Raw genomic sequence first — 115,343 nt, forward strand, 5'->3', positions numbered from 1 at the left:
CGACGGTCCAGCCTACAACCGTAGACCAGAAGGTAGCTTGGTCAGGCGGTAACGACAAGGCAAGCGTAAGCGCAACAGGACTTATTACCGGCTTGAAGCCGGGAGCTGCAAAAGCAACGGTAACGAGTGTGACGTACTCAACCTATAGTACGGATGTGAACGTGACGGTAGTGGATACGAAAGCGCCGGTGTGGAACGGCGGTACATTGAGTGCAGGCAGCGTAACAAATACGACAGTCGTATTGAACTGGCCTGCAGCCAAGGATAGTGTTGGAGTAGCTCAATACAAGCTGCTATGGAATAACAGCAAGGAAGCGATTGTGGAGGGCAATGTCCAATCTTATACCGTAACCGGGCTGCTGCCTGGTACAGCCTACTCGTTCCAACTAACGGCGATTGATGCAGCAGGCAACATCAGTCAGGCTTTGCCTGCAACCGTAAGAACCTACAGCAGCAGCGGTCGTGGTCCTTCATCCGGTGGAGGAAGTGGTACTAGTGGAGGCAGTGGAAGCACTACGACAGGCGGAGATAATGGAACTTCAGGCACGCCAACGACTGGAAGTCAAATTAAATTGCCTGCGGATGCAATGCAGGTGAAAACTGAAACTCGCCCAGACGGTACAGTATCCTCCAAGGTAACGGTTGACGGAGCTAAACTGGCTGAAGCTCTTAAAGAATCGGCCAAACAAAAGTCGCCTATTGTTGTACTGGATCTGAATTCCTCGTCCGCATCAGTGAATGTTGTGCTGCCTGCCCAAATTTTGTTTAGCGCAGCAGCAGCATCTCCAAATGCAGTGATTTTGGTAAATACGAGTTCAGCTTCTTACGAGCTGCCGCTTCAGGCCATTTCCAAGCTGGCCTCAGCCAACTCGAAGGACGCCACTTTGCAAGTAAGCATAAGCCAAGCAAATCAACAATTAGAGCAGCTTGCAGCCAATCAGGCTAAACAAGCAGGAGCTACATTGCTGCAGCAGCCGATTGAATATCATCTGGCGATTGCTGTAAATGGCAAAATAGAAGAGGTAGCCAATAATGCTACATACATTACAAAAACAATGGTTCTTTCTAAGGCTGTCGATCCGAACAAAGCAACGGGTGTAATCGTAAATCCAATCACTGGCCAAATGAGGTTTGTCCCTACCTTGTTTGTAACGGAAAACGGTGTAACAAAAGCTAAGTGGATGCACCCAGGCAACGACGTGTATGCAATTATTGAATCTTCCAAATCGTTCAATGACATGAAAGAACATTGGGCGCAAAAAGAGGTGGAGCTGCTAGCTTCTAAATGGTTGATACAAGGAAGCTCCTTAACCACTTTTGAACCTAATCGTTCGATTACCCGTGCCGAATTCGCCTCAATTCTGGTTCGTGCGTTAGGTCTTGATGAGCAGTTGTCTGGCGCAGCATTCTCCGATGTGAAAGCAGATGCTTGGTATGCAGGCTCCGTAGGTGCGGCAGTATCGGCGGGGTTGGTGCAAGGTTATGAAACCGGACAATTCCAGCCTGAGGCAACCATTACTAGAGAGCAAATGGCCGTTATGATTGAACGAGCTGCGAAGTTTGCAGGCATGAGCACAACGGATTCAACGAATTTATCCCAAGCTTATTCCGATGCCGCTTCAATTAGCGGTTGGGCGGAAAAATCGGTAAGCTGGGCTGTGAAAGCGGGTATTATGCAGGGGACAGGTGAGCGTTCATTCGCTCCAGGCGAGCTTGCCACTCGAGCGCAAGCAGCTGTTATGCTGAAGAGAATGCTTCAGCAGCTGAAATTTATTAACTAATAACAAACCGCACGGTCGCAAGCTTTAGCGATCGTGCGGTTTTCTCATGTTACTGAATCGGTCAGGGAACAATTATATATAAATAATCGTGTTTTTAGAGCAAGAAATAGTGAAGTTTTATTGTCCAGCTTCAGGTATAATCAATGCAGCTTAGGATCATAACCAGAAAGGGAAGAGGCTTAGATGAATTCGAGCATTTGGTTCAGGCGTCCTGCGGAGGATTGGAATGAAGCACTTCCTGTGGGCAATGGCCGGTTGGGTGCGATGGTGTTCGGCCACGTGGAAAAAGAGAGAATTCAGCTTAATGAGGATAGCATTTGGTATGGGGGCCCTAATGATCGTAACAACCAAGATGCACTCGAACATCTACCGATTATAAGGCAGCTTCTTTTCGAGGGAAAGCTCCATGAAGCGCATCGATTGGCGGAAATGGCCTTCTCCGGTACGCCCTGCAGCCAACGGCATTATATGACGGCAGGTGATTTGCTGATTCATTTTGACAATCAACAGAAGGAACCTCTTCACTATCGAAGAGAGCTTGATCTAAATACGGCCATAGTCTCCAGCAGTTTTACAATGGACGGCTATCGATATAAACGCGAGACATTTGCGAGTTATCCGGACGGAGTTATTGTCATTCGTCTCGAAACGGACAAGCCGCAGGGTATTTCATTCTACTCCCGATTCGAAAGAAAAAAAGGCAAGTATATGGATGGTGCCAGCAAATCTGGAGAAGACAGTATTGTCATGCGGAACTGCTGCTACGGTACGGATGGTACAGACTATGTACTAAAAGTTAAAGCTGTATCCGAAGGTGGTTCGATCCGTACGATTGGGGAGCATCTCGTTGTAGAGGGCGCCAATGCAGTCACCCTTCTGCTTTCCGGAGCCACGACATTCCGCTATGCCGATCCTGAGCAGTCGTGTGACGAGCTGCTGGACCGTGCGGCAGCTCAACCATACGCGTTGCTTCGAGATAATCATATTGCGGATTACAAGGTTTTGTACGATAGAGTTCATCTTCAGTTATCCGTATCGGTGCCGAAAGTTAGCGAGAGGCAGCCTCTCTCTGAGTTATCCACTCCTGAAAGGCTGGAGCGGTTGAAGCAAGGGGAGAAAGACCCTGGACTGATCACCCTTTACTTTCAATTCGGACGTTATCTGCTTATTGCCAGCAGCCGTCCCGGTTCGCTTCCTGCTAACTTGCAGGGGATATGGAACGATCAGATGCTGCCGCCTTGGGACAGCAAATACACCATTAACATTAATGCGCAAATGAACTACTGGCATGCGGAAACATGTAACTTGTCAGAGTGTCATTTACCTTTATTTGACCTTGTCGAAAGAATGAAGGAACCCGGTCGTCGAACGGCATCAGTTATGTACGGGTGTCGTGGCTTTGTTGCCCATCATAATACGGATATATGGGCTGACACAGCACCACAAGATATTTACCTTCCCGCAACCTATTGGACCATGGGCGCTGCCTGGTTGTGCTTGCATTTATGGGAGCACTATCAATTTACACAAGATCGTCAATTCCTCGAACGGGCCTATGAGACAATGAAAGAATCCGCTCTCTTCTTCCTTGATTTCCTGATCCCGGACGGCAACGGGCAGCTGGTCACATCTCCATCCGTATCACCTGAAAACAGGTATTTGCTTCCGAATGGACAATCCGGAACACTATGCTATGGTCCGTCGATGGACAACCAAATATTAACGGAACTGTTCAAAAGCTGCATCGAGGCTGGTCGCCTGCTACGGAAGGACAACGAATTTCTAGGAGAACTGGAAGAGACTCTGAGCAAGCTTCCGCCAATCAAGATTGGCAAGCATGGACAGCTGCAAGAGTGGCTCGAAGATTATGAGGAAAAGGATCCCGGCCATAGACACATTTCCCATTTGTTCGCCCTGCACCCTGGAACGTCCATCAGTCCAAATGAGACGCCGGAACTCGCTAAAGCAGCCAGGACTACACTGGATCGACGGCTGGCAAATGGGGGAGGTCATACCGGTTGGAGCCGCGCATGGATTATTAATTTTTGGGCGCGGCTTGGGGATGGAGAGCAAGCATACTTGAATACAAACGAGCTGCTGCGCAAGTCGACCTTGAACAATTTATTTGATAACCATCCCCCTTTCCAAATTGATGGTAATTTTGGAGGCACGGCTGGAATTGCAGAAATGCTGCTGCAAAGTCATGCTGGGGCGGTACACCTGCTTCCTGCACTTCCTTCCGAATGGGAGAATGGCCGCGTAAGCGGACTTAAGGCTCGAGGCGGATACGAAATCGGCATCGAGTGGGAGGAAGGTAAACTTCGGCAAGCAACAGTCCGGTCGACAAACGGGGGAGTTTGCCAAGTTCGGCTTAACCAACCCGTACGTATCTTGGATGAGAATGGTGAGCCTGTTTATGCTGGAACCACAGGCACAGATATCCTTTTTACCGCCAACCCGAATCATATCTATACACTGGCTGCAATATAGAAGATAGAGAAAACGTCAAGCATAGTCTTGGCGTTTTCTTTTTACTATCTCCAATCATTCCCTTATGTTAAAGTTTAGGGATCAATAGGCATATTGAAATGAGAACACCCACCTGTAATTCAGCTTCGTTTCCTGTTCTTAATAAAACAACGGGACCGTCCTTTTGAACGATCCCGTTACACTACCAGCCTAGCAGCGACATCCCTTATACCCCTTGCAGCTTACGCTTCTCTGCCTTGCGCCGGGTTTCTGAACGCGTTAACCCTAACGAAACGGCGGCTGTTGCAGCAGCGACGGTTACTCCAGCAGCCCCAATCCAACTAATGGACGTGAGGGACGCTTGCTCTACGACAAGCCCGCCGATGCCAGCGCCTGCTGCCATAGCTAACTGAAGCACAGAGCTGTTCAAGCTGAGCATAATACCCGAAGCTTCCGGTGCCTGTTGAATCAAATTATACTGCTGGGTCGGTCCTGAAGACCAAGCGGAGAAGGACCACAGTACAAGAAGTGGGAGCATGAAAGCAGGAGATTGACCAGCAATGGAGATGAGAATCAGAGCAACTGCGTGAACCAGCATACCACCGATCAGCGTACGTGAAACGCCCCATTTGTCCGTGCTGTAGCCCCCGAATTTGGAGCCGAGCAAGCTGGCGATTCCAAAAGCGAACAGTCCTGCACTTACCCCTTGCTCGCTCATGCCAGTAATCGTGAGAAGGAACGGTGAGATGTACGTATAAGCAATCGCATAACCGGCAATCCAGAAAAACGTGATAAGCAGTGCTACAGCAATCCTCGGCTCCTTCAGCAGCGCAAGCTGTTTGCTGATCGGCACCGGCTCCTCTCCTTCGGACTTCGGAATGGTGAGGGACACAGCAAGCATCGCAAACAGTCCGAGTACACCAATGCCTCCAAATACCATCTTCCAGTCATAGAAGGAAGCGATGACCCTACCTATGGGAACACCGACGATCAGCGCGGTTGAAAAACCCATCACAAGCGTGGCGATAGCACTTCCCTGTTTATCTGAAGGAGCAAGCTTGGATGCCACCGTCAACGCGGTAACGACGAATACGCCCGTGCTAAGTGCCAAGATGATGCGTGAGGCGACTAGGAAGGTGAAGCCCGGCATTAAAACGGCGACTGCGTTGCCCAACACGAATACGCTGAGGGAATAGAGCAGCAGCTTTCTCCGCTCCATCCGGGATGTAACAGCCATTAGGATCGGGGTCCCGAAGGCGTAAGCAAGGGAAAATACGGTGATAAGCTGGCCCGCAGCGGACACGGGAACCCCGATATCTGCCGCAACCTTATCCAAAATCCCTGCAATAATAAATTCCGACGTGCCGACCAGGAAACTGACAGCTGCAAGCATATAGATTTTCAATGCATAGGACGTCATTGTGTGTTGCTCCTCTCTCACTCCACTATTTTTATATTTCTATAAATATAGAAACAAAGATCAAAAAAATTACTCCAGCAAAAAAGGAGCATATTTTTGTGCGATTTCACGGTTCACACTATAAAAAATGTAGGTACCATCCTTGCGAAGATCCAATAGTCCGCAGTCTGTTAGCTGCTTCAGGTGATGAGACAGCGTCGAGCCGGCGACGGATTCCAGCTTTCCCATAATATCGGAGCAGCACAGATTCCTTTCCTCGGTTAGAAGTAAGGCGATTTTAAGCCGGGTCGGTTCCCCAAGTGCTTTGTATACTTTGACGGCTTGCCGAACATCAGCGTTATCCTCAACCATAATAACCTCACCTTTGTCTTTGTTGTTTATTTCTACATCTATCGAAATTTAAAATACCACAGTTTCTTGTGGATGTAAATAGCATTTTCAGAATGCTTGGGTCGGAAGGCATCAGTTTATTAAAAGAGGAATTATATGTTTATATGTGGAAAATAGATGAAAACTATTGAGCGTTAGAAAGAGTGGAGATTTTAGTGGAGCTTATTTATGTAACTTCAAATGCGGCGAAATTTGAAATTGCAACGAAGGTTCTTAGAGGAACAAATATTACCTTGAAACAAAGTAATATCGATGTCCCTGAAATACAGAGCATGAAAGTCGAAGATATAGCACAATTTTCGTGTAAGTGGGCAAGAGATAAGCTTGGCAGTTCAGTAGTTGTTACTGATGTTGGATTATACATAAATGCTTTAAACGGTTTTCCTGATCCATTTGTAAAGTATATCAATAACTGTCTAACAGCAGAAGATGTGATCAAGTTATTAGAGGATAAAGAAGACCGGACTGTGTACACAAAAGAATGTTTGGCTTTTTGCGAAATGGATTCCGAGCCTGTAATCTTTCAAAGACATATTAAAGGTACCACCACTACAAATATCACTTCAAAGAACGGATCCGTAATGGATCAATTGGTCATACCTGAAAATGATATTTTGTTAGCACATATACCGAACAATGAAGTTATTGACTTTTGGGTGAAGCATAGTGCGTTTAATCATTTTAAAGAATGGATTCCATCTTTATGACTCTGCTTGGTTTGCATTTACGTTTTTCTGTCATTTACTGGCGTATGGAATACCGAACGGAACAATATACTATTATTTCTGTTAAGAAATCAGCAAAAAACGTAAGGCTTCTTGTCCGTAGATATGCTAATGTAATATCGAAGAAACTACGCAGAAGCCTGTTGAGCAAGGCATCCAGGGAACAGATGTATGGGCTCTGCTGGCTATGGGAAGAAGAAATAAGTATAAAATGACCCAACTTTTAATTAAATAAGAGGAGGAACAAAATAATGAGTACGATTTGGTCTGCAGCAATGGCGGATTCGTTTATGACAAAATACCCTATCGTGTCCGATATGCCGTTTCAAAAAAGAAGAAGCTGGAATTATGAAAACGGATGCGCGCTGACGGCGATGGAGCGTTTGTGGCTGAAAACAGGTGACGACAAATATTATCGTTACATTAAAGAAAACATGGATCTGTTCATCCGTGAGGACGGAACGATTGATACCTACGAATTGAATGAATACAACGTGGATCAAATCAATCAGGGCAAATCGTTATTTTTGCTATATGAAAAAACCGGCGAGGAAAAATACAAAAAAGCTATCGAGCTGCTTGTTACTCAACTAAAAGGTCATCCTCGCACTAGTGAAGGCGGACTGTGGCATAAGAAAATTTATCCGTTCCAAATGTGGCTGGATGGTGTATATATGACGTCTCCGCTGCTCGCGGCTTACGCTAAGCTATCCGGTGAGCACGAGTGGTATGACGATGTAGCTAACGAGATTTTATTGATGGAAAAGGTATCCCGCGATCCGGCAACCGGACTTTTGTACCATGGCTGGGATGAAACAAAAGAGGAGCGTTGGGCCAACAAAGAAAACGGCTGCTCCCCTCATTTCTGGGGCCGTGCTATCGGTTGGTACGTAATGGCAATTGTAGACGTACTCGATTTCTTGCCTTTAGATCATCCAAAACGCGGACAAATCGTTGGGATTTTCCACCGTTTGGCTGGAGCTATTATGCGTTATCAGGATCAAGAATCGGGCCTTTGGTATCAAGTACTGGATCATGGGGATCGCAAGGGTAACTATTTGGAGGCTTCCGGTTCCTCAATGTTCGTCTGTGCATTAGCGAAGGGCGCACGCAAAGGTTACTTGGGTAAGGATGCTTTGAATGCGGCACGCCGCGGACATGCAGGACTCGTAGAGCACTGCGTAGGCAAGGACGAGAACGGCAGCTGGTATCTTGATCACATTTGCAGTGTGGCAGGTCTTGGCAACAAGCCTTATCGCGACGGCTCTTACGCTTATTACATCAGCGAGCCAACACGCAGAGACGATCCGAAAGGCTCCGCTCCGTTCATTATGGCGTGTCTTGAAATTGAAGCTGCGGACGAAGCTCAGAAATAACAATTGTCACAGCATAAATAGGGTACGGAGTTGTCTTTCGACAAAGCGTCGGGAGGCGGCTCTTTTTTCATTCTATACGCTAGAAATGTAGTGCAACTGAAAGCTTCCTAACCCTAGTTAGAACAATTGTCGTTTTCATGGTACATTAGAAACCGAGAGTAACAAATAGTATGACAAAAGGGAGGTGAATACCGCTGCATTTCAACATGTAACGGTATTTGAATGAGTATCCATATTAACGCCAAGGAAGGCGAAATTGCAGAAGCTTTATTACTTCCGGGAGATCCGCTCCGGGCCAAGCATATTGCGGAAACGTACTTGGAAGATGTCGTTTGCTACAATCAGGTTCGAGGTATGCTTGGATTTACTGGAACCTACAAGGGAAAGCGGATTTCCGTACAAGGAACGGGCATGGGGATGCCGTCCATATCGATCTATGCGAATGAACTGATTCGGGATTACGGAGCCAAGAAGCTGATTCGAGTAGGGACTTGCGGTGGAATTCAGCAGGATGTGAAAATTCGTGATGTTATCATTGCCATGACGGCAAGTACGGATTCTAGCATGAACAAGCATATTTTTCCGGGATGCGATTATGCTCCCCATGCGGATTTTGAGTTGCTGAGACAAGCGTATCTTGCAGGGCTGGAGAAAGGTCTCTCCATTAAAGTAGGAAGCGTTCTGACAGCAGACGCTTTTTATCGGGATAGCATGGATCTGGTGAAAAAGATGGCCGAATACGGCGTACTGGCAGTGGAAATGGAAACTACTGCATTATATACGATTGCGGCTAAATACGGTGTGCAGGCATTATCGATTCTTACTGTCAGCGATCACTTGTTCAGCGGCGAAGCTGATACGACGGCGGAGGAGCGCCAGACGACGTTTAATGATATGATTGTTGTTGCTCTTGAAGCTGCTATTAGCGAAGATTAATAATGAGACTTGATGGGGGATTCCTTCCTGTCAGACATACTAAGAAGGCTTTGCGAAGCAAAGCCTTCAGCTGTTATTATCGGGAAATCATTTGCTTTACAGCAATGGTTTCCCGATTTTCCTTTTAGCTATTGCTGCTGACTTGACGGAATTTGATAAAGCTGCCCACTCGCCAGACACAGATGTACAGGTAAGCCATCACCATAGTCAAAACAGTGAATTCCGTATAATCGAGACCTTTGAAATACTGGGACAATGCCACCCGAATAATAATGACAGCGATGATCACGTATTTAAAGTTTTTATTACGTTTGGCGTAGATCTGCCCGTCTTCACGCCTCTCGTACCCTGTATGATAGAGCATAACACTGCCGAGAGCGATTCCGAGAACACCTGCAATCAGCATCTCCCAAATCGCCGGGAGATGGAACGGATGATCGGGTATATGTGTTAGTGAATTAATAGAATAGCCGAATACAATAAGCAGCAAGACTAAGGGGGTTAGCATACGATATCCCTTATTCCGTATGGGCTTATCTTTGCGGCGAGATCTAAGCCAAATAACGAGTACGATGACAACAGCGATGATGATGAATTGAATAAACGTTTGAGTAGTCATAATCTACCCCCAATTGTGTTATTATGCTAATTTTGCATTAGAATTATTAGAATACCCTGAAATAGGGCCAATTATGGTCAGACCGTCGCCCTGCGCAGTAGAGCATAGGATACGAATGCATACAGGAAAATCACCAGAGCCATGCAGCACACGAATAGAGCAAAGTGCCCGACAAACCAAAGAGCGATTCCGACCCATAGCTGATAGTGGGTAAATACGAGCGCGAGACTGCTGAAAAGGACTAACACCGCGGCTAAGAAAATAAATAATCCGCTTGGACCAAACCGTCGATGTATGCTGGATATAGCAAACCCCAGAAAGTGCAAATGCAGGAGTAGGACTAGATAAATCACGAGATGCCCTGCCACGTTAAAGGTATCGACTAAAGGGTTATTGAAAAAATACATCTTGACCCTCCAACCATCTGTACTATGTTCGACAAGCGAGAAAATACTTAACAAGAGGGCTGACACCACATTGATAATCAAGGCAGCAAGAGTAGTGCCAAGAAAGTAATCTTTTCTCCGCACACTCAAGCCGAGTGCAAATGGAAACGTTTGAGCCATAGTTACGGCGCCAATGATCGTCATGGAGATGAAAATGGACGCAAGACCTCCGGTATAAAATGGCTCTTGGTTATCGATTAAATAGCTGACGAACAGGTTAACGATAAAACTAGAAAGTAGAATGGCCCAAGGGAGTAAGAAAGCTGTCCACTTGTCTCTAAAATGCATTTTTATAATAGCTGGAATCCGGTTCATCGGGTATCCACCGCCTTATTATCGAATTTCCCCTTCGTGAGATGAACGATCAACTGCTGCAAAGAGACCGGTGCAAGCTCCAATCCTTGAGCCTCCGCACGTTTACGCTCCTTGTCGTCCAGGTTCCCCATTATGGTAGCTGTCACTAATGCGCCGAATGGTTCACGTGAGATCGTACGTTTATCCGCAATGAAGGAATCGACTGTGGACGCCAGACCGGCCACGGAAACTGCCTGCCCGCGTAATGTCTCTGCTTCCTCGTCAATAAGCAGCTTCCCGCCATCGATCACAATAACATGCTCTAAAATCCGGCTTACCTCATCGATCAAATGAGTAGACAAGATAATGGTCCGTGGATAAGCCGCATAATCCTCAATCAACCGGTCATAGAATAAGCCCCTAGCTACAGCATCGAGTCCTAAATAGGGCTCATCGAAAATCGTCAGCGGAGCCCGGCTGGCTAAGCCGATGACAATACCTACAGAAGAGAGCATCCCTCTCGACAGCTTCTTGATCTTACGTTTAAGAGGAAGCTGGAATTCCTCGATTAACGAATAGGCAAACTCCTCATCCCAATCCGGGAAGATGGAAGGGGCCAACTGAAGTACGTCCATAACGCGGAAATGATCAGGGTACTTCTGGCTTTCCTTAATGAAGCAAATTTGACTTAAAACGCGATTGTTCTCATACGGAGCTTCCCCGAATACCTTGACTTCGCCGTTTGTAGGGAATAATTGCGCCGTTATCATATGCATGATCGTCGTCTTTCCTGCGCCGTTCCTTCCGAGTAGTCCATATATTTTGCCGGATTCTATGACAAAACTGATATCATCGACCGCTTTGATAGTTCCATAAGATTTGCTCAGTCCGTGAACCTCTATAACATGACTCATGAATTAGCATCTCCTTTCCGAATCATCTCCGTCAATTGCTCCTTTGTAATTCCAAGCTTTTCGGCTTCTCGGATCATCGTTACGACAAACTGCTCGTAAAACTGATGTTTTCTTTTTTCCAGCAATTCTACACGGGCTCCTGTCGCTACAAACATGCCGATCCCTCGCTTTTTATACAAAATTCCTTGATCCACCAGCAGATTGACACCTTTCGCAGCCGTTGCCGGATTGATCTGGTAAAAGGCGGCGAATTGATTCGTCGAAGGAACCTGCGATTCTTCAGGCAGTCGTCCTTCGACGATGTCGTCCTCGATCCGTTCGGCAATTTGCACGAATATCGGACGGCTGTCATCTATTATCAATCCCATAATCTAATCACCAACTCTCTACTACTTAACTGGTTAGTTACTCATGTAACTAACTATATAAGCGGAGGGTGCATTTGTCAATGGACCTTTATACTGAAAAAAAGCATGGATGGGGACAGATTCAATAACAAGTGCCGATCTTATTTTATAAAGTATAGAAAAAATCTATGTTATCTAATAAAAATCATAGATAAAATTAACATAACCTTTAGATTCAGATAACATATCTCTTAATAATAGCTAGTAAACTAAAGCTAGTTTTGAAAGAAGTGGATATATAACTAGAGAGCATAGAGGGGATTGTTTGGATGCTTAATCGTTTGGGGCGACTATTGAACTTGAAGGCTGTGAGAGGCGCTGCACAACTGACCGTTCGGAAAAAATTAATTAGCTCTTTCCTGGTCATTATCGTAATGCTATTGATTGTAGGAGCAACCGCTATGAGCAGGATGTCCCTGATGCAGCAGGAAATGAAGGAAATTACAGGCTCCTGGATGGCAGGAATTAAAACAATCAACCAGATTAACCTGTTGGGGAAACATATGCTGGCTCTTCAAGCCACTATGATTATGGAACCTAATGATGACAAAAAGAAGACGTTTATGCCGGAATCAGGTGCCATCTTCAAGCGAATTGACGATCTTCTAGCGCTATATGGACAGCGAGCCGGGATTCAGGAAGACCAGGAACATTTGGATAAGCTGCGGCAGCGCTGGTCTGAGTATAAAAATGTGTACTCAGACTCGTTCGTTATGGCTAACAGAGTTAACTTCGTTGAGGGATCGGGAGCCTACGCCAGTCAAATTACGGCTATGCTGTCCAAATCCGAGCAAGCCTATGAAGCCATGCAGCAGGAGATTGATACGCTGGTCAAGCTGAATGAGAGCGGGGCGCAGGCGTCGACACAGAAGAGCCAGCAGCTGTATAACAGTGCATTAAGAGGGATCGGGATCACGCTGCTGTTAACGATTATCGTATCTATCATAACGGCAGTTGTTATGGCGGGTAACGTGGCAAATCCGGTTAGGCAAGTATCGGAAGCCCTTCAGCGGATTGCACAGGGAAACCTATCCCTTGCCTCGCTCCAAGTCAATAATAGGGATGAGATCGGACAGCTGGTGGTTTCGCTGAACCAAATGAGGGTGCAGCTAAGGACGACTATTATACATATTCACGATGCTTCGAATGCTGTGGCAGCTTCTTCGGAGCAATTGCTCGCTTACAGCGAGCAAAATACTCAAGCCGCGGAAGAGGTGAGTGAATCGATTCGAGTCGTTGCCGTAGGCTCGGAGCATCAAATGACCTGCGCAGGTGAGACCGGACAATCGATTGAAGCCATAACCGAAGGCGTCAGACTCATAGCCGAGTCCACTATTGAAGTATCCGATGTCGCCGCAGATGCTTCCATGCAAGCAAGGCAGGGCCATGCATCGATGCAGTCAGCTATGGATGCCATGCGCAATATTACCTCGGTTGTGATGCGAGCGGAGCAAGGGATGAAGCAGCTCGGAGAGCACTCGCAGCAAATTGGCGGTATTGTTCACCTGATTGGCGAGCTGGCCAATCAGACAAGTCTGCTAGCATTGAATGCGGCTATTGAATCGGCGAGAGCGGGAGAGCATGGCCGCGGGTTTGCTGTAGTTGCTAGCGAGGTGAGGAAGCTGGCAGAGCAATCGGCCCAAGCCGGACAGCACATCGCCGGTATTATAAAAGAGGTGCAAGCCGATACGATCAAGGTGGCAGAGACGATGAAACTTGGAATGAACGAGGCGGAGACCGGATTGGCCTCTATGACCCATGCGGAGTCATCCTTCACAGGCATCGTGCAAAGCGCTGAAGAGGTAAGCATGAATATTCAGCAGATCTCCTATGCCGCACAGAGTTTGGCGAACAGCGCACAGCTGGCATATGCTTCCGTAAAGGAGATGAATCAATCGGCACGGCACTCCGCTGAGGCGGCACAATCCGTTGTGGCGGTTACGGGTAAGCAGCTTGACTCCGTGAACGATATGGCTCGATCAGCGAACTCTTTGAGCGCAATTTCTTGCGATTTGCGTCAGCAGGTCAAGATGTTTACCGTGTAATAATAATCAAAAATAAAGCCTCTGATGAGGATTGACAGTAATGGAAAATAAGCCTATATTGATTTGAGTGTTCTTTTCGTGTGCGCACACGAAAAGTGAGATTGGAAATCATGCGCATTGTTCTAGGAGGAGCTATGGGAGTTACGATTAAAGAAATTGCAGTCCTCTGTGGAGTATCTCCCGGTACGGTTGATCGCGCTTTGAACCATCGGCCAGGAATTAGTGAGAAGACCAAGGCTCGAATATTGAAGGTTGCCGAGCAAATGAATTACCAGCCTGACTATATGGCGAGAAGCTTAGCCAAGGGAAGAACGATGACGATCGGCGTTGTGCTGTTCGATCTGTACAATCGCTCGTTTTCGCAGCTGATGAATTCGATAGAGGCGGCTTCAAGACAGCATGGCTATTTTGTTGATCTGGTTTTGACGAACAAAGACCCAGAGAATGAAAAGAAGTGTATTGAACACTTGATCCACCGAAAGGTTGATGGCATTATCATTTTTGCCATTAATCAAGGAGAAGAATTCAACCGCTACTTAAAAAGCCTGCAAATTCCAGTCGTGACGATATGCAATTATGTTTCCGACGATTGGAGCTATATCGGTATTGACGACCGGCGGGCGATGAAAGAGGCTGTCCACTATATATGTGAGAAGCGATACGAGCGCTTCATCTATGTATGCCCACCGCTGTCTTATCGCGGAAGGACGAACATATTCACGCAGGAGGAACGGCTTGCCGGCTGCCTGGAAGGGCTTAAGGAAAGCGGAATTGAGCAGCAGCCGATCATCATCATGGATAAAGATTACATCGGAGCTATAAGCCAGCTTGATTTTGTCGGCGAATCGAAAACGACGGCGATTATATGCTCTTGCGATATTTACGCTTTGGAAGTGATGAATCATTTGAAAAGCAGGGGTCTCCATATCCCTGAAGATGTAGGAATTATGGGCTTCGATAATATTGACGTCCTGAAGTACATTTCGCCTGCATTGACTACGGTGGAATACGCTGTAGAGGAATTCGGCTCCAGAGCCGTTCAATGCATGATCGAGCAGATCGAGCAAGGTACTTGTACACCTGTGCCGCTGCTGCCTTATCAAATCATTACCGGTGAGTCCATATGATCCCGGTAAATTTTTCAGCTTTTATCGTGTGCGCACACGAAAATGGGTGAAGGAGCTTAATCAACCCTCTGGGGCACTCTTTTGCCATAATGCGTGTGCGCACACGGTTCAAATACAATGACATTTCTAAGGAGGATGTACACTTATGAGCAACAGCAAAGCAACGATGATTCTAGACAAGGACTTTATTATTTCATCTATCGACAAACGGATTTACGGATCGTTCATTGAGCATTTGGGTCGAGCGGTCTACGAAGGTATTTACGAGCCAGGTCATCCGCTTGCTGATGAACAGGGCTTCCGCAAGGATGTCATCGAGTTGGTACAGGAGCTGAATGTCCCGATTGTACGTTACCCGGGCGGTAACTTCGTGTCCGGCTACAATTGGGAGGATGGAGTAGGTCCGCTGGAGAATAGACCCCGCCGCTTAGAGCTTGCATGGAGAACGATTGAAACGAATGAGGTAGGAACGAACGAGTTTGCCGATTGGGCGAAAAAAGCCAATACGGAAGTAAACATGGCAGTAAATCTCGGAACGCGCGGTATCGATGCTGCGAGAAATCTAGTAGAATATTGCAATCATCCTGCGGGTTCTTACTGGAGTGATCTGCGAATTTCTCACGGCTACAAGGAGCCGCATAAATTCAAGACTTGGTGCTTAGGCAATGAGATGGATGGTCCATGGCAGATTGGGCATAAAACGGCGGAGGAGTACGGACGTATAGCCTGCGAAGCAGCGAAGGTCATGAAATGGGTCGACCCAACCATTGAGCTTGTTGCATGCGGGAGCTCGAGCAGAGGGATGAAGACTTTTGCAGATTGGGAAGCAACGGTTTTGGATCATACCTATGATCATGTTGAATATATCTCCCTGCATACATACTATGCCAACAAGGATAACGACACGGCTAACTTCGTTGCCCGTTCCCTCGATATGGATGCGTTCATCCGCTCTGTAACCGCCATTTGTGACTATGTAAAGGCTAAAAAACGGAGCAAGAAAACAATTAACTTGTCCTTCGATGAGTGGAATGTATGGTATCACTCCCATGATGCCGACCGCAAGCTCGACCCATGGCAAATTGCCCCGCCACAGCTGGAGGATGTGTACACATTCGAGGATGCAATTCTTGTCGGCTGCATGCTGATCACATTGCTCAAACATGCAGACCGCGTCAAAATCGCTTGCATGGCACAGCTGGTGAACGTTATTGCACCGATCATGACCGAAAAAGGTGGCGAGGCGTGGAAGCAAACGATCTTCTACCCGTACATGCATACATCTGTTTATGGCAGAGGGGTTGCGCTCAATCCTATCATTTCCTCTCCAAAGTATGACAGTAAAGATTTCACTGATGTTCCGTATCTGGAATCCACTGCTGTATACAATGAAGAGAAGGATGAGCTGGTCATCTTCGCCGTTAACCGTCACTTGAGCGAATCGTTATTGTTGGAAAGTGATATCCGCAACTTCAAGGATTATAAAGTGGTCGAGCATATCGTGCTCGAAGACGATGATGTTAAGGCAAGGAATACGGTGAGTCACTCCAACCGTGTGGCACCGCATAACCGCGGGAACGCTCAGGTTAAAGACGGTATTATCGAATCCCTGTTGCCTAGGTTTTCTTGGAACGTGATCCGATTGGCTAAACAACAGCACTAATCTATCAATCATACAACAAAGGACAAGTCGCTTCTGCGAGCTTGTCCTTTTCATCTCTTACCCCTGCGCCACCATAGAAGTTCTGCGGTACTCACTCGGAGTCATCCCGGTCCACTTCTTGAACATCCGGTTAAAAGAAGTAATGTTGCGGTAGCCGATCTGCTGACCTACGTCGTTAATGCTTGTATCGGTGCTGGACAGCAGCTCCTGGGCTTTGCGAATGCGAATATCATTCAGATGATCGCTGAAATTCGTTCCGGTTTTCTCCTTAATGTACACGGATAAATAGGCGCTCGACATATTGAGCTTATCCGCCAGATAGTCAAGGGACAGCTCTTCTCCATACTTGGTATGAAGGAGATCCATGACGAAGGTGATGATCGGATCGCTTTCCCCTTTTTTCTCCGTAATCAGGGAGACGGCCAGATGGAACATATCGCGGAACACCTGCTTGTATTCCTCCAAAGTACAGCACTCCTTCAATTGCTGCATCAGCGGCTTGAGCGGCCATGAATCCCCCTGCTCAATTTTATAAATATCCATGAACTTCCACACTTTAGCTTCAAGCGATTCCGCAAATAACGTAAACTGCGTTACACTTGCTTCCTTATCCGCCATATCGTCGAGAAAGCGTTCGACGAGAGTTATAGATCCAGTATCGTCTCCGGCTTGGAGGCGGGCGTTCAATTCCTGGTCCTGTGCCGGGCTTAAGGTGAAGGTAGCAGGCAGAGGGCGGCTTCCGAACATAATCTGAGTCTCTTCCACCAGCTTGGCCTGCCGGACGATTTCCAGCACCTGACGGTATGCGTGATTGAATTGGGAAGAATGCTCGAACCAAGAGCTAACGGCTACGGTAAACAGGCTGTAGTTGCTGTCCCTATCGAATACGACTTTAAGTTCCTGCAGCACCTCTTCAATAATTTCCCGTTCGTAACGGCCGTTAATGACCGTCAATATTTGATTCTTTTCCATTTGGAACGTGTGACAACCGGGAATCTTCTCCGAAAAGATAAGGGAGATGTGCTCGCGGAAATAGTAGGCGGCACGATCCTTTTTCAATATTGTGTCATCGAAGGAGCCGCTGCGGAATCGGAGCATGAAGAGTACGATCGTAAAGCTTTCCTCGGCAGCGATAAAGCCTTTCCATTCGTTAATGTCTGTATTGATGCTTTTCAGCTTATTAATGTAGTTATAGCTTTTCAGTATCGACTGCTTGCTGGACAGCTCAGTCTGAATCGTATCTTTCTCGGATGCGAGATCGAGAATTTTTTGATGAATAAAGGCAAATTCGCTGATGGAGCTGCTCATGCCGGCAGTTTGCCCGTTCAAGATGGACGAGATTAACTGTTTGACCGGTTGATTGATTCGTTTGCTGTAAAAAAAAGATACGGCCAGGGCGATAGCAATCGACATGATGAAAATGACCAACAATGTGATCATCAGCCGATTCAGCTGTGCGGCCATTGCAGCATTAGGCACGGCGGTAATATAGGTCATTCCTTCACTGTCGGTTTCCTTGAAATAATAGATGCCGTCCTTCAGCTTGTAATCGATCCCGGAAGAGAAGGTAGGAAGCTGAGCCGTCGCTTTGTCTTCAGACGATTGATATATGACGGTCTGGTCTTTATCCAGAATCATGAATTGGCGAGCATGGTCGTTATCATCAAAGAAAGCTTGTTGAGATTTGGTAATGTCTAAAAATGCCGTAACCATATAGCTGCTGTCCGGAAGCTTGAAGCTGATGGGCAGCAGTTCTTTTTTGTCCGGGACATTCCATGTGGTCTGAAACCCGGAGGTAGGCAGCAGGTTGAAATTAGACCTCTGACTCAGCTGAGAGCTCCAGAACGACAACGGATAGATTCCGCTTGTATACAGAAGATTGAACTGATCCTCCGCGTCGCTGCTGCCTTCTTTGTCCAATGTAAAGGAATTGGAGCCGTAATACACGATGATATTATCGAGAAACAGCTGCGGGTTATACACTTCGGCACGCAAGGTTTCAATGATTTTTTTTCCTTGAAGATAGTTGACGTCCTTATCCTGTTTGGATAATAGCTGGCGATTAAAGCCGGTGACGTCCGTGTCATTGTACACTTTGTATAAGACAGACTTGATCCGAGCAAAGTGAGTGTTGTAACGTTCCGCTGTATTTTGCAGGCTCAACCGGTTGAAGCGAATGAGCTCGTCCTGATATTTGCTTTTGAAAAATGCAAACGCAACCATGTTGAACGTGAAGAACAACAGAATGATGACCAAAAAGCTAATGAGAATAGTTAAAAACAAAGAAGTTTTTTTGGTTTGAATTCGTTTCATTCGAGCGACTCCTTTAACAACTTTGGCTGTTCTTACTATCTTACAGGATGCGCTTTGAACAGGGAAGGAACAAAATTTTAGATTCTTATCACTTTTTTAGAAACCAAGGTAAAGCCCGAAAACAAAAGAAAAGAGAATAGCCAGACTGAGGGTGAGCATCGTATGATCCGAAACAGGAACAGACCACCACGAGCGATAACGCAGAAAGGAAGGTGACTATGAATACAGCGATGAAACGCATACGAAGAAACGCAGATCTGTATTTGCTGTTCCTGCCGGTCTTGGTTTTCTTCATAGTATTCGAGTACGTGCCTATGTATGGGGTTCAAATTGCATTCAAGGATTTTATTGCAACCAAAGGAATTTGGGGGAGTCCATGGGTCGGGTTCAAACATTTCGAACGGTTTTTTTCCAGCTTTTATTTTTGGAGAATAATGAAGAATACATTGGGCATCGGCTTATACCAGCTGCTTGTCGGGTTTCCCGTACCGATCCTGCTGGCACTCATGATTAATGAGGTGCGTTCGAGCCTTTATCGCCGGTTTATTCAAACGGTGACTTATGCCCCGCACTTTTTATCGACGGTCGTAGCGGTCGGAATGATCATGATGTTTCTTGCACCGGAAAGCGGGATGATCAATCTGCTCATCCAATGGTTCGGAGGTGAACCGATCTCCTTCCTGACGGAGCCGGCTTGGTTTAAGACGGTATATGTATTATCAGGTGTGTGGCAGCAAATGGGGTGGAGCTCGATTATTTATTTGGCTGCATTGTCAGGCATCGACCCGCAGCTTCATGAAGCTGCAAGAATGGACGGAGCAAGCAGACTGCAGCGCATTTGGCACATCAATTTGCCCGGCATCATGCCGACCGTCGTTATTCTGCTGATTCTGAATGTAGGATCCATTCTTGGAGTAGGCTTCGAGAAAGTATTCCTGATGCAAAATTCGCTGAACATGTCCGCGTCAGATGTCATTTCCACCAATGTATACAGAAGCGGTATTCTTGGGGCGGAATTTAGCTATTCCGCGGCGGTAGGGCTATTCAATTCCGTCGTCAACTTTGTGCTGCTGCTGTCGGTAAATCGGATTGCGCGCAAAGTCAGTGAAACGAGTCTATGGTAGAGAGGGGGAGACTGCAATGCTGGAAAGCCGGACGGACAAAGGGATAGAAATCAGCATTAACTTGATTCTGGCTTTAGTCACCGCAGCCGTTCTGTACCCCCTGATCTTTGTATTAATTGCATCGGTCAGCAGTCCCGAGATGGTTATTCGGGGAGAAGTATGGCTGTGGCCCAAGGGGCTAACGGTCGTAGGGTACGAGCGAATTTTTCAGAATAAAGAAATATTATCAGGCTATATGAACACGATTGCCTATACATTGGTTGGAACGGCTATCAATCTTGTGATGACGGTAGCTGCGGCGTACCCATTGTCCCGCAAGGACTTCTTTGGGCGAAATGTGTTTACGGCACTTATCTTGTTTACGATGTTTTTCAGCGGAGGGATGATTCCTTCGTATTTGCTGGTCAAAAAACTGGGGATGCTGAACACCTTCTGGGCGCTGGTCATTCCGTCAGCCGTATCTGTATGGAACATTGTCATTATGCGTACGTTTTTTCAAAACAGCATTCCTAATGAAATTCAGGAATCCGCCTCCATCGACGGATGCTCTAATATGCAGACGCTGCTGCGCATCGTACTGCCTTTGTCTGCTCCGATTCTTGCCGTGATGGTGCTGTTTTACAGCGTCGGGCACTGGAATGCGTATTTTAACGCACTTATCTATTTGACAGACCGGGCCAAATACCCGCTGCAGCTTATATTGCGGGAGATTCTCGTACAAGGGCAGATGCAGGAAATGGTCGACGTCAGCGACTCCACGCTTGCAAAGAGTGTAATGGATGCGGAAGCGATCAAATATGCGGCGGTTATAGTTGCTAACTTGCCGGTGCTGCTGCTCTATCCTTTTTTACAAAAATATTTTGTCAAAGGCATTATGGTTGGAGCGATTAAGGGATAACACGGGTCACGTTTCACGATATAATTAAAAATGGGAATGACCGAGGAGGAAATGGAAATGAACAAACGCAATAAATGGATCGCTTCTATGCTGACGATGACGATGGCCGGGGGGATGCTGGCCGCCTGCTCCTCGAATACCGATAATGCTGGAGCATCGAAGCCTGGTGCAGCTAATGCGGACAAAAATGTCAACCCGAGCGGGATGCCCATAGTAAATGCTCCGCTATCTTTGAAGTTTTTTACAGGTAAATCTGCAACGAATGGCAATAAGTTCGAGGATACGCTGGTGTGGAAGGAATATGCCAAAATGTCCAACATGAACGTGACCTTCGAGCTCGTGCCCTTCGAAAATTTAACGGAAAAGAAAAATCTCGTTCTGGCCGGCGGCGACTATCCGGATGCTTTCTACTCCGCGAGACTATCGGCAGCCGAGCTTTCCAAATATGGAAGCCAAGGTGTATTCATTAAGCTGAACGATATGATCGATAAGTATGCGCCGAATTTCAAAAAGCTGATGGACAAATACCCGGATATTAAAAAAGGGCTGACGATGCCGGACGGCAATATTTATTCGCTGCCTTCCTTCTACGACCCGTCCTTCTTACCTATGCTGATCGGTACACCGCTGTGGGTTAACAAAGAATGGCTGGATAAACTCGGCATGGAAGAACCTAAAACGACAGAGGAATTTTACCAGTATTTGAAGAAAGTAAAAGATACGGATCTTAACGGAAACGGGCAAAAGGACGAAATCCCTTATAGCAGCGCTGGCATCGGCAACCTGATCAATCAGGTGAAGGGGGCTTGGGGGCTTGGAAACCGGGGTCTCGGACATGCCTATGTCGATGTTGATCCAGCAACGAACAAGCTAAGATTCACTAAGACAGATCCGAAGTATAAGGAAATGCTGCAGTATGTGAACAAGCTGTATGCCGAAGGTCTGTTGGATAAGGAAATCTTCACGATTAAGGACAGCGCGCTTTACGCTAAAGGTCAGAAAGGAGTGCTCGGTTCCACCGTTATTCCGAATCCGGCTACATTAATGAATCAGAAAAATTATATCGGTTTGGGTGCTCTTAAGGGGCCTCAAGGGGATCAGTTGTACTCTCATGTCAAAGTGCCTATGGTCCATGTAGGTGCGTTTGCTATTACGAATAAGAATAAAAATCCGGAAGCTTCCTTGCGCTGGATGGATTATTTCTACAGTGAGGAAGGCGCGAAGTTTTACTTCATGGGTCAGAAGGATGTGACTTATAAAGAAAGCGCTGATGGCAAGATGGAGTACGTCGAGGACATTACCAAGAACTCGCAGGGCTTAACTCAGGACCAAGCTTTGGCCAAATACTTTACATGGCTTGGCGGCAGCTACCCAGGCTATGTTCAGGAAAAGTATTTCAAAGGCTCCGAGACGCTTCCTGAAGCAGTCGCAACAGGGAAAAAGGCTCAGCCTAATGCAGTGAAAGAAATTTGGAACAACTTTAACTTCACGGACGCGGAGACGGAGTTGATGTCTTCCGTAGGTAAAGACATTCAATCTTATGTAAGCGAAATGGAAGCGAAGTTTGTTAATGGCTCTGCATCATTCGACGAGTGGGACAAATATGTTGCAACCGTACAAAAAATGGGATTGGATCAATATATGAAAACTTATCAAGCCGCTTATGAAAGGTACAGTAAAAAATAATGACGGACCGGGAGCCTGGAATGAATCATAGAGGCACTTTCGGCGGTAAGAGCCGTTTACGCAAACGGCTCGAGCTGGCCGGGGCGGTGTTGGTGCTGCTGGCATTGGTAGGCATCGGTTGGTATCAATGGAAGCCGATTAAGCAGGCGGAGCCTGCTGCGGTCTCCAGCGCAGCTCCAAGCACGGCGCCTGCGGAGAAGCTGCGAACCGATGAGGTGTTCGATGCTTCCCGTTATAAAGGGATGCTGACCGTCCGGTATTTGTATTTGGACGGAGATGTGCTAATGGGTGACAGTATCGTCATTCAATCTCCTGACGGGAAGACGATGCTAGTCGATGCAGGAGTCAAAGATGCTGGCCAGCAGGTAGTAAAATATTTGAATAAGCTGGGAATTAACAGCATCGATATTGCTCTCAACACCCATCCGCACTCGGATCACATCGGCGGATTCGCTTCTGTCGTTAACGGCAAAGAGGTTAAGGAATTCTATATGGAAAACTTCCCTTATACCAATTCAAGCTACTATCGTAGAACGATGGAAGCCGTCAATGCGAAGAAAATTCCGGTTACTTTTCTCGAGGAAGGGTCTAATTTTCAGCTGGGTAATGATGTAACTATCGAGGTATTGAGTCCTCCTAAGGGAGTGCTTCCGGATGCCATTAAATCGTATTCAGCGGCGGAAATTAATGATTTTGCTCTTGTGTTCAAGCTGACCTATAAGGACACTTCGTTCCTGTTTACGGCGGATATTTACAAGCATCGGGAGATCGAGCTGATAGGTTCCTCTGTGGAACCGAAGCTTAAGAGCGATATGATGCACGCGCCGCATCACGGTAACGAATCGACGTCTTCATCGGACATTTTCCTTAAAACGGTCAGTCCGAAAATTTCCGTCTTAAGTCAGAATCTGTTCGTCAGTCCCAATCTGATGGAGCGTTATAAGAAGAAGGGAATTACGCCTTATTCTACTGGAATGCACGGAAATGTATTGATCACGTCCGATGGGAAGTCGATGAATGTCATAACGGAGCGTGAAGGGAAGCGCCCTATCAAGTCCGGTAAGGCGGGCACTCAAATGGATGAGAAGTGAAAGGAGCAAAAGATATGAAGGCCGTAGTATTAGGATGCGGGATAATGGGAAGAACGCATGCGCGCAATTGGAGCTCCGTTCCCGGAGTTCAATTAGCCGCGGTATGCGATATAGATAAGGAATTGGCGGATAAGGTAGCGGGTTCGAACGGCACCAAGTCCTATACTAGCTTCGAAGATATGCTGGCGGCGGAGCATCCAGATATTGTAAGTATCTGCGTACCGACTTACCTACATAAGCATTTCGTGCTGCAGGCAGCACAGGCAGGTGTTCACATCGTATGCGAGAAGCCGATCGCTCCTTCTCTCGAGGATGCTGAGGAGATGATCGCTGCGTGCCGTTTAAGCGGTGTAAGATTGTTTATCGCCCATGTAGTACGGTTTTTTCCAAGCTATAAGGATTTGGCTGCCAAAGTGCGTGCCGGTGTGATCGGAGAGCCGGGGGTTATGCATACGAAGCGGATCGGTGGGCACCCTGGCCGTTCCAAAGCATGGTACTACGATGAGGAGAAAAGCGGAGGCGTCATCCTCGATCTCCTGATTCACGATATCGATTATATGCGCAGCGTATTTGGAGAGATAGATTCGGTGTTCGCGATGAAACGGACGTCTGAAGCTTTAGACTATGCGCTTGTAACATTGCGCTTCAAGAATGGAGCTATTGCGAATTTGGAAGGCCACTGGGGATATCCCGGACCGTTCACGACCGCAGTGGAATTTGCCGGTACGAAAGGCGTACTCCGCTTTCATTCGGATGATGCCGTTTCTTTAAAGATACAAACTTCACGTCAACCCAGCGAAGAACGCCCTCGCGTTGCCGTGCCTAAAAGCCCTGCCTATCACGACCCTTATTACTATGAATTGGAGCATTTTGCTGAGTGTATCCTAAAGGGAACAGAGCCGATCGTCAGTACGGAGGATGCTTACAAAGCGATGGAGATCGCTTTTGCCGCAATAGCTTCAGCTCAATCGGGCCAGCCTATCCGAATGGATGGCTTGAAAGGAGGAATGACGCATGTCTGAATCAGTAAAAGTGAGGATCGGCATGATCAGCTTTGCCCACTCCCACGGTCGCAGCTACTTCCGTGAGCTGGTATCCATGCCTGACGTTGAAATCGTGGGTATTTCGGATGAAAATAAGGAGAGAATTCAGCCACTGCTGGATTCTCATGGAATCGCTTATTTTGAAGATTATCATGATCTGCTCCGTTTAGAAGAAATGGATGCAGTTGTTATCTGCTCCGAGAACGTCCATCACGCAAGGCTGACCATAGACGCCGCCCAAGCGGGCAAGCATGTCATTTGTGAGAAGCCGCTCGGCACCACAGTACAGGATATGAAGGCGATGATCCTGGCTTGCGAAGAGAATGGGGTTCGGCTAATGACAGCATTCCCGTGCCGATACTTGCCTGCAGTAGTAGAGGCGAAGGAAGCAGTGGACCGCGGGGATATCGGCGAGATTATCGCCATTAAAGGGACGAATCGCGGTTCTATGCCCGGCAGCTGGTTCGTGGACCCTGCCTTGTCCGGCGGTGGAGCCGTACTCGACCATACAGTCCATGTCATGGACCTGATGCGTTGGTTTCTCGGTAGCGAGCCTGCACAGGTTTATGCAGAGATGGGAACGCTGTTTCACGATCTGCCTGTGGAGGATTCGGGGATGGTGCATGTAACGTTTGCTAGCGGTGTCATAGCCGTGCTCGACACAAGCTGGTCGCGTAGCAAGTCGTTCCCATTCTGGGGCGACGTTACGATGGAGATCATAGGAACGAACGGGGTTATCAGTGTTGATGCGTTCGGACAGAAGAACGAAGTTTACAGCAACGACGCTGGGAAAGCGCAGTGGAGCCACTGGGGCGACCGGATGGATGCCTATATGCTGAAGGACTTTGTGCGAACGATGAAAGAAAACGGGAAAGTACCGATCAGTGGTGAAGACGGCATGCATTCCGCTGCGGTCGCATTGGCTGCCTACGAGTCTTTCAAAAGAAAAGCTTCTGTCGATATGAGCGAGGTATTAGGGTAGTACGCGGACGGCGTTTATCCATGGCTTGGTAAGCATGGATGTAGCGCCGTTTGCTGTTTGCAAATAACTTTACGCTATCGTTGGTTAAGAAAGGTTGGTAGTCAGGTGAGCCGTTGCTTCATCTTAGGTTTCATTGGATGTGTACTGTTGGCCTTTTTGTCCTATTCACCAGTTCAGGCGCACAACTATAATAACGGCTACTCGTATCTCACCATGAAAGACAATACGGTGGAATATGAGCTGCTCCTGCCGTTTCCGATCATGCTGAAGTATGACGTGAATGGGGATGAGTTGCTGGATGACGGAGAGCTCGCAGCGCATAAAAACGATATTACTGAATATGTAAAGACACATCTTGAGCTGTTCAACAATGAGCAGCGAATGGATGCCGATGTGTTAAGCCTTCAGACGGCGGTTCAGAAACAGACGGAGGATACCGTTGTCCGTATGATTCTTGTGTTCGTTTCCCCGATGCCGATGGGCAATTTGTCGATACTATATGATTTGTTTATCCATGATATAGATGACGGTCATCAGAATTACATTCAGTTATATAAGGATGGGCACGAGCTTGTCGGACACTGGATTGTGGAAAAGGATTCTGGAGCTATCCGATACTTGCCGGACGGTAACTTTCAATTTCATTCAGCGCTACTAGGATCCTACGTAGCGTTCGGGGCGCAGCATACGATTCGCAGTATGTTCGCATGGCTTATTTTGTTATGCGTCGTGTTCCCTATAAGATCGATGAAAGAATCGTTTATTTCACTATCCATCGCTTCCCTGTACAGCTTGATCGGACTTACTGCTGCGGATAAGCTGTCCTCGAGGCTTCCTGTCGAATGGCTTCATTACGGTGTACTGATTGCACTTGGTGGGGTGATTATGTACCGGCTTATGAAGGATTTAGCGGGGAAAGTAAGGCTAACTTCTGCACTGTTCGGATTGGCTTGGGGCACCGGTTCCCTTTCGTTGCTCGGGCAGCTTCAGCTGAATCATCAGTTCAAAATGGTTTCTCTGCTTCTATACGCATCCGGTGGCTGGCTCGCATGGCTTGGGATCCTGTATGTTTTGCATATCGGTGTCATGCAGCTCCCTACATGGATAGGAACCCGCTGGAGCAGCGAAATGGGAATGAGAATGCTGTACAAGCCGATGCTTATTCTGGTGTTCGTAACAGCTTGGCTGGTCCAATAATTTTGGAAAGAGAGGGCAAGGCATATGGATATCATGACTGTCGTTTTCATGTACATTAATCTGGGGCTGGAGCACATTTTGACCGGGTATGATCATTTGCTCTTTTTATTAGCTTTAATTATTGCTGCGGAACGCTTTACCGTCATTCTGAAAATTATTACCGCATTCACCATCGCCCACAGCATCACCCTTTGCTTGGCTGCATTAGGTCTTGTGCCGGTGTATCCCAAATGGATCGAAGCGGGCATCGCCCTCACGATATGCTATGTCGCCATTGAAAATTTTTTCGTCAAATCGTTTCGTTGGCGCTGGGTGCTTACCTTCCTGTTCGGACTGATTCACGGTCTCGGATTTGCCAGTGCGATAAGTGAAATTGGATTTCACCAAAGCTATTTGGTCACATCGCTTATTTCATTTAACGTAGGAATAGAGCTTGGACAGCTGGGAATTGTCGCTATCCTGCTGCCACTGTTTGCGCAGCTGAGGCGGCAAGGCTCCGTTTATTCGTGGTTTTTCCGAGGTGCGTCGGCTTGTATTTTTGCTATTGGACTGTTTTGGCTCGCTCAGCGTTTGGGATGGATAGTGTAAATGTTTCACATTTATCGAGCAGATGAGTGCCGTATCGGGTAACCCGATAACGGCTTTTTTATCGTTGTGCAGCCACTTGGCAAAAAACGAATCATTCATGTTTGAAAAAAAAAGTTGAAATGTACTATCATTTGTTATAACATTAGTACAAATGATAGTACAATATAATGAATGTTATAACAATTGATGATGAACTTCTGGAAAGGTGCAAAAAAACGATGAGTGAAAAAACGACTCAACCGCAGCGCTCCGTTAACTTTGATAACGGTATCCCGCTGAACATGCAAATTCGGGAAATCCTGCGCCAAGAGGTTTTAAAGCAGGAGATTGTGGATGAGAACGGTAAAATGCCGACAGAGCTGGAGCTGGTAAAGCGTTTCGGAGTCAGCCGGATTACCGTTCGCAACGCGCTGCAAACGCTGGTGGATGAAGGCCTGCTAGTTAGAGAAAGGGGCCGCGGCACTTTCTTGAAAACCAATCAGCCCGAGAATTGGGTCGGTCAGCTGATGGGCTTCACAGAGACCATCAAGGAAGCCGGCTTTACACCGGGAGCGCAAATTTTAGCCAAAGGAGTGACTAACAAGTTTCCAAGTAAGGTAAAAAGCGCATTGAATGTTCAAGTCGTATGGGAGCTGAAGCGTATCCGTTATGCAGATGATAAACCGATAGCGATTGAATGGGCTTTCTTCCCCCCCGAGATCGGCCTTGAGCTGGAAAAACAAGATTTAACGACGATTGCCATGTATAAATGCTTGGAGGAAGAGCTGTCAATTCCGCTTAAGGAAGCTAAACAAATGATTAGTGCGGTTAATGCAAGTGAGGAAGAGGCTCTGCAGCTTGGAATCGAAGATAATGAGGCGTTGCTCTATATGGAGCGTGTTACTTACTCCGATGATCAGAAGCCGATCGAGTTTCTAAAAGCAGTCTACTGCCCGGAATACTTCAGCTATATGATCCAGCTAACACGTAAGCATCCGCATATTGGCTTTCAATGAGTTTTGTCAGTGAGTTTTTGAGCAGGCATACTAATTCCGTGAGGGGAGAGGCTACTTATGAACCTGAAACCGAATGTAATTTTAATTTTGAACGACGACATGGGGTACTCGGATATCGGCTGCTATGGAGGCGAAGTGGAAACTCCGAATTTAAACAGGCTTGCGAACAACGGAATTCGACTCACTCAATTTTACAATACGGCGAGATGCAGTCCCTCACGCGCCTCACTTCTTACCGGCTTGCATCCTCATCAGACAGGTATTGGCATCCTGACCTACGACAACGGACCGGAAGGCTATCCGGGGGATCTGAATCATGATTGCGTAACGATCCCTGAGGTATTAAAAGAAAACGATTACAAAACCTACATGAGTGGAAAATGGCATATTGCCAAAAGCTTGCGGGAGCCATCAGACAATTGGCCAATGCAGCGGGGCTTCGATCAATTTTTTGGAACGATTATTGGGGCGGGAAGCTTTTATGACCCGAATACGCTGACGCGGGGGAACGAGAACATTGAGCACGAAGCAGCTCAGGACGACGAATTTTTCTATACGGATGCCATTAGTGATCAAGCGGCAGCCTATATACGAGAACATACGGAGAACTATCCCGAGCAGCCGTTTTTCCAATATGTTGCCTATACTGCGCCACATTGGCCGCTCCATGCTCATGACGAAGATATTGCGAAATACAAAGGTCGTTTCGACATGGGCTGGGATCAGTTGCGGGAAGAGCGTCTTCAGCGTTTGATTGATATGAAGATTCTCGATGCCTGTTGGAAGCTCACGGAGCGGGATTCCGGGGAGCCGGAGTGGGACAATGCGGAACATAAGGAATGGCTGCTACGTTGTATGGAGGTGTATGCGGCACAGATTGATCGAATGGATCAAGGCATCGGACGGATCGTTCAAGCCTTGGAAGAAACCGGCCAGATGGACAATACGGTCATTATTTTTTTATCGGATAATGGAGCCTGCGCAGAGGACATTCCGCCTAACGTAAGGGGAGAGGATTTGGCTAATGAATTGCTTATTGCCAAGCTGAAAACCCGAAAAGGCGAAGATGTCGTATTCGGGAATCATCCGCATATTATGCCCGGTCCTGAGAATACATACCAAAGCTATGGTAAAGCATGGGCGAATCTGTCCAATGCCCCGTTCCGTCTGTATAAGCACTGGGTGCATGAAGGAGGAATCGCAACTCCGTTTATTATTCACTGGCCAAAGGGTATTCAAGAGAAAGGGGCGATCCGGCACACCCCCGCTCAGCTGCCTGACGTGATGGCAACGATACTCGATATTACAGGAGCGCATTACCCGAATAGCTATAAAGGAAACGATATTTTGCCTTTGGAAGGACAAAGCATGGTGCCCATTTTCACCGAGGATAAGTGGGACCGGAAGCCTTTATTCTTCGAGCACGAGGGGAACGCCTGCATTAGAGAAGGGAAATGGAAGCTGGTCTGTAACTACCCTGAGCCATGGGAACTGTTCGACATGGAGGAAGATCGTACGGAAATGCATAATTTGGCAGCCCGGCACCCGGAGCTTGTAAAGGAAATGAGCAGGAAATACGAGGAGTGGGCGGAGCGGAGCAGAGTCGTGCCGCGGGATAAAATATTGGAGCTTATGAAGCAAAATAGATCAGTTGCATTCTGGGAAGAGGATATGTAAAAAGCAAGTATGGAGATGTAACAACTGTTGCGATAGGAGGAGCGATAAAAAGGACAAGAAAAACCTCTTTTATGCTCCTCTCTCTTGAAATGAATAAAAAAAGGACGAAATGAAAGCGATTGCATATAAGCGGTTTGTGCAATAAAACTAATCCGTTATGGAGGTTGCGACATGAGTCAAGTATCTATGAAAAGGGTTGCCGGTGCCAGCTTTATCGGTGCGCTGGTGGAATGGTATGACTTTTTCCTTTACGGAACTGCCTCTGCTTTAATTTTCAATAAGCTGTTTTTTCCGAACTTCGATCCTTTAATCGGAACCTTAGTGGCCTTTGCTACCTTCGGAGCAGGCTTTATAGCCCGACCTGTCGGAGGACTGATCTTCGGACATTACGGGGACAAAATCGGCCGCAAAGCGATTCTGATACTAACCCTGATTATGATGGGGGGATCGACCTTTTTGATCGGCCTTTTGCCGACGTATGATACCATTGGGATTTGGGCGCCCATTCTGTTGGTAGCACTGAGGATTTTTCAAGGAATAGGAATTGGCGGGGAATACGGGGGCGCATCCCTGATGACGATTGAGCATGCACCGAGAAATAAGAGAGGATTTTGGGGCGGCGTGGTTCAGGCGGCAACCTCGGGAGGGCTGCTGCTGGCCTCAGGGGTGTTCAGCTTAACGTCCTTGCTGCCGAATGAGCAATTTGTTTCGTGGGGCTGGAGGATACCGTTTCTCGTGAGCATCATCCTGCTTGGAGTCGGTACCTTCATACGGGTTAAAATAACAGAAACCCCCGCGTTTCAAGAAGTGAAGGAGCAGAATCATGTCGCGAAGTTCCCGATTGTGGAATTGTTCCGCTGCTATCCCAAAAATGTATTGCTGACGCTCGGTGCCCGTGTCGCTGAATCGATATCCGCCAACGTGACTAACGCCTTTGCCATCACTTATGTTACGACCAAGCTCGGTTTGCCGAGACAGGAAGCTTTGAACGGAATCCTCCTTGCCGCATGTGTAGCCATCATTATCAGTCCTTTATTCGGGGGCTTGTCTGATCGAATCGGCAGGCGTCCGGTTTACTTAGGCGGCGCTATATTCCTCGCTTTGTTTTCCTTTCCTTATTTCTTTATGCTGAATACGAAGACAACTTCCATTGTTTGGCTGGCATTGATTATGGGCTACGCCTTTGGCTCCACTCTGATGTTAAGTGTGCAGTCGGCTTATTTTACAGAAATGTTCGGTGTTCGGGTGAGGTACAGCGCCCTCTCCATTGTGTACCAGGTATCGTCTATTCTGGGCGGCTTTACTCCGTTGATCGCAACCTATCTGCTCAACCTGAACGGCGGTAATCCATGGTACGTAGCGATCTTCATGCTTATTTCCGCTATCATTACCATCCTATCCATTCTGTTATCCAAAGAAACGTTCCAAAAAGATATAGCGGAGCGTGAGCTTGAAGATGTAAGGAACGACCGTTCTGCGAGCAAGCCGGGGAGGACGATCCATACGGGCTAACCACCGAGCTCATCCCGTACACCCTTCGGAAGCAGTTTAGGCAGAAGGTGCATATAGTAAAGATATCCATAGGCAAAGGTGGAATCGGGTACGATGGCATTGAATAAACCTTACGCTGCTTCATTCGATAAGCTGTACGGACAGTTGCTTCAATTGAGCGAGAGCAGCCAGCGCATTCAGGACACCATGTTTCAGATGACGAAAAAAGGGGAGCGGCTGCTTCCTCAAGCGTGGAACGGGTTCCATCATTTCTTCATTAAGGGGCTGTACTTTCATTATCGCTGCCAAGGCTTTGTAGAATGCTTCTTGGCGACGGATAACTACTCTTTGAAAGCAATCAGGATCTGGGCGCATCAGCTGGTGTACCCGGCCAACGACAGTTTCAAGCAAGCGATGCTGTATTTGGATAAAGCCAGATATGTACCTAGTTTTGCAGCCCTTCCGGAATTCGCCGAACTGGAGCGGCAGCTGAAGACATTCTGGGTAATAGAGGGCCAGATCATGATGCAAACCAATGAGTTACTTGGAGGAGGACAGATGTCGGCCTCTGCACCTGCATCAGAGCCAGTGGAGTCCTCAGAAGAAGCTGTTTCGCAGACAGCTCTGTGAATGCTTGCGCCCGTAATAGGAAAGGATAAACCGACCTCCGTCCAGGGAGTGTCGGTTTATTTGTCTATTCATTCAATATGCATCCCAAACGATGGTGCAAGATGTTGAATCTTTGCAAAGATGCAGTGTTAAGTTATTGTTAAAATGCAGATTCATCTTACTGCTATATTGTAAGCTATCATATACCAATAAGATTCTATTATCGGAGGAAAGATAATGCAGAAGGAATTTACAATTGCGAATCCGTTAGGAATCCATTCACGACCTGCTGGGGATGTTATGAAAAAAGCGAAATCATTTCCTTGTGATGTATTCATCACTAAAGTGGGGAAGCGAGTTAACGCTAAAAGTATTGTCGGAGTATTAGCATTGGAAATGCGCTGTGGAGATAAAGTTATTGTGGAAACAAACGGAGAGAGAGAGCAGGAGGCTCTGGATGAAGTCGGGGCTATGCTCGAATCGGTCTTGGAATAGATAAGATGGAGCTAATATTGAAATAGGGATGAGGAGGTGGTGAGACCGTGCTGATGCAAGGGATTGCCGCTGCACCGGGGGTTGCCATGGGCCCGGCGTTTGTTCTGCAAGAGGGGCCTCAGGCAGTAAAAAGATACGAGATCGCGGAAGAGAAAGTGCAAGCTGAAGCAGAGCGATTGGAGTCCCATATCCAGCTTGCTATACTTCAATTGGAAGCGCTTATCGCGCAAACGCGAGCTACGGTTGGCCCCGAACAGGCTAAAATATTCGAATCACAAATATGGCTGCTTGAGGATGAAGAATTCACAGGCGCTGCGAAGGAAGCCATTCTCTCGAATCACATGAATGCGGAGGCGGCGATGGATGATGCGTCGAAGACGATCATTGGGATATTTGAAAGCATGGAGGATGAGCATCTAAAGGAACGCGCAGCAGACATTCGCGATATAACGAATCGGGTCATGCGTCTTCTTGAAGGGAAGAATGGAGAGATTCAAGCGAGTTTGGATGCGCCGGTTATTTTATTCGCTCATGATTTGACGCCTTCTGACACGGCTCAGTTGGACCGAAATCGAACCGCAGGTTTCGTTACGAATATCGGAGGAAGAACTTCGCACTCAGCTATAATGGCTCGCTCGATGGAAATACCCGCCGTAGTTGGACTCCGGGAAGGAACAAAGCAGGTTAAGACCGGAGATTTCGTCATTGTTGACGGAAGTCTGGGTAAGGTGTATGTCCATCCTGAGAAAACCATGATTGAGGAGTATAAGGAAAAGCAGGTCAGATTCGAAGCCCGACGGGCCGAATTGAAAAAATACGATGGACAGCCAAGCGTAACCGCTGATGGACAGCGGGTTGAGTTAGTAGCTAACATCGGCAATACACAGGATGCACTGGCAGCCAAGAATAGCGGCGCTGAAGGCATTGGCCTATATCGGACCGAATTTTTGTACATGGGAAGAAATCAGTTCCCGACGGAACAGGAGCAGTTCCAAGCTTACAAAGTCGTAGCCGAGATATTCGGAAAAGACCAGCCTGTTATTATCCGTACACTGGATATCGGCGGGGATAAAGAGCTTCCCTATCTGGATTTACCGAAGGAAGCCAATCCATTCCTCGGCTATCGCGCCATCCGCATGTGTCTTGAAGAAACGGAGCTGTTCAAAACTCAACTGCGAGCTATAGTAAAAGCCAGCGCTTATGGAAATGTTAAACTTATGTTTCCTATGATTGCTACCTTGCAGGAGCTGAGGCAGGCCAAGCAGCTGCTTGCCGAGGTGCAGAACGAGCTGGATCTGGAGAATATTGCGTTTAATCGGGATATGGAAGTCGGATTAATGATTGAAGTTCCGGGAGCGGCGCTTATTGCTGATCAATTAGCCAAGGAAGCGGATTTCTTCAGCATTGGTACCAATGACCTCGTCCAGTACGTGATGGCGGCAGATCGTATGAATGAACGTCTCGCTTATTTAACGGAACCGTTCCAGCCTGCGGTGCTGCGTATTATCAATCACGTCATTAAGGCTGCTCACCACGAAGGCAAGTGGGTCGGCATGTGCGGAGAAATGGCCGGCAATTTAACGGCAGTGCCGATTTTGCTCGGTATGGGACTAGATGAATTTAGCATGAGCGGAGGATCTGTTCTGGCGGCACGCGCTCTGCTCCATAAGCTGGATCGTACAGAGATGAAACAGCTAGCGGAAGATGTGCTTCAAATGACGTCGGCAGAACAAATTAAAAGCTATGTGGAGAGCAAAGTACCGGCTATAGCCGATTGGAGAGCATAAGGAACCGGCGGACTTGTTGAACATGTATTTTAGCAAACAGAGGTGAGTCCGATAGCACTTTCTACTCGTTCACGCATACTTCTCAAAAAAATGCTGCTTGACACAACGCCTTTGCGGGTCAAGGAGTTGGCTGACCAATTTAACGTAAGCGATAGAACGATCAAATATGATTTGGAAACGATCCGTGTGTGGCTGCAGGAACAAGACGTATTCATGCGCTCGAATCCGAGTAAAGGCATCTGGATCGAATGTGACGAATCGGAGCGAACCGAGCTCCTTGGCAAGCTGGAAACCTCCGGCAGCCATGTTTTTGTTAATCAGCATGAGCGAGCTCGAGGCATCATCCTCGATCTGCTGCTTAACGATAAGCATATGACCATAGGGGAAATGGTGAAGAAGAACGATGTGAGCCGCAATACCATTTTATCCGATTTGGCCATTGCTGAAGCTTTTTTCAAAGAAGGGCAGCTTCTGCTTGAACGCAGCCGATTCGGTATTCGATTGATCGGCACGGAAAAGCAGAGGCGTACTGTATTGGAGAATGTCATTCATGATTTGCTGGATGGGAACGACATGCTGCAAATCGTTCAAGGCGTGGCCCAGCAGCAAAAGCCGACACTTCATTTCAACAAGGTTTTGGAAAGGTTCCTGGAACCGGTTAAAGACCTGGATGCTTTGTTCGAAGCCTTATCCCGTATCGTGAGGGAGACGGAATCAGAGATAGGCTTGCTGCTGTCGGATAGAGTCATCATCGGTGTGTTCATCCGATTATGCATTGCTATTCAACGACATCGGCATCAAGGCGAATATGCGGAGGATGAAACCAGAATCCAAGAGAGTGCGTCCGAGCATAGCCTGAGCATTTTTTACGTATTCCGTAGAGTGCTTGAGATGCTAGCCAAGCGGGAGTCGATCTCGCTCACGGATGATGACGTATGGTTTATCAGCTTGCAGGCTATTGGCATGGCCGCCCCCTTTCCCTATGAGTTAAGCAAAGGGGAGAGCTTGCCGGATGTGTACACGATAACCCATGAAATGATTCGGCATGTTACAGATCAGATGCGGTTTCCTTTCCTGGAGGACCAGGAGCTGTTCAATAACCTGCTTGCCCACATGTCGGATAAATTGACGAAGCACAGCTATGGTGTAGTGGAGCCGAACCCGCTGCTGAAGGAAATCATGCATTCCTATCGAACGATGTTCGATTATGTGAAGAAGGCTTGCTCGGATGTATTAGGCCCGCTAGGAATCCAATTGACTGATCCGGATATCGCTTTTGTCGTTCTGCATTTCCAGACGGCTTATGAGCGCAAAGCTGAACAGCAGAAATGGAAGGCGCTTATAGTCTGCGGTACAGGCAGAGGCACCTCGAAATGGCTGATGACGATCATTGAAAATGAAATAAAGCACATTCAGTTTGTAGCCGCCTGCTCCGTCATGGATGTAGAGAAGGTATTGGAGCAAGTACAGGTGGACTTGGTCATTTCTATCTTACCGATCAAAGCGAATGTACCTGTCGTTGTCGTTCACTCTATCCCTGGCAAACGCGATTTTCAGGCGATACAAGCGCAGCTGAACCAGCTTGGCACTAGCAGGGTGCGTTCCGCTTCGAAGAGCGGAGGAGGGCTTCGCCGACCGGAAATGCTTGCTCATGATGTCGGACAGCTTGAGAATATGGTGCAGGACATTATATATACGGGCTACGATCTCAGCAGGGAAATCATAGCGCATTTCAAAGAATACTTGAGCGATGAACGAGCGGAAGGCTTGACGCTGCACCTCTTGTTCATGGTAAATAGGATTCATTTTGGCACTGCCTATATGCAATACGGGGAAACCCCGTTGCTCGGAAGTACCGCTTTGGCCTTGAAGAAGGAGCTGGAGCACCTATTACAAAGGAAAAATGTAAGCGCTACAGAAGGTGAGCTTCAGGCTATTCTTAGATATTTCGAACCTGTGGACAAAGGAGAATAGACATGCAAATCGACGTCCTAATTGAGAATGGAACTGTTGTCGACCCTGCTACCGGACATTCCGGCAGATACGATGTTGCCGTTACCGGAGATCGTATTGTCGGTGTTTGGAAGCCGGGGAGCGCAGGAGGCGATATTTGTCGACGGGTGAATGCGGAAGGCTGCCTTGTCACTCCAGGCTTGATCGATATTCACGCTCATATTTTCGAGGCTGTACCCCAAATGGGGGTAAGGCCGGATAACGTTGGGATAGATCAGGGAGTAACTACGGTTGCCGATGCAGGCAGCTCGGGAGAACAGAACTTTCATGAATTCGTGGAACGAAGCGTGATCAGCAACACTACGCAGGTTCTAGCGTGGTTGAACATCTCTAGCCCCGGATTGGTTGAGGGAAGAAGTGAATTGGCCGATTTGAACAGGCTGGTGGCTGAGTCCACATTAGCCCGCATTGCGGAATATTCGGACATCATTATTGGCATCAAGGCGCGAATGAGCGGCTCGGTTGTAAAAGAAAGCGGCATTTATCCGCTAGCCGTTGCCAAATCGGTAGCTCGCAGAGCGGAGCTTCCAGTCATGGTTCACATAGGGAATGCTCCTCCGAAGCTTCAGGAAGTGCTCGATCTGCTGGATGAAGGAGATGTCGTCACCCATGCGTTTCACGGGAAGCGGGGAGGCATTCTCGATGAGAATGGCCAGCTGATTCCGCAAGCTAGACGGGCGCTAGATCGCGGCGTTCGGTTCGACGTAGGACACGGCAGTTCAAGCTTCAGCTTCGCGACGATGAATCAAGCCCGTGAACTAGGCATTATGCCGTACTCGATCAGCACGGATTTGTATTTGGAAAATTGGCTTCGGGGTCCTGTTTACAGCTTGACTATGACGATGACCAAATTTTTGGCGTTAGGGTACTCCATTGAACAAATAATTGAATGGACTACAGCAGCCCCAGCGAGAATATTACGAAGATCGAATGAAATTGGGACGTTAAAGGAAGGAACCATCGCGGATATTTCGATCCTCAAGGTCGTAGATCAGCCGGTGGAGCTAGTTGATTCGGAGAACGAGAAACTGTCGTTCGACAAGCTGATTCAAGCACAATACACCATGAAATCTGGAGAATTATACCCATGCAAATGATGGAGACCATACTAAAAGAAATACCTGAGAAGACAACCGTAACGGAGGCCGAGCTGGACGAACTTCGTCCTTTACTGGCCTACATGGCAGCAAGCGCCCAGGAAGCGGGACTGAAACTGTCGCATGATAAAACGCTAGTTATCGGCATTCATCTACTGGCTTTTATGCGCAGAGTGAATAATAACGAATATTTGCCCGAGCTTGATGAGGGTATGTTTGAAGAAGTAAGTCCCGAGCTCGTGGAGTTGAGTCAGCGTGTGCTTCAAAGCCATGTAGAATCATCTGATCGCACACTTGACGCAGCGGAAATCTTTTATTTAACCGTACATTTTGAAGCGGCCAAATTTAATGAAGAGGGGTAAATGAAATGGAAAATAAAGTAAAAGTGGTTATCGGTGATCGTTTGGGTAAAGGACAAAATGTTGCAAAAGGTGTAGAGGCAGCCGGTGGTATCGCGATTGTCATTCCAGGTGTTGGTGCAGATATGAAGCTCGGAGATGTGATGCATAAAGAAAATGCGGATTTCGGTATCTCCTTCTGCGGCAGTGGTGGAGCCGGCGCAGTTACGGCGAACACGAAATACAAGTATCCAATGGAGTTTGGGCTTCGTTCCGTCGACGCGGGAGTAACGGCCATCAATGCTGGGAAAAAGGTTATCGGCTTTGGTTTTATGGATATCGAGGAGCTGGGAAGAAGGCTGACCGAAGCCTACATCAAAAAGAATAAGGGGTGAGGCTCATGTTCCAAGTAAAGGAGCAATCGATTATCGTTAGCGGAACGGCGGAAACGAAAACAGGCGCTTTTCAAAACGCACTATCCCAAATGAAAAAGAATATCGCCAAGGATATTCCCGATATTTTACTCCAGATCGAGCCTCAGGATGTAGAAGTTTTGTCCGCGACGGAGTCGACGTACAAAGAGAGGTTTCTGGGCTTGCTGTTTCCAAGAACGAGAACCCGTTACGACATTACGATCCGGGTGGATGTGAAAATACGGGCAGTGAAGCTATCCGAAGTCCATTTTGAGCAAAAAACGGAATCATTACCTCCTTTACAGCGCATTCTTCGCATGAGATGAATGTGATGAAATAATGCAAATTGTGTTGGAAACCAAGTTGGGAGGAACCAGATGAATACACTTACGATTGTATTCGAATCCATTATTATCGGTATATTGGTTGGATTCGGTGTGGGCGCCGGTGCGGCTCGGATGTTTCATGCACCAAATGTTCAAGGAATGGGGGCGTTCCGGACATTCGGAGAGCTCAATGCCTGTGAAGGCGATCCTGTTGCGCACTTTTCATTCGGTCTAGGCTTTTTGTTCAATGCATGGGCCTCCGTCGTAGGCGCAGGGGGATTGACGCAGGATGTCGATCACCGGATTATTCCCAACTGGGCTGCGGCGGTCCTGCTGGCGAAGAACAAGAATGTGGAAGAAACACTTCACGATCCTAAGAAAATGGCTATCGTCGGAGCGATTATCGGTGCCATTGTCGTAGCTGTACTGAATTCGACGGCGGCAGCGATTCCTGCCTCTTTGCAAGCTATCGCAACCAAGGTGCTCGTACCAGCGGCTAACTGGCTGATTAATCCGATCATGCCTATCGTGTTTTGGACGGCAGCGATGGATGCTGGTAAAAGAACAGGCGTATGGGCCACAGCTTTAGGTGGTTTGGCGCATTTGGTTATGGGCAATGCCGTTCCAGGACTTGTGCTTGGCATTCTAATCGGCAAAGGCGTCGATGATAGCGGATGGAACCGCATTACCAAAACGCTCGTTGTTGCTGTTGTGCTCTTATATATTTTTAGCGGTTTTTTCCGCGCCTTTGACGTTGCGCTATTGCACAGCTTGAATGTTCAAGTCATTCCACAATGGCTGATTGATCTTCACGCATTTTTTGGATCGGTGGTGAAGTAAGATGGAAAATGTAGAACAAGTTAAAAAAGGTTTTTGGTATTCGGAATGGGCATTTACGCTATTTGTAGCTTGCTTGTCCGCGGGAATTTTCTCCGGTACGCATTTGTATTACGTGTATCATGTCGGGGCTTTCAACGATATTGCAATTATCGCGCTGCTAGAAGCGGGGATTAAAGGCGGAAGCTTCGGGGCTGCCGCTGCATTCGGAGCGAGCTTCTTGTTCGCCCGTATCCTAGAAGGGCCGTTGGTTGGTATATTGGACATCGGCGGTTCACTGCAAACGGGTCTTGGTGTTGGTGTACCGGCTTTAATGCTTGGAGCGGGAATTACGGCTCCGCTAACCTCGTTCCCGCTTTCGCTGCTGACAGGCGCGGTGCTAGGGTTTCTAGTCGGTTTCGTCATCATTATGATCCGCAAATTTACGATCAATGCTTCGAATTCAACCTTCGGCGCTGATGTCATGATGGGAGCCGGTAATGCAGCTGGACGGTATTTGGGACCGCTCATCGTCATTTCTGCGGTTATGGCTTCGATCCCTGTAGGAATTGGAGCTACGGTCGGCGCTGCGATCTTCTACTATTTCAAAAAGCCGATTGCGGGCGGAGCCATTATTGGAGCCATGATTCTAGGAGCCTTCTTCCCGATTATTACAAAATAAACAGTTCAGCTAAGGAGTAAACCATGAGTATATTCGAACAATACGGCTGCAGAAAAGTCATCAATGCAAGCGGCAAAATGACCGCTCTCGGGGCAAGCGCTGTCGCACCGGTTGTTGGTGACGCACTAAGCGCTGCCGCTAAAGACTATGTGGATGTTTCTGAGTTGTTGGTTGCTGCTGGTAAAGTTATTGCATCGGTAACCGGTGCTGAAGACGGCTGCCCGACGACGGGAGCTGCCGCTGGAACGGCCATTGCCGTCGCTTCGGTAATCGCCGGAACGAAGCTGTCTTTGATTGAGAGCATTCCGCATACGACTGGAGTGCCTAATGAAATTATTATCCAGAAGGGCCATGCGGTTCACTTTGGAGCTTCCATAACACAAATGATTTCTATCGGCGGTGGAAAAGTCGTTGAAGTCGGGCAAGCGAACCATGTGGAGAAGGCGCATATTGCCGAAGCCGTGAACGAGAAAACGGCTGCCTTATTTTACGTCAAGTCCCATCATGCGGTACAAAAAGGGATGCAGTCCATCGAGACGATGATATCGATTGCCAAGGAAAAAGGGATTCCGCTTATTATCGACGCAGCGGCTGAAGAGGATTTGCGTAAGTATATTGCGATGGGCGCAGATCTGGTCGTCTACAGCGGAGGTAAAGCAATTGAAGGGCCTACATCCGGCATGATTTGCGGTCGCGCATCGTTAATTGAGGCTTGCCGGGCCCAGTATCACGGAGTCGGAAGACCGATGAAAATCGGTAAGGAAGGCATCATTGGCTTCTTGACAGCTTTACAGCGGTACGATGACAAGCCAGATGAGTCCCAGCAGCAGCTCGAACGAATGAAATGGCTGATCGAGCAGCTCAAGGATACGCCTGGAGTTAACGGTACCATACTTCAGGATGAAGCCGGCCGTGCTATCTATCGCGCTCAGCTAGCCATTGATTCCAAGATTACAGGGAAAACCGCTTACGATGTCATTAAAGAGCTGGAAGCAGGCAACCCTGCGGTATACACGCGCAATCATTATGCTAATCTCGGCTTGATCAATATCGATCCGCGGCCACTATTGGAGGGTCAGGAAGAAATCATTGTCGCAAGAATTAAAGAAGTTTTGGCGAAATAAGGTAACCAAGAGATAACAGGATATATGAAGGAGAGGACTTGCTGTGAGTAATCCAAGAATTCAATTAAACGTGCTGGCAAAAAATGCAGACAATGCCAAGCAAATCGTAGAAGCGGCACAAGGCAATGTGTATGTAGGTTTGATGGTTAAAAACTACACTTCCGTAGATGCGGCGGTTGCAACCGTTCATGAATTTCAACAAGCGGGCGTTCCGGTTTCCGTAGGCTTAGGGGCAGGGGATCCTGCCATGTGGAAAAAGGTTGCAGATGTAGCGGTCCAAACGAAGCCGGCCCATGTTAACCAAGTGTTCCCGGCTGCGGGTTACACCTTGGGAGCCCTGCAAAGCGTAGGCAGCTCGCATTCCATTGTTAATGCACTGATCACGCCAAGCGGCACACCGGGTCAAGTCATCATTACGACCGGACCGCAAAGCGAAGCGTTGAAAGAGACGGTGTCCTGCGACGCCGCGGCGGCTATGCTCGCTGAGATTGGCATCCACTCCGTTAAGTTTTATCCCATCGGAGGTACGGATCATTTGGATGAGGTGGGAGCAATGGTCAAGGCTGCGGTTAAGCATCAGATCAAAATTTTCGAGCCGACTGGCGGTATTGACATCCATACGATCGGTAAAATTATCGAAGTATGCGCCGAAAATGGAGCGGAGCAAATTATCCCTCATGTGTACACCTCGATTATCGATAAAGCTACTGGATTGACACGTATTGAAGATGTTAAGGAATTGGCTCGTTTTTGTAAGTAAGACAACAGCATTATTGGGAAAAAGGAATTAGCGGTGGTTAACCGTTAGTTCCTTTTTTATTTTGTTATGACAAAAAAACTAAATTTTATCTCGTATTGTATCGATTTTTATGAAGAAAATATATTTCTTATGACCTATAATACAAAAATAACCATTTTATCAAAAGACAGGGGGAATATTTGTGAAACGCAATATTTATGTAACAGCGCTTACAGTCTCTTTATTGACCGGAATAACGGCAGGTTGCAGCGGTGGATCAGCCCCGAGCTCGGAAGGCAAGGCAGCGGAAAAGGTAGATTTCAATGTACCTCTCGAATTTACCCTAACCTCCAGCGGAGCGACCTCACCTGAAAATTTTGACTTGGCCGTTACGCAGTTTCTGCAAAAGAAGTTTCCGAACTGGAAGTTCCACTATATTCAGCGTACTCAAGGAACGACAGCTCAGGAGCTGGTTACAGCTGGGACGGCTATCGACATTGTGCTAGAAGCACATACAGGAATTATTGACGGTGTTATTAACCCGGGAATTCAATATGACATCAGTGACCTGATTAAGAAAAACAACATCGATTTGAATAGGTTTGAGCCGGTTACTATTGATGCGATGAAAACGATGGCGAACGGACAGATATGGGGTCTTCCAGTCAGCATGATGTCGGTCGTCACCTTTTACAACAAAGATATATTTGATAAATTCGGAGTACCCTATCCGAAGGATGGCATGACTTGGGATGAGTTAACTGAGCTGTCCAAAAAACTGAACAAAGCGGAGGACGGTACGCAATATTTGGGACTGGTCGGGAACACAGGGCATATGCTCCTGATGAACAATTTCTCACTTCCTTATGTGGATGCTCAAACATCTAAGTCTACCTTTAACAATGATAAGTGGAGAACGATTATGGAGACGGTATTTAAAGGAGAATCGCAGGATTCCGGGTTCAAGAAATACCTGGTCGACAACAAAAACAAGATGCCGGGTAAAGACGAGTTTATTAAAAAGAAAAATCTTGCTATGTACGTGTACTTTTCGGAGCTTGCGACTGATTCTAATATGCAGGGTATGAACTTCGACATGGTTTCTGCGGACGTATAAGGAGCTGCCAAATGTAGGCTTCCAGCCGATTCCTACGTATGCCATACTAGCCTCAACAAGCAAGCATAAGGAAGAAGCGATGGAAGTCATCAACTACTTGGCATCCGACGAATACCAGCTTGCGAGAGCCAAGCTTGGGTTTATTACGCCGCTGAAGAGCGAAGAGGTTCGTAAGGCTATGGGATCGGATTATAGTAAGAAGCTGAATTGGAATGCTGTATTCTATAAGCCTTTTGCAGCCATTCCGGTTAAAGGCGCTTTTGAAAATATCGGTGAGAAGCCGCTTGTTAGTCTTGTGCCGGATTATGTGCTGGGAAATAAAGATGTGAATACGGTGATGCGCGAAGCGGAAGAGGCAGCTAATAAAGCCATTGATAGCGCGCGTAAATAAGGTAATCAGAAGGCTAGAGGTGAGGGATACCTACCGGAGTACCACCACACTTCTGAAGTTTTTAAGAGTCTATCATTAACCTAATTCTGATTTCGATCAGAATTTTTTTGTTTTTATATACTAAATATGGAAGGCGTCTGCTATAATACATTATCCGCTTTACAAGCTTCAGGGGGAGATGATAGAGATGTCATTAATTGAAGTGAAACATGTGCGAAAAGTGTTTGAAACGAACGTTAGACGAGAAGGCAGATTTGGGGCGCTGCGCAGCTTAATAAGCCCGGAAAAGCGCGAGGTCGTGGGTGTAGACGACATTAGCTTCACAATTGATAAGGGAGAGAGTGTCGCCTATCTAGGTCCGAACGGGGCAGGGAAATCAACCACTATTAAAATGCTCACTGGGGTTTTGGAGCCGAGTGGGGGAGAAATTCTAGTATCGGGCTTGGTGCCAACCCGGAATCGAAAGCTAAGTAGCTATCAAATCGGCGTAGTATTCGGGCAGCGGAGCCAGCTGATCTTCGATCTTCCGGTAAAGGATTCCTTTGATCTACTGCGTTATATGTACAGCATTTCATGGGAACGCTATCATAAAAATTTAAAGGACTATTCGGATTTACTAGAAGTTGGACATCTTCTGGAACGACCGGTTAGGACGTTATCTCTGGGTCAAAGAATGCGTTGTGAAATTTTGGCGGCACTCCTCCATGACCCGGAAATTTTGTTCCTGGACGAGCCTACGATTGGATTGGACGTAGTAGCCAAGGAACGCATCCGGGCATTTATTGAAAGCATTAACCGGGAGAAGGATGTAACCCTGCTACTGACCACGCATGACATGCATGATATTGAGCGGCTTTGCCAGCGGACGATGATCATTGATAAAGGAAGCTTGATCTATGATGGCAGCCTTCAATACATTAAGGATCATTATGCTACGGAGCGACAAATTCGGGCAGTATTCTCCGACTCACACGCGGCTCTATCGGCAGCGAGAGTATTTATAGGAATGCCAGACATTGCCGTACATACCGAGGAACAGATTGTTAAGGTAACCTACGATCAGCACCTAACCGATACGTCGGAGCTGCTGAGGCTGCTGCTGCAAAAGGCGGACCCTAGGGATCTGACTATGCAGGATGAAAGCATTGATGCACTGATCAGTCGTATCTACCGGGAAGGAATTAATGCCAACCCTAGACCGGTATATGCGACTGTAGGAGGATCAAGGAGATGATACAAGCTGTGGAGCGTATGGTAGGCATGTCGCGGATTGCCGTCCGCCAAAGGATGCAGTTTCGCTTCGATTTTATAATGACACTGCTGTCCACTCTCATGTTCAGCGTGATGTATTACATGCTGTGGAAAGCGATCTATTTGTACTCAACGGATACGGCACTGCCGTGGGAGCAGCTGATTACCTACGTGATGGTGGGACAAGCGATCAATTTTGCCCGCTGGTCGCCTGCGGAGAGAGCTCCGACGTATGCTATGGCACAAAGAGTCAGGAATGGCGATATTGCGCTCGACTTAATCCGGCCTGTCGATTTTCAAACACAGCGGTTTCTGGAGGCTGCCGGATTTTTCGTTGTGGAGATGCTGTGGGTTAATATCCCGGCCATGCTGCTGTTGATCTTTATATTAGGCATAGCCCCTCCGGCTGACGGGACTGCAGCTATAGGCTTCGCGGTAAGCCTCTGCATAGGCTTTCTGGTTGCGTTCAGCATTAATTCCATTATTATGATGATTTCCTTTATGACGACAAATACGTTTGGAGTTCAGCTAGCCAAGAGAGCGGTTGTGGACATCTTCGCGGGTACGCTTATTCCATTTGAGTTTTTTCCGGATGCTTTGCGTAAGGTGCTGGAATATTTGCCTTTCCAGTCGATGGCTTACATTCCGCTTTCGATTTATACGGGGCGTTTAGCGGGCTGGGATATGGTTCAGTCGCTTGCAGAACAGCTCTGCTGGGCTGTTGTGATGATTTTGATCAGCCGTTTGCTTTGGATGAAGGCAGCCAAGCGCTTAACGATCAACGGGGGGTGAGTATACATGATAGCACCGCAACGTAATGGGCTTCAGCAGTCCGCTTATTTAATAGGGCTGTATGTACAATATTTGAAAATATATCTCAAAACGCTGGTGGAGTACCGAGCGGATACGTTGATTGCTCTCATAGCGGGGATCATTGCTCAAGGAAGCACGCTGGTCTTTTTGTCGGTCATCTTTCAGCGCATTCCTAAGCTGGCGGATTGGAGCTTTTATGAGCTGGTATTTATTTTTGGCTTGGCAGCAACGGGAAAGGCATTGAATCAAGCGTTATTTAATGCTCCGTTCGCATTAACTGGTTTTATTCGCCGCGGACAGCTGGATATCATGATGATTCGTCCTGTCGGTGTATTGTTCCAGGCGATAGGAAATACGCAGGAATTGAACGGCGTCGGGCAGTTGGTTACAGGAATTATCATTATGGGCTATGCAGCTGCTCATCTGGACATGCATTGGTCTATCGGAATGGTACTGTACGTGATTATCGCTTTAATCAGCAGCGCGGTGATCCAGTTTGCCGTTCTTTTGACGATAAGTGTGCTGACCTTCTGGGTTCAGGAGGTACGATCCGTCATCTATCCGGTGAATTGGCTTTATGATTTCACACGGTATCCGCTGGAAATTTTCCATCCGCTGCTTCGCGGGCTTTTGACTTATCTGATTCCTTATGCCGTCGGCAGCTTTTTCCCGGCAGCCTTCCTACTCCGTCCTGAACAGTATCATTGGGCTCTGTGGGTAGTACCGGTCACAGCCATTGTGGTGATGTCGATAACGTATTGTATTTGGAGCTTTGGGATTAAACGTTATTCGAGCGTAGCGGGATAGTATTTTCGACCACATAAAAAAGAGTGCTGCTAAGCACTCTTTTTTAGCGTATCAAAATTAACGTGGAGTTGGCGCGAACGGATAAGTATATGCCAGCTCCTCATCGAAGGTAACGTAGTCGAGGTTGACCATCAGCAGCAGGTACCGCATCCCTGTCTTCGGATCGCTGATAATAATGTGATCGCGACCGGCGGCTTCAATGCGTCCTTTGAAGATTTTGGCGTTCCACTCGCTGTTGTTCTCATAAGTCATGTAAAAGGTACCCATCTTGCCGAGATTCAAACGTAAAATATTCTCGATATAGGATTGCTCAATCGGAAGTATACCAGGCGGGGAGATAGGGGGAGTCGAGCCTCCGCCAGGTGTTTGGGCTATGTACGCTCCGCTAGGGCCGGGAGGGGGCATCGTCTGTGCTCCTTGCTGACCCTGGCCATACCCCTGAAAGCCTTGTGGATACCCTTGGTATCCGCCATAGCTGCGGAATTGTTGAGGTCCCACATTGTTATAAGGGTTGTTTATCATCTTCACAAATTCCTCCTTAGACAAGAATGATTGCTCCTACATTAATTACTATTATGATGGCTTGGACAATTAGACTTGTTTTGTTGAAAAAACAAAGCAGCTGCCGGTGAAGTAACGGCAGCTGCGAGGGTTGACATCAGGGTATTAAAAGTTGATATGATCCGGATGCGGGCCGAACCGGTGATCTTTGTTTAGTGCATCGAGCCGTGCCATCTCGTCTTGAGTCAGCTGGAAATCGAACACATTCCCGTTTTCCTGAATACGATGCGCAGTAATGGACTTTGGAATGGTCACGATGCCGTGCTGTAAATCCCAGCGGAGCACGATTTGCGCAGGCGACTTGCCGTACTTGGCTCCGAGCTCGGTCAGTAAAGGAAGATCCAGGTTTCCTTGCATCAGCGGGCTCCATGCTTCAAGCTGAATCTGATGCTGCGGGCAGAAGCTGCGCAGCTCAGGCTGATTCAGAAGCGGATGGAACTCCACTTGATCAACCATGGGCTTAACTGCGGATTGTCCTATCAAATCTTCCAGATGGTGAACCAAGAAGTTGCTGACGCCTATCGCTCGTACGGAGCCGTCTTTATACAGCTTCTCCAATGCGCGCCAAGTGTCTTTATATTTGCCTTTTACCGGCCAATGGATAAGGTAGAGGTCGATGACGTCCAAGCCCAGCTTGCGGCGGCTTTCATCGAAGGCTTTCAAAGTAGAGTCGTAGCCTTGATCGGAATTCCATACTTTGGTTGTAATGAACAGTTCATCGCGGGAGATGCCGCTTTGTTTGATCGCGGTGCCAACACCTTCTTCGTTACCATAAGCGGCAGCCGTATCAATACTCCGGTAACCTGCTTGAATGGCAGCTTTAACGGCTTGAATCACTTCTTCTCCATTTTGGGTTTTCCAAACGCCAAGTCCAAGCCAAGGCATTTTGACACCATTGCTAAGAACGGTGCTGTCAGAAATATGCTGAGTCATTATGCTCCTCCTCCATAAGTTTAGTTTTCCTCATTTATCTTACCATATATCTTTTTCAGGAAAAAACGCAGCCAGCTGATCCGGTCTGCAAGCTCGCCTCGAGCGAGAATCACTTCATCATGCATTAAAATTAAAATGACGGCCCTTATTGCCCCCATTGAGGGGAAGGAGCCGCCAGATGATTTGCCGAGGCAAACATAAGTAAGACGCAAATAAAACATACAGCAGGGCTGAAGCGTTGAGCGAAGTCTTTAACCATGACCGGTCTGCCCGAATTACACGGCAAGATGTTTCTTGACTTGTTCTTCGCTTAAATCTGTCGAGCTGCCCTCAGCTACGATAGTGCCTTTATCGAGTACGTAGTAGTAGTCTGCAATGCTGGTGGCAAAAGTCAGGCTTTGCTCAACAAGCAAAATAGACATCTCCCTGCGGGCTTTGATAGATTCAATAACATTCTCAATCTCCATAACCATAGAGGGCTGGATGCCTTCCATCGGCTCATCGAGCAGCAGGAGCTCCGGTTCTCCGACCAGTGCGCGGGCAATAGAAAGCTGCTGCTGCTGCCCACCGCTCAGGTCTCCGCCTTTACGGCGCCGCATCTCCCACAGCACAGGAAACATCTCATAGATAGATTCCGGTATTTTATGCTTGCGATTAACGGAAGCTTCCAAGCCCAATAGCAAATTTTCTTCTACGGTAAGCTGTGGAAATATATCCCGTCCCTGCGGCACATAGCCGATACCGACCTTGGCACGCCGATCAGGTGTATAGTCTGTGATGGGCTTTCCTGCATAGGAAATGCTGCCACCCTTAGCTTTGATTAAGCCCATAACCGTCTTCATCAGCGTTGTTTTGCCTACGCCGTTACGTCCCATTAGGCACACGACTTGACCTGGCTTAACCGTCATGTTGACGCCTCTTAAGATCATGCTCTCGCCGTAAGCGGCCTCCAGTGCGTTAAGAATCAGCATCGCGTTCACCTCGTCTTCCCAAATAGACCTCTGCGACTTTATCGTCGTTTTGAATGTCCTCCATCGTTCCTTCCCGTAGTACCGTGCCTTCATGCATAACAGTAACGGTCTTTGCGTAATTACGAACAAACTCCATATCGTGCTCGACGACGATAACCGTTTGCTGATTGCTGATTTTATGCAGCAGCTCTCCCGTTTTTTCTGTTTCGCTGTCCGTCATTCCGGCAGCAGGCTCATCAAGCAGCAGCAGCTCTGGTTCTTGAATAAGGAGCATGCCGATTTCAAGCCACTGCTTTTCACCATGGGAGAGGGAGCCTGCGACTTGCTTGGCTTTCTCCGCAAGTCCGATCATGTGTAAATAATACTTGATGCGGTCGCGCTGCTCAGGCGTTGTTTTCGCAATAAGGGAGCTGAGCAAGCCACGTTTTTGGCGCATCGAAAGCAGCAAATTTTCTAAAACGGTCAGCGTGACGAAAATAGAGGGAGCTTGAAACTTTCTGCCTATACCCAGCTGCGCAATTTGATGCTCCTGAAACTTGGTTAAATCCATATGCTTGAAGCCTACTTTTCCTTTTGACGGCTTTACTTTTCCGCATAGGACATCCAGCAGTGTGGTTTTACCGGCACCATTAGGTCCGATTAAAAAACGTAATTCTCCGGGTTGGATAGAGAAATTAAGTCCCCGGATTGCCTTAAAGCCATCGAAATCTACCTCTAGCTGCTCGATACGGACCAATTCGGCTGCCGTTTCTTTTCTTGCTGACGATTCTATCATGGGTTATGACCTCCTTAGAATTTTCCGAAGTCGTAAGCTTTTGATTAAGATTCCTGCAAAAGGGAATTCTGGTTTCTTAACATAACAAGTGCATAGTATGCGGTGCAAACCCTTATGCAAACGGCAAAAGTCCCGGCCAATAAGTTCGTTTTTATGACTACTTGGTTTGAAGCGTATTGGCTTCAGGTTCCAAGCCTTGATAAACCATAGGGGCTGAAGCAGAAGGAGTGGCACTGGCTTTTGGCTGAAACCATCCTTTCTTGGCAGCGAACTGCTTGCAGGTGCCGACGATCCCTTTGGGCAGGAAAAGCACGACGATGATAAACATAGCGCCCATAATAATAGGCCACCATTCGGGATAGGCTTCACTAAAGGTTGTTTTGGCTGAGTTGGTGATGATCGCACCAAGGATGGCTCCGAATATGGAAGCTCGCCCGCCGATAGCAACCCACAGCACCATTTCTATTGAAGGTACAATGCCCATCTGTGCCGGGGAGATGATGCCTTCCTGAAGAACGAACAGCACGCCCGCCAAGCCTGCTAGCCCGGCAGAGAAGCAGTAAATAAACACTTTGTATGTTACGGGGTTGTAGCCGATGAAGCGTACACGGTTTTCTGCATCCCTGATGGCAACGAGAATTTTGCCGAGCCGGGTTCCAGCAAGCCAGAGACACAGCAGTAAGGTGCCTATGACAACAAAAACGGTAATGTAGTAGAACGCTAGCTTCGTGGAATGCTCCGCAACGGATAAGCCCAGAAACGTATTAAAGTTAGTAAGTCCGTTAGTCCCTCCGGTATAGCCTTGCTGGCCAACGAATAAGGTAACGGTTATGATAACGAGTGCTTGAGACAAGATAGAGAAAAAAGTACCTTTAATCCGATTGCGAAAGGTCAAATATCCTAGGATGAAGGCCACAGCCATTGGTATAAGCAGCGCGAGTATGAAAGCTCCGGCCGCAGAATGGAATGGTACCCAGAACCAAGGAAGCTTGTCGATGCCGCTCCAGGACATGAAGTCGGGAAGTCCACCGTCTGAAGCGACCAGCTTCAGATGCATGGCCATGCAGTAGGCGCCGAGTCCGAAATATACGCCGTGACCCAGGCTTAATATTCCCGTGTAGCCCCAGATAAGGTCTAGCCCCATAGCTAATATGGCGTAGGACAAAAATTTGCTGAGCAGCGAGAGACGGAATTCGGACAAAAACATGGGTGCAGCCAGCATGATGATGAGTAAAATCACGGTGAAGATGATTTTCATTTTTGTATTTGTTATGGTCATGGTATCAACTCCTAAGAGTTTTGCGTAAGCAAAACTGACTACGAAAGCATAGGCTTGAGTTTTGCGTAAGCAAAACTGACTACGAAAGCATAAGCTGAGAGTTTCCGTATGGAAACTTACTTCGAATTTCGCGCCGATTAATCCAGCGCTCGCGACTTGATCGTGACAAGTCCTGAAGGCTTCCACTGCAGGAAGGCAATAATCAGAGTGAACACGATAACCTTCCCGATCGTTGCGCTGGTTGTGTACTCGAATGCAGTGTTCAGTACCCCGATGCCAAGCGCTCCAGCTACGGTTCCGATAATCTTGCCAATGCCACCGAGTACGACGACCATGAAGGCATCGACGATGTAATACGTGCCGATCGTAGGTCCGATCGGACCGAGCAGCGTTAACGCGCAGCCCGCGATTCCCGCCATTCCGGAGCCGAAGGCAAAGGCTTGCGCATCGACTCGACGAGTTGAGATGCCGAGGCACGAGGCCATGCTGCGGTTTTGCATTACGGCCTGCATGTTGCGACCGCCCCGAGTGTGATATTGGTACACATAAATAACGATGATGCACACGATGACGAGCCCGATAATAAAAAGCCTTTTATAGGGCAGCATGAGATCTGCGGTGATCGCCAAGCCTCCATCGAGCCATTCCGGTGCTTTAACGGCAACATTGGGTGCGCCGAAGATTTGCCGCGCCAGCTGCTGCAGCACCAGACTTACGCCCCATGTTGCCAGCAAGCTGTCGAGTGGTCTGCCATAAAGGAAGCGAATTAAGGTGGCTTCTAGCAGCCAGCCGATTCCGAATGCAACCGCGAACGCCACTCCCAGCGATAAGACGAAGTACCAGCCGAATGCCGAGGCGGGCATAAACTTTTGAAAAAGCTGCTGGATCGTATAAGCCATATAGGCGCCGATCATAATGAACTCTCCATGCGCCATGTTAATCACATTCATCAATCCGAACGTAATAGCCAGACCGAGAGCAATTAACAATAGGATGGAGCTTAGCGAGATGCCGTTAAACAGTTGTAGAAGCAGTAAGCTCATTGGCCTCATCCTCCGTGATAAAACGGGGGACCGCCCGCTGAAGGGGCAGCCCCGTTTTCAAGTTTCATTGTTGGTGTGGTGCTCTAACTGGACTGTGACTATTTCTTGGTTACTTCTGCGCCCCAAGGGTAGGTTTTTAGGAATGGATCCGGTTTAACCGGCTGACCTGAATTCCATACTTCTTTGATCATTCCATCCGCTTGAATTTGACCAATACGAACGGTTTTGAACACGTGCTGGTTATCTCCATCGATTTTGACTTTGCCGCCCGGTGCACTGAATTCGATACCTTTGGCCGCTTCCTTCACTTTGTCTACGTCCACGCTGCCGGCCTTTTTCACCGCTTCAGCCCACAGATAGACACCGAAATAGCCAGCTTCGATCGGATCGTCCGTTACACGCTCTTTGCCGTATTTTGCTTTATAGGCTTCAACGAACTTCTTGTTCTCCGGTGTGTCCGTCGTTTGATAGTAGTTCCATGCCGTATAATGACCTTCCAGTACGGACGCGCCGATACCGCGAATTTCTTCTTCGGCGATACTAACCGACAAGGTAGTCAAGTCCTTGGCTGTAATGCCTGCATCCTTCAACTGTTTGAAGAAGGCTACGTTGCTGTCCCCATTCAGAGTGTTGAATACGACATCTGGCTTCTCTTTCTTGATCTTACTAATAATTGTGTTGTAGTCCGTATGTCCGAGCGGTGTGTACTCTTCGGCAATCAGTGTGCCGCCTTCGGCCTTCAGCTGTTCTTTAATAATTTTATTGGCTGTTCTTGGGAAGACATAGTCAGAACCGAGGAGGAAGAACTTCTTGCCTTTATTTTGTAAAAGCCATGTAACTGCAGGAACAATTTGTTGGTTCGTTGTAGCCCCGGTGTAGAAAATGTTAGGGGATGCTTCAAGACCTTCATATTGTACGGGATAGAAGAAGAGGCCTTTGTTTTGCTCCACGACAGGAAGTACCGCTTTGCGACTAGCGGATGTCCAACCGCCGAAGATGACTGCTGTTTTGTCTTTTTGCAGCAATTTCTTTGTTTTCTCTGCAAACGTAGGCCAATCCGACGCGCCGTCTTCAATAATGGGTTTCAGCTGCTTTCCAAGTACACCGCCTGCTTTGTTGATTTCTTCGATGGCCATCATTTCTGCGTCTTTAACGGAAACCTCACTGATAGACATGGTGCCGGTAAGTGAATGTAAAATACCGACCGGAATGGTTTCGTCTTTTCCTGCGTCCGAATTGGCGGTTGTTGCAGATGTGGTTGAGGAAGCCGCTGGCTTCGTTTCGGTTGCACATCCTGCCAACAATGCTGAAATCGACATGCAGACTGCCATTAATACAGGAATTCCTTTTCTCTTTAACTTCATGACCATCCACTCCTCATCATATTTCATTCACAATCGAAAGCTTGCCGCCATGGACAGTATGGTTTTTGTAGAGGGGCTGCTAGCCGTTTCGAGCGATACTATTATTCCAATGGGTTAGTATCCAAACACCATGGAAATAATTCTCACATGAAATATCATAGTCGGCGCGTTATATAAATGTCAATATAGTTTACACAAATTTTTAAAAGCAATAATTTTCGTGTTTTCTATGTCTTCATATTAGGAAAAAGGCCCTTTCAGGCCTGGAATATGCATATAAACGGAAAATATAACCAAGTTATTGTGAAAAAATATAACATTATCGGTTTACAGGAGTTGGAATTGCGAATATAATAAACCTAATGGCCGTTGAATATTCGTGTTTTATATGTTATATAAAGTGACATATCAGGTTTCGTAAGGAGGACGCGTCGATATGCATTTAACGGAAAGGGAAAAAGAGAAGCTGCTCATTACTGTAGCTGCGGATTTGGCAAGACGGAGGCTGCAGCGGGGTGTAAAGTTAAATTATCCGGAAAGTATTGCGTTGATCACTTCTGAAATTATGGAAGGGGCTCGTGATGGGATGACGGTCGCCCAACTGATGCAGTATGGAACAAACGTACTTTCCGCCGATCAGGTGATGGAAGGTGTGCCGGAAATGATTCACGAGGTCCAGGTAGAAGCAACTTTCCCGGACGGCACGAAGCTGGTTACAGTGCATCACCCCATCAGCTATAAGGAAAAGGGGGAATGACAATGATTCCTGGCGAGTATCGTGTCCGTAAAGGTGACATCGAATTGAATCAAGGTAAAAAGACCGTTCGGCTCATTGTAACCAATATTGGCGATAGACCTATTCAGGTAGGATCTCACTACCATTTCTTTGAAGTAAATCGCGGGCTTTCCTTTGAAAGGGAAACGGCATTCGGTATGAGGCTTGATATTCCTGCGGGTACGGCTGTAAGGTTCGAGCCGGGAGAAGAAAAGCCGGTACAGCTCGTTGAATTGGGAGGAGAGAAGCTCTCATACGGCTTAAACGGGTTGTCCAAGGGCAAAGCGGAGAATGGCTTGATGTCCGAAGAAGTCAAGCAGAGACTGGATGCTTGGAAGAAGGGAGTACAGAAGTATGGTTCAAATGAATCGTAGAGCTTATGCCCAGATGTTCGGTCCGACGGTTGGGGATTCCATAAGATTGGCGGACACTGAGCTGTGGGCACAAATAGAGAAGGATTATACGGTATACGGCGAAGAATGCAAGTTTGGAGGCGGGAAAGTCATCCGGGACGGTATGGGACAGTCAAGCCGGCATACCAGGGACGATGGGGTTCTAGACACGCTGATCACCAATGCTGCCATCATTGACCATTGGGGTATCGTGAAAGCGGATATCGGTATTAAGGATGGCATTATCGTAGGTATCGGCAAAGCGGGAAATCCGGATCTGATGGACGGGGTTCAAGCGAACATGATTGTCGGAGCCGGTACAGAAGTGATAGCGGGTGAGGGCAAGATCATCACTGCAGGAGGCATTGATACCCATATTCATTATATTTGTCCGCAGCAAATCGAAACAGCACTTGCTTCGGGAGTAACCACTATGATAGGGGGCGGCACAGGACCAGCTGCGGGGACTAGCGCTACAACATGCACTCCAGGTTCATGGCATATGTATCGCATGTTGGAGGCGGCTGAGGCGTTCCCAATGAATCTCGGATTCACAGGTAAGGGGAATGCTTCCTTTATAGAGCCGCTGATTGAGCAGGTCGAAGCGGGAGCGATAGGATTAAAGCTGCATGAAGATTGGGGGACCACCCCAGCTGCTATTGATGCTTGTCTTAAAGTAGCTGACCGTTTTGACGTTCAAGTTGCTATTCATACCGATACATTGAATGAATCCGGGTTTGTGGAGGATACGCTGGCGGCCATAGGAGGCCGGACTATCCATACGTATCATACGGAAGGCGCTGGAGGAGGTCATGCTCCGGATATCATAAAAGCAGCTGCTGAATCCAATGTACTCCCTTCCTCTACAAATCCGACAAGGCCTTACACGATTAACACGGTAGAAGAGCATCTGGATATGCTGATGGTGTGTCATCATCTGGACAGCCGTATTCCAGAAGACGTTGCCTTTGCCGATTCGAGAATACGCCCTGAAACGATAGCTGCGGAAGATATTCTCCATGATATGGGCGTGTTCAGCATGCTAAGCTCTGATTCGCAGGCAATGGGCAGAGTCGGAGAAGTGATTCTCCGTACATGGCAGACAGCGGATAAGATGAAGAAACAACGCGGTTACCTGCCTGCGCCTGATGAAGAGAAGACAGCAGAAGTTGATCCGAATGTACTTGGGGAACTGGATGAGCAAGAGATCTTGGAGCAGGATAATTTCCGAATCAAACGCTATGTAGCCAAATATACGATCAATCCAGCGATCACTCACGGCGTGGCCCACTTGGTTGGTTCCGTCGAAGTAGGCAAGCTGGCCGATCTGGTCGTATGGAGCCCGATGTTCTTCGGAGTCAAGCCGGAGCTTGTGCTCAAGAGCGGTTTGATCGCTTATGCGCAAATGGGCGATCCGAACGCTTCAATACCTACTCCGCAGCCTGTATTCGGGCGGCCGATGTTCGGTTCATTCGGCAAAGCGCTGCATCATTGTATCACCTTTGTTTCACAAGCTGCATTCGACAAAGGCGTACATACCGAGCTGGGTCTGCAGAAGCGGATTGAGCCGGTTAAAAACTGCCGCAGTGTCACGAAAAAAGACATGATTCATAATGGGGAGACGCCACAGATTGAAGTGAATCCGGAAACCTATGAAGTTAAGGTAGACGGGGACGTAATCACATGCGAGCCTGCCGTCGAGCTGCCGATGGCGTCGCGGTATTTCTTATTCTAAATAGGGTGGAGCCCATAACGATGCGGGAGGAGGAATCGCTTATGCAGACTGACAAGTCCACACCTTCATGGCTCTCCTACGTGCAGCTTCTAGATTCCGCACTGCCCATCGGCGGCTTCTCCCATTCCTTTGGATTGGAGACATTCGTGCAGTTAGGAGTAATACAGAAGCCGGAGCAGCTTCAAGAATATATTGATACCATGCTGAAGCAAAGCTGGGCCCCCGTCGATGCTCTTGCGGTCAAGGCGGTGTATCAATACGTTCCGCCTCAGGACTGGTTGTCACTATGGAAGGTTGATCAAATGCAGCATGTACAGCGCTCGGCGATAGAGACGAGGGAAGGCGTGCTCAAAATGGGACGACGCCTGAATCAATTAGCCCAAGCCATTCATCCTGAGCTTCCCTGGGAACCTCTACAGGAAGCTATCCGTACGAAGCGATGCTTCGGAACTCATCCGTTAATCCACGGTTGGATCAGCTATCATCTGCAGGTGCCTCTGGATATGGCGGCCGAGGGTTATTTGTACACCTGCACGATGACTTCCATCAATAGCGGATTGAGACTCATGTCCATAGGTCAAACCGAAGGACAACGATTGCTTGCTCAGCTGCTGCCTGTCATCGCACGCTCTTGGCAGGAGGTGCGCCATCTCGACCCGTTGGAGGATGGATACGCTAATATTCCTTCGGCTGAGATTGCCATGATGAGGCACGAATCGCTCTACTCACGATTATTTATGTCATAGTAGATTCGCAATTTGTTCATTATATAAAAGGAGGCAACGCCCATGTGTCAAGGAGGAACGCATCACCATCATCATCAATGGGAAACACCCAAACATACTCATCACGAACGTCCGATGAGAATTGGAATCGGAGGGCCGGTAGGCTCCGGCAAAACCGCTTTGGTAGAGCGATTGGCTCGCAAACTGAATGATAAATATAGTATTGCTGTTATTACGAATGATATTTATACAAAAGAAGATGCTAACATTCTCATCCGCTCGGAGGCTTTGCCTGCGGAACGGATTATCGGTGTGGAGACCGGCGGATGCCCACACACGGCAATTCGCGAAGACGCTTCTATGAACTTTGAGGCTATTGAAGAGCTTGAAGCGCGTTTCTCCCACCTGGATATCATTTTTATTGAAAGCGGAGGTGATAATTTGGCGGCTGCTTTCAGCCCGGAGCTGGTAGATCGCTTCATCTATATTATTGACGTGGCGCAAGGAGAGAAAATCCCTCGCAAGGGAGGCCCGGGTATCATTCGTTCCGACATGCTGGTCATAAATAAAATTGACTTGGCACCTTATGTCGGCGCCAGTCTGGCCGTTATGGAGGAAGACACGCTCAAAATGCGTGGGGATCGGCCTTTCGTTTTCTCCAATTTGTTCGGCGGTCAAGGTCTTGACGATATCGTCGCATGGATTGAGAAGGAATATCGCCATGCCTAGTGTGACGGGCCGCATATCGGCCTCGTTCACGGATGTGGATGGGACAACGCGGCTCGGAGACAGATTTCATTCTTATCCGCTCAAAATCGCCAAAGCATTCCCTTTTGACGAGGGTCAGCAGGGCGTCTATGTTATGGATGCATCTCCCGGCATTATGTCCGGGGACGCTTATGAGCTGGCATGGCGTTTTGGAGAGAACACCAAAGTATTTATAACGAATCAGTCCTATACGAAGGTACATCCTATGCTTCGTGATGCGTATGGACACTATTCGGATGTGCCGAGTCAACAGACGCAAAAGCTCCAGCTTTTGCGAGGCAGCTATGTAGAGTACTTGCCGGAACCATTAATGCTGTATAAAGACGCGAGCTTTAGCAGTCATACAGAGGTTCGGATGGAAAAGGATTCGACACTACTCATGTCGGAGATCATATGTCCCGGACGGACGCACCGTGGAGAGCTTTTTCAATATCAGCAATTCAAGAATGAGATTAGTGTTGTTTATGAGGATGAATGGATCTATTGCGCAAAGCAAAGAATAGAACCGAGCTCGCAGCGGCTGCAAAGCATCGGGGGATGGGGAGATTTCACGCACTATGGCACATTATACGTGTTCAGTGAGCGTACGGACGCCGCATTTGCCGATTCATTAAGAGATTATTTGGATGAAATCAACGGTGCGGAATCCTTATCTGTCGGCGGTTCAACGCTATTTTATGGCGTAAGCCGGACTTACAAGTATGGCGTGATCGTTTCAGTTATGGGCTCTAAGGTGTATGAGCTACAGGATTTTCTGGAGAAGGCCTGGAAATTTGCACGCGGGCGCTTATTCTCCAGGAATCCCTTTATATTACGTAAATAGTGCAGGAGTCACGAAAGTGGCTCTTTTTTTATTTCCTACAATGGGTTTTATAAGGAGCTTCGGTATATATATATCGACAATATTTTGAACTCGGGGTCCGCTTTGTTGTCAAATGGGTTCCGTGTTGATATTATTAAGAAGACAAATCGGAGGACATTATGTTCCTCCTTCATCTTTGTTTGAACATATAAGTTTTCTTACGGGGAAACTTTAAGGGGGCTATAATGTGGAAGAACGAATGAGGCTTGACCTTCCATCGGATGGGATAGCAGCGGCGTCGGAAACACAACTGGAGACCACTCAACATGAACCCGTTACTTGGAGAGATTTTGTTCAACTAGCCAAACCGGGTATTATTTTTTCAAATTCCATTACAGCATTCGGCGGGTTCTGGGTCGCTTCTGGATGGAATGTCAACTGGCTTCAACTTCTGTATACAATGATCGGAACGGCCTTGGTTATGGCTTCCGGTTGTGTGCTCAATAACTACTTGGACCGGGACATGGATATTAAGATGGCTCGTACACAGAAGCGTGCACTGGCAACGGGTAAAATTTCCCCACAAGTGGTGCTGACATACGGCATCATTTTGGGAGTCATTGGTTTGTCGGGACTATGGCTTCTCGTCAATCCGATGTCTGCGCTTCTCGGTATGATCGGGTTATTCGTTTATGTATGGATCTATACGGCATGGTTTAAACGCACTTCCGTATGGAGCACCTTTGTGGGCAGCTTCTCAGGAGCTGTGCCTCCGGTAATCGGCTACTGTGCTGTCCATCCGACTATCGATGCGGGAGCTTTGATTTTGTTCGGTATTTTGTTCTTGTGGCAGCCGCCGCACTTCTGGGCACTGGGTATCCGTCGTATGGAAGAGTACCGTGCTGCAGGATTTCCGCTGCTACCTGTTGTAAGAGGGACCTATGTTACTAAGATCAGTATGATGCGCTATATCGTATTGCTGGTACCTGTATCATTGCTGCTTTATGTTTACGGCTATGTGAATGTTTTCTTTTTCATTGCCGCTGTGATTATGGGCTTGTACTGGGCATTCCTTTCCATGAAGGGCTTTAAAGCAGAAGATGAAGTATTATGGGCGAAAAAAACATTTATCTACTCCATCAACTATTTGACGCTAATGTTCATTATCATGGTCATTACTACTGTGAAGCAAGGATAATTAAGCGGGAGTTTAGGTGAAATAAAATGACTAATCCCATGGCAGCATGGGATATTTTTTTTGAAGAAAGTGGGAGATCTGACGGTGAACGCCAAAGCTCAAAGTAATGTGTTTAAAATTGTGACCGTGGTTATTTTGCTGGCCATGATCGGAACGTTCGGTTACATGCTGTTAAAAGGCAAGGAAGAAAAGATGGGCGTCATAAAAAAAGCACCTGATTTCAAGCTTGAAAATATAGACGGCAAGCAGGTGGGATTGACGGATCTGGAAGGAAAGTCGAAGCTGATTTATTTCTTCTTCTCAACTTGCCCTGATGTTTGTCCTCCTACGACCTATTCGCTTTCCAAGGTGCAAGATGAGCTTGTGAAGAAAGGCGTCTTCGGGGATAAGACAGCGATTGTATCGATTTCCTTCGATCCGACCAAAGACACGGTTGCGCAGCTGAAGGAGTTCTCAGGACGCTATCATGCAGACCCGAAGGGCTGGTATTTCCTGCGAGGGGATGAAGCCGCAACGATGGATCTGGCAAACAAATTTGGCGTTATGGTCGTCAAAGACCAACAGGGTAATTTTACTCATAACAACGTCATCCTTCTTGTTGATAAAAAAGGCGATTTGCGGACGTATTACAATGGTAACGACGCCGATCTTAACATCGATAAAATTGCCCAGGATATGATTACCCTGAGCAAAGAATAGCGCGGAATTAAGGAGCTAAGGCATGACGTATTTTACTCACATCCTAATGAATAATGTGATTCCGCTATCGGTCATGATCGCTCTGGGAGCTATTCTATACAGAGCATTTAAGCTGGATATTAAGACCTTGTCAAAGCTTAATTTTTATTTATTTTCTCCAGCACTCGTATTTAAAATGTTATATGAATCCACGCTGACGTTTGGGCTTCTGATCCAAACGCTTGCTTTTTTCGCTCTATTTTTCGTGGCGATGTTTATTTTGGTTGAAGTCGTTATCCGATGGAGAAGGTATAAGGGCGGAATGGTGCCAGCCATGCGCAACAGCGTTATTTTTTATAATAGCGCCAATTATGCAATTCCGCTGAACCAGCTAGTCTTTGTTGGGGATGCGTTCACGCTCTCTATCCAAATTATTATTATGATGATGCAGAACCTACTGCCTAATACATACGGTATTTACAGTGTCAATGCGCATAAGAAGGACACGAAACAGACACTGAAAACGATCCTATCTCTGCCGGTTATCTATATGATCCCGCTGGCCTTTGTGATGCGTTGGCTTCATATACAGGTGCCGGAACCAATTTATGCTCCGATCAATTATGTATCTAATGCATTTATAGCTACTGCGCTCGTGACTCTTGGCGTTCAGCTGGGCAGTATGAAATGGAAGCTTAAGCTCTCTGACGTGATGCTGTCGAACGTACTTCGTTTATTGATAGGTCCTGCCGTAGGTTTTGCCATCGTAAGTTTGATGGGGATTCATGGAGTGATGGCCCAGGCACTAGTGTTGTCCTGTTCGGTACCTACTTCTTTAAGTAGTGTATTGATAGCCGTTGAATACGATAATGAACCTGAATTTTCCTCACAAGTCGTGTTTTCTTCAACGATATTTAGTATTTTTACGGTAACGCTGGTTATCTATCTGATGAAATTCATCGCTTAATATCACAAAAGATTATATAGAAGTTGGATAGTTCAAGGCCGGGTCCTGCGGAGGGTATATAATATACTCTTCCAGACCGGCTTTTTCTAATTGCTGGATTAAGTATTCGTCCGGAGTTCCTTCCACTCCTGCATATCCTCGTCGTGTATAGATTTGTTCCGCATCGGGAAATGTATCTCTCAGAATCGCTCGTATTTTTTTGCCGGACGAATCGTTATCGGTGAACAGATATACGTCGCTAGTACCGACTTTTTTCTTTAATCCCTCAAGTCTCTCTGTATTTAACGATCCGAACGTGCATAAGATGGTTACTTCCTCTATTAATAACCGACGCAGCCGGCTCTTATCGTTTTTACCTTCTACAATGATGGCTAAAGTCATCGAGTATACCTCCTGATCCACATATATTTGGCTTTATCAGTAGTATATCCAGTTTTATGGCTGGTTCCAAGTGCAACTAATGGCAGTAATTTCCCAGGAAATGTCGAAAGAGCGAATGTCGTGAGTAAGGTTGATTGATATTTCCAGGGTATCTTTTTGTATAAGGGTTGACGAAGGAAGTTTTATCTTTTATACTATTATTAGTAACTATAAAATAGTAAGTTGTTTACAACGCGTGTTGCTGCAATGACATTTTATTTTATATACAAGTGAGAAGGAGGTCATACAAATGAAACTGACCATTTATCCGCCGGTTAAGCAAGCCAAAGGTGCATTTGACGGAGGCAAAATTACCGAACTAAAGCCAATTGGATTTCCAGGAGAAGGATCGGTTGTGAAGAGGATTGGGCCTTTATTTTACTGGGCATGGGCGCTGACACCTGAGGAAGGATATATACCGATGCACCCTCACCAAGCCTTTGAAATTATAACGTATATGGTTCATGGTCATGCCGATCATTCAGACTCTTTGGGAACCCAAAGCCGTGTTGCAGCTGGAGGCGCTCAAGTGATGCAGACCGGTTCAGGAGTTTCACATAGCGAGCGTTTCATTGGTCCCAACTCGGAAGGGTTTCAGATATGGTTCGAGCCTCATATACGTGAAGCTTTAACGCGTACTCCAACATACAATCAATATGACCACGAGCATTTTCCCATAGCGGTCTCAGAAGGAGTAACCGTTAAGACGGTAATAGGAGAGGCTTCTCCTGTTCAATTGGTTGCGGACGTGCGGATGTGGGATATAGAGCTTGCAGCAGGTGCGGAGTACTCGCGTTCTCTATCTGCCGGTCGTACATTAGCAGCGCTGGCAATTCGCGGCGAAGGGAATTGGGCGGAGACGTTGGGAGAGGAAGCTACAGCACCTACGAATTTCAACCACCGGGATTTCTCCGTTCTGGAAGCTGATTCAGAGCAAGAAGTTAAGCTGAACTCGGCTCAGGGATTGCGAATGCTATTGATAGAGGTGCCCACCACAGTAGATTACCCTTTATATCAAAAACGATAAGGTTAATGATTATTATCGATATAAGTCTATAACATAAAAGGACGGCCCGACATTAATGTCAGGCCGTCTTATTTAATAGAGAAGAAATGGAGAGTAGAGAATAACCTAGCAAGTCTTAGTTAATGAAATTGGATTTTGTCAACAAACGTTTAAGCATTGCAGCAGATTGAGCGCGAGTAGCTTGTTTCGTAGGAGCAATTGTAGTGTCGGTCATGCCGTCTACAATGCCTGCTTCGATAGCTTCAGCCAATTCTTGCTTAGCCCAAACGATTTGGTTGGCGTCATTGAATTTAGCCAACAGCTCTGCTTGACGATCGGAAGATACATCTGGTTTTGCACCTGCATAAGACAGAGCGCGTACTACCATAGCAGCTAGCTCTTCGCGGTTGATAGGCTGGTTCGGTCTGAAAGTGTTGTCTTCATAGCCGTCAATGATCTTAGCATTCACTGCTGTTGCAACTACACTAGAGAACCAATCTGTCGAAGATACGTCTTTGAAGGAGCTTGCTCCTGTATTTTGGTCAAGACCCAATGCGCGAACGACCAATGCTGCGAATTCTGCGCGGGTGATGTTGCGTTCAGGCTCGAATGTAGTGTCAGTAACACCGTCAATGACGAGCTTGTTAGACAGTAAATCGATGTAGGATTGTGCCCAATGTCCTTTGCTGTCAGCAAAGCTTTTGTTCAATTCGATTACTGCATAAATGCTGTTGCTGTTACGCTTAATTACAGCTTCGCTGCTGCTGTCCGAAGAAGAGAACAATGCTGGCACAAAGCTAAGTTTTTTGCTGGATGGATCAAATACTACAGCAGTTGCTTTGGAAGAATCAACTGCTTTTGCAAATGGAATCGTACGGCTGATGTAGTTATTACCCAGGTCGATAGCTTGCGTTTTGTCGGCATCACTGCCCAATGCAACCAGTGTGAAGTCAACAGAATCGCTAGCTACTGTAGCGCCTAACGCTTCAGCTGCTGCTTTAATGTCGCTTACGTTGGTGTCGCTTGCTGCGCTAATTCCAACTTTGATGAACATGTCGTCCGTGTTGATGGAAAGCTTAGTTGCAAGATCGCTAAGATTCAGTACATACAGAGGAAGAGTATAAGTTCCTTTGCTGTTGGTGATTTTCAGCGCTTTGTTTTTGTCGCCTACAAAGTCAACCAATGCTTTAGCAGGAATCAGTGCGATATCGCCGCTTAATGCCAATTCAACAACGTCGTTGTTCGTCAATGCTGTTTTAAGCGTGTTAGCATCGATAGAACCATCGGAAGGAACCGTAATGCTCGGTCCGGATGGAATGTATCCGCCGCCACCGCCGCCACCGTGGCTACCACCGCTACCGCCACTGCCACCGCTGTTACTGTTGTACACCGTGGCGTAAACGGAATCCGTTACTTTTTCCAATAGGTTCAAATAAGAATGATTGCTTGGAACGTTGGATGCAGAAAAATTGTAAGTGTACAAGCCGTCCGCATAAGTACTATATGTAGCGGAGGTTGCTGTACCTAAATAATTTCCGTTCGGGTCATACAAATACACTTGCGCGTTTACGGTGTAAACATCGGAATAAACCGAACCGGAAACGGTGCCATTGCGGTAAGTAAGGTCTTTAAAACCGGTTGCCGCAAAAGCTAGTACGGGAAGCAAGGCCGAGATGAGCATCATCAGTACGGTAACTTGCGCCGTCTTTTTAAAGACAGCTGGCTTCATGAATCGTTCACTCCTATCTTTACCTGAAAAATGTTTTGAATCGCTAGTAGGCCCCTTCATCAAATACTTGTCACCTCCTCCTCGCGAATTCTCAATTACAATTATTCGAATACATTTCAACTTTTGGGGGCGTATGCCTGTGGAAAATTTAGGGACTTGTTTTTGGGCACCTAAAAGCGAAATGCGATTTCGACATAACAATGCTTTACCCGTTACAAATTGTATTGAAACATAAAACAAAAAACCGTCCGAAATGGACGGTTTGCTTGCCAGGGTATTTACTTAGATAAAGCAGCCTCTCAGTACGATAACTAACAGAATGAACAACACCAAGATTACGCCTGTCGAAGTCCAGATGCCTCCAACTTCACCGATACCTCCCATGGATTCCACCTCCCCGCTTGCTCCAAAGTAGTCTGCTGACATGATTTATAGTATGTAGGAGCTATGGAACGGTCTGTGCGTTGACCTATACGCTTCAAATTATGTAGGTAAGTATTCTGGGATATCCGTTCTGATGGTGAGTTTATCAGGCTTGGACGGTTTTGAATGTTTTGAGCGGAAGCAGGCTAAGGGCCAGCATGAGACAGAAAAAGGCCATAAAAAAAGGAGAAGTATGACTTCTTAAATGTCCGGCAACAATGGGTCCTATAAAAGCTCCGATAGAGTAAGAGATCGATAAAAATGAAAAAATGCGACCATACCGCTTAGCGCTGGATATACTGGCCAACAATGAAGCGATTGAAGGGTAAATGACCCCTTTGGCCATCCCGATCAGGAACAAGGACACGTGAAGGGGAATAGGCCAGTTCACCGACATTCCGAAAAAAATTAGCGCCAACGCAAGGCTGCCCATGCTTGTTCGTAAAAAGGCGGAGATGCGGTTGATAAACAGCATGCTCAAGGTTACCAAGGCCCCGAGACTGACAAGAGAGAACAAAATGCCTGACGTAAGAATCGATCCGCTGGCTTCCTTCATTAAAGGGAGTTCGAAAAAGAGAATGCCTTGTGAACAGGAGAGAGCGAGTGGAATGCCGAAAAATAGCCAAGGGATTCCCCGATTAACTTCGTCTTGTTCAGACATGTTATTATCTTCAGGGGCTGACGGAGCACCGTGCGCGTGCGGGAACAATGCTGCCGCAGATTCGGTGTACTGCTTTTCCTTTACTCCAAATATTGCAAGAACACCCGTTACAATAAGAATCCAGCCAAGAAGGGTAAACGATTGAGCAAAACCGAGCTTGGCTACCAAATAAGCACCGGCCGCCGGACTTAGAACAGATGCCATGGTATGGACAAAACCGTTTCCCGCCATCAGCTTGCTCTGCTGTACTTTATCCTTGGCGATTTTAGCCAGCATGGATAAACAGGCGGGGGATAAGAACGCCAACACAAATCCACTGATGGAACGAATGTAGAGCAGCTGCCAAGGATCAGTAACACGGGATTGAACTAATAGTACGATACCTGCTACAATCAGGCTAAACACAATAAACCGTTTGCTTCCGTACTTATCGACGCCGTATCCGGCTATCAGATTCCCAGGAAGATGAGTGATGGAGTACACACCTAATATAAGCCCTATAAAAGATGGGGCGGCACCAAGAGAAATGGCAAACGGCGATAAAATAGGGTACTGTGCGTGGAGATCGAAAAAGGCTACAAACATAAATAAATATAGCCATATTGCGGTTTTCAACATCTTCACCTCGTATCTCATGTTTGTGTATCGGTTCATTGGATTGCCTTATCATTACTTTTACGTGACAAGCAGTAGGGTTAGTACCATTATTTTGCAACTCTTTATGACCCAATGCGTACAAATCAATGATAGGCACGCTGATGAGCAAGAAAGGCGGCTTATAGTGGATCCGTTTATACTCATGATGGTAGTCATTATCGTTCTTTTTGCCTTGTTACGGTTAAGATCTACGTTTCGCAAAGCAAGACGGGAAGACAAGTCGGAGCAAATTCAAAGAAAGCTTGAGGAGCTCAGGCGCCGTAGAGAAGAAGATAATCAGTAAGAGTACGGCTACAGGAAATCAGGTTAAGATTAGGGGAGAGATGGAAGTTGGATTTTTTGGTATCGTTTTTACAAGAGCGTTGGTTTATTATTGTTGCGGCGATTGTCGTCTTGTTTCTGGTTATTAAAATTGTAAAGACCGTTGTGAAATGGATTATCGTGTTGGCTGTTATTGCGGGGCTCTTCTACTATGGTGCCAACTATAAGGACCAATTGCTGGATGTCGGCACTGCCGTGACGACGGAGGCCAAGAATCAAGCCATCAAAGCGATTTCCGGGGAAATGAAGGATGCCGAGTATAAGCAAAATCCGGACGGTACGTTTACTGTAACGACGAAAAGCTTGAAGCTGGAAGGAAACCCCGGGTCCAATGAGGTCAAGGTTACCTTTATGAATCAAACCTTTACGATGAAAATGGACGAAGTAGTTAACGCGCTCATAGAACAAGCGAAAAAAAATACTAAGATATAAGCTGGACACTAATACGTTCAATGATGAGTTAAATGGGGTGAGAAGGTGACGGATTGGATCGGCGTTATCGGAACGACAAACTGGATTACTTTACTTTTGGCGGTAACGCTGGGGGCATCCGTCATTCAAGGAATGCTTCGCGGAGCCTCTTCCTCTGCACGTCATTTGATGCTTATGCTAGCGGAAGCCGTAGCCATTGTGGTTAGTGTGCTGATTGCCTGGCGGCTGGCATCTTGGTTGTCCCCGCAGGTTCAGACTTGGCTGACCTCGCTTCAACTAGCTGTTCCTGCAAAGGAGATCGGATTTTTCGAGCAGCTGTATTATACGTTTATGACGAGTATGAGAGATTTTACACTGCTTCGTTATGGTGTGTTATTCGTCCTCGGCTATGTATTGATGAAGCAGGTGCTGTACCGAATCATCGATCCCGTAATGGATGGCTGGGTTGCGGAAACATTGAGGCATGAGGCAAAACGGCGCGGAGGCGCCCCAACGATAATCAGTAGTATTCTGGGCGGAATCATCGGCTGTGTAATGGGAGCCGGACGCTCTTTACTTATCATTGCCGTCTTGTTTATCGCCGCCTCCTTATTCCCGCAAACACCGGCCGCCAATTACATTCAGGCTTCGAATTTGTACCAAAAAGGTGCTAATGAGATCATCCGGCCGGTAACCGGAGATTTTCTCACTAACAGGCTTCCGGTATTCACCAGAGCGGTTGAGCAAGAGTTCGATAACATACTGCAGCGCAAGTATGAAGTGCTGGATGCCAAGATTCCGAACGACATTGCGGAGGCCGCCAAAGAAGTAACGGCCAAGGGCAGCAGTGACGAGGAGAAAGCTCAGCTGCTGTACAAATGGGTGGGTACGCGGATACAGTACGATTGGGATAAAGTTAACTTGTATGAGCAGAGACGGATTTGGAAGGAGCAAACTCCGGAAGAGACGTTCGCTACCAAGCAGGGCGTCTGTATCGATTTCTCACGCTTGTATGCCGTTATGGCTCGATCCGCAGGGCTTGATGTGAAGGTAGTAACGGGACTTGGTTACGACGGACGTGGTGGTTACGGTCCTCATGCTTGGAATGAGGTGTACTTGTCGGAGAGTAAGAAATGGGTTCCATTGGACTCGACCTGGGTTGCCAGCGGAGGGAACTGGTTTAACCCACCTAATTTTAATGAAACGCATATTCGCGAAGCTTAAATATGGGAAGGCCGGTCATCCTCGTTTATGTTCAGAGGATGCCGGCTTTTTCTCTTTCGGGTAAATTGTGATAAACTACTGTATAGCCGCGATTTAAGCGGGATGATGTCGAATGTTGGATGTTTTATGGCTATTTTTAGGCGAAATACGGCAAAAGGAGTATTGATTGATGTTACCAAAACCTATAGAAGCGTATAAAGCGGTCTTTTTTGACGTGGGAGATACGCTGATGACTATACCAGCTTCAAGAATTATTATGCAGCAATATTTGGCAAGCCACTCCCTTCACCGAGGCGAAGAGCAGGTGGGGGATTTGTTCACTGAAGCGTTCCGATTGTTTTATTACGGAAAGCAGTTAGACCCTTTTGAAGTGTGTACGCCTGAATCGGATCGCGCTTTTTGGATGAAGCTGTACAACTACATATTGGAGAAGCTGGGGGTTCACGAGGAAGAGTGGACAGAGGATCAAATTCATGAGTGCAGTCACGGACTGTATGATTTGTTCACGGGCCCTGAGCCATACCAATTGTTTGATGACGTCCAAGAGAGCATTATTGCGCTTAAGGAGCGTGGCTTTCAGCTCGGGATTATTTCCAATTTTGCCGCTACATTGCCGACTATTCTGGAGAATAAAGGCATTCTGCATCACTTTGAGCCTGTTATTGTATCTACGCTGGTCGGTTTGGAGAAGCCGGACCCGGCCATTTTTCATTTGGCATTGGAACGTTCCGGATTGGCGGCAGCCGATGTACTGTACGTCGGGGACCATGATAGAAACGACATATGGGCTCCGAATCAAGCGGGCATCGATGCTGTCAAAATCAAACGTTACGATTACCACTCGGGCACTGGCATTCATTCTTTACGTGAGCTGCTCGCGTAATTTTAAAGGAGCTGTCACATCATGAGAAAGTCCATGTCGACGGATGATCCGCAAAAGCACGAATCGAACAAGCGGCGTCATTTTACCGTTCGGATTAATTTATTGTTCTTTTGTACGTTCTTTTTATTTTCAGTTCTCATCGTTCGGCTGGCTATTCTGCAATTTGTGGAAGGCAAGCAGCTGAAGGCGGAGGAAGCCCAGACGACTAAACGGGATACGCCAATCGCTCCGATACGCGGCAATATTTTCGATAGCAACGGTTACCCTCTCGCTTATACGAACTCAACTCAATCACTGTATTTCCGTATGGAGTCCGACCAGAAGAAGGATGAAGTTATCGTTTTAGCGCAAAAGCTGGAGAGCTTGTTCAAGCAGTTTGGCGACCCTGCCAAAACTCCGCTGACAGCTGCGGACATTATTAAGTCGATGGACGTTGGTTACGATCTGGACAAAAAGTCCACCACATCTCCGAGCTATTCCTTCGTACCGCGGCGGATTAAATCCGGTTTGACGGATAAAGAGATTGCGTATTTGCTCGAGCATCGTGATGAGCTGAAATGGCTGGAGGTTATGGAGGAAAGCATCCGGAATTATGATCCGGGGCAAATCGCCGTTCAACTGGTAGGTTATATGCGGCCGTTTTCTCAAGCGAGGGAGCCTAAGAACGGGCTTGATTTTTATAAAAATAAAAACAATACCGACGGCTATCTGGATACCGAGGATGTCGGGTACGACGGTATTGAGCTGATGTATCAGGAAGATTTGCGCGGGAAAAACGGGATGAAGACCTACCCTGTCAACGCTTCTCAGAAAATCATCGGTAAGGTTTCCATTGAAGCTCCTAAGAAGGGGAATAACCTTACTTTAACCATCAATAAAGACATTCAGCAGGTTGCCGAACAAGCGATTATGGATCAACTGGCTTATGCCAAGACTTCAACTGCCCGCGCCTCGCATTATGGTTATGCGCCAAACGCCAAAGCCGGCTATGCCGTCGCCATGGAGGTCGATACAGGACGCGTTGTGACTATGGCCAGTATGCCGGATTATTACCCGGGCGTATGGAGCGGGGGATTGACCGGAGATGAATACCGCCGTATCCAGCCATTTATTAACAACGGTACGATAACGACAGCTTACCCTGACTACTCGGAAAGTGAGCTGAAGAATCATCCGACGTCCATCGTGTATGTCGGGTCGATCATCAAGCCACTGTCCGTACTCATAGGGCTTAACGAAGGATTGTTCGGGGTCGGCACGACTTACAACGATACGGGGGAGTTCAGCTATGGTAAAGACAATAACGCCAAGCTGACGAACTCGGACCGGGCAGCTTATGGCCCGATTAATGCTGCAGATGCAATCTGGCATTCCTCGAATACGTTCATGTCAGCAATGATTGGTAACCCGCTCTATATGCGCAGCGGACAAAAGGCTGTTGATATATGGGAGTCCTACTTAAACAAGTTCGGACTTGGCGTATTGACGGGCAGCGGATTGCCACGAGAATCTTCCGGTATCAGCGAATTCAAGACGAATACGAAGGAGACGCTGCAGTCCCGGATGGTATATGCTTCCTGGGGCCAGAACGAGAAATATACGACCATGCAAATGGCGCAGTATGCGGCGACGTTAGCTAATCGCGGTAAGAAAATGAAGCCGCTCCTGGTCGACAAGATTGAAACGTATGACTTCCAGCCGGTTAAGGAAATCAAGCCGGAGGTGTTGGAGGAAACTACGTTCCCTAACGCTTACTGGGATTCGATTACAAAAGGGATGCTGAAGGTTAACGTACAAGGCTTTGATGGGTTCCCGTACTCGGTTGCCCGCAAGACGGGAACGTCGACCCAATCGGTCGGTGGCAAAATGATCGATAATGCGGTCTTCATCGCCTATGCGCCTGCCGAGAAGCCGAAGCTCGCTATAGCGGTAGTCGTTCCGGAGGGTGGCTTCGGAGCGTGGAACGCAGCTCCAATTGCTCGTAAAATTTTCGATGCTTACGACCAAGCCTATGGCCTGGACGGTGTGCCTAAAGGAAATAAAACGGATGCGCCAAAACCTTAATCTATCGTGAAGATTAAAAAATGGGACCAAGCATATGTGATAAGTCGCACATACAACCAAGGGGTAGTGGAGTAATCTTTAAGGAATAGATTATTACACATTCCTTGGAGGTGCGATACATGAATATGCCCTACAAGCCTCAGGCTGTAGAAGGAACCGCTCATTATACAGAGCTTTCCGAGCTGGTGGAGCGTTTGAAGCAGGAGCATGCCGAATTAATGCAGGTACTCCTTGATATGAAGGAACAGTCGATACAGGCTGAACAAGAACACGACAAGGGTAAAGCAAGAGGGATGCTGGTGCATTTGAGGCTTTGGGCAATGGCGTTTCAGGAGGAGCTGAACCGTCATTCGGAGTGGGAAGAGCAAGAGCTGTATCCATTTCTTAACGTCTATTTCCACAAGCACAACAGGCCTACGATCGTACCTTCGCTATGGATGCTCGAAAAGGATCACGAGCTGGCGATGGATCACTTAAACTCGTTTTTTAGAGCCGTCCATGCGCTGAAGCCGGACTCCGATGCGATGCAGATCAAACGCGCGGGAGCGTATTTAACTCATGCGTGTCGTATCCTCATAGATCATTTAGAAAAGGAAGAGCAGTTTGTTTTTCCTTTGACGGAGCGGGTACTTACCGATATCGATTATTTATTTTCATAAACAAAAAAAGGGGGCGCATAGCGTCCCCTTTTCACACCTAAAACGCCCAGTTACCATTACGGAACACTGGCTCTTCCTTGCCATCCGCCGTCACGCCGAAAATATCCATTTCCGCGGAGCCGATCATAAAGTCGACATGGGCCATGCTCGTGTTGAGACCCCGTTCCTTTAACTCCTCCTGTGACAAGCCTTTACCGCCCTCTAGACAAAATGCATAGGCGCTGCCGATAGCCAAATGGTTCGATGCATTTTCATCGAAAAGCGTGTTGTAGTACAAAATATTCGATTGCGAAATGGGAGATTGATGAGGCACAAGCGCCACTTCTCCAAGGTAATGGGAGCCTTCGTCCATTTCGACGAGCCCTTTCAGCGTTTCCAAGCCTTGTTCGGCAGAGACGTCGACAACACGGCCTTGTTCGAACGTTAGGGTGAACCCGTCGATAATATTCCCTCCATAGCTTAGCGGCTTGGTGCTGGACACCTTGCCGTTAACACCCGTTGCGAGTGGAGCGGTAAAGACCTCCTCGGTAGGCAGGTTGGCGACGAATGCATTCCCTTGCTCATTAATACTGTCAGCCGCTACCCAGATATGGCCTTCCGGCAGCTCGATGGTTAAATCTGTACCCGGTGCCAAGTAGTGCAGCTTCTTATATTTTTTGGCGTTCAAATAGTCTGATTTTTCGTTTAAGGTGCGAATATGGGTTTCCCATGCGGCTACAGGATCGGCCTGATCGACGCGTACGGTTTTGAGAATAGCTTCCCACAGCTTGCTTAGCTGCTCTTCTTCCGAAACGTTCGGGAACACTTTGGCTGCCCAAGCTTTGGACGGAGCTGCAACGACACACCAGCTGAATTTATCGGACTGCATGTACTGACGATATTTGGCCATCGCCTTACCATAGGTTTTCTGATGATTCACAATCCGTTCTTGAGGCACGCCTTTAAGCAGATCGGGATCAGATGAAATCACACTGATGACCGCGAAACCTTTCTCCGCAAGCTCCAGCATTTCCCCTGCATACCATTTAGGCTCTTCCAGGAATGAAGCGTCTGGCGCCAAATCATACCGCAGACGGGCAACTGTATCGTCAGACCAATTCACTTTGACTTGATAAGCGCCGGCTTCATAAGCTTTTTTGACGAGCAAACGGACAAGCTCCGCCGCATCGATAGCCGCGTTAATGACCAAGATTTGCCCTTTTTGAATATTGACACCGATGTTTACAATGATGTCGGCATATTGATTCAACTGCTGTTCGAAATTTGCCATCAGAGGCCTCCTGTTAAAAAATGTTTTCTTTTTATCTTATCAAAAATAGGGGAAGAACTCCAAGTTCCATGAGAAGGACTTTTGAAAACAGAAAAAAGTTGAATGATTATGGAATAATTGTTGCACTAGAGAAACTTTTTTGTATATAATAAACTAAAGTTGCATAAAGGAAACAAAACTTGTACAAGGAAACATTTGGGCTTAAGGAAAACATTTTAGCGTTAAATAAACATTAATTGATCTGGGGGAGTGAAGTACGTGAGGAGCAGAGCCATATCGTCATCGTTCAAGAGGTTCATTATGACACTGATGTTTTTATCTGTAGCTGTTGCATTAACTGCATGCGGCAATGAGGGGAAAGGGCAGACCAAGGGCAGTGAAGTGGAAGGCAAAATCAAAATTACGACGACTATTGGTATGATCTCCGATGTAGTAAAGCAGGTAGGGGGACAGCATGTAGAAGTAACCGGTTTGATGAAATCGGGTGTGGATCCGCATCTTTATAAGGCTTCTCAAGGAGATGTAAAGAAGCTGGAGCAAGCGCAAATGATTTTTTATAACGGTCTTCATCTCGAGGGGAAGATGGTGGAAATCTTCGAGAAAATGGCGAAGGATAAGCCGACGGTGGCTGTATCCAAAAATATTCCCGAAACGCAGCTGAGAGGCTGGGAGGGTGGAGAGGCGTCTCACGACCCTCATATATGGTTCAATGTCAAGCATTGGATCTCGGCTGCTGAAGTCATACGGGATGAACTGAGCAGGTTCGATTCCGCGCATTCTGGGGATTACACAATCAATGCGGAAGCTTATATCAGGCAGCTGAAAGAGCTGGACCAGTACGCGATGACACAAATTGGTTCGATTCCTGAAGCGCAGAGAGTGCTGGTAACCGCTCACGATGCATTCGGTTATTTTGGAGATGCTTACCACATTAAGGTCATGGGGCTTCAAGGAATTAGCACAGCATCCGAATACGGCTCAAAGGATGTCAGCGATTTACGGGAATTTCTGGTCAGAAATCGGATCAAAGCAGTGTTTGTAGAATCCAGCGTTCCGAAAAAGTCGATTGAAGCGGTCATTGAAGGCGCCAAAAAACAAGGTCACGAAGTGAAGATCGGCGGAGAATTGTTCTCCGATGCAATGGGCGAGGACGGTACTCCGGAAGGAAGCTACATCGGGATGGTGCGCCACAATGTCGATACGATAGTGAAGGCATTGAAGTAAATAAGACCAAATTGAACGGGAGTGGTAAAGGTATGAAGCGTGAAGAAGCACCTTTGAGCATTGAAAATTTAACGGTAGCCTATCAGAAAAAGCCTGTGCTGCGTGAGATTTCCTTTTCCATTCCGGAAGGGAAATTAATCGGTATCGTCGGCCCGAACGGGGCGGGCAAATCGACGCTTATTAAAGCGGCGTTGGGTTTAATCCCACGGGTTACCGGAGAGGTATCCATTTATGGTAAACGTTACACAGAGCAGCGTAAGCTGGTGGGCTACGTACCGCAGCGCGAATCGGTAGACTGGGATTTCCCGACAAGTGCGTTGGATGTGGTAATGATGGGCCGTTACGGGCACTTGGGTTGGTTTAAAAGACCAGGTGCCAAAGAGCGGCAAACGGCGATGGACTGCTTGGAGAAGGTCGGCATGGCCGATTTTGCCGGAAGGCAGATCAGCCAGCTGTCCGGGGGGCAGCAGCAGCGAATATTTCTAGCGCGGGCGCTTGCGCAGGATGCGCGTTTGTACTTCATGGATGAACCGTTTGTCGGCGTCGACGCCGCAACGGAGAAGGCTATCATCACCCTGCTTAACGAGCTGAAGAAGCAAGGGAAAACCGTACTGGTCGTACACCACGACCTCGCTACGGTGAGGGAATACTTCGACTGGGTGATGCTGCTTAATGTGAAATTGATGGGAATCGGACCCACGCAGGACATTTTTACTAAGGATCATTTGCAGGAAACCTACGGCGGCAGATTGGCGCTGTTAGAACGAGACGATGAATCGCTTATCGTCAGTGCGAGGTGAGGATAGATGGCAGGGATAAACTGGCTGGAGCTGTTAACGGATCCGAATACACAGTGGATTTTGCTAGGAAGCATTCTGCTTGGCTTGAGCAGCGGGGTGCTAGGCAGCTTCGCTTATCTGCGTAAGCAAAGCTTGATGGGGGATGCTCTGGCACATGCGGCGCTGCCGGGAGTCTGTATTGCTTTTATGCTGACCGGCTCCAAATCGATCGTGTTTTTCCTTATTGGAGCGGCTGTTTCCGGCTTGATCGCTACATTTGGTGTCGGCTTTGTCACAAGAAACTCCCGAATAAAGCAGGATTCTGCGCTGGGGATCGTTCTATCGGTATTTTTCGGTCTCGGTATTGTGCTGTTAACGCAAATTCAGCATGGCAGCAGCGGCAATCAAAGCGGTCTGGATAAGTTTTTGTTCGGGCAGGCGGCATCTATGGTACACAAGGATGTTGTTATTATGACGGCAGTCGCCGGTGTGCTCTTGTTAGTCTGCGCCTTGCTATTTAAGGAATTCAAGCTGCTTAGCTTCGACTCCGGGTTTGCGAAGGGATTGGGTTATCCTGTTACTTTTCTGGAGCAGTTCATGATGTTTCTGATCGTTGTTGCGGTTGTTGTCGGCATTCAGGCAGTAGGTGTCGTATTGATGTCGGCGCTGCTTATTACACCTGCGGTTACGGCAAGGTATTGGACCGAACGTCTCGGCGTGATGGTCGTACTATCCGGTTTCTTCGGTGCCGTCAGCGGTTTTGTAGGCACGTTGGTCAGCACTACGGCTAACAATATGCCAACGGGTCCTCTTAGCGTTCTGGCAGCGACGGTTTTATTCGTTGTATCGGTGCTCGTGGCGCCTAGAAGAGGGGTGCTCTCCAAAGTGCTCCAGCGGCTGTCGGTTAGAAGAGCGGTGTTGGAGGAAAAAGCCTTGCTCCAAAGGGGTTTAGAGAGAGCTTCGTTTGAAGCCGGAAAGGAGGGGCGGGGAGCATGAACGATTTTTGGATTATCGTTACAGCGGCGCTTGTTGCTTGCTCCTGCAGCTTATTAGGCTGCTTCCTCGTACTGAGGCGCATGGCTATGATAGGGGATGCAATTAGTCACTCCGTGCTGCCAGGCATTGTCATCGCTTTTCTGATAAGCGGCTCGCGCGACTCGTTCTTTATGCTGTTAGGAGCATCCATACTTGGATTGATCACCGTGTTCCTCATCCAACTGTTTCAGCAAAGCGGAGTGCAATCGGATGCCTCGATAGGCGTTGTATTCACGGCACTGTTCTCCATCGGTGTCGTACTGGTAAGTATGTATACGCGCCAGGTGGACCTTGATTTGGACTGTGTGCTGTACGGTGAAATTATCCGGGTACCTTGGGATACGATAACCTTGGCAGGGATGGATATCGGCCCGAAGGCCGTCTGGATACTCGGGCTAGTGCTGGTGCTCAGCGGAGCGGTTATCGGATTATTTTATAAGCAGTTTAAAATTTGCTCCTTCGATCCGGCGATGGCAGCTGCAGTAGGCATCCCAGTCGTTTTGTTTCATTATTTGCTGATGGGACTCGTCTCCGTTACAACGGTTGCTTCTTTTGAGAGTGTAGGAGCCATTCTAGTCGTAGGCATGCTCGTAGTTCCTGCAGCAACGGCCTACTTGCTAACGGAGCGGCTCGGCATCATGATTGTCTACAGTATGATTGTAGGCATCATCAGCGCGGTAGCGGGCTATTATGTATCCATGCTGCTCGACGCGTCGATTGCTGGCTGCATGATTACGGTAGCTGGAGCCATGTTCGTGCTGGCCTTGCTGTTCTCTCCGTCTCACGGCGTCGTCTGGCGGAAGCTCAGACAACGCCGAAGCATAATGGAAACAACCGCCTAATCTTCAAGGGTGTTAGTCTGGACACTCGTCGTGTGGCCGGGTTGTGCTCCCGACAAACATTTCACATTGAATACGAATATGCTCATAGGGTAATGTCGGATTGGCTATCCGCCACAGCATTCGGTCTGCGGCGCGGTAGCCAGTTTCGCGTATCGGCAAGAGCGGGCGCGTGAATACAGGAAGCGTGCTGTCTTCGCGCTGCTCGTTCAGAAAGCCGATTAGGGACACATCTTCAGGCACTCGCAGCCCAAGCTGCGTGCAAAGCCGAATTATCAGCGGCACTTCTCCGTCGATGCCGCAAATGATTGCACTGGGTTTATGCCGCTTCAATTGCCCTTCTAGCTCATCAAGCCATTCCGCCTCGGGTCTTCGATGGTGTGTGGAGTGAAGAGCAGGATCAATGGCTCCTCCATATTCGTTCATGGCTTGGCAGAAGGCTTGCCAGCGGAGAGCGAACCCCCTTTGCAGTTGGATGTCCCCCACATACATGATGTTGGTATGCCCAATGTTGCGCAAATAGGCGACCGATTGATAAGTCGCCTCGTAAACGTCCCAAATGACACTATCCACCCTGGTTCCTGGGGGAGGAAAGCTGAGCAGCATACGAGGCATGTCAAGCTCGAACAGAGGCTTCTCCCAAGCTTTCGGCAGTATGCTGGGAGCGATAAAGACTCCGTCGGCATAATGGACTTCATGCTCTTCCAGCCATCGTCCCATAGCTTTTTCGCGGATTTTTTTGGGCAGCAGCAGCGTATTGATCTGATGACCGAAGGAAGCGAAGCGTTCATGCAGCCCTTCAAGCAGCAAGCGATTGTAATTGACAGATTCCTGAGTTTGAACGAGTAGGAAGCGCTGTCTTTCTATTGGATAAGGGGCGATATGCTGCAGCCGCAGACTGCGAATCTGTTCCTTCGTGTAATAACCCGATTTCTCAGCCGTTAGGACAATAAGCTGTCGGGTCGCTTCGGACATTCCAGGCTTGCCTTTCAGCGCTTTGGATACGGTTTGTATAGTAAGCCCCAGTTCATTAGCTATTGTTTTCAGCGTTACTTTTTTGCGGACCGGCATGCCTACGACTCCTCCTCGTATTCCCCATCGTTCCTCAAATTAGCTTCATCGTACCATGTTCTCTTTTTTTAGTGAAACTAAAGTTAAACTAGTTCCCTCCAACCGGAAATCTATAATGAAGGTAAATAACCCCGCGAGTCGGGTTAAGGAGGATGTTCAAGATGTTATCGAATCAACAATCGACGGTTACCGTTCCTTCCCAGCAGTTGCCCGTATCGTATACTCCCGATGTGGTAGTTGTAGGAGGCGGTCCATCAGGCATCGCAGCAGCGATCGCGGCAGCGCGCAATGGAGCCGATACACTGCTTATTGAGCAAAGAGGATATTTGGGGGGCATGGGAACAGCAGCATTAGTTCCGGCTTTTTGCCCGTATACAGATGGGGAGAAGCCGGTCATCCGCGGAATCGGCTTGGAGCTGCTGGATAAGATGAAGCAGGCGGCGGGAGCCGATTTTCTCAGTCGATACAAGGAGCGGCTGGATTGGGTACCGATCGATGTGGAAACGCTCAAACGCGTCTACGACGATGCAGTGCTCGAGAGTGGAGCGAAGCTGCTCTTCCATACGTTCGCCGATCAGGTTCTTCTTGACGGTGACCGAATTCAAGGGCTTGTCATCAGCAACAAGACAGGCCGCTCCGTCGTACAGGCGAAGCTGTACATTGATGCAACGGGCGATGCGGATCTGGCTGCGTTAGCCGGGGTTCCATTTCTGTTGGGAGGAGATCAGGGAGAACTTCAACCGGGCACGATGTGCTACGTCGTCACAGGGGCCGACAAGAGTCGGTTTAACCAGTTTATCAAGGAAACGGGGCAGGGAGGCCAGCTGGAAAAAACGATAGTGGAAGCCCAACAAAATGGCGATCTTCCAGACGGACGGAAGCGGGTTTCCGGTATTGCCTGGATTTCGGATTCGGTAGCAGGCTTCAATTTTGGTCATATTTTCGGAATCGACGGCTCCAAAGCGGAGGATTTGACCCGTGCTGCCGTGGAAGGGCGCAGGCTGATCGACACGCAAATCCGATTTTTGCGCAAGTATGTTCCTGGCTTTGAGAACGTATTTCTCGTTCATTCGGGGGATCAGATCGGCATTCGAGAGACACGGCGCATAGCAGGAGATTATACGCTTGTGGTGGACGACTTTTTATCTATGAGAACGTTCGAGGACGATATCGCAAGAAACTCTTATTTTATCGATATTCATCTGGCTAATGCCTCAAGCACGATGACGATCAAGCATTTGCCGAAAGGACAATCGCACGGTGTGCCTTACCGCTGCATGCTCCCGCTGGGCAAGTCGAATTTGATCGTCGCAGGGCGGTCTGTCTCCTCCGACCGTCCGGTGCAGGGCTCGCTTAGGGTAATGCCCAATTGCTTTGCCATGGGGCAGGCGGCAGGAACAGCTGCGGCGATGGCCGGTGTGTCTGGAGCAGGCTTCCGCGACGTCCCGGTGAAAGAGCTGCAGCGTAAGCTAGTTGAGCAGGGAGCTTGGCTTGGTGAGCAGCCGGGACAGGCTGATAATGGTATCACGGTAGCCGCGGGACACGTCACCTACGAAGAGGAAAATGCTTAAACCGGTCTGTTTGAAATGCTGCTAATGCAGTTCATTATATGGATTCAGCCCTCGGAGTTTTTTGTCTCCTGGGGGCTATTCTCTTTTGTACTCCTGTAAGATAATGAAATCAAAATCACGAAGGGAGGCCTTCCTCATGTATAAGCTTGTCATAGTGGATGACGAACCGCACGTCCGATACGGCCTTCGACACTATTTTCGCTGGAGCGATTTTCATATTGAGGTAGTAGACGAAGCAGACGACGGACATGCAGGCCTGCAGCTGGTCGATAGCGTTAAACCGGATATCGTGCTGACCGACGTTCGGATGCTGCACATGGATGGGATTCGGATGTCTACAGAAATCCGCGCGAAATACCCGCATATTAAAATTGTGTTTGTAAGCGGTCACGACGATGCGGATTACTTGAAATCTGCTCTGCAGGTTAATGCCATTGACTATATATTCAAGCCCGTCAACTTGCAGGAGCTCGAGACGGTAGTCAAGCGTGTCACCGATGAGCTGGAGGAGGAGCGGAGAGAGCAGAGCCTTATTGCTGATATGCAGGTAAAACTGACCCAGAGCATGCCTTTGTTGAGGGAGAAGTTTCTTATGTCGATAATTCGAGACGGAGCGGCACAACCGCTGCGGCTGCAAGAACGCCTTGATTTTCTCGGCCTGAGACTTCCTGTGACAGCGTCGTATTGGGTTATCATCGTGCAGATCGACGATAGTGCCGATGTCGTTGACGTTCGTTCGGCCCGGGATCAGCAGCTGCTCGCCTATGCGGTCTTGAATGTATGCCAGGAGCTTATTGCGCGCTACATGGAAGGATATGCTTTCGAGAACCGAAGCGGCGAATACGTCGGGATCGTATATGGCCATAACGACCGTGAGGGAGTGGAGGACCAGTTGTTTTTGCTCGCCGAGGATATTCGGGACAACTTGGCACGCTGGTTAAAACTTAGCGTAACCATAGGTGTGGGGGAGAGGGTATCTGGATTGAACGCCTTACCCGTCTCGTATATGCGTGCTAGGGAGGCGGCTGATCGAAAATGGTATTTGGGCAAAAACCGTATCATCACAATGGACAGCTTGGAAACGGACGAGGACAGCCCTTACCGCTTCGATATGTCGCAGAACGAGCGATTTTCGTCGGCTTTGAAGGCGGGAGACCCGGATCCGCTTCTTCAGGAGCTGGATATATGGTTTGAGCGTATAGCTCGAAACCGTAAGGACGGGTTTCATTACGGGAGGATTTTTTCACTTGAGCTGATCTTGCTGTCAAATCGCCTGCTGCTTGAGCTTAATATTAACGACCGTGAGCTGGAGAAGAGGGAGACAGAGCTGTGGAGCCGGATTCATAGGCAGGAAACGATTCGGGATGTGCGTATGCTTCTCGAAGAGCATCTTTTAGAGGTTTGCGAACGCATTCAGGATAAACGGAGTGGTAAGGCCCGTAACGTCATCGAACGCATCCGATCGGTGATGGATCAGCGGTATGCCGAGAATCTCACTGTAGCCGACATAGCGGCGAGCGTCTATTTAAGCTCTACTTATGTGAGTCTTCTGTTCAAGCAGGAAACCGGAGAAACGGTATACGAATATTTGACTAAGGTGCGTATCGAACGGGCCAAGGAGCTGCTGGGCGATCCCCAATACAAATTTTATGAGGTATGCGAGGCGGTCGGCTATTCCGATCCGAGCCACTTTAGCAAAATTTTCAAGAAATATACCGGCGTCACGCCGAGCAGCTTCAGGGATCAGTTGACATAAAAGGGGATCGATGCGGATGATTCGGATGAAAAGGGCCTTCCCTAGATGGCTGTACCACCTGCCAGCGCTGCTTCGCGGCATGATTGAAGCCAGAAACTGGCTGCTGGCTTACGTCCTGCTCATCTTAGTGCCAGCAGGTTTTCTGCTCTATACCTATTATCAAAAAACTTCCGCCATTCTGGAGCAGGAGGTCACAAGAACGATGCTGCAAACGATCAAGCAGGCCGGGATTAACCTGCAGTATCAATTGGATCGTGTGCGCGATACCTCCAACTCTTTGTTTATGAGTCCCAGTCTATATAAATATTTGGTTGAGTCGGATGAGGCTTTTCCCATTGATGTGATGAAAAACTTGCGATCACTGCTCGAGGTTGCGGAGAACAATGAGAACGTTTTCCGGGTCCGATTGTTCGTCGACGACTCCAAGCTGTACGCCGGAGAGAAGGTTAATTTTTTTTCAGTGGAATCACTGAAGGGACGCCCGTGGTATCCCCGAGTTCTTGAAGCGAGCGGCACGCTCGTATGGACAGGGGCTTACAACGAGCATTACATCGATAGGGACGACGCCTACGTATTTTCCGCAGCGCGAATGCTGCGAGATCCGACGCGGTACGACCGGTTTGCGGGAATCCTAATCGTCGATATGAACGAGCGGACAGTAGGCGATTTGCTTGATAAGGTGGAGCTGTCCAAGCCCAAGTCGCTGTATCTTATGGACAAGGACGGTACCCTCATTTGGCATTCGGATAAATCCAGAATCGGCCAGCCGGCCGCAGCTCCAGAGCTCCTGTCAAGAATCGCCTCGGCCCCGGAAGGAATAGAGAAGATTTCACAAGGCCATGAGGGAAAATATGCTGTCTATACGTCCATAAGCAATACGAATTGGAAGCTGGTAGCGGAAGTGCCGGCAGGTGAAATTTCACGTCAAGCAGTGACACTGAACCGTTTTTCGGGGGCAGCCGTTCTATTGGGTGTTTCCGTACTATTTCTGCTGCTTGTCTTCGTGCTGTTAGCCTTCGTGATCCGCGGAATGAACCGCAGAGTACAGCTCGTCATTCGTGCTATACACCGGGAAGGCATCGAGCGGTTGGATGATTATAACGTTAGGGAAGGGGGCAGCTTGAATCTATTGGAGAGGAGCGTCGACCATATGATGCTTAAGGTCAAAGGATTGATGGAGGAGACCTATACCGCCAAGGTTCAGGAGAGGGAGGCCCAGCTTCGGGCGTTACAAGCCCAGATCAACCCGCATTTTTTGTACAATACGCTCGATATGATCAATTGGATTGCGGTAGGTCGCGGGGCAACGGATATCAGCCAAATGATCGATGCGCTGGCCAAATATTTTCGGCTTAGCTTGAACAAAGGCAAAGACAATGTGAGCGTCGAGGATGAGCTGAATTTGGCAAGAGTCTATCTGGAGATTCAGCAGAGCCGATTTCCGCAAAGCTTTGATTTTACTATTGAAGCGGATCCGGGGGTGATGGACTTAATGATGCCCAAGCTGACACTGCAGCCGATCGTGGAGAACGCGCTTCTCCATGGTATCCGCAAATCCGGTCGGGGAAGAGGCTTCATTCGTATTGAAGGTCGGTGGGAAGGTGAAGCCTTGATGCTTTCCGTTACGGACGACGGGGCAGGGATGGAAGAGAAGCTTGCAGGGAGACTGTTGGTGGAGCCACCTTCTCAAGCTCGAATCGATGGCACCGGCAGCTCATATGGTCTTTTCAATGTGAACGAGCGCATCCGGCTGTTCGCGGGTGATGGATACGGACTATCCATACGATCTAGACCAGGAGAGGGAACTAGGGTCAAAGTGCTGCTTAAGCCAGTAAGGATCAAACCAACGCATGATAGCGGGTTAGATAAATGAGTTCTTGCAGCTCTTCCGAAACTCCATAGGATTGAACCAGAAACCATAGCTTTACCCTCTACAGACGTTTGCTGCCGCCTCCTATAATGAGAATATAAGCATTTGGAGGTGACGCTACCATGAGTAACACAACGGCTGCCGAAATCGACAACAAGCAGGCGGCAAGAGTTAACATTAAGCAGGATGGCCGCTGGAAGCTATTCCGAAGCCATCTCGACATGTATATCTTGCTGGTGCCGGGTCTTATCTTTTTGTTTCTGTTCAAATATGCGCCCATGTACGGCATTGTTATTGCATTTCAGGACTTTAACATTTTCGATGGGATTTCGGGCAGTAAGTGGGTAGGACTAGAGCAGTTCAGCAAGCTGATAAAGTCGGAAGAATTTATTCAGGTGTTTCTGAACACCTTGCTCATCAGCATGTACAAAATCGTATTGCTGTTCCCGATCCCGATCGTCGTGGCGCTGCTGTTGAACGAGATTCGGAGAATGTTCTTTAAACGAACGGTTCAGACCATCATTTATTTGCCGCACTTCTTATCCTGGGTCATTATTTCCGGATTGTTCATCAATATTTTGTCGCCTTCCGGAGGACTCATCAATCAAATGATTGCGTGGTTTGGGATGGAGCCGATCTCCTTTTTGCTCGATAATGACTTTTTCCGCAGTGTCGTCGTGTTCACGGCAGGCTGGAAGGAAGTCGGCTGGAACGCCATTATTTTTATAGCCGCCATTGCCGGCATCGAGCAGGAGCAATATGAGGCCGCAGCCATTGATGGAGCAGGACGAATCAAGCAAATGTGGTACATCACGCTGCCAGGCATTTTGCCTACTATTGTCCTTATGTTCATTTTGCGGATAGGCCATCTGCTGGAAGCAGGCACAGAACAAATTTTGACGTTGTACAATCCTGTTGTTTATCAAACCGGGGATGTCATCGGAACTTTTGTCTACCGTATCGGTCTTGGCAAAATGGATTACAGCTTCAGTACGGCTGTCGGCCTCTTTAACTCGGTGGTGGGCTTCCTGCTTATCGTATTTGGCAATATGCTCAGCAAAAAACTGCTTCAGCGCAGCATTTGGTAAAGGAGGGACTACCGATGAGCAAAAAAACGATCGGCGACATTAGCCTTGATTTGTTCTCCTACACGGTTCTCTTGCTGATGGCTGTAGCTACACTGCTGCCCTTTGCCAACGTGCTATCCAAATCGGTAAGCGAGGAATGGGCGGTTGTCTCAGGTAAAGTAGGTATTTTGCCGGTGGGCTTTCAGCTAAAAACGATGGCCTACGTTGTAACGTCCAGCCAGTTTCTGAATTCGTTTCTCATATCCGTGCTAGTAACGGTCACAGGCACGTTGCTTTCCATCCTCATTACGGCTGTGACGGCGTATCCGCTGTCCAAGAGGCATCTTCCCTTTATGAATGTCATCATGGTGCTGTTCGTCTTTACGATGATGTTCAGTGGAGGCATCATACCGAATTACTTGCTAATGAAAAATCTTGGACTCATCAATAGCTTATGGTCCTTGATTCTTCCAGCCACGATCAGCGTGTTCAATCTGCTGGTGATCAAAAGCTACTATGAGAGCTTGCCGGAGGCGTTGGAGGATTCTGCGAAAATAGACGGAGCGCGCACCTTCACGATTTTGTTTCGCATCATTTTGCCGCTTAGCGGTCCGGTTATCGCGACGATTGCTTTGTTTTACGCCGTGTATTATTGGAATGATTTCTTCAACCCGATGCTGTACATCAACGACCCTTCGCTCAAGCCGCTCCAGCTGTATCTGCGAGATATCGTCATGGATGCCGACTCCTCTTCTGCCCTCAACAAGAGCGTGGATGATTTGATGAATGTTTCCCCCGAAGGAGTGCGCGCAGCTACGGTTGTCGCTTCAACGGTACCCATCTTGCTCGTATATCCGTTTTTGCAAAAATATTTCATTAAAGGCGTGCTGATCGGTTCCGTCAAAGGGTGAATGAAGGGATAGGTTTCATGGGCCGGTGTACCGGCTTGAGGAATTGATGCCATAGAGGACAAATCCAAGGAGGGTTCTACATGAACAAAAAGAAATGGCTTGTCTTAGCGCTAACGGCTGTAACGCTTATTTCCACCGCATGCTCTTCAACCAAAGGAGGGGGTGGGGATACCTCCAAAGCATCTTCCAGCAGTACGGACTCCGGAAGCAAAAACGAAGCGAAGCCGCAGCTCAAATCACTGCAAATATGGCAGAAGGACGATTACAATACGTATCCGGTTGCCAAATTGCTTGAAGAAAAAACAGGCTACAAGGTTCAGTACGACATGCTGCCGCAGGACAAACCGCAGGATAAGCTGAACCTGCTCATTGCTTCTTCCGAGCCCTATGATGCCGTAACGACAACGGGGGGTAGCGAGTTCAAAGCGATCTATGCCGATTATGCCAAAAAAGGTGCTTTGACCGACCTTGGCCCATTGATCGATAAATTTGGTCCGAACATTAAAGCGTCGATTTCCCAGGCGACACTGGATGCGGCCAAAGTCGATGGCAAGCTGTATGCGATTCCAACAACAACACTTTCGTTTGCTAGCACCAGCCTCATGATAAGGCAGGATTGGCTTGACAAGGTAGGAATGAAAGCGCCTACAACATTGGATGAGCTGGTCGCCGTGTTAAAAGCGTTTAAAGAGAAGGACCCTGGCGGTAACGGGGATAAAAATATTCCGTTAACCATTAAAGGCGACGATCCTATCGTGGCCAATATTGCGGGCGCCTTCGGACTGCCTAACTTTTACAATGATTTGAACGGCAAGCTGACTCCCCGAGTGCTAGATCCGGGCTATAAAGAGTATGTATCGTTTATGACCGATTTGTTCAAGCAGGGCTTGCTGGATAAGGAATTCGGAGTCAATAAGGATGCAACGATGAAGGAGAAGTTTTCAAGCGGAAGAGCGGGTATGATGCCTCTGAACTGGTCTGATGTACCGACAGTGGCTGATGCGCTGAAGAAAAATCAGCCGGATGCCAAGATGATCTTTATTCCGACTCTAAAAGGGAAAGATGGCAAAATGGGTCACTCCGCATCGGCCGGGTTTGATCGAATCACCTTTATTCCTAAAGCGTCCAAACATCCCGAGGATGCGATCAAATGGATGAACGCCAAGCTGGACAAAGACACGTTCAAGCTGATGGCTATTGGCGAAGAAGGTAAGCACTATACGTTCAAGGACGGAGCGTATACTCCGATATTGCCGATCTTTACCGATGAGCGTAACCAGGCGAACAACTTCCTCATGGGAGTTGACGAGAAAAATTATCCGACCTATTGGCAGGCGCGCGTACGTAAAGATCCCCGTTTATTCGAGGCATGGGAGTATTTGAATGTGAAGCAGCCGCCGGAAACCAGAAAAGTGGATATGCTCGGTATATCTCCATTCATGCCTGAATACTCAAAGAACTTTCAACAGCTCAATACGATGGTAAGTGATTACACCGTGAAGCTGATCTTTGGCGCCGAGCCGCTCAGTGGTTTGGAGGCATTCCAGCAAAAATTTAAAGCAGCCGGCGGAGATGCGAGCTATAAGGAAGTCAACGACTGGTATGCAACCGTAAAAAAGTAATCGACACAGTAAGGGAAAAAAACTTCAAGCAGGCTGGCGCACAGGAAACTTTGTGTCAGCTTGTTTAAGCATAAAGGAGCGGAATTCAATGGATAAAAGGATTATCGCTGACGTAGTTGTCTGCGGAGGTGGGCCAGCAGGCGTCAATGCCGCGATTGCGGCAGGACGGAGCGGAGCTAGAACCGTTCTGGTGGAAAGATACGGGTTTATCGGAGGCATGTCTACTGCCGCTCTGGTATATCCGTGGATGACCTTTCACACGACAGAGGGCAAGCAAGTTATTGCAGGTATAGCGCAGGAAATGATCGACCGACTGAAGGAACGAAATGCATCACCGGGCCATGTTCGCGACACGGTGGGCTTTGTCCACACGATTACTCCATACCATCCGGAGCATTATAAGATTCTTGCGTTAGAAATGCTGAGAGAAGCCGGAGTGAAGGTGCTGCTGCACAGCTTCGTCGATCAGGTAGACGTGGCGGAAAGCCGAATTCAATCGGTTCAGCTAACGACTAAATCAGGGAAAATCCAGGTTCAGGGGAAAGTATTCATCGATGCGACCGGAGACGCGGATATCGCTTATTTGGCAGGAGCACCTTGCTTGCAGGGACGGGATGGGGATCGCTTGACCCAGCCTATGACGATGAAGTTCCGTATGAGAGGAGTAGATTTGGAACGGGTGAAACAGTATATGCTGGAGCATCCGGACGAGTTTTATAAAAAAACACCGTTCGAAGAGCTGCCGACGCTTCCGTTAAGCGGTGTGCTGGGATACTACAAGCATTGGAAGGAAGCGAATTTGCCGATCAACCGCGATCAGGTGCTGTTCTTTACAGGACCGGAAGCGGATGAAGTGCTGGTGAATACGACTCGCGTTCAGGGGCTGGACGGCACGGACGTCGAGGATTTGACGGAAGCAGAGGAGCTGGGGCGCAAGCAGGTGCTTATGGTTGCCGAATTTATGAGGAGCCGTCTACCGGGATTTGAAAAAGCTTCCCTCTCGTCGGTCGGCGCGCAAATTGGCATCCGTGAAACGAGACGGATCGACGGTGTATACGCACTTCAGGTTGATGATGTCGTACAAGGTCGCAGGTTTACCGACGTCATAGCTCGCAGCGGTTATCCTATAGATATCCATGACCCGTCAGGTAAAGGGGTTACCGCAGCCTGGGTGCAAGGAGACGGAGCTTACGATATTCCATATCGATGCCTGCTCCCGCAGAAGCTGTCTAATCTGCTGACCGCTGGACGCTGTATTTCGACGACTCATGAAGCGCTGGCGACAACCCGGCTTACCCCGAGCTGTATGGCCACAGGGCAAGCGGCGGGATCGGCTGCAGGCCTGGCTGTGAGAGACGAAATCACTGTTTCCGATGTGGATATTCAAGAGCTTCAATACATCATGGAAGTAGATGGCGCTTTACTTAAATAAGGGATTAACTGGAGGGCAATGTTTATGAATGGATCAAGATGGCAAGGAAAATCGTGGGGAACGCTTGGCGACAGCATCACTGCTGCTTTCGGTTACCAGCCGCTTGTCCAGAAGGCGGTAGGGTTTCAAGACGTAGTGAATTACGGAGTAAGCGGCTCTCCTATGACGGCGGGTGGAGAAACTGACGATGGCGCCACCGTTCATGTCGGTAAAAGGATGGATACTTCCCTAGATTGTGTCACTATATTTGCCGGTGTGAATGATTTTCGTTTAAACAAGCCAATCGGAGAACTGGGAACCTTCAATGAAAACTCATTTCTTGGGGCATACACCTCCGTGGTGGAGCATATCATCGGGCACAATCCGGATGTAACGCTGTCGTTATGGACTCCTCTTCAGCGGGATAAAGACGGATATGATATTCATTATGTCAATGAAGCGGGACATCGCCTGATCGACTACGCGGATGCGGTGAAGCTTATCGGTCGAACGTATTCTCTTCCCGTTCTGGATTTATACTTCTTGAGCGGATTTACCAAAAATACATTGCCCCAGTACACCTCGGACGGATTGCATCCTAATGAGGCTGGTCATCATCGGATTGCTTTGCTCGTATCGGACTTTTTGCAGCAGTTGTCATTGTAAGATAGCCGGGAGTCTTCCAAAAGGAAGGCTGGAGTCTATTGAGCGCCCAGTTTTTCAGAAGATGGCTTAAGGCTGGAGAGGTGGGGTATCCCCTGGAGGAGCGAAAGCGTCCGCCTTTGTTATCAGGAAATTACCGCTGTAAAGCGAATAAATTGAAAATTTCCTGATAACAACAGCGGCAGGAAGGGGATACCCCACCGGAGTACCACGTACGCTTCTGAAGTTCTCGTCAATTCGGAGCCTTCCCAAAGGGAGGCTTTTTCCATTGAATCCTATGAGTTTTTTCAACGGTTAAACTCAGATATTACGGCTATTAAAGCGATAAAAAGCAAAAAAAGACGGATTTTAGGTTCCATTTCCTGAACTCGCTGCGAATATGGTATACTAGACTATCGAATTATTTCTAACCGTTACTGTACGGACGTTTGAGGAGGAAGCAATACGATGTGCGGGATTACCGGAGCAATGTATTTTGAAGATAGAGAACCATCGCAGGCCATGCTGAAAGCGATGACGGATGTTATCGTTCACCGTGGGCCGAATGACGTAGGATTTTGGACTGAGAACCGGATCGGCTTAGGGTTCAGACGGCTGTCTATCATTGACATTCGGGAAGGGCATCAGCCGATGTCCAATGAAGATGACACGGTATGGATCGTGTTCAACGGAGAAATTTATAATTACAAGTATTTGCGCCATACCTTGCAGGAGAGAGGGCATCAGTTCAAGACCCACTCGGATACCGAGGTCATCGTACATATGTATGAGGAGTACGGCGAGGATTGCGTTAAGCAGCTTCGTGGTATGTTCGGCTTCGTCATTTGGGATCGACGCAAAAAGCTGTTGTTCGGGGCGCGCGATCATTTTGGCATTAAGCCGTTTTACTATTTCAAAAACAGAAAACGTTTCTTATTCGGATCGGAAATCAAAAGCTTGTTGGCGGCAGACGGAATGGATCGCACGATTCATACGGAAAGCTTGCTGAACTATTTGACTTTCCAATATGTTCCTGAGCCGGATACGATGTTCAGAGGCATTCATAAGCTTCCGCCAGGTCATTCCATTACAGTGACTTATGATGGGGACATGAAAATCCAGCGTTACTGGGACCCTATGTTCGAGCCTGTGGAACGCCCGTTCGAGGAGTATGTCGAGCAGATCCGTGAAGGCTTGAAGGATTCGGTTATTCATCATATGCAAAGTGACGTGGAACGCGGCTGTTTCTTGTCGAGCGGTATTGATTCAACTGCAATAGCGGCGCACATGCGCAGCATTGAGCCGATTCGCACCTTCTCCGTAGGCTTTGAAGGGCCTAACAATGAGACGGAAATCGCGCGTCAAACCGCTTCGGCGCTGGATACAGAGCATTTTGCCAAAATCATAACGCAAAAGGATTTCTTCGATACGCTGCCGAAGGCTGTATGGCATCAGGATGAACCGGTAGCCGATCCATCGGCTATTGCGCTCTATCATGTGGCCCAGCTTGCCCGCGAGCAGGTAACCGTGGTTCTCTCAGGCGAAGGCGCTGACGAGCTGTTCGGGGGCTACCGGATCTACCGCGAGCCTCAAGCGCTGCAGCCAATCGAGCGGCTGCCTCATGCGTTAAAACGGATGATGCATGCCTTGGCACGGCTATTGCCAAATGGGATGTACGGTAGAAACTATGTTCTCCGCGGAACAACTCCGCTTGAAGAGCGGTTTATCGGTAATGCCAAAATATTCACGGAAGATATGAAAGCCGATATCGTACGGATTGATCGTGAGATGCTGAGCAGCTATACGAATCCGCTTCAGATCGCGAAGAAGTTCTACGATAAGACTCGCCATTTGGACCCGGTTACACGAATGCAGTACATCGATATGAACCTTTGGCTGCCTGGAGATATTCTGATGAAGGCGGATAAAATGACAATGGCTCATTCTCTGGAGCTGCGCGTTCCGTTCTTGGACGTAGAGCTTTACGAAGTGGCCCGTAAAATTCCGGCTCGATACCGGATTGCTGAAGGCACAACGAAATATATATTCCGCAAGGCGATGGAGGGGCTTATTCCCGACAATATTTTGACCCGTCCGAAGCTAGGCTTCCCTGTACCGATTCGCGATTGGGTGAAGGGCAACCAAGGCAAGGTGATGATGGAGCAAATTGCTGCCAGCGGCATCGAGGATTACATCAATATGGATACGGTTCGTCAAATGCTGGCCAAGCATCAGAACGGTCAAGGGGATTACGCACGCCGTTTATGGACCATTTATATGTTTGCTCTGTGGCATGTTACTTATATGGAAGAATTGCCGAGACCAACGCTCGCAGAAGCGTTATAGGGGGAAGTGACTGCATGGGTAATTTTAAGCTGGTAGCCTTGGATATGGACGGAACCTTCCTAATGGAGGATAAAACCATTTCCGTTGAGAACCGCAAAGCGGTCAAAGCCGCAGCGGAAGCAGGGGTAACGGTGATGTTCGCAACGGGCCGCGGTATCCCTAATGTCCTGCCGTACGTAGAAGAACTCAATCTGCAATCTCCGATTGTTGCCGTCAACGGCAGCGAGGTATGGTCTGCTCCAGGCAAGCTGCACAGCCGCAACATGTTCAATCCGGAGCTTATCATCCAAATGCGCGAGCTTGCGCTAAAATACGATACATGGTATTGGGCATACTCCGTTAACGGTCTTTTTAACAAAGAACGTTGGACCAATAAGGTTTGGGACGAGCAATGGCTCAAATTCGGCTATTACTACGAAGACGAGCCTACCTTGAATGCGATTCGCGAGAGGATGATCGAGTGGGGGGAAATGGAAGTAACGAATTCCCACCCTTGCAACATTGAGCTCAACCCTAAAGGGATAAGCAAAGCAAGCGGTCTGAGACAGGTATGCGAATTACTGGGCATCGAGATGTCACAAGTCATAGCAATGGGCGATAGCCTGAATGATGTTACGATGATTCGTGAGGCCGGTCTAGGCGTTGCGATGGGGAATGCGCAGGATTCGGTGAAGAGTCTTGCCGATGTCGTAACCGTTACGAATGAGGAGCATGGGGTTGCACGGATTATTGAACAGTATATTTTGTCCTAAACAGAGGGCAATGGAATGAAGCGGGGTGTCTGTCAATGGTCGTAGCAGCCTGGATTATCGTAATTTTATTGTTTGCTGTCGGGATGGCCGGTGCCGTGTATCCGGTCCTTCCTGGAGCATTAGCTATTTATGCAGCGTTTTTCATCTATGGGTGGATGGTTAGTTTCGAACCGTTCGGCTTTTGGTTCTGGTTTATCCAAACGACGATTGTAATTGTGCTGATGGTAGCCGATTATTTGGTAAGTGCGCTGGGGGTCAAAAAGTTCGGCGGTACCAAGGCATCCGTAGTCGGCAGTACGATCGGGCTGCTGTTAGGTCCATTCGTTATTCCTGTCGCAGGACTTCTGATCGGTCCTTTTCTTGGTGCAGTGATTGGAGAAATGATCGTCGGGACCGAGTGGAAGCAAGCGTTAAAAGCCGGGGTTGGTGCTTTGGTAGGGTTTTTCTCGGGCTTGGTCGTTAAAGTGATTTTACAGTTATTAATGATTATTTTGTTCATTATTTGGGTGCTGAAGTTTTAGCAATCCATTCTTTTTCGGGGAAGAGGGAAAGTTTTGGCAAAGGATTCACTGGTAAAAGGTACGTTGATCTTAACATTGGCTGCGCTGGTGGCAAGGGCTTTAGGCGTGGTACAGCGGATTCCTCTCATTTTACTGTTAGGCGATATAGGGATGGCGGCATACGGCATCGCGTTCAACCTATACTCGATGCTGCTTGTTGTAGCTACCGCAGGGATTCCGAGTGCGCTCAGCAAAATGATCTCTGAGCGGACTGCGCTTGGACTCCATGCTGAAGCGAACCGTGTGTATCGGGCAGCGCTATGGTTTGCCGCCGCGGCTGGTATTGTGATGACGCTGTTCCTGTACGTCATTGCGCCATATTATGCGGAGAGCATTATTAATCCGCAGGCGCTGCTTCCTATCCAGGCATTGGCCCCTGCGCTGCTCTTATTCCCGCTGATTGCAATTATGCGGGGATATTTTCAAGGCCGCCGGATGATGATGCCAAATGGGCTATCACAAATTATCGAGCAAATTTTTCGAGTTGTCACCTCTGTGGTGCTGGCCTACATTCTGCTTGGACATAGCATGGAGTGGGCCGTTGCTGGCGCATCGTTCGGCGGTGTGATCGGCAGCGTTGCGGCAGCTGCGGTTATGGTGTATTATGCGATGCGACTGCGCCGCAGTGATGCGTCCGAACGGACAGCAGTGACTGCCGGCACTGATGCAGCCAGAGAAGGTGTCACGCGCAGCACGCTTTCCTTCAAAACGATTTATAGTCAAATGTTCAAGCTCTCGATTCCTATCGTTATTTTTTCTATGACGGTTACGCTTATTTACACGATTGATTCGTCCATCGTAACGCTGCTGCTTAAAGATCAGGTAGGAGAAGAGAATGCTAGGGAAATTCTCGGAATTCTTGTAGGGCGAGCACAGTCCTTGGCAGGCATTCCGATTATTTTGGCTGTAGCGTTAAGCCAATCGGTCGTACCGATCATCTCGTCAGCTTACTCGCAAAAGGACTTGAATCAGGTTTCCGATCAAACCGGCAAAGTGCTCCAGATTTCCATACTGAGCGGCCTGCCTATGGTGCTGCTTATTTGTCTGGCGGCATCGCCGATCAATGCGTTTATTTTCGGTATTCCGAAGGATTCAGCAATCGTCGAAACGTATGCAGCTCCAATCATTATTGTCCTTACTATTAGTGCTATTTTCCAAATCGTCATGCAGACGTCCGGTGCGGTGCTCATGGGGATGGGGAAAATGCGTGCACTTATGCTGCATGTAGTTGCTGGTATTGCAGTGAAGCTGGTTGCCAGCTTTGTATTGGCGCCATCCATCGGCATTTACGGGATTATTGCAGCGACCTGCTTGTGTTTCGTCATTATGACCTGGCTTAACCTGCGCGTGCTTCGCAAGGAAGTCAAATTCCGTGTCCTTGGAGCACGTCGCTGGACAGGCTTGATGGTTACAACGGTAGTCATGGTCATCGTCGGCATCGCATTGGATTGGCTGACTCAGAGCTACGTAACCCCATTTGGAAATCTGAGATGGGATGCCTGTATTCAAACGATCATTATTTGTGCCATTGTTGGAGGAGCCTATCCGCTTCTGCTGTTCCTGACACGAACGATCGGAATATCGGATTTGCAGCATATGCCACGTCCACTTCAGCGCTTAATCGGTCGTGTTGCACCGCGACTGCTCCAAAAAGCCAAATCTAATAGCTAGGCGAGGTACGTTGATAGTATTTCAATAGTTGAGCTAACCGTCGGAAAGGGTCAAGAAGACCTGAAACTGGCGGTTTTTTTTATTCAACACGTACGCTGCGTGCTGGAGCTGTGATCTGCCAATTTCGTTAACACACCCGGTTGTATCTCGAATTATGATATAATAGTTTAAAATATTAAATCATTCGTATTATTTTTTCTAAGGGGTTAAATTATGCTAAAGAATAGGAAATGGAGCATCAGTTCTAAAATCGCATTAGGTTATTTGTTGGTTTTTTTATGTATGGGCCTTTCGATCTTCTTTCTTATGAATCGAATTTATGACCTGCAAAAAGAAGTTCATTTCATTGCTGATCATGATATCGACGTGCACAATCTGGCTAACCAGATTGAAAAAAATATTTTGGATATGGAAACCGGTCAGAGAGGTTATATCATCACTGGGGAAAGCAGCTACCTGGAACCTTATAATGACGGAAAAAAGAATTGGCAGCAGGGCTACCAACAGTTACACGAGAGGCTTACTGATAATCCAGCTCAACAAAAAAAACTGGAAGCTATTAAGAGCAGCATAGAAACTTGGATGTCTACTTCTGGTGATAAGCTGATTCCGCTGCGTAAAGATAACAAGGCAGAGGAGATTCTCCAATATTACAAGGATGATAAAGGCAAGCAATATATGGATCAAATGCGATCCCAGTGGGACAATTTCCGGCAGGAAGAGAAACAGCTGACGGCAGCGCGGGTTGCTGACCTGGAGTCCAAGAACAATGAGCTTCAGACAGAATTGTATTTGCTAATGGTACTGGCGCTCGTACTCTCGGTTATTGGAACAATGACTGTATCCCGTTCCATCGTCCGAACGATCCAACAGGTGGTCTCAGCTATTAAGCAAATAGCCTCTTCCGAGAAAAATCTGAACACCCGTATCGATGTGAGGACAAGAGATGAAATTCGCGAACTGGCGGAGGCGACCAATTCATTGCTGGAAAGCGTTCAGAAGCAGGATTGGTTAAAAACAGGGATTGCTGAGATTGCAGCGATGAACCAGGGTGTGAATAATATTGAGGAACTGGCCCGTTTGTTTATTACAAAGCTAGCTTCAACTATGAATGCGTCCTATGGTGCCTTTTATATCCGCAGGGGGCAGGGCGAGCAGCAGCGTTTTATTAAGATTGCATCTTATGCCGGGGGCGATTCGATAGGCAAGACCAGTGTCCGGTTGGGAGAAGGACTCGTCGGGCAAGCGGCTTTGGAGAACAGAATATTGCATTTAAATGATATTCCCGAATCGTATATTCAGATTTCGTCGGGGCTGGGTCAGGCAGTGCCAAAGAGCGTTATTATTACACCTGTATCCTATGAAGGCCAAGTTGAGGCTGTTTTCGAGCTGGCTTCTTTCGATCGCTTCAACGAGCTTCATCAGGAGCTGCTTGAGCAAATTCGTACTTCTTTCGGTATCGCTGTAAATAGTGTACAGGGCCGTATGGAGATCGCACGATTGTTAGCCGAGTCTCAAGCGTTTACGGAAGAGCTGCAGACGCAGTCCGAGGAGCTTCAAGCACAATCGGAGGAAATGCTCAGTCAGCAGGAGGAAATGAAAGCCTCCAACGATTCTTTAAAGAAATCCGAAGAACGTCTCCAGCGTCAACAGGAAGAACTGGAGAAGGTCAATACCGAATTGTCCAAACGCTCTTATCAGCTTGAGGCTCAGGTTCGGTTCTCGGAAGAGGTCAATGTGGAGATTGAGCGGCAGAAGGAAGCTTTACAAAAGCGGACCGAGGAACTTACAACAATGTCCAAGTACAAATCCGAGTTCTTGGCCAATATGTCTCATGAACTACGGACTCCGCTTAACAGCATGCTCATCCTGTCGCAATTTCTGGCGGAGAATAAGGAAGGCAACCTCAGCAGTAAGCAGGTTGAATTCGCTCATACGATCCATGGTTCCGGAAGTGATTTACTGCGTCTGATTGACGAAATTCTCGATCTTTCCAAGGTAGAAGCGGGAAAACTCGATTTGAATGTGGATATGACTATCGTTGATGAAATAGCAAGTATGCTTCGTCGTAATTTCCAACCGGTTGCGACGAAAAAGGGACTGGAGTTCCGCGTCGAGTCAGGGACCGATGTGCCTCCTTACTTCTATACGGACAGTTACAGGCTGATGCAAATTTTGAAAAACTTTTTATCTAATGCGTTTAAATTTACAGTGCAAGGTCACATTGCACTCCGAATATACAAAACGGAATTTGCGTTTGCTGATGTGCCGGGTACAGCCAAACAGGCAGCTATTGCATTTGCGGTAACAGACACCGGAATCGGAATTCCGGAGGACAAGCAGGATATGATCTTTGAGGCGTTTCAACAGGTAGACGGCACAACAAGCCGTAAATACGGTGGAACCGGCTTGGGACTGACTATAAGCCGCGAGCTCGCACAATTGCTAGGTGGAGAAATAAGCTTGGAAAGTCACAATGGACAAGGTAGCACCTTTACGCTCTTTTTGCCTGCGGTCACCGATCAGGATGAACAGGTACTGTTACCTATAACAACCAACGAAGTCGCCGCGGGGGCTGAGTCCGTTTCCGTGGAAACAGCAAGCACCAATAATGTTCCACATATTAGCGATATTGTGATACCACAAGTCGTATTGTCCGATCCTAAGCTGCTTGCACCAGGTGAGGTTGAGGACGATAGAGAGCATATTGAGGCTGGCGATAGAGTCATGCTGATCGTGGAGGATGATGCGCCTTTCGCGAGCTTTATTCTCGATATGGCCCGTTCCCGCGGGTTCAAGGGCTTAGTCGCAACACAGGGAGACAAGGGGTTAGCTCTGGCCTACACCTACAAACCTCATATGATCATGCTGGATATCCATCTGCCGGTGATGGACGGGTGGACCGTATTGGATTTGCTTAAGCAAAATCCAGAAACTCGCCACATCCCGGTTCATGTACTGTCTGTTGTAGATGAGCCTCAGCAAAGTCTTGTATCAGGAGCCATGGCTTATTTGAAAAAGCCGGTCAGCAAGGAGATGCTGGAACAGGCATTCAATAGTATAGAGGATTTACTCAATCGGATTCCTAAGCGTTTGCTTATTGTTGAGGACAATATGCCGCTACGTGACAGCTTAGTAGAACTTATTGCTCATGACGATGTTGCCATAACTGCGGTAGGATATGGAGAAGAAGCGCTTCAAGAGCTGAGTGGCGGACATTTTGACTGCATGGTGCTTGATTTGGAGCTGGCGGACATGTCGGGATTCGAACTGTTGGACCGGATTCGCAATATAGAAAGACTACGTACACTACCGATAATTATTTTTACCGGTAAGGATTTGGATATGAAGCAGGAGCGAGAGCTGCGTAAATATGCGGAGAGCATTATCGTGAAAAATGTAAAATCACAGGAACGGCTCTATGCTGAAACGGCATTGTATCTTCACCGGGTTGAATCTCAGCTGCCGGAGGAACGTCGCAAGCTTCTTCACAAGCTGAACAATGCGGAGGATGTATTCGAAGGCAAGCACATCATGCTAGTCGAGGATGATATCCGCAACGTATTTGCGCTTACTAACGTGCTTGAAGAGTATAAATTAAAAGTAACCTATGCCGAAAACGGCCGGGAAGCATTAAATGTGCTGCAGTTGAACCCGGATATCGATTTGGTGCTGATGGATATTATGATGCCGGAAATGGATGGCTACGAAGCGATGAAGCAAATTCGCAGCAATCCGATGCACGAGCAGCTGCCAATTATCGCGCTCACCGCGAAAGCGATGAAAGAAGATAGGCAAAAATGCATCGATGCCGGTGCTTCCGATTACATCAGTAAACCTATTAATACGGACAAGCTGCTTTCCATGTTAAAGGTATGGTTATATAAGTAGTCAGGGGGGAAAAGGTTGTCCGATAACTCAGGCCAACTGCCGCATTCTGAAGAACTAATTGATGATGAGAGGCAAAAGATCGAAATCGAGCTTCTGCTTGAAGGCATTTACCGGATGTATGGCAACGATTTTCGAGATTATGCCTATGATTCGATTAGCCGACGTATTACACACACGGTCAGACAGCTAGGGCTGACCTCGATTACCGCCCTGCTTGAACGTGTGCTGCACGATTCGAATGCGATGGAGCAGCTGCTGCGCAGCTTGACCATCAATGTGACCGAAATGTTTCGTACACCCTCTTTGTTTTTGACTTTTAGGAGTAAGATAGTACCGTTTCTGAATACGTACCCGTCGATCCGGATATGGCATGCCGGCTGCTCAACAGGCGAAGAGGTACTGTCCATGGCCATTCTGCTCCAGGAGGAAGGACTGTACGAAAAGACGCGCATCTATGCAACCGATATTGACCAGGAAGTGTTGGAGCAAGCGCAGTCGGGTAGAGTAATGCTAGGCAATATGCAGCAGTATACGCAAAATTATATATTGTCCGGAGGAAAAGGTTCCTTCTCGGATTACTATGCTGTCGATCAGGGTGATAAAGTGACCTTTAATAGTTCGCTCTTAAAGCACGTTATTTTTGCCAAGCATAATTTGGTGACCGATCAATCATTCAATGAGTTCCATGTTATTTTTTGCAGGAATGTCATGATTTACTTCAACCGGAATTTGCAGAGGCGGGTTCACAGCTTATTCCACGAGAGCCTCCCCCGGTTTGGCGTGCTTGTTCTTGGAGAACGCGAGACGATGCGGTTCAGCGGGTTCGAGACCTATTACGAGCCGTTGAACGAAGCAGAGAAAATATACCAAAAAATTAAATAAGCGGAAACCTTCAAGCCCTTCAACTTCTTAGCGGCTTGGAGGTTTTTTTTTGTTGCAGTTGGCTTCTGTTTAGCGAAATTCCATGCGGGTTAATGAGAGTTAGAACTTATACCCTGGATGGAGGCTGACCTATGCTGTTAGAGTGCTTTTATCACGTGGCCCAAAGTAATTGGGCTTATGCTTACGATAACGAGACGATTCATTTGAGAATGAGAACCAAACGGGACGATGTGGAGGAAGCTGTGGCGGAGACCGGCGATAAATATGATTGGGACAAGACCTATGCCGAATATAAGATGGTGAAGACGGCAGCGGACGGGAGATTCGATTATTGGGAAACCAACATCCAACCTCCATTTCGACGGGTCAGCTACTGCTTTCGTTTGAGAGCGGGTTCAGAGACCGTGTGGATGACGGAGAATGATATCCGACATGAACGGCCGACGCCAACCGGGGATTACTATGATTTTCCGTATATTCATCCGATTGATACTAATTCCGTCCCGGAGTGGGCTAAATCAGCTGTATTTTATCAAATATTTCCCGACCGGTTTGCTAATGGAGATCCATCCAACGATCCGGAAGGCGTGTCCCCTTGGGGAGAGGAGCCAACCTCAGATAACCGATTCGGAGGAGATCTGCAAGGCATCATCGACAAGCTGGATTATTTGACCGATCTGGGCATCAATGCGATTTACTTAACGCCTGTGTTTGAAGCGCCCTCCAATCACAAATACGATACGGTAGATTATAAAAAGGTCGACCCGTGGTTCGGTGATAATGAGATGCTGCGTAAGCTGGTGGATGCTTGTCATAGCAAAAATATCCGTGTCATGCTGGACGCAGTGTTTAATCATTGCAGCGAGAAGTTCCCTCCGTTTCAAGATGTGCTGGAAAAAGGGGAAGAATCGAAATATGCTGATTGGTTTCACGTTAACAGCTTTCCATTAGAGTTTAAAGATGGAGTCCCGACATACGATACGTTCGGTTTTTTTGGTAATATGCCCAAGCTGAATACGGCTAATTCGAAAGTGAAGCATTATTTGCTCGATGTGGCCGAATATTGGATCAAAGATATTGGCATCGACGGCTGGAGGTTAGATGTGGCTAACGAGATCGATCACCACTTTTGGCGGGATTTCCGTAAAGTAGTTAAGGCCGCCAATCCGGAGGCATACATAGTAGGAGAGGTATGGAGTGACTCATTAAAATGGCTGATGGGTGACCAATTCGATTCGGTTATGAATTATCCGTTTTCGAATAAAGTACTGGAATTTTTCTCGTCATCGGATATGGATGGCTTTACGTTTGCCAATAGCATGGGGGGCTTGCTGATGCGCTACCCTAAACAGACGAATGAGGTTGTGTTTAATTTGCTATGCAGCCATGATACACCGAGAGTCATTACTAGAGTCGGAGAAAACAAAAGGCGCTTAAAGCTTTGTATTGTTTTCTTGCTGACGTACATGGGAACACCTTGCATCTTTTACGGTGATGAGATTGGCCTCACGGGTAACGATGATCCGGATTGTCGCAAGTGTATGGAATGGGATACGGATAAACAAGATCGGGAACTGTATGATTTCTACAAGCTTTTGATTGGACTTCGTCGTGAGCATGAGGTGTTAGTCAAGGGGAACTTCCGTTTTTTGAAGGCGGACCGGGGAGACCAGAAGGTTATTTACGAGCGGCTTGGCGATCGCGAGCATTTTACGATATGGATGAACAATACGGAGGAAGCGACGGTGCTTTCACATGCGATGGATACTGACGATTGGTGCGATGCATTAACAGGAGATGAGGTTCATCCGGCAGATGGAGTGATGAACATTGAACTAGAGCCGCTGGGATACCGTATATTGCGGCGCAGCTTGAGTTAAAACTTTTCGTATTTGCAGCGACTGACAACCATGATAAGATTATACAAACGATCATCGAGCTTAGGCAGCAGAGGAGATAAGGATAAAGATGATAGAGAGAAAGATTCGAGTCGCAGAAGCAAAAGATACGGACCAGCTGATGCAGCTGATGTACCAATACATGGATTTCTATGAAAGGCCTCGTCCCGAGGAGAATGCGCTCAGACACTTTATTGGCCGTTTGCAGCAGGAGCCTTGTTCAGGCCTTCAGTTCGTAGCGGAGCAAGGAGGAAGCTTGGTAGGCTTCGCCACGCTTTACTTTACGTTCAGCACGCTTCAGCTCAAACGTGCCGCTATCATGAACGATCTGTTTGTTGCTCCTTCTGAACGAGGCTTGAAAGTAGGCGAAGGGCTGTTTCAAGCATGCCTGCAGCACGTCAGGTCTAACGGTTATGCGTATATGACCTGGGAAACAGCTCAGCATAATACAGCGGCTCAGACGTTTTACGACAAAATGGGCGGCCTCCGTTCTGATTGGCTGGTCTATGAAATAAGCTAATGAATGAAGAGAAGAATAGAGTAACCTCATCTCGCGATTTTCTTATACACCAGAAACAATTAGAAGAAGGTGATATGAGCTCGTGTCGGAGGTTACTCTTTTATTATTTGTAAAAAAGGGAGTCAATCAAGAATGAACAGAGAGTTGCTGATGCTTTATTGTATCTGCGGTTTGTTCATTGTGACAATCGCGGCTTGCAGCCAGACGTATCAAGTCACAACAGCTTCCACGAAAGCCCTAAATCAAGAGCTGCGGGAGATGTCCTCTACGATAACATTATTTCGCTGTTCTTTTACACGTCCGCAGCTTACATGCAGAGTCGCTTTGTCACGAGAACCGGATGAACAGCTGATAGATTCCCTATTGGTAAAAGTGAAGGCGTTCTCTACGTTGGACAACCTGGATGAGATTGCCCGCAAGGTTCACTGGAATGATCATATATGGACTATACGGCTGGTTGTCGGGACGGACCGTGATGTACAAACGACGCAGTATGAATATTCCGCCAGCTATTATCGATATCATATCGACCATAGCATTCAGGAGGTCGATGCGTACCAAACATGGAGCCTCTCTAAATGATTATTGAAGCAAATCCCCAGCCAATACGGCAAGCTCGATCTTGTTCAAACCAAAACAGTATTCGTGAGTCATCTCGAAGGAGAATGGAGGCTCTACCGAAGTAAGGTAGGCAAGACTTTCTTCTTGCTTAGAAGATTGATACCAGTCTCCGGATTCTGCTGAGTCGAACGCGTGGTCTTTCCATACGTCAGCCAAGCGTGGACTGTACAGCGGAGCAGCGCCTGAACGGAGACTGCATCCGTCAAGCCATTCCTTAAGCTGTCCTCTAGGAACGGGAGGTGCATGACGAATAGGGGCGAATAAATGAGGCCAGTAATCGGCTCGTGAGCCGGTATGGTGAATGTCCGATGCGAATCGAATTGCCCCATCTGCCACGACCGGTATTCCAAAAAGAATGGCATACAGCTTTTTACCCACCTCGATTCGTTCTTCAAGGCGGCTGAAGTTTTCCAGCACGAGACCTGATAATCTGAGCTTACCCATGTCCAGATAAGGCAGAATAACCTGATTCAGTTGAAGTAAGGACTGGGCACTGAAAAAAATCTTATCCAGTACGGTTTCGCGGTACACAGGATGCTGAACAACCCGCGTTTCGATGTAGTTCTGTTCATTGATAATGAGCGCCATAGTCAGAAGAGCTGAGTCGCGACGCTGCCAGAACTGCTCCCAGACCGGCTGCATGAACGTGGAAACATTGAAATGACGCAAGTAGTGGAACAGCGGTCTGCCTGCTTTCAAGCTAGCTTCATAAAGCAGAAGCTGGGGATATGCATCATGAAAAATTAGCGCGTTAGCTCGCTCAAGGAAGTCAAATACATGCTCACGCTGAGAAGAGCTGAGCAGGTAAGGCAGCAGCTCTCCCTTCAAATCAGTCATGTTCCAGCCGCCATTGCGGGATACCATATGAGCCAGCAGCGACCAGTGTAGTTGGGGATTCCGACAGTACATATTCAGGTAGGCGTGTGTCCGAGTGACATTGTTTCGATTATGATATGCGGTCGCCGAACGGATACGATTAATTAGGGCTGAATCTATTTTTGGGTTCATCATAAGTGCTGGTTCAGTACTTGTCGCCTTTAGCCTGGCACGGAGCTCTGCAACAGCCTCCTTGGGCAAGCGGATGCCGTCTATGTGGTCAAGCTGAGCGCTCTCGTACATGAACGTTGCCGTCTTTTCCTTAGCCCAATGGGCAACTTCCTGCGGAACATCCGCTAACTTGGTCAATAAATCCCAACCATTCCATCTGAACTTTCCACGGCTCATACAGCTTCCAGCCTTTCCTCCAGCAGTTCTTACCTTCGATTACCGTTACAAAAAAGGAATTCAATTCCTGTTGTCGAAATAGATATATGTGTGAAAATGAATCATTTTTCCATTTTGTGCGTATATAATTATGTTTTGACACACAGCGCACTTATTTTTAATTTATGGAGGTACGGAATGAAAAACAAAAGAATGAGCAGATGGCTGCCAATGCTAATGGTTCTCATGCTTGTGGTTCTGGCAGGTTGTCAGTCCGTAAGCGGAGTGGACCTGAACAAGGTAATTCAAAATTCAGTAAGCACGAAGTCTTCCCAAGGCACTCAGACGTTGACTCTGGAGCTGATTCGGAATTCGTCGGCCAAGCTATCTGACGATGAGCAGCGGATGTTGGATTTATTCAGCAACGTGAAGCTGAACATTACCGATATGAGGCAACAGGATGCAACGCACGTTTCGATTAAAGGGGCATTTGAATATAACAAGGGAAAAATACCGTTCCTGATGGTGATGTCCGAGCAAGATTATATTATTACGGTAGAAGGCGCGAACAAGCCGATAGTTCTACATAACAGTGTGGCTGCCATGGACCAAATTCAAGACCAGCTATCCCAGGAAATGAAAGAGCAAATTAAGCAATTGTACAAAAAGTCCGCTGAAATGGCTCCGTCCTTTGCAGCATACTTTGGAGGCAACCTGCCTAATCCGAAAAATATTACGATTTTCGATGCCAGGGAATATGTTAATAATGAAGGTCTGAACCTGAAGCGGATTCATGCAGAAATTAAAGGTGACGAGCTGGCTGATCTGATTAAAGGATTTTTAACGAACCTGTTAAAAGATGAAAAGGGAATGAAGGACATTCTCGGTCAGCTGTACGATTTGGTGCTTCCATTAGTACAACAGGCTATGAAAGAAAGTAAGGCTCAAGGCGGAAGCCCGATGGATGATATGATTGCTCCTTATTTGAACAACAAAACATTGGCCGTCGAGTTTGCCTTCACCTTCCTTCAAACGAAGCTGAAAGAGCTTGTAGACAGCTATGATCAATCTCTTCAGGCCGCTTTAAGCTCGTCGAATGGTGGTAAAGGCTTGCAAACGCTGCTTAGCGACAAGCAATATGCGAAATTCGATCTTTATGTAGATAGTGATTTGATGCCCCGCAAGTCAAGTACGGAAATTATGATCACGGTTCCGGATAGCGCAGATGAAGCGATCAGCGGCATCAAAATTACGTCGACTCAAGATATTTGGAACATTAACAAGCCGGTGACTGTAGAGACGATTAATACCAGCGGTGGTCTTCTGGAGATGAACTCGCTCAGCAAGCCGTCTAAGATTCTCGCGGCGCTTGATCCTAAATCTCAGTTGTATCAGCTGCTCAAATACGATTTGCACATTACGAAAAAACAAATCAACCTGTTCATGGATGACTACTCTTATGATGAATCAACGAAACCTTACATCAGTCATGATGTAACTATGGTGCCCGTCCGTTTTGTTGTCGAACAGCTTGAATCGGATGTAGCGTGGGATGCTGCAACTAAGCAAGTAACCATTACCGATCCGGTTAGCGGTGCGATTATCAAGCTGAACGTTGGCAGCAAGCAAGCTTCGGTTAACGGAACGATCAAATCGTTGGAAACGGAAGCTGAGCTTACCAACGGTACAACGTTCGTGCCTGTCCGCTTCATTGCCGAGAGCATGGGAGCCAAGGTTGAATGGAATCAAGAGCTGAAGATGGTAACTATTACTCGTGATTAGTATATCCGTTACTAACTGAATCATGAGTTCTTAGAAGAGAAGGCCGCTAAGATAGCGGTCTTCTCTTTCTTTTTACAGCAATTAGGGATATGCCGCATGAAATGCAGCCTGAAAAGCACAAAAAAGCCTGATTCCGCCGGATCAGGCTTTTCGTATGGATATGGTGACTATGCCCTTAATCTTCCTCCTCCGACTCCAATTGTTCAGCCGGGATACCGGGAGGGCGTGGACCCGGGAGCCTTCCTGCACGTGATGCCGCTTCCCGCAGTAGAAACTCAATATGTCCGTTCACACTGCGAAATTCATCTTCGGCCCATCGTTCAAGTATTTGATACAGCTTCGGGTCCAGCCTTAGGGCGAAGTTTTTCTTGGGTGCCATAGGCGCAAAGCCTTAATAGAGACTTCCGGTATTAATGACAGGATTAGCGGAACGGTCGGATACGATAGCCACCAGCAAATTGTTAATCATAGCTGCTTTACGTTCCTCGTCAAGTTCAATGACGCCTTCCTTTTGCAGCTGAGCAATGGCTAACTGCACCATACCTACAGCGCCTTCCACGATTTTGGAGCGTGCGGAGATAATCGCCGTTGCCTGCTGGCGCTGCAGCATGGCACTTGCAATTTCCGTAGAATAGGCTAGGTGAGTCAGACGTGCTTCAAGCACTTCAACCCCTGCAACAGATAACCGTTCTTGAAGCTCTCTGCTTAGCTCCTCTGCGATTTCCTCCGAATTGCCGCGCAGCGAGTACCCGGTTTCCTCAAACACATCATATGGGTACTTGTTAGCTACATGGCGCAGCGCCGTTTCACTTTGAATTTCAACGAATTGTTCGTAGCGATCCACATCGAATGTAGCCTTGGCCGAATCCACGACTTTGAATACAACTACCGCAGCAATTTCAATCGGGTTTCCTTCGATGTCATTAACTTTCAGCTTAGCGCTGTTGAAGTTGCGAACCCGTAGCGATACTCTCTTACGTGTGGAGAAGGGGATAGTTAACCAGATCCCGCTTTCGCGAATCGTTCCGGCATAGCTTCCGAAGAACGTAACGATATGACCTTGATTCGGTTGAATCACGGTAATTCCTGAAGCAAGGAAGACACCGATGATGATTAAAGTAACGCCCAGTATGCTGCTATCATTGATCAGCAATACTATGCCTGCTGCAATAAAGATAACCATTAATAGAACCCCGAGAAATCCGTTGAGGACCCAAGCCTTTTGTTCTTTCATTTTCAGCACTCCTTTTTAAATTCATATTTGTTATCAAATGAATATCCTTTTGATATTTTTATGATATCACTTTTGCTAATAATTGTAAAGTTCCGAAATTTACCATCAGTCAGTCTTACGTTGACACTTTTCATGAGGCATGCTATAAAGTGGTTGTAAAGACTTGTTGAAGGCGGTGTATATAATGGAACAAGTGAATTCCGAGCAAGTATTTCAAGAAAAAATAGCGGGTGCAAAGCCAACTATTGCTGTTTTTAAAACAACCTGGTGCAAAGACTGCCACTTTATCGATCCTTTCATGCCTGATGTGGTGGAGGCCTATAAAGATCGGTTAGATTTTATCCAGCTTGACCGCGATGAAGTGCCTGATCTGTGCGAGAAGCTGAACATTCTTGGCATTCCTAGCTTTATTGCTTTTCGCGAAGGGCAGGAGCTGGTTCGCTTCGTAAGCAAACTGCGCAAAACAAGAGACGAGATCGAACAATTCCTTGATCGTGCTTTGGAAGTTTCTGAGGCCTTGAAGAAATAAATTCAGCATCGAAAACGCAAAAAAGCTGCTTTTTGTTCGGGATTTTCTGAACAAAGAGCGGCTTTTTTGATGGACATGAAACTGTCAATATTGCATACGGCGCGGCCTGTCTAGGTTTATGGGAATGCTATGAAAACCGGATGGTTTTGTTTCAATGGTTTGTAACAATTCCGCATGGATTTGCTCCAGTTTTATGGCTATAATGAAACATGAGCGATTGACTTGACTCATCATGTCGAGACTTAAAAAAGTAGGTGAGTTCATCACATGAATACGCAGAAATGGTTAAAATGGTTTTCCTTTGCCAGCATGTATGGAATGCTCTTGATTCTGATCATGGGCGCTCTGGTTACCAAAACAGAGTCGGGTCGCGGCTGTGGAGACGATTGGCCGTTATGCAACGGGAAATTTGTTCCTGCTTACACCATCGAATCGATCATTGAATACAGTCACCGTTTTGTGACAGGCATTGTAGGCATGATTTTACTTGTTACACTGATTTTGATTTTCCGATATAGTCGCAGAAAAGACGCCAAATGGTTTGTAGGCTTGGCAATGTTCTTTACCATTCTTCAAGCGATTCTGGGAGCGATGGCTGTTATGTGGCCTCAATCCTCGGCAACCCTTGCACTGCATTTCGGTATCTCCTTGGTAGCTTTTGCCTTAACGCTCTTGCTTGCCTTGGTATATACACGATTCGGATCTATGCTATCGGAGACAAAGAGTTCTTTATCACCAGGTATCAAATGGGCTATATGGATTATTACCATTTATTGTTATGGGGTTGTGTATTTAGGAGCTTTCGTAAGACATACGAATTCGGCAGGCGGTTGCGTAGGATGGCCGTTGTGTAATGGACAAGTTATTCCTGAGCTTTCGGGAGCTACGCTCATCGTGTTCATTCATCGCTTGGGTGCCGTTCTGATGCTGCTGCTCATCCTTTGGTTCTACTTCAATGTAAAGTCGAAGATGGGAACCCGGGACAACGTATATCAAGCGGGCAAATGGGCATTGATCTTCGTTGTGCTGCAAATATTCAGCGGCGCATATGTGACTTTGTCTATGGGATATGATTGGTACTTGCTTGCAAGTATGCTTCATACGATACTCATCTCCTGTTTATTCGGAATCTTATGCTACTTATGCGTGCTTACCTTACAGGGCAGAAAAGGTATCCGCTAATGACGGGCTTACGGAGCTTTCTTATGGGCTGCGTGAGCCTTTATTAATTTGATTCCAAGCTTCGAAACGAAAAAGGACTCTATCCGTTATACATAAAGCTAGGCATAAAAAGGAGAAGGTGACATATGGTATTTACAAATTTACGGGCATTTGTGGAAGCGCTGCGCAAAGAAAAGCAATTGGTTGAAATCAGTGCGCCGGTAGATCCAAACCTGGAGCTGGCGGAGATTCATCGGAGAGTGATTGATGAGGAAGGTCCTGCACTTTTATTTACTAATGTAAAAGGCAGCTCATTTCCCGTAGTTACGAATCTGTTTGGTACAAGCCGAAGAGTCGATCTGGCTTTCGGTCCAAAGCCAGAGCAGTTCATGAAACAAATCATTAACGCAACCGACACGCTTATGCCTCCAACGCCGAAAGCGTTATGGAACGAGCGTGGTCTTCTTATGGATTTGATGAAGGTTGGGACCAAAACCGTCCCTTCATCGGCTGCGCCAGTAACGCAGCAGCTTCGCAAAGACGCTCCGCTTGCAGGACTGCCTGTGCTGACCTGCTGGCAGGAGGATGGCGGCCCGTTCTTCACGCTGCCGCTTGTTTATACTGAGCATCCGGCTAACGGCCATCATAACCTCGGCATGTACCGCATGCAGGTTTATGATGACCGGACGACAGGGATGCATTGGCAAATCCATAAGGGCGGGGGCTTCCATCACTACGAAGCGGAGCAGCGAGGAGTTGCGCTGCCTGTTACCGTGTTCCTGGGCGGCCCGCCCGCATTGATTGCTTCGGCGATCGCACCCGTGCCTGAGCATTTGCCCGAGCTGATGCTCACATCGCTCATTATCGGGCAAAAGCTGCCTATGGTGGAAAATCCAAATGGCGGCCACAAGCTCGTAGCGGAGGCCGAGTTCGCCTTCTGCGGCTCGGTTCCGCCGCATGTTCGCAGGCCAGAAGGACCGTTCGGTGACCATTTCGGATATTATTCGTTAACCCATGATTTCCCTGTGTTTAATATTGATCACGTGTGGCATCGTAAGGATGCCATTTATCCGGCGACGATTGTCGGCAAGCCTAGACAAGAGGACTATTACCTCGGCGAGTTTCTTCAACGGCTGTTGTCTCCGGCTTTCCCTATGGTTATGCCAGGGGTCAAGGAGCTGTGGACTTACGCCGAGAGCGGCTTTCACTCACTTGCTGCCGCTGTCGTTCGTGAGAGCTACAGCCGTGAGGCATTGACGACGGGCTTTGCCATTCTGGGTCAAGGGCAGCTGACCTTGACGAAATTTCTAATGCTGACGGATCAGCCGATTTCTCTTGAACGGTTTACTCCGTTATTGGAGGCAGTTCTGGAGCGCTTTGATCCTTATCGCGATTTATTCATCTTTAATAACACCTCACACGATACGCTCGATTATACCGGAGGGCGTCTCAATCACGGCAGTAAAGCCATCATGATGGGAGTGGGAGAACCGATTCGCACCCTGCCGGCTGTTTACGAGGGCGGCGAGATTCCCGAGATCGACCGTTTATCGGTTTACTGCCGAGGCTGCCTTGTCGTTTCGGGTGCTGGTTATGTTCAGGAGCCTGAACTCGCACAACGTCTTGTGGGGCATTCCGGGGACCGTTTGAAGGAATGGCCGCTCGTTATTCTTGTGGATGATGCGAAGCAAGCTACAGCCAACCAGACCGCGTTCTTATGGACGGTGTTCACACGCTTTAATCCAGCCAGCGATATTTTTGCACGCACGCATGTAAATGGGCATCATCTGGCATACGAGCTCCCTATCGTCATCGATGCGCGAATGAAGCCTGGATATCCGGATGAGTTGATTCCACGAGACGATATTGTAAAATTGGTCGACAGCCGATGGAACGAATATTTTAACCGTGTTTAATGATGTGATATAGATAATTCGTGTAACCGGTATGCTCAGGCACTTGCTGAAGCATATCGGTTTTTCCACTTTGCGAAAATTGCATTCTGGCAATTAGTGGGGAGGACAGCCTAATTAGCAACGCATAACTATGGGTATACTTACAATTATTTGCATGCAGCGATGGATATGTTTTGATAAAAGCGCAAAGCGCCTGACTCCGCTGCCCCGCAAATCCCGCAAGGAGGCTGCACCTAATGCTAAGAATGCTGTTCAATGAACCGCGCCGCAAAGACCAAGGCGAACTGATGAAGGCCAACGAATCGATTCGCAGCTATATTCAGCTAATCAACGACATTCCGGAAAAAGAGCGTAATCAGCAGGAGAGACGCTATATGATATGGAGCGGCAGCTTTATAAGATCACTCGATGAACTGGAGCAGAGCCAATATGCGGCTGAACGGTATGGCGAGCGTGTAGTGTCAGCATATCTGGATGAGATGAGTGAGGAAGAGCTTGACGACTACCATCGTCACCTTTATTTTTATAAAAATGCGATTATTCGTCTTTTCGCGATTTTAGATAAACTAGGTCAGTTTATGAATGAGCGATTCAGGCTCAAGACCGAGGAAATTAAAGCGAGATTTTCCTATTTTACCGTGCTTCGGAACATGCATACGAACCGGTTGTATGTAGAATTGGAAGAGCAGCTGTACCAGTTGAAAGAGCAATTCAATGATCCTGTCGAGCGTTTGCGAAGCGAACGTAATCTGGAGATTCATACGATCAATGCGGATTTATTGGATGACCTGTTAAAAGCCGCTGAAGCAAAGAAAGGTACTGAGCAGCGAATCCACACGGAGAACATCCAAGAGCATCTTCATGACCTCATGTCCGGCTGCGAGATGACCTATCATGCCACACGGATGATATTTACTTATATATCGAAGATGGCGGTGTCTTCCAGCCGTTATCCTCATGATCTGTCTTAGGCTTGAATGCTGTGCATGGTTCTACTATACTTTGAATAGAATGTACAAAAGGTCCGTCCAAACCTTTGAATATGAGAATTTCGATAGACTAAAGAACATATGAGGAGGGCGTTTATGGACGAACGGCGAAAAGTTGCATTCATTACGGGGAGCGCCAAAGGTTTAGGCAAGATGGCGGCGCTTTTGTTAGCCGAGTCCGGCTGCGATATTATTATTAATTACGTTCATAGCGATACAGAGGCCATGGAATTAAGGGAGCACATTCTGAACAAGGGTGTAAGGTGTTTAGCTCTACAAGGCGACGTAGCGAATCAGAAGCAGATGAAGGAGCTTGTTCATTATGCGATTGATGAGCTTGGCGGTATCGACATTTTGATCAATAACGCAGGACCGTTTGTTCGCGAACGTCGGTTGTTTGCCGAGTATGAACCTGATGAAATCAATTATTTGATGCATGGTAATTTACTAGGTGTTATGCAGCTGGATCATCTTGTGCTCCCCTATATGAGGCGCAGGCGCTGGGGGAGAATTGTTCATTTCGGTTTTGGACATGCAGCCGAAGCCAGAGGCTGGCCTCATCGTGCAGTCTATGCCGCTGCCAAAGTCGGGCTCGTTTCATTCACGAAAACACTAGCTGTGGAAGAAGCGCCCAACGGCATTACGGTCAATATGATTTGCCCAGGCGATATCCGTGGAGCCAATAAAGAGAAGAGCATTGCTGAGGTGGAGCACGAGCAGGATGAAGAGTCGCCGCGTGGTCGTCCCGGTACAGGAGAGGATATTGCCAGAGTCATCGCCTTTTTGTGTGAGGAGCGCTCTGATTTCATTACAGGCAACATTATGGATGTTTCAGGCGGGTTAGACCCCATTCGAACGATGATCGGTTCTCAGAAGATGTCCGGCTCCAGCTGAAGCCGTGAGAAGGCGGGTAAACGGGAAAGACCCCTTGCGATCGATTCCGTTAAGGAGACGAACGCAAAGGGTCTTTTTACTTCTTTATCCGCAAGAAGATGGAATTAGAACACTTGAACGACTTCTTGAACGCCTTCCACTTCTTCAAGCAATGCGCGTTCAATTCCGGCTTTCAGTGTAATGGTCGAGCTTGGGCAGCTGCCGCAAGCACCCATCAACTTCAATTTAACGATGCCGTCTTCAACATCAACTAGCTCAACGTCACCGCCGTCACGCTGCAGGAACGGACGAAGCTTATCTAAAACCTCCAGTACTTCATCGTACATGGTGCTTTGTGCATTTTCACTCATTTGATTCACTCCTTTCTATACTTATTATATTACAATAGTATCAAAAATAAAATGGTTAACAAGGTGGCTGACAAGCAATGAGACCTATTATAGAATTTTGTACGAATAATATGCACCACGGCACCGAAGAGCTGATGAAAAAGCTTGAAGCCAATCAGGATTATGATGTTATTGAATATGGTTGTCTAGGAAATTGCGGAGAATGCTATTTATTTCCCTATGCCCTCGTCAATGGTGAGATTGTAGCCGCATCGACTGTAGAAGAGCTCGAGACTCAAATAGAAAGCAAAATAAAAGAGATCGAAGCTATGTTCGATCTCTTGGGTGAATAACTGCTAATATTATCCGAAGTGGCGCTTGGACATCCAAAGCACACCGCTTTTGATAGCACGCGGCACCATGCCTGTCATAGGACGATTGCCCAATAACGCAAAGCCGGATTTTTTGCCGAGCGATCCCAAAACCCCTTTGAGCTTGATTTTTCCAAGCCGAGGGGTTTCGTTTTTCCATACAGCTCTCATCACTTCGGCAACTTGACGGCCTTGTCCTTGCGCTGCTTGCGCACTTGGGCTAAATGGCAGGGAAGCGCAGTCTCCGATAACATACACATCCGGATAATCAGGGATCTGATGATATTGATTGAGGACAACTCTTCCTTGGCTGTCTTTAGGAAGCTGCAGCTGCCGAACAATCGGACTAGGTTGAATTCCGGCCGTCCAGATGGTTACATCCGTATGGATGAGCTCCTGCTGATTATGCAGGATTCCCCCTTCTAGACGGCTAAGACAGATATGGGATCTCATTTCGATATCATGCTCCAGCATCCAGTCGCGCACGAAGGTTTGAAGCTTTCCTGGGAAGGCGGACAATACGCTCGCACCCCTGTCCAATACGCGGATATTCAGATCCGCACGGCTCTCGCGCAGCTCCGCTGCCATTTCTACGCCGCTGAGCCCTCCTCCGACAATGGTAACCTGACCGTAGGGAGCAATATCATTGACTTTTTGAAACGTCTTGCGCGTGGCGGATAACGTCTGGATACTTTCAGAGTATTGCTCTGCGCCTTCCAGGTTGTGATACTTGTCGACGCAGCCTAGGCCGAGAACAAGCCAATCATAGGAGAGTGGCTCATCATTTTCGAACAAGATCAGCTTCCTGTCCAAATCAACGCCCGTTACTTCACCGAATTTAAGAATAAGTCTTGGATCTACAGGGAATTGCACACGAATATCGATATCGGCTAACGTGCCTGCAGCAAGAGCATAATATTCGGTTTTTAAGCCTTGGTAAGGCATACGGTCAACGAGCACCAGCACGGTATCTTTGGGCAAATCTTTCTCTAGCAGCTCGTTGGCTACGGTCAATCCGCCGTATCCGCCGCCTAATATAACCATTTTCTTCATTTAGTTAACCCTTTCTATGAGGAGCATCCGTTCAGCTGTGAGCACTAGTAGACTTTGATTTCGTTATAGAAGGTATCGCGTTCGACTGGAATACGGCCTGCCCCTTTGACGAGCCAAACAAGTTCATCACGTGTCAAGCCTTCTGGAGACAATGCGCCGGCAGCATGACTAATTCTTTCCTTCACGATCGTTCCGTGTACATCTGAAGCACCGAAGGAGAGGGCGATTTGAGCAAGCTGAGTGCCGAGATTAATGAAGTAAGCTTTAATATGTTGAATATTGTCAACCATAAGACGGCTGATGGCGATAGTTTTCAAATCGTCAAAAGCAGCTACACGGCGTTTAATACCCGCATTGACATTAGCTGGTTGAACGGAATTCGGAATGAAGACCATGAAGCCGTTCGTGTCATCCTGCAGCTCGCGCAGTAAGATCATATGCTGGATACGTTCTTCCAACGTTTCGATCGAGCCATACAGCATGGTTGCATGAGTTTTAAGGCCAAGGGAATGGGCATCCCGCTGTACTTGAAGCCATTGGTCTGTAGTTGCTTTGCCTACGCCCATTTTCTTACGGTACCGTTCAGACAAGATTTCCGCTCCGCCGCCCGTCAAAGTAGCAAGACCTGCGTCCATTAGTGTCTGTAGAACTTGTTTATAGCTTAACCCACTGATGCGGGAATAAAACTCAATCTCAGCAGCTGTGTGAGCTTTAATTGTTACATCAGGATAACGCTCCTTCAGAGCGCGAATACAATTCACATAGTACTCAAATGGAAGATGCGGATTATGTCCTTGCGCAATGTGGAATTCACGCATACCCGGTTGAATGTGAGCGTCGATATACTCGAACATTTCCTCAGGGCTTAGTGTATAAGCTCCTTCTTCACCTTCATCGCGGCGGAAATGGCAAAACGCACAGTGTGCCTCACATACGTTAGTAAAATATAGACTCATATTGTCTATGAAATAGACTTTTTTGCCGTTTTTCCTTAAGTTAACTTCATTGGCTAATTGGCCAATAGTCAGCAAATCATCGGATTGATACAAAAAAACGCCGTCCTCCAAGGAAAGTCGTTCTCCATGCTTTACTTTCTCGGCGATCTCCGCCATCCTTTGATCAGGATTAGTAATTACAATGCTCATAAAGCCACCTCCAGAATAGTAGTGTTATAAATATAAAAGAATACGTGTCCAGCACGCATGGAACCGGTGATGTAGCATAGCATGCCAGAAAACCGCTCGACCCTCGGATCATCATCTAGCGGTTGGATAACGTGCTTCGGTTGAAGCTGTGAAACCTTGCACATACATTTCCATGTAATAGAGAATGGAGAGTCTTGCACCAGTAAACAATACATCTTATTATAAACCTCAGAATGGGGACGAGCAATACATAGTTCGACAAAAGGACATTGGAGGCCGGGAGGATCAATTTTTAAAGCCCTCTTGGATGGAAGTCCTTGAGCAGAATCCTTATAAGGAGTATACTGTAGTAGAAGTAGCTTTATGAAAAAACGATGGTTCAAATAAGCTGACTTAAGCTAACTTATAAAAGCAAGGAGGAAATGAACATGATTAAAATTAGCGATACAGCATGCGATAAAGTTAAAGAGTTATTGGAGAACGAGGGTACGCCGAACTTGTTTTTGCGTCTTGGCGTGAAGGCTGGGGGCTGCAGCGGCTTCTCCTACGGAATGGGCTTTGATGATCAGGAGCAGGAAGGCGACAAAAG

General features: G+C 47.6%; 107 protein-coding genes (1 of these 107 running past the window's edge). 81 read left to right on the forward strand and 26 right to left on the reverse strand.

Annotated features, from left to right (window positions below):
* A partial coding sequence (locus tag BP97_RS0100005; RefSeq protein WP_028547271.1) for an S-layer homology domain-containing protein occupies window positions 1–1,781 on the forward strand: 1,781 nt, incomplete at its 5' end.
* A 183-nt stretch (window positions 1,782–1,964) separates the two neighbouring features.
* Window positions 1,965–4,271 (forward strand): glycoside hydrolase family 95 protein, encoded by a 2,307-nt coding sequence (locus tag BP97_RS34675; RefSeq protein WP_081823846.1) that lies wholly within the window; start codon window positions 1,965–1,967, stop codon window positions 4,269–4,271.
* 205 nt (window positions 4,272–4,476) lie between these two features.
* Here the strand turns inward: BP97_RS34675 and BP97_RS0100015 are convergent, their stop codons facing one another.
* Window positions 4,477–5,670: an MFS transporter gene (locus BP97_RS0100015; RefSeq protein ID WP_028547272.1), complete on the reverse strand. Its 1,194-nt coding sequence runs from the start codon at window positions 5,668–5,670 to the stop codon at window positions 4,477–4,479.
* A 69-nt stretch (window positions 5,671–5,739) separates the two neighbouring features.
* Window positions 5,740–6,021, reverse strand: coding sequence for an ArsR/SmtB family transcription factor (locus BP97_RS0100020; protein WP_028547273.1), 282 nt, complete (start codon window positions 6,019–6,021; stop codon window positions 5,740–5,742).
* Window positions 6,022–6,215: 194 nt separating this feature from the next.
* On the opposite strand from BP97_RS0100020, the gene BP97_RS0100025 reads away from it, so the two are divergent.
* The 3 genes from BP97_RS0100025 (at window position 6,216) to deoD (ending at window position 9,097) form a co-directional block, all read left to right on the forward strand.
* A complete protein-coding gene (locus tag BP97_RS0100025) occupies window positions 6,216–6,767 on the forward strand; it encodes a non-canonical purine NTP pyrophosphatase (protein ID WP_028547274.1) in 552 nt (183 codons plus the stop codon).
* A 269-nt stretch (window positions 6,768–7,036) separates the two neighbouring features.
* A complete protein-coding gene (locus tag BP97_RS0100030; protein WP_028547275.1) occupies window positions 7,037–8,161 on the forward strand; it encodes a glycoside hydrolase family 88/105 protein in 1,125 nt (374 codons plus the stop codon).
* A gap of 222 nt (window positions 8,162–8,383) precedes the next feature.
* A complete protein-coding gene (gene deoD / locus BP97_RS0100035) occupies window positions 8,384–9,097 on the forward strand; it encodes a purine-nucleoside phosphorylase (protein ID WP_028547276.1) in 714 nt (237 codons plus the stop codon).
* Between the two features lie 124 nt (window positions 9,098–9,221).
* Here deoD and BP97_RS0100040 read toward each other — a convergent pair whose 3' ends face one another.
* The 4 genes from BP97_RS0100040 to BP97_RS0100055 form a co-directional block, all read right to left on the reverse strand.
* Window positions 9,222–9,716 (reverse strand): CcdC protein domain-containing protein, encoded by a 495-nt coding sequence (locus BP97_RS0100040; RefSeq protein ID WP_028547277.1) that lies wholly within the window; start codon window positions 9,714–9,716, stop codon window positions 9,222–9,224.
* Between the two features lie 77 nt (window positions 9,717–9,793).
* Window positions 9,794–10,477: a hypothetical protein gene (locus BP97_RS0100045; RefSeq protein WP_028547278.1), complete on the reverse strand. Its 684-nt coding sequence runs from the start codon at window positions 10,475–10,477 to the stop codon at window positions 9,794–9,796.
* Window positions 10,474–11,370, reverse strand: a complete 897-nt coding sequence (locus BP97_RS0100050) for an ABC transporter ATP-binding protein (protein ID WP_028547279.1) — start codon at window positions 11,368–11,370, stop codon at window positions 10,474–10,476. The genes BP97_RS0100045 and BP97_RS0100050 overlap by 4 nt, the downstream gene beginning before the upstream one ends.
* On the reverse strand, window positions 11,367–11,738 hold the full coding sequence (locus BP97_RS0100055) for a GntR family transcriptional regulator (protein WP_028547280.1): 372 nt from the start codon (window positions 11,736–11,738) through the stop codon (window positions 11,367–11,369). Before BP97_RS0100055 ends, BP97_RS0100050 begins: the two co-directional genes overlap by 4 nt.
* A 308-nt stretch (window positions 11,739–12,046) precedes the next feature.
* On the opposite strand from BP97_RS0100055, the gene BP97_RS0100060 reads away from it, so the two are divergent.
* The 3 genes from BP97_RS0100060 (at window position 12,047) to arfA (ending at window position 16,612) form a co-directional block, all read left to right on the forward strand.
* A complete protein-coding gene (locus BP97_RS0100060; RefSeq protein ID WP_028547281.1) occupies window positions 12,047–13,822 on the forward strand; it encodes a methyl-accepting chemotaxis protein in 1,776 nt (591 codons plus the stop codon).
* A gap of 134 nt (window positions 13,823–13,956) precedes the next feature.
* The gene (locus BP97_RS0100065) at window positions 13,957–14,949 is read left to right on the forward strand and encodes a LacI family DNA-binding transcriptional regulator (RefSeq protein WP_028547282.1); all 993 of its coding nucleotides are present in this window, start codon (window positions 13,957–13,959) and stop codon (window positions 14,947–14,949) included.
* A 145-nt stretch (window positions 14,950–15,094) separates the two neighbouring features.
* Window positions 15,095–16,612, forward strand: coding sequence for an arabinosylfuranosidase ArfA (arfA, locus tag BP97_RS0100070; RefSeq protein WP_028547283.1), 1,518 nt, complete (start codon window positions 15,095–15,097; stop codon window positions 16,610–16,612).
* Window positions 16,613–16,669: 57 nt separating this feature from the next.
* On the opposite strand, the gene BP97_RS0100075 is transcribed toward arfA, so the two are convergent.
* The gene (locus BP97_RS0100075; RefSeq protein ID WP_028547284.1) at window positions 16,670–18,925 is read right to left on the reverse strand and encodes a helix-turn-helix domain-containing protein; all 2,256 of its coding nucleotides are present in this window, start codon (window positions 18,923–18,925) and stop codon (window positions 16,670–16,672) included.
* Window positions 18,926–19,143: 218 nt separating this feature from the next.
* On the opposite strand from BP97_RS0100075, the gene BP97_RS0100080 reads away from it, so the two are divergent.
* The 28 genes from BP97_RS0100080 to BP97_RS0100215 all read left to right on the forward strand — a co-directional run bounded on the left by BP97_RS0100080 (window position 19,144) and on the right by BP97_RS0100215 (window position 46,515).
* Window positions 19,144–20,049 carry an ABC transporter permease gene (locus BP97_RS0100080; RefSeq protein ID WP_231506177.1) on the forward strand — a complete coding sequence of 302 codons (906 nt, stop codon included), beginning with the start codon at window positions 19,144–19,146 and terminating at the stop codon, window positions 20,047–20,049.
* Window positions 20,050–20,065: 16 nt separating this feature from the next.
* A complete protein-coding gene (locus BP97_RS0100085; RefSeq protein ID WP_028547286.1) occupies window positions 20,066–20,947 on the forward strand; it encodes a carbohydrate ABC transporter permease in 882 nt (293 codons plus the stop codon).
* Window positions 20,948–21,004: 57 nt separating this feature from the next.
* A complete protein-coding gene (locus BP97_RS0100090; RefSeq protein ID WP_156043098.1) occupies window positions 21,005–22,633 on the forward strand; it encodes a type 2 periplasmic-binding domain-containing protein in 1,629 nt (542 codons plus the stop codon).
* A gap of 20 nt (window positions 22,634–22,653) precedes the next feature.
* Window positions 22,654–23,724, forward strand: a complete 1,071-nt coding sequence (locus BP97_RS0100095) for a ComEC/Rec2 family competence protein (protein WP_197035388.1) — start codon at window positions 22,654–22,656, stop codon at window positions 23,722–23,724.
* 14 nt (window positions 23,725–23,738) lie between these two features.
* The gene (locus BP97_RS0100100; protein WP_028547289.1) at window positions 23,739–24,746 is read left to right on the forward strand and encodes a Gfo/Idh/MocA family protein; all 1,008 of its coding nucleotides are present in this window, start codon (window positions 23,739–23,741) and stop codon (window positions 24,744–24,746) included.
* Entirely contained in the window at window positions 24,739–25,749 is a 1,011-nt protein-coding gene (locus BP97_RS0100105; protein ID WP_028547290.1) for a Gfo/Idh/MocA family protein, read from the forward strand. Before BP97_RS0100100 ends, BP97_RS0100105 begins: the two co-directional genes overlap by 8 nt.
* A gap of 105 nt (window positions 25,750–25,854) precedes the next feature.
* Window positions 25,855–26,946 (forward strand): hypothetical protein, encoded by a 1,092-nt coding sequence (locus BP97_RS0100110; RefSeq protein ID WP_156043099.1) that lies wholly within the window; start codon window positions 25,855–25,857, stop codon window positions 26,944–26,946.
* 24 nt (window positions 26,947–26,970) lie between these two features.
* Window positions 26,971–27,534 carry a HupE/UreJ family protein gene (locus BP97_RS34680; protein WP_051620241.1) on the forward strand — a complete coding sequence of 188 codons (564 nt, stop codon included), beginning with the start codon at window positions 26,971–26,973 and terminating at the stop codon, window positions 27,532–27,534.
* A gap of 218 nt (window positions 27,535–27,752) precedes the next feature.
* Window positions 27,753–28,529, forward strand: a complete 777-nt coding sequence (locus BP97_RS0100120) for a GntR family transcriptional regulator (RefSeq protein WP_028547292.1) — start codon at window positions 27,753–27,755, stop codon at window positions 28,527–28,529.
* Window positions 28,530–28,586: 57 nt separating this feature from the next.
* Complete coding sequence (locus BP97_RS34685) at window positions 28,587–30,206, forward strand: arylsulfatase (RefSeq protein WP_036745288.1); 1,620 nt, start codon at window positions 28,587–28,589, stop codon at window positions 30,204–30,206.
* Between the two features lie 171 nt (window positions 30,207–30,377).
* On the forward strand, window positions 30,378–31,718 hold the full coding sequence (locus BP97_RS34690) for an MFS transporter (RefSeq protein ID WP_051620242.1): 1,341 nt from the start codon (window positions 30,378–30,380) through the stop codon (window positions 31,716–31,718).
* A gap of 93 nt (window positions 31,719–31,811) precedes the next feature.
* Window positions 31,812–32,327 carry a hypothetical protein gene (locus BP97_RS0100135; protein ID WP_028547293.1) on the forward strand — a complete coding sequence of 172 codons (516 nt, stop codon included), beginning with the start codon at window positions 31,812–31,814 and terminating at the stop codon, window positions 32,325–32,327.
* Window positions 32,328–32,543: 216 nt separating this feature from the next.
* Window positions 32,544–32,801 (forward strand): HPr family phosphocarrier protein, encoded by a 258-nt coding sequence (locus tag BP97_RS0100140; protein WP_036745290.1) that lies wholly within the window; start codon window positions 32,544–32,546, stop codon window positions 32,799–32,801.
* A gap of 47 nt (window positions 32,802–32,848) precedes the next feature.
* The gene (gene ptsP / locus BP97_RS0100145; protein ID WP_028547295.1) at window positions 32,849–34,588 is read left to right on the forward strand and encodes a phosphoenolpyruvate--protein phosphotransferase; all 1,740 of its coding nucleotides are present in this window, start codon (window positions 32,849–32,851) and stop codon (window positions 34,586–34,588) included.
* 42 nt (window positions 34,589–34,630) lie between these two features.
* The gene (locus BP97_RS0100150; protein WP_231506178.1) at window positions 34,631–36,562 is read left to right on the forward strand and encodes a BglG family transcription antiterminator; all 1,932 of its coding nucleotides are present in this window, start codon (window positions 34,631–34,633) and stop codon (window positions 36,560–36,562) included.
* Between the two features lie 2 nt (window positions 36,563–36,564).
* A complete protein-coding gene (locus BP97_RS0100155; RefSeq protein ID WP_028547297.1) occupies window positions 36,565–37,698 on the forward strand; it encodes an amidohydrolase/deacetylase family metallohydrolase in 1,134 nt (377 codons plus the stop codon).
* Window positions 37,689–38,060, forward strand: a complete 372-nt coding sequence (locus BP97_RS0100160; RefSeq protein WP_028547298.1) for a PRD domain-containing protein — start codon at window positions 37,689–37,691, stop codon at window positions 38,058–38,060. The genes BP97_RS0100155 and BP97_RS0100160 overlap by 10 nt, the downstream gene beginning before the upstream one ends.
* A 5-nt stretch (window positions 38,061–38,065) precedes the next feature.
* Window positions 38,066–38,431: an SFCGS family glycine-rich protein gene (locus BP97_RS0100165; RefSeq protein WP_028547299.1), complete on the forward strand. Its 366-nt coding sequence runs from the start codon at window positions 38,066–38,068 to the stop codon at window positions 38,429–38,431.
* 5 nt (window positions 38,432–38,436) lie between these two features.
* Entirely contained in the window at window positions 38,437–38,775 is a 339-nt protein-coding gene (locus BP97_RS0100170; RefSeq protein ID WP_028547300.1) for a DUF4312 family protein, read from the forward strand.
* A gap of 51 nt (window positions 38,776–38,826) precedes the next feature.
* Window positions 38,827–39,615 carry a DUF4311 domain-containing protein gene (locus tag BP97_RS0100175; protein ID WP_028547301.1) on the forward strand — a complete coding sequence of 263 codons (789 nt, stop codon included), beginning with the start codon at window positions 38,827–38,829 and terminating at the stop codon, window positions 39,613–39,615.
* Between the two features lies 1 nt (window position 39,616).
* Window positions 39,617–40,273, forward strand: coding sequence for a DUF4310 family protein (locus tag BP97_RS0100180; protein WP_028547302.1), 657 nt, complete (start codon window positions 39,617–39,619; stop codon window positions 40,271–40,273).
* A 23-nt stretch (window positions 40,274–40,296) separates the two neighbouring features.
* Window positions 40,297–41,397 (forward strand): DgaE family pyridoxal phosphate-dependent ammonia lyase, encoded by a 1,101-nt coding sequence (locus tag BP97_RS0100185; protein ID WP_028547303.1) that lies wholly within the window; start codon window positions 40,297–40,299, stop codon window positions 41,395–41,397.
* 43 nt (window positions 41,398–41,440) lie between these two features.
* On the forward strand, window positions 41,441–42,157 hold the full coding sequence (locus BP97_RS0100190) for a KDGP aldolase (protein ID WP_028547304.1): 717 nt from the start codon (window positions 41,441–41,443) through the stop codon (window positions 42,155–42,157).
* A 181-nt stretch (window positions 42,158–42,338) separates the two neighbouring features.
* Window positions 42,339–43,253: an ABC transporter substrate-binding protein gene (locus BP97_RS0100195; RefSeq protein ID WP_028547305.1), complete on the forward strand. Its 915-nt coding sequence runs from the start codon at window positions 42,339–42,341 to the stop codon at window positions 43,251–43,253.
* Between the two features lie 79 nt (window positions 43,254–43,332).
* On the forward strand, window positions 43,333–43,644 hold the full coding sequence (locus BP97_RS0100200; RefSeq protein WP_028547306.1) for a hypothetical protein: 312 nt from the start codon (window positions 43,333–43,335) through the stop codon (window positions 43,642–43,644).
* Window positions 43,645–43,831: 187 nt separating this feature from the next.
* On the forward strand, window positions 43,832–44,878 hold the full coding sequence (locus BP97_RS34695) for an ABC transporter ATP-binding protein (RefSeq protein WP_051620243.1): 1,047 nt from the start codon (window positions 43,832–43,834) through the stop codon (window positions 44,876–44,878).
* Complete coding sequence (locus BP97_RS0100210; protein WP_028547307.1) at window positions 44,875–45,687, forward strand: ABC transporter permease; 813 nt, start codon at window positions 44,875–44,877, stop codon at window positions 45,685–45,687. Before BP97_RS34695 ends, BP97_RS0100210 begins: the two co-directional genes overlap by 4 nt.
* Window positions 45,688–45,693: 6 nt before the next feature.
* Window positions 45,694–46,515 carry an ABC transporter permease gene (locus BP97_RS0100215; protein ID WP_028547308.1) on the forward strand — a complete coding sequence of 274 codons (822 nt, stop codon included), beginning with the start codon at window positions 45,694–45,696 and terminating at the stop codon, window positions 46,513–46,515.
* Window positions 46,516–46,572: 57 nt separating this feature from the next.
* Here the strand turns inward: BP97_RS0100215 and gerQ are convergent, their stop codons facing one another.
* The 7 genes from gerQ to urtA all read right to left on the reverse strand — a co-directional run bounded on the left by gerQ (window position 46,573) and on the right by urtA (window position 53,441).
* On the reverse strand, window positions 46,573–47,037 hold the full coding sequence (gene gerQ, locus BP97_RS34700; protein WP_036745292.1) for a spore coat protein GerQ: 465 nt from the start codon (window positions 47,035–47,037) through the stop codon (window positions 46,573–46,575).
* A 144-nt stretch (window positions 47,038–47,181) separates the two neighbouring features.
* Window positions 47,182–48,009, reverse strand: a complete 828-nt coding sequence (locus tag BP97_RS0100225) for an aldo/keto reductase (RefSeq protein WP_028547309.1) — start codon at window positions 48,007–48,009, stop codon at window positions 47,182–47,184.
* Between the two features lie 275 nt (window positions 48,010–48,284).
* Complete coding sequence (urtE, locus tag BP97_RS0100235; RefSeq protein WP_028547310.1) at window positions 48,285–48,980, reverse strand: urea ABC transporter ATP-binding subunit UrtE; 696 nt, start codon at window positions 48,978–48,980, stop codon at window positions 48,285–48,287.
* Window positions 48,967–49,755: an urea ABC transporter ATP-binding protein UrtD gene (gene urtD, locus BP97_RS0100240; RefSeq protein WP_051620244.1), complete on the reverse strand. Its 789-nt coding sequence runs from the start codon at window positions 49,753–49,755 to the stop codon at window positions 48,967–48,969. The genes urtE and urtD overlap by 14 nt, the downstream gene beginning before the upstream one ends.
* Before the next feature lie 157 nt (window positions 49,756–49,912).
* On the reverse strand, window positions 49,913–51,034 hold the full coding sequence (gene urtC, locus BP97_RS34705) for an urea ABC transporter permease subunit UrtC (protein WP_081823851.1): 1,122 nt from the start codon (window positions 51,032–51,034) through the stop codon (window positions 49,913–49,915).
* 137 nt (window positions 51,035–51,171) lie between these two features.
* The gene (gene urtB / locus BP97_RS0100250; RefSeq protein ID WP_028547312.1) at window positions 51,172–52,077 is read right to left on the reverse strand and encodes an urea ABC transporter permease subunit UrtB; all 906 of its coding nucleotides are present in this window, start codon (window positions 52,075–52,077) and stop codon (window positions 51,172–51,174) included.
* 98 nt (window positions 52,078–52,175) lie between these two features.
* Window positions 52,176–53,441, reverse strand: a complete 1,266-nt coding sequence (urtA, locus tag BP97_RS0100255; RefSeq protein WP_028547313.1) for an urea ABC transporter substrate-binding protein — start codon at window positions 53,439–53,441, stop codon at window positions 52,176–52,178.
* Between the two features lie 436 nt (window positions 53,442–53,877).
* On the opposite strand from urtA, the gene BP97_RS0100260 reads away from it, so the two are divergent.
* The 9 genes from BP97_RS0100260 (at window position 53,878) to BP97_RS0100300 (ending at window position 61,481) form a co-directional block, all read left to right on the forward strand.
* A complete protein-coding gene (locus tag BP97_RS0100260) occupies window positions 53,878–54,198 on the forward strand; it encodes an urease subunit gamma (RefSeq protein WP_028547314.1) in 321 nt (106 codons plus the stop codon).
* 2 nt (window positions 54,199–54,200) lie between these two features.
* Complete coding sequence (gene ureB / locus BP97_RS0100265) at window positions 54,201–54,590, forward strand: urease subunit beta (RefSeq protein ID WP_028547315.1); 390 nt, start codon at window positions 54,201–54,203, stop codon at window positions 54,588–54,590.
* The gene (gene ureC, locus BP97_RS0100270) at window positions 54,571–56,343 is read left to right on the forward strand and encodes an urease subunit alpha (protein ID WP_028547316.1); all 1,773 of its coding nucleotides are present in this window, start codon (window positions 54,571–54,573) and stop codon (window positions 56,341–56,343) included. Before ureB ends, ureC begins: the two co-directional genes overlap by 20 nt.
* Before the next feature lie 41 nt (window positions 56,344–56,384).
* On the forward strand, window positions 56,385–57,089 hold the full coding sequence (locus BP97_RS0100275; protein ID WP_028547317.1) for an urease accessory protein UreF: 705 nt from the start codon (window positions 56,385–56,387) through the stop codon (window positions 57,087–57,089).
* 42 nt (window positions 57,090–57,131) lie between these two features.
* Window positions 57,132–57,797: an urease accessory protein UreG gene (ureG, locus tag BP97_RS0100280; protein WP_028547318.1), complete on the forward strand. Its 666-nt coding sequence runs from the start codon at window positions 57,132–57,134 to the stop codon at window positions 57,795–57,797.
* Window positions 57,790–58,659 (forward strand): urease accessory protein UreD, encoded by an 870-nt coding sequence (locus BP97_RS0100285; RefSeq protein ID WP_028547319.1) that lies wholly within the window; start codon window positions 57,790–57,792, stop codon window positions 58,657–58,659. Before ureG ends, BP97_RS0100285 begins: the two co-directional genes overlap by 8 nt.
* Window positions 58,660–58,885: 226 nt before the next feature.
* Window positions 58,886–59,836 (forward strand): heme o synthase, encoded by a 951-nt coding sequence (gene cyoE, locus BP97_RS0100290; protein WP_028547320.1) that lies wholly within the window; start codon window positions 58,886–58,888, stop codon window positions 59,834–59,836.
* An 84-nt stretch (window positions 59,837–59,920) separates the two neighbouring features.
* Window positions 59,921–60,535, forward strand: coding sequence for an SCO family protein (locus tag BP97_RS0100295; protein ID WP_036745293.1), 615 nt, complete (start codon window positions 59,921–59,923; stop codon window positions 60,533–60,535).
* Window positions 60,536–60,557: 22 nt separating this feature from the next.
* Entirely contained in the window at window positions 60,558–61,481 is a 924-nt protein-coding gene (locus BP97_RS0100300) for an AEC family transporter (RefSeq protein ID WP_028547322.1), read from the forward strand.
* Window positions 61,482–61,493: 12 nt separating this feature from the next.
* Here BP97_RS0100300 and BP97_RS0100305 read toward each other — a convergent pair whose 3' ends face one another.
* Entirely contained in the window at window positions 61,494–61,862 is a 369-nt protein-coding gene (locus BP97_RS0100305) for a toprim domain-containing protein (RefSeq protein WP_028547323.1), read from the reverse strand.
* Between the two features lie 289 nt (window positions 61,863–62,151).
* Between BP97_RS0100305 and BP97_RS0100310 the strand changes: the two genes are divergently transcribed.
* Window positions 62,152–62,928, forward strand: coding sequence for a pirin family protein (locus tag BP97_RS0100310; RefSeq protein WP_028547324.1), 777 nt, complete (start codon window positions 62,152–62,154; stop codon window positions 62,926–62,928).
* A gap of 115 nt (window positions 62,929–63,043) precedes the next feature.
* On the opposite strand, the gene BP97_RS0100315 is transcribed toward BP97_RS0100310, so the two are convergent.
* The 3 genes from BP97_RS0100315 to BP97_RS0100325 form a co-directional block, all read right to left on the reverse strand.
* Window positions 63,044–64,636: an S-layer homology domain-containing protein gene (locus tag BP97_RS0100315; RefSeq protein WP_028547325.1), complete on the reverse strand. Its 1,593-nt coding sequence runs from the start codon at window positions 64,634–64,636 to the stop codon at window positions 63,044–63,046.
* A gap of 282 nt (window positions 64,637–64,918) precedes the next feature.
* Window positions 64,919–65,020, reverse strand: coding sequence for a sporulation protein YjcZ (locus BP97_RS40550; protein WP_197035389.1), 102 nt, complete (start codon window positions 65,018–65,020; stop codon window positions 64,919–64,921).
* 145 nt (window positions 65,021–65,165) lie between these two features.
* Window positions 65,166–66,335, reverse strand: a complete 1,170-nt coding sequence (locus BP97_RS0100325; RefSeq protein ID WP_028547326.1) for an MFS transporter — start codon at window positions 66,333–66,335, stop codon at window positions 65,166–65,168.
* Window positions 66,336–66,501: 166 nt separating this feature from the next.
* On the opposite strand from BP97_RS0100325, the gene BP97_RS40045 reads away from it, so the two are divergent.
* From BP97_RS40045 to BP97_RS0100355, 6 genes are all read left to right on the forward strand, one after another.
* Window positions 66,502–66,660 (forward strand): hypothetical protein, encoded by a 159-nt coding sequence (locus BP97_RS40045; protein WP_156043101.1) that lies wholly within the window; start codon window positions 66,502–66,504, stop codon window positions 66,658–66,660.
* Between the two features lie 47 nt (window positions 66,661–66,707).
* Window positions 66,708–67,130, forward strand: coding sequence for a hypothetical protein (locus BP97_RS0100335; protein ID WP_028547327.1), 423 nt, complete (start codon window positions 66,708–66,710; stop codon window positions 67,128–67,130).
* 45 nt (window positions 67,131–67,175) lie between these two features.
* Window positions 67,176–68,333: a transglutaminase domain-containing protein gene (locus tag BP97_RS0100340; RefSeq protein WP_028547328.1), complete on the forward strand. Its 1,158-nt coding sequence runs from the start codon at window positions 67,176–67,178 to the stop codon at window positions 68,331–68,333.
* 169 nt (window positions 68,334–68,502) lie between these two features.
* On the forward strand, window positions 68,503–69,216 hold the full coding sequence (locus BP97_RS0100345; RefSeq protein WP_197035390.1) for an HAD-IA family hydrolase: 714 nt from the start codon (window positions 68,503–68,505) through the stop codon (window positions 69,214–69,216).
* A 21-nt stretch (window positions 69,217–69,237) separates the two neighbouring features.
* A complete protein-coding gene (locus BP97_RS0100350) occupies window positions 69,238–71,280 on the forward strand; it encodes a peptidoglycan D,D-transpeptidase FtsI family protein (protein WP_028547330.1) in 2,043 nt (680 codons plus the stop codon).
* A gap of 119 nt (window positions 71,281–71,399) precedes the next feature.
* Complete coding sequence (locus BP97_RS0100355) at window positions 71,400–71,939, forward strand: hemerythrin domain-containing protein (RefSeq protein WP_036745294.1); 540 nt, start codon at window positions 71,400–71,402, stop codon at window positions 71,937–71,939.
* A gap of 37 nt (window positions 71,940–71,976) precedes the next feature.
* Here the strand turns inward: BP97_RS0100355 and BP97_RS0100360 are convergent, their stop codons facing one another.
* The gene (locus BP97_RS0100360; RefSeq protein WP_028547332.1) at window positions 71,977–73,209 is read right to left on the reverse strand and encodes an aminopeptidase; all 1,233 of its coding nucleotides are present in this window, start codon (window positions 73,207–73,209) and stop codon (window positions 71,977–71,979) included.
* A gap of 300 nt (window positions 73,210–73,509) precedes the next feature.
* On the opposite strand from BP97_RS0100360, the gene BP97_RS0100365 reads away from it, so the two are divergent.
* Genes BP97_RS0100365 through BP97_RS0100380 form a run of 4 tightly spaced genes read left to right on the forward strand, consistent with a single transcriptional unit; the run spans window position 73,510 to window position 77,089 of the window.
* The gene (locus BP97_RS0100365) at window positions 73,510–74,433 is read left to right on the forward strand and encodes a metal ABC transporter solute-binding protein, Zn/Mn family (protein ID WP_051620245.1); all 924 of its coding nucleotides are present in this window, start codon (window positions 73,510–73,512) and stop codon (window positions 74,431–74,433) included.
* 32 nt (window positions 74,434–74,465) lie between these two features.
* The gene (locus tag BP97_RS0100370; protein WP_028547334.1) at window positions 74,466–75,233 is read left to right on the forward strand and encodes a metal ABC transporter ATP-binding protein; all 768 of its coding nucleotides are present in this window, start codon (window positions 74,466–74,468) and stop codon (window positions 75,231–75,233) included.
* Window positions 75,234–75,239: 6 nt separating this feature from the next.
* Complete coding sequence (locus tag BP97_RS0100375; RefSeq protein WP_028547335.1) at window positions 75,240–76,208, forward strand: metal ABC transporter permease; 969 nt, start codon at window positions 75,240–75,242, stop codon at window positions 76,206–76,208.
* On the forward strand, window positions 76,205–77,089 hold the full coding sequence (locus tag BP97_RS0100380; RefSeq protein WP_028547336.1) for a metal ABC transporter permease: 885 nt from the start codon (window positions 76,205–76,207) through the stop codon (window positions 77,087–77,089). Before BP97_RS0100375 ends, BP97_RS0100380 begins: the two co-directional genes overlap by 4 nt.
* Before the next feature lie 12 nt (window positions 77,090–77,101).
* Here the strand turns inward: BP97_RS0100380 and BP97_RS0100385 are convergent, their stop codons facing one another.
* Entirely contained in the window at window positions 77,102–78,157 is a 1,056-nt protein-coding gene (locus BP97_RS0100385) for a LacI family DNA-binding transcriptional regulator (protein ID WP_028547337.1), read from the reverse strand.
* A gap of 161 nt (window positions 78,158–78,318) precedes the next feature.
* On the opposite strand from BP97_RS0100385, the gene BP97_RS34710 reads away from it, so the two are divergent.
* The 17 genes from BP97_RS34710 to BP97_RS0100470 all read left to right on the forward strand — a co-directional run bounded on the left by BP97_RS34710 (window position 78,319) and on the right by BP97_RS0100470 (window position 102,109).
* Window positions 78,319–79,728, forward strand: coding sequence for an FAD-dependent oxidoreductase (locus BP97_RS34710; RefSeq protein ID WP_064745642.1), 1,410 nt, complete (start codon window positions 78,319–78,321; stop codon window positions 79,726–79,728).
* Between the two features lie 136 nt (window positions 79,729–79,864).
* Window positions 79,865–81,484 carry a response regulator gene (locus tag BP97_RS0100395; RefSeq protein ID WP_028547338.1) on the forward strand — a complete coding sequence of 540 codons (1,620 nt, stop codon included), beginning with the start codon at window positions 79,865–79,867 and terminating at the stop codon, window positions 81,482–81,484.
* A 16-nt stretch (window positions 81,485–81,500) separates the two neighbouring features.
* Complete coding sequence (locus tag BP97_RS0100400; RefSeq protein ID WP_051620246.1) at window positions 81,501–83,357, forward strand: sensor histidine kinase; 1,857 nt, start codon at window positions 81,501–81,503, stop codon at window positions 83,355–83,357.
* Between the two features lie 119 nt (window positions 83,358–83,476).
* On the forward strand, window positions 83,477–84,442 hold the full coding sequence (locus BP97_RS0100405) for an ABC transporter permease (RefSeq protein WP_036745295.1): 966 nt from the start codon (window positions 83,477–83,479) through the stop codon (window positions 84,440–84,442).
* A gap of 14 nt (window positions 84,443–84,456) precedes the next feature.
* On the forward strand, window positions 84,457–85,332 hold the full coding sequence (locus BP97_RS0100410; protein WP_028547341.1) for a carbohydrate ABC transporter permease: 876 nt from the start codon (window positions 84,457–84,459) through the stop codon (window positions 85,330–85,332).
* Window positions 85,333–85,412: 80 nt separating this feature from the next.
* Window positions 85,413–86,954 (forward strand): extracellular solute-binding protein, encoded by a 1,542-nt coding sequence (locus BP97_RS0100415; protein ID WP_028547342.1) that lies wholly within the window; start codon window positions 85,413–85,415, stop codon window positions 86,952–86,954.
* A gap of 88 nt (window positions 86,955–87,042) precedes the next feature.
* Window positions 87,043–88,386 (forward strand): FAD-dependent oxidoreductase, encoded by a 1,344-nt coding sequence (locus tag BP97_RS0100420; protein WP_028547343.1) that lies wholly within the window; start codon window positions 87,043–87,045, stop codon window positions 88,384–88,386.
* A gap of 24 nt (window positions 88,387–88,410) precedes the next feature.
* On the forward strand, window positions 88,411–89,031 hold the full coding sequence (locus BP97_RS34715; RefSeq protein WP_051620247.1) for an SGNH/GDSL hydrolase family protein: 621 nt from the start codon (window positions 88,411–88,413) through the stop codon (window positions 89,029–89,031).
* Between the two features lie 444 nt (window positions 89,032–89,475).
* Window positions 89,476–91,353, forward strand: a complete 1,878-nt coding sequence (gene asnB / locus BP97_RS0100430; protein ID WP_028547344.1) for an asparagine synthase (glutamine-hydrolyzing) — start codon at window positions 89,476–89,478, stop codon at window positions 91,351–91,353.
* Between the two features lie 14 nt (window positions 91,354–91,367).
* Window positions 91,368–92,105 carry a Cof-type HAD-IIB family hydrolase gene (locus BP97_RS0100435; protein WP_028547345.1) on the forward strand — a complete coding sequence of 246 codons (738 nt, stop codon included), beginning with the start codon at window positions 91,368–91,370 and terminating at the stop codon, window positions 92,103–92,105.
* Window positions 92,106–92,140: 35 nt separating this feature from the next.
* Window positions 92,141–92,626 (forward strand): DUF456 domain-containing protein, encoded by a 486-nt coding sequence (locus BP97_RS0100440; RefSeq protein WP_028547346.1) that lies wholly within the window; start codon window positions 92,141–92,143, stop codon window positions 92,624–92,626.
* Window positions 92,627–92,659: 33 nt separating this feature from the next.
* Window positions 92,660–94,336, forward strand: a complete 1,677-nt coding sequence (locus tag BP97_RS0100445; RefSeq protein WP_028547347.1) for a putative polysaccharide biosynthesis protein — start codon at window positions 92,660–92,662, stop codon at window positions 94,334–94,336.
* Between the two features lie 213 nt (window positions 94,337–94,549).
* Window positions 94,550–98,227: a response regulator gene (locus tag BP97_RS0100450; protein WP_036745296.1), complete on the forward strand. Its 3,678-nt coding sequence runs from the start codon at window positions 94,550–94,552 to the stop codon at window positions 98,225–98,227.
* A 15-nt stretch (window positions 98,228–98,242) separates the two neighbouring features.
* On the forward strand, window positions 98,243–99,109 hold the full coding sequence (locus BP97_RS0100455; RefSeq protein WP_028547349.1) for a CheR family methyltransferase: 867 nt from the start codon (window positions 98,243–98,245) through the stop codon (window positions 99,107–99,109).
* A 131-nt stretch (window positions 99,110–99,240) separates the two neighbouring features.
* A complete protein-coding gene (locus tag BP97_RS0100460; RefSeq protein ID WP_028547350.1) occupies window positions 99,241–100,989 on the forward strand; it encodes an alpha-glycosidase in 1,749 nt (582 codons plus the stop codon).
* Window positions 100,990–101,077: 88 nt separating this feature from the next.
* Complete coding sequence (locus BP97_RS0100465; protein ID WP_028547351.1) at window positions 101,078–101,527, forward strand: GNAT family N-acetyltransferase; 450 nt, start codon at window positions 101,078–101,080, stop codon at window positions 101,525–101,527.
* A gap of 132 nt (window positions 101,528–101,659) precedes the next feature.
* Window positions 101,660–102,109 (forward strand): hypothetical protein, encoded by a 450-nt coding sequence (locus BP97_RS0100470; protein ID WP_028547352.1) that lies wholly within the window; start codon window positions 101,660–101,662, stop codon window positions 102,107–102,109.
* Here the strand turns inward: BP97_RS0100470 and BP97_RS0100475 are convergent, their stop codons facing one another.
* A complete protein-coding gene (locus tag BP97_RS0100475) occupies window positions 102,110–103,372 on the reverse strand; it encodes a DUF2515 domain-containing protein (protein WP_028547353.1) in 1,263 nt (420 codons plus the stop codon).
* A gap of 177 nt (window positions 103,373–103,549) precedes the next feature.
* Here BP97_RS0100475 and BP97_RS0100480 point away from each other — a divergent pair, with 177 nt between their 5' ends.
* Window positions 103,550–105,133: a copper amine oxidase N-terminal domain-containing protein gene (locus BP97_RS0100480; protein WP_028547354.1), complete on the forward strand. Its 1,584-nt coding sequence runs from the start codon at window positions 103,550–103,552 to the stop codon at window positions 105,131–105,133.
* 175 nt (window positions 105,134–105,308) lie between these two features.
* Here the strand turns inward: BP97_RS0100480 and BP97_RS39475 are convergent, their stop codons facing one another.
* Window positions 105,309–105,512, reverse strand: a complete 204-nt coding sequence (locus BP97_RS39475) for a type II toxin-antitoxin system antitoxin (RefSeq protein WP_081823855.1) — start codon at window positions 105,510–105,512, stop codon at window positions 105,309–105,311.
* 12 nt (window positions 105,513–105,524) lie between these two features.
* On the reverse strand, window positions 105,525–106,367 hold the full coding sequence (locus BP97_RS0100490; protein ID WP_028547356.1) for an SPFH domain-containing protein: 843 nt from the start codon (window positions 106,365–106,367) through the stop codon (window positions 105,525–105,527).
* Between the two features lie 184 nt (window positions 106,368–106,551).
* Here BP97_RS0100490 and BP97_RS0100495 point away from each other — a divergent pair, with 184 nt between their 5' ends.
* The 5 genes from BP97_RS0100495 (at window position 106,552) to BP97_RS0100515 (ending at window position 111,856) form a co-directional block, all read left to right on the forward strand.
* On the forward strand, window positions 106,552–106,896 hold the full coding sequence (locus BP97_RS0100495; RefSeq protein WP_028547357.1) for a thioredoxin family protein: 345 nt from the start codon (window positions 106,552–106,554) through the stop codon (window positions 106,894–106,896).
* A 267-nt stretch (window positions 106,897–107,163) separates the two neighbouring features.
* Window positions 107,164–108,078, forward strand: a complete 915-nt coding sequence (locus tag BP97_RS0100500; protein ID WP_028547358.1) for a COX15/CtaA family protein — start codon at window positions 107,164–107,166, stop codon at window positions 108,076–108,078.
* Window positions 108,079–108,203: 125 nt separating this feature from the next.
* A complete protein-coding gene (locus tag BP97_RS0100505; RefSeq protein ID WP_028547359.1) occupies window positions 108,204–109,973 on the forward strand; it encodes a UbiD family decarboxylase in 1,770 nt (589 codons plus the stop codon).
* A gap of 236 nt (window positions 109,974–110,209) precedes the next feature.
* On the forward strand, window positions 110,210–110,944 hold the full coding sequence (locus BP97_RS0100510) for a Cthe_2314 family HEPN domain-containing protein (protein WP_028547360.1): 735 nt from the start codon (window positions 110,210–110,212) through the stop codon (window positions 110,942–110,944).
* Between the two features lie 114 nt (window positions 110,945–111,058).
* The gene (locus BP97_RS0100515) at window positions 111,059–111,856 is read left to right on the forward strand and encodes an SDR family oxidoreductase (RefSeq protein ID WP_028547361.1); all 798 of its coding nucleotides are present in this window, start codon (window positions 111,059–111,061) and stop codon (window positions 111,854–111,856) included.
* A 104-nt stretch (window positions 111,857–111,960) separates the two neighbouring features.
* Here BP97_RS0100515 and BP97_RS0100520 read toward each other — a convergent pair whose 3' ends face one another.
* Entirely contained in the window at window positions 111,961–112,206 is a 246-nt protein-coding gene (locus tag BP97_RS0100520) for a NifU family protein (RefSeq protein ID WP_028547362.1), read from the reverse strand.
* A 77-nt stretch (window positions 112,207–112,283) separates the two neighbouring features.
* Here BP97_RS0100520 and BP97_RS0100525 point away from each other — a divergent pair, with 77 nt between their 5' ends.
* Window positions 112,284–112,538, forward strand: coding sequence for a YuzB family protein (locus BP97_RS0100525; RefSeq protein ID WP_028547363.1), 255 nt, complete (start codon window positions 112,284–112,286; stop codon window positions 112,536–112,538).
* A 9-nt stretch (window positions 112,539–112,547) separates the two neighbouring features.
* Here the strand turns inward: BP97_RS0100525 and BP97_RS0100530 are convergent, their stop codons facing one another.
* A complete protein-coding gene (locus tag BP97_RS0100530) occupies window positions 112,548–113,609 on the reverse strand; it encodes an NAD(P)/FAD-dependent oxidoreductase (protein WP_028547364.1) in 1,062 nt (353 codons plus the stop codon).
* A 44-nt stretch (window positions 113,610–113,653) separates the two neighbouring features.
* Window positions 113,654–114,754, reverse strand: coding sequence for an aminofutalosine synthase MqnE (gene mqnE, locus BP97_RS0100535; protein ID WP_028547365.1), 1,101 nt, complete (start codon window positions 114,752–114,754; stop codon window positions 113,654–113,656).
* 422 nt (window positions 114,755–115,176) lie between these two features.
* Between mqnE and erpA the strand changes: the two genes are divergently transcribed.
* Window positions 115,177–115,343: the 5' end (the start) of an iron-sulfur cluster insertion protein ErpA gene (gene erpA / locus BP97_RS0100545; protein ID WP_269321897.1), read on the forward strand. The gene runs 211 nt beyond the window's last position; the window shows 167 of its 378 coding nt (coding positions 1–167); its start codon is at window positions 115,177–115,179; its stop codon lies beyond the right edge, outside the window.

Origin of the sequence: Paenibacillus sp. UNC451MF (assembly GCF_000686845.1) — a bacterium.
GTDB lineage: Bacteria > Bacillota > Bacilli > Paenibacillales > NBRC-103111 > Paenibacillus_S.

What these genes read in the sequence shown, in the direction of transcription:
- BP97_RS0100210 (WP_028547307.1), top strand. Translation starts at nt 44,875, where the DNA reads ATGATACAAGCTGTGGAGCGTATGGTAGGCATGTCGCGGATTGCCGTC.
- BP97_RS0100380 (WP_028547336.1), top strand. Translation starts at nt 76,205, where the DNA reads ATGAACGATTTTTGGATTATCGTTACAGCGGCGCTTGTTGCTTGCTCC.
- BP97_RS0100060 (WP_028547281.1), top strand. Translation starts at nt 12,047, where the DNA reads ATGCTTAATCGTTTGGGGCGACTATTGAACTTGAAGGCTGTGAGAGGC.
- BP97_RS0100355 (WP_036745294.1), top strand. Translation starts at nt 71,400, where the DNA reads ATGAATATGCCCTACAAGCCTCAGGCTGTAGAAGGAACCGCTCATTAT.
- BP97_RS0100225 (WP_028547309.1), bottom strand. Translation starts at nt 48,009, where the DNA reads ATGACTCAGCATATTTCTGACAGCACCGTTCTTAGCAATGGTGTCAAA.
- BP97_RS0100160 (WP_028547298.1), top strand. Translation starts at nt 37,689, where the DNA reads ATGCAAATGATGGAGACCATACTAAAAGAAATACCTGAGAAGACAACC.
- BP97_RS34675 (WP_081823846.1), top strand. Translation starts at nt 1,965, where the DNA reads ATGAATTCGAGCATTTGGTTCAGGCGTCCTGCGGAGGATTGGAATGAA.
- arfA (WP_028547283.1), top strand. Translation starts at nt 15,095, where the DNA reads ATGAGCAACAGCAAAGCAACGATGATTCTAGACAAGGACTTTATTATT.
- BP97_RS39475 (WP_081823855.1), bottom strand. Translation starts at nt 105,512, where the DNA reads ATGGCACCCAAGAAAAACTTCGCCCTAAGGCTGGACCCGAAGCTGTAT.
- BP97_RS0100310 (WP_028547324.1), top strand. Translation starts at nt 62,152, where the DNA reads ATGAAACTGACCATTTATCCGCCGGTTAAGCAAGCCAAAGGTGCATTT.
- BP97_RS0100100 (WP_028547289.1), top strand. Translation starts at nt 23,739, where the DNA reads ATGAAGGCCGTAGTATTAGGATGCGGGATAATGGGAAGAACGCATGCG.
- asnB (WP_028547344.1), top strand. Translation starts at nt 89,476, where the DNA reads ATGTGCGGGATTACCGGAGCAATGTATTTTGAAGATAGAGAACCATCG.
- BP97_RS0100165 (WP_028547299.1), top strand. Translation starts at nt 38,066, where the DNA reads ATGGAAAATAAAGTAAAAGTGGTTATCGGTGATCGTTTGGGTAAAGGA.
- BP97_RS0100530 (WP_028547364.1), bottom strand. Translation starts at nt 113,609, where the DNA reads ATGAAGAAAATGGTTATATTAGGCGGCGGATACGGCGGATTGACCGTA.
- BP97_RS0100065 (WP_028547282.1), top strand. Translation starts at nt 13,957, where the DNA reads ATGGGAGTTACGATTAAAGAAATTGCAGTCCTCTGTGGAGTATCTCCC.
- BP97_RS0100440 (WP_028547346.1), top strand. Translation starts at nt 92,141, where the DNA reads ATGGTCGTAGCAGCCTGGATTATCGTAATTTTATTGTTTGCTGTCGGG.
- BP97_RS0100090 (WP_156043098.1), top strand. Translation starts at nt 21,005, where the DNA reads ATGAACAAACGCAATAAATGGATCGCTTCTATGCTGACGATGACGATG.
- BP97_RS0100525 (WP_028547363.1), top strand. Translation starts at nt 112,284, where the DNA reads ATGAGACCTATTATAGAATTTTGTACGAATAATATGCACCACGGCACC.
- urtE (WP_028547310.1), bottom strand. Translation starts at nt 48,980, where the DNA reads ATGCTGATTCTTAACGCACTGGAGGCCGCTTACGGCGAGAGCATGATC.
- urtD (WP_051620244.1), bottom strand. Translation starts at nt 49,755, where the DNA reads ATGATAGAATCGTCAGCAAGAAAAGAAACGGCAGCCGAATTGGTCCGT.
- BP97_RS0100300 (WP_028547322.1), top strand. Translation starts at nt 60,558, where the DNA reads ATGACGTATTTTACTCACATCCTAATGAATAATGTGATTCCGCTATCG.
- BP97_RS0100400 (WP_051620246.1), top strand. Translation starts at nt 81,501, where the DNA reads ATGATTCGGATGAAAAGGGCCTTCCCTAGATGGCTGTACCACCTGCCA.
- BP97_RS0100215 (WP_028547308.1), top strand. Translation starts at nt 45,694, where the DNA reads ATGATAGCACCGCAACGTAATGGGCTTCAGCAGTCCGCTTATTTAATA.
- BP97_RS0100140 (WP_036745290.1), top strand. Translation starts at nt 32,544, where the DNA reads ATGCAGAAGGAATTTACAATTGCGAATCCGTTAGGAATCCATTCACGA.
- BP97_RS0100475 (WP_028547353.1), bottom strand. Translation starts at nt 103,372, where the DNA reads ATGAGCCGTGGAAAGTTCAGATGGAATGGTTGGGATTTATTGACCAAG.
- BP97_RS0100170 (WP_028547300.1), top strand. Translation starts at nt 38,437, where the DNA reads ATGTTCCAAGTAAAGGAGCAATCGATTATCGTTAGCGGAACGGCGGAA.
- BP97_RS0100495 (WP_028547357.1), top strand. Translation starts at nt 106,552, where the DNA reads ATGGAACAAGTGAATTCCGAGCAAGTATTTCAAGAAAAAATAGCGGGT.
- BP97_RS0100075 (WP_028547284.1), bottom strand. Translation starts at nt 18,925, where the DNA reads ATGAAACGAATTCAAACCAAAAAAACTTCTTTGTTTTTAACTATTCTC.
- gerQ (WP_036745292.1), bottom strand. Translation starts at nt 47,037, where the DNA reads ATGATAAACAACCCTTATAACAATGTGGGACCTCAACAATTCCGCAGC.
- BP97_RS0100470 (WP_028547352.1), top strand. Translation starts at nt 101,660, where the DNA reads ATGAACAGAGAGTTGCTGATGCTTTATTGTATCTGCGGTTTGTTCATT.
- ureB (WP_028547315.1), top strand. Translation starts at nt 54,201, where the DNA reads ATGATTCCTGGCGAGTATCGTGTCCGTAAAGGTGACATCGAATTGAAT.
- BP97_RS0100515 (WP_028547361.1), top strand. Translation starts at nt 111,059, where the DNA reads ATGGACGAACGGCGAAAAGTTGCATTCATTACGGGGAGCGCCAAAGGT.
- BP97_RS0100395 (WP_028547338.1), top strand. Translation starts at nt 79,865, where the DNA reads ATGTATAAGCTTGTCATAGTGGATGACGAACCGCACGTCCGATACGGC.
- BP97_RS0100120 (WP_028547292.1), top strand. Translation starts at nt 27,753, where the DNA reads ATGAGTGAAAAAACGACTCAACCGCAGCGCTCCGTTAACTTTGATAAC.
- BP97_RS0100435 (WP_028547345.1), top strand. Translation starts at nt 91,368, where the DNA reads ATGGGTAATTTTAAGCTGGTAGCCTTGGATATGGACGGAACCTTCCTA.
- BP97_RS0100275 (WP_028547317.1), top strand. Translation starts at nt 56,385, where the DNA reads ATGCAGACTGACAAGTCCACACCTTCATGGCTCTCCTACGTGCAGCTT.
- BP97_RS0100460 (WP_028547350.1), top strand. Translation starts at nt 99,241, where the DNA reads ATGCTGTTAGAGTGCTTTTATCACGTGGCCCAAAGTAATTGGGCTTAT.
- BP97_RS0100350 (WP_028547330.1), top strand. Translation starts at nt 69,238, where the DNA reads ATGAGAAAGTCCATGTCGACGGATGATCCGCAAAAGCACGAATCGAAC.
- BP97_RS0100185 (WP_028547303.1), top strand. Translation starts at nt 40,297, where the DNA reads ATGAGTATATTCGAACAATACGGCTGCAGAAAAGTCATCAATGCAAGC.
- BP97_RS0100360 (WP_028547332.1), bottom strand. Translation starts at nt 73,209, where the DNA reads ATGGCAAATTTCGAACAGCAGTTGAATCAATATGCCGACATCATTGTA.
- BP97_RS0100030 (WP_028547275.1), top strand. Translation starts at nt 7,037, where the DNA reads ATGAGTACGATTTGGTCTGCAGCAATGGCGGATTCGTTTATGACAAAA.
- BP97_RS0100050 (WP_028547279.1), bottom strand. Translation starts at nt 11,370, where the DNA reads ATGAGTCATGTTATAGAGGTTCACGGACTGAGCAAATCTTATGGAACT.
- BP97_RS34710 (WP_064745642.1), top strand. Translation starts at nt 78,319, where the DNA reads ATGTTATCGAATCAACAATCGACGGTTACCGTTCCTTCCCAGCAGTTG.
- BP97_RS0100500 (WP_028547358.1), top strand. Translation starts at nt 107,164, where the DNA reads ATGAATACGCAGAAATGGTTAAAATGGTTTTCCTTTGCCAGCATGTAT.
- BP97_RS34685 (WP_036745288.1), top strand. Translation starts at nt 28,587, where the DNA reads ATGAACCTGAAACCGAATGTAATTTTAATTTTGAACGACGACATGGGG.
- BP97_RS0100260 (WP_028547314.1), top strand. Translation starts at nt 53,878, where the DNA reads ATGCATTTAACGGAAAGGGAAAAAGAGAAGCTGCTCATTACTGTAGCT.
- BP97_RS0100305 (WP_028547323.1), bottom strand. Translation starts at nt 61,862, where the DNA reads ATGACTTTAGCCATCATTGTAGAAGGTAAAAACGATAAGAGCCGGCTG.
- BP97_RS0100510 (WP_028547360.1), top strand. Translation starts at nt 110,210, where the DNA reads ATGCTAAGAATGCTGTTCAATGAACCGCGCCGCAAAGACCAAGGCGAA.
- BP97_RS0100080 (WP_231506177.1), top strand. Translation starts at nt 19,144, where the DNA reads ATGAATACAGCGATGAAACGCATACGAAGAAACGCAGATCTGTATTTG.
- BP97_RS0100020 (WP_028547273.1), bottom strand. Translation starts at nt 6,021, where the DNA reads ATGGTTGAGGATAACGCTGATGTTCGGCAAGCCGTCAAAGTATACAAA.
- deoD (WP_028547276.1), top strand. Translation starts at nt 8,384, where the DNA reads ATGAGTATCCATATTAACGCCAAGGAAGGCGAAATTGCAGAAGCTTTA.
- BP97_RS0100040 (WP_028547277.1), bottom strand. Translation starts at nt 9,716, where the DNA reads ATGACTACTCAAACGTTTATTCAATTCATCATCATCGCTGTTGTCATC.
- BP97_RS0100480 (WP_028547354.1), top strand. Translation starts at nt 103,550, where the DNA reads ATGAAAAACAAAAGAATGAGCAGATGGCTGCCAATGCTAATGGTTCTC.
- BP97_RS0100180 (WP_028547302.1), top strand. Translation starts at nt 39,617, where the DNA reads ATGGAAAATGTAGAACAAGTTAAAAAAGGTTTTTGGTATTCGGAATGG.
- BP97_RS0100055 (WP_028547280.1), bottom strand. Translation starts at nt 11,738, where the DNA reads ATGGGATTGATAATAGATGACAGCCGTCCGATATTCGTGCAAATTGCC.
- BP97_RS34715 (WP_051620247.1), top strand. Translation starts at nt 88,411, where the DNA reads ATGAATGGATCAAGATGGCAAGGAAAATCGTGGGGAACGCTTGGCGAC.
- BP97_RS34690 (WP_051620242.1), top strand. Translation starts at nt 30,378, where the DNA reads ATGAGTCAAGTATCTATGAAAAGGGTTGCCGGTGCCAGCTTTATCGGT.
- BP97_RS0100345 (WP_197035390.1), top strand. Translation starts at nt 68,503, where the DNA reads ATGTTACCAAAACCTATAGAAGCGTATAAAGCGGTCTTTTTTGACGTG.
- BP97_RS0100370 (WP_028547334.1), top strand. Translation starts at nt 74,466, where the DNA reads ATGAAGCGTGAAGAAGCACCTTTGAGCATTGAAAATTTAACGGTAGCC.
- BP97_RS0100135 (WP_028547293.1), top strand. Translation starts at nt 31,812, where the DNA reads ATGGCATTGAATAAACCTTACGCTGCTTCATTCGATAAGCTGTACGGA.
- BP97_RS0100175 (WP_028547301.1), top strand. Translation starts at nt 38,827, where the DNA reads ATGAATACACTTACGATTGTATTCGAATCCATTATTATCGGTATATTG.
- BP97_RS0100505 (WP_028547359.1), top strand. Translation starts at nt 108,204, where the DNA reads ATGGTATTTACAAATTTACGGGCATTTGTGGAAGCGCTGCGCAAAGAA.
- BP97_RS0100410 (WP_028547341.1), top strand. Translation starts at nt 84,457, where the DNA reads ATGAGCAAAAAAACGATCGGCGACATTAGCCTTGATTTGTTCTCCTAC.
- BP97_RS0100450 (WP_036745296.1), top strand. Translation starts at nt 94,550, where the DNA reads ATGCTAAAGAATAGGAAATGGAGCATCAGTTCTAAAATCGCATTAGGT.
- BP97_RS0100490 (WP_028547356.1), bottom strand. Translation starts at nt 106,367, where the DNA reads ATGAAAGAACAAAAGGCTTGGGTCCTCAACGGATTTCTCGGGGTTCTA.
- BP97_RS0100155 (WP_028547297.1), top strand. Translation starts at nt 36,565, where the DNA reads ATGCAAATCGACGTCCTAATTGAGAATGGAACTGTTGTCGACCCTGCT.
- BP97_RS0100385 (WP_028547337.1), bottom strand. Translation starts at nt 78,157, where the DNA reads ATGCCGGTCCGCAAAAAAGTAACGCTGAAAACAATAGCTAATGAACTG.
- BP97_RS0100285 (WP_028547319.1), top strand. Translation starts at nt 57,790, where the DNA reads ATGCCTAGTGTGACGGGCCGCATATCGGCCTCGTTCACGGATGTGGAT.
- BP97_RS0100085 (WP_028547286.1), top strand. Translation starts at nt 20,066, where the DNA reads ATGCTGGAAAGCCGGACGGACAAAGGGATAGAAATCAGCATTAACTTG.
- BP97_RS0100420 (WP_028547343.1), top strand. Translation starts at nt 87,043, where the DNA reads ATGGATAAAAGGATTATCGCTGACGTAGTTGTCTGCGGAGGTGGGCCA.
- BP97_RS0100045 (WP_028547278.1), bottom strand. Translation starts at nt 10,477, where the DNA reads ATGAACCGGATTCCAGCTATTATAAAAATGCATTTTAGAGACAAGTGG.
- BP97_RS0100095 (WP_197035388.1), top strand. Translation starts at nt 22,654, where the DNA reads ATGAATCATAGAGGCACTTTCGGCGGTAAGAGCCGTTTACGCAAACGG.
- BP97_RS34680 (WP_051620241.1), top strand. Translation starts at nt 26,971, where the DNA reads ATGGATATCATGACTGTCGTTTTCATGTACATTAATCTGGGGCTGGAG.
- urtA (WP_028547313.1), bottom strand. Translation starts at nt 53,441, where the DNA reads ATGAAGTTAAAGAGAAAAGGAATTCCTGTATTAATGGCAGTCTGCATG.
- urtB (WP_028547312.1), bottom strand. Translation starts at nt 52,077, where the DNA reads ATGAGCTTACTGCTTCTACAACTGTTTAACGGCATCTCGCTAAGCTCC.
- BP97_RS40550 (WP_197035389.1), bottom strand. Translation starts at nt 65,020, where the DNA reads ATGGGAGGTATCGGTGAAGTTGGAGGCATCTGGACTTCGACAGGCGTA.
- BP97_RS34695 (WP_051620243.1), top strand. Translation starts at nt 43,832, where the DNA reads ATGTCATTAATTGAAGTGAAACATGTGCGAAAAGTGTTTGAAACGAAC.
- BP97_RS0100465 (WP_028547351.1), top strand. Translation starts at nt 101,078, where the DNA reads ATGATAGAGAGAAAGATTCGAGTCGCAGAAGCAAAAGATACGGACCAG.
- mqnE (WP_028547365.1), bottom strand. Translation starts at nt 114,754, where the DNA reads ATGAGCATTGTAATTACTAATCCTGATCAAAGGATGGCGGAGATCGCC.
- BP97_RS0100415 (WP_028547342.1), top strand. Translation starts at nt 85,413, where the DNA reads ATGAACAAAAAGAAATGGCTTGTCTTAGCGCTAACGGCTGTAACGCTT.
- BP97_RS0100365 (WP_051620245.1), top strand. Translation starts at nt 73,510, where the DNA reads ATGACACTGATGTTTTTATCTGTAGCTGTTGCATTAACTGCATGCGGC.
- BP97_RS0100200 (WP_028547306.1), top strand. Translation starts at nt 43,333, where the DNA reads ATGGAAGTCATCAACTACTTGGCATCCGACGAATACCAGCTTGCGAGA.
- ureG (WP_028547318.1), top strand. Translation starts at nt 57,132, where the DNA reads ATGTGTCAAGGAGGAACGCATCACCATCATCATCAATGGGAAACACCC.
- ureC (WP_028547316.1), top strand. Translation starts at nt 54,571, where the DNA reads ATGGTTCAAATGAATCGTAGAGCTTATGCCCAGATGTTCGGTCCGACG.
- BP97_RS0100105 (WP_028547290.1), top strand. Translation starts at nt 24,739, where the DNA reads ATGTCTGAATCAGTAAAAGTGAGGATCGGCATGATCAGCTTTGCCCAC.
- BP97_RS0100520 (WP_028547362.1), bottom strand. Translation starts at nt 112,206, where the DNA reads ATGAGTGAAAATGCACAAAGCACCATGTACGATGAAGTACTGGAGGTT.
- BP97_RS0100015 (WP_028547272.1), bottom strand. Translation starts at nt 5,670, where the DNA reads ATGACGTCCTATGCATTGAAAATCTATATGCTTGCAGCTGTCAGTTTC.
- BP97_RS0100375 (WP_028547335.1), top strand. Translation starts at nt 75,240, where the DNA reads ATGGCAGGGATAAACTGGCTGGAGCTGTTAACGGATCCGAATACACAG.
- BP97_RS0100405 (WP_036745295.1), top strand. Translation starts at nt 83,477, where the DNA reads ATGAGTAACACAACGGCTGCCGAAATCGACAACAAGCAGGCGGCAAGA.
- BP97_RS0100315 (WP_028547325.1), bottom strand. Translation starts at nt 64,636, where the DNA reads ATGAAGCCAGCTGTCTTTAAAAAGACGGCGCAAGTTACCGTACTGATG.
- urtC (WP_081823851.1), bottom strand. Translation starts at nt 51,034, where the DNA reads ATGACCATAACAAATACAAAAATGAAAATCATCTTCACCGTGATTTTA.